The organism is Streptomyces sp. WMMB303 (assembly GCF_029351045.1).
Classification (GTDB): Bacteria; Actinomycetota; Actinomycetes; order Streptomycetales; family Streptomycetaceae; genus Streptomyces.
In genome coordinates, this window is sequence record NZ_JARKIN010000001.1 from 2044346 (window position 1) to 2159688 (window position 115343).

At 72.2% G+C, this 115343-nt stretch carries 91 protein-coding genes, 4 tRNA genes and 3 pseudogenes (2 of these 98 running past the window's edge); 34 read left to right on the forward strand and 64 right to left on the reverse strand.

Annotation, left to right across the window (positions count from 1 at the left end; genetic code table 11):
- The 3 genes from P2424_RS09335 to leuA form a co-directional block, all read right to left on the reverse strand.
- A protein-coding gene (locus tag P2424_RS09335) for a family 1 glycosylhydrolase (RefSeq protein ID WP_276475313.1) crosses the window boundary here: on the reverse strand, positions 1-1352 show its 5' portion. It extends 70 nt beyond the left edge of the window; 1352 of the gene's 1422 nt are visible here — the first part of the coding sequence; its start codon is at positions 1350-1352; the stop codon falls past the left edge of the window.
- 130 nt (positions 1353-1482) lie between these two features.
- Positions 1483-2148, reverse strand: a complete 666-nt coding sequence (locus P2424_RS09340) for a TerB family tellurite resistance protein (protein WP_276475314.1) — start codon at positions 2146-2148, stop codon at positions 1483-1485.
- A 165-nt stretch (positions 2149-2313) separates the two neighbouring features.
- Positions 2314-4107, reverse strand: a complete 1794-nt coding sequence (gene leuA / locus P2424_RS09345; RefSeq protein WP_276475315.1) for a 2-isopropylmalate synthase — start codon at positions 4105-4107, stop codon at positions 2314-2316.
- Positions 4108-4461: 354 nt separating this feature from the next.
- On the opposite strand from leuA, the gene P2424_RS09350 reads away from it, so the two are divergent.
- Both P2424_RS09350 and P2424_RS09355 read left to right on the forward strand, forming a co-directional pair.
- Positions 4462-5559, forward strand: a complete 1098-nt coding sequence (locus P2424_RS09350; RefSeq protein WP_276475316.1) for a M4 family metallopeptidase — start codon at positions 4462-4464, stop codon at positions 5557-5559.
- 86 nt (positions 5560-5645) lie between these two features.
- Positions 5646-5924, forward strand: a complete 279-nt coding sequence (locus P2424_RS09355) for a protealysin inhibitor emfourin (protein WP_276475317.1) — start codon at positions 5646-5648, stop codon at positions 5922-5924.
- A gap of 90 nt (positions 5925-6014) precedes the next feature.
- Here the strand turns inward: P2424_RS09355 and P2424_RS09360 are convergent, their stop codons facing one another.
- A complete protein-coding gene (locus P2424_RS09360; RefSeq protein WP_276475318.1) occupies positions 6015-6815 on the reverse strand; it encodes an HAD family acid phosphatase in 801 nt (266 codons plus the stop codon).
- 446 nt (positions 6816-7261) lie between these two features.
- Between P2424_RS09360 and P2424_RS09365 the strand changes: the two genes are divergently transcribed.
- Positions 7262-8338 carry a PfkB family carbohydrate kinase gene (locus P2424_RS09365; RefSeq protein ID WP_276478895.1) on the forward strand — a complete coding sequence of 359 codons (1077 nt, stop codon included), beginning with the start codon at positions 7262-7264 and terminating at the stop codon, positions 8336-8338.
- Between the two features lie 182 nt (positions 8339-8520).
- On the opposite strand, the gene P2424_RS09370 is transcribed toward P2424_RS09365, so the two are convergent.
- Genes P2424_RS09370 through P2424_RS09380 form a run of 3 tightly spaced genes read right to left on the reverse strand, consistent with a single transcriptional unit; the run spans position 8521 to position 10958 of the window.
- Positions 8521-9309: an ABC transporter permease gene (locus tag P2424_RS09370; protein ID WP_276475319.1), complete on the reverse strand. Its 789-nt coding sequence runs from the start codon at positions 9307-9309 to the stop codon at positions 8521-8523.
- Positions 9306-10271: an ATP-binding cassette domain-containing protein gene (locus tag P2424_RS09375; RefSeq protein ID WP_276475320.1), complete on the reverse strand. Its 966-nt coding sequence runs from the start codon at positions 10269-10271 to the stop codon at positions 9306-9308. Before P2424_RS09375 ends, P2424_RS09370 begins: the two co-directional genes overlap by 4 nt.
- A gap of 27 nt (positions 10272-10298) precedes the next feature.
- Positions 10299-10958, reverse strand: coding sequence for a DUF4097 family beta strand repeat-containing protein (locus P2424_RS09380; RefSeq protein ID WP_276475321.1), 660 nt, complete (start codon positions 10956-10958; stop codon positions 10299-10301).
- A gap of 223 nt (positions 10959-11181) precedes the next feature.
- Here P2424_RS09380 and P2424_RS09385 point away from each other — a divergent pair, with 223 nt between their 5' ends.
- From P2424_RS09385 to P2424_RS09410, 6 genes are all read left to right on the forward strand, one after another.
- The gene (locus P2424_RS09385; RefSeq protein WP_276475322.1) at positions 11182-11964 is read left to right on the forward strand and encodes a helix-turn-helix domain-containing protein; all 783 of its coding nucleotides are present in this window, start codon (positions 11182-11184) and stop codon (positions 11962-11964) included.
- A 212-nt stretch (positions 11965-12176) separates the two neighbouring features.
- On the forward strand, positions 12177-14339 hold the full coding sequence (locus tag P2424_RS09390) for a PhoH family protein (RefSeq protein WP_276475323.1): 2163 nt from the start codon (positions 12177-12179) through the stop codon (positions 14337-14339).
- Positions 14340-14351: 12 nt separating this feature from the next.
- Positions 14352-14852 (forward strand): rRNA maturation RNase YbeY, encoded by a 501-nt coding sequence (ybeY, locus tag P2424_RS09395; protein WP_019356128.1) that lies wholly within the window; start codon positions 14352-14354, stop codon positions 14850-14852.
- Positions 14849-16186: a hemolysin family protein gene (locus P2424_RS09400; protein WP_276475324.1), complete on the forward strand. Its 1338-nt coding sequence runs from the start codon at positions 14849-14851 to the stop codon at positions 16184-16186. Before ybeY ends, P2424_RS09400 begins: the two co-directional genes overlap by 4 nt.
- A gap of 38 nt (positions 16187-16224) precedes the next feature.
- The gene (locus P2424_RS09405) at positions 16225-16587 is read left to right on the forward strand and encodes an MmcQ/YjbR family DNA-binding protein (RefSeq protein WP_276475325.1); all 363 of its coding nucleotides are present in this window, start codon (positions 16225-16227) and stop codon (positions 16585-16587) included.
- A 105-nt stretch (positions 16588-16692) separates the two neighbouring features.
- The gene (locus tag P2424_RS09410; protein WP_276475326.1) at positions 16693-17508 is read left to right on the forward strand and encodes a hypothetical protein; all 816 of its coding nucleotides are present in this window, start codon (positions 16693-16695) and stop codon (positions 17506-17508) included.
- Between the two features lie 55 nt (positions 17509-17563).
- On the opposite strand, the gene P2424_RS09415 is transcribed toward P2424_RS09410, so the two are convergent.
- Positions 17564-19045, reverse strand: coding sequence for an MFS transporter (locus P2424_RS09415; protein WP_276475327.1), 1482 nt, complete (start codon positions 19043-19045; stop codon positions 17564-17566).
- 84 nt (positions 19046-19129) lie between these two features.
- Here P2424_RS09415 and P2424_RS09420 point away from each other — a divergent pair, with 84 nt between their 5' ends.
- The 3 genes from P2424_RS09420 to era all read left to right on the forward strand — a co-directional run bounded on the left by P2424_RS09420 (position 19130) and on the right by era (position 21473).
- Positions 19130-20011, forward strand: a complete 882-nt coding sequence (locus P2424_RS09420) for a helix-turn-helix transcriptional regulator (protein WP_276475328.1) — start codon at positions 19130-19132, stop codon at positions 20009-20011.
- Between the two features lie 31 nt (positions 20012-20042).
- Positions 20043-20414 (forward strand): cytidine deaminase, encoded by a 372-nt coding sequence (locus P2424_RS09425; protein ID WP_276475329.1) that lies wholly within the window; start codon positions 20043-20045, stop codon positions 20412-20414.
- Between the two features lie 87 nt (positions 20415-20501).
- Positions 20502-21473, forward strand: a complete 972-nt coding sequence (era, locus tag P2424_RS09430) for a GTPase Era (RefSeq protein WP_276475330.1) — start codon at positions 20502-20504, stop codon at positions 21471-21473.
- A 54-nt stretch (positions 21474-21527) separates the two neighbouring features.
- On the opposite strand, the gene P2424_RS09435 is transcribed toward era, so the two are convergent.
- From P2424_RS09435 to hrcA, 6 genes are all read right to left on the reverse strand, one after another.
- Positions 21528-22502, reverse strand: coding sequence for a ribonuclease Z (locus P2424_RS09435; protein WP_276475331.1), 975 nt, complete (start codon positions 22500-22502; stop codon positions 21528-21530).
- A 14-nt stretch (positions 22503-22516) separates the two neighbouring features.
- Positions 22517-22900: a histidine triad nucleotide-binding protein gene (locus P2424_RS09440; protein WP_276475332.1), complete on the reverse strand. Its 384-nt coding sequence runs from the start codon at positions 22898-22900 to the stop codon at positions 22517-22519.
- A 53-nt stretch (positions 22901-22953) separates the two neighbouring features.
- Positions 22954-23691: a 16S rRNA (uracil(1498)-N(3))-methyltransferase gene (locus P2424_RS09445; protein WP_276475333.1), complete on the reverse strand. Its 738-nt coding sequence runs from the start codon at positions 23689-23691 to the stop codon at positions 22954-22956.
- A complete protein-coding gene (locus P2424_RS09450) occupies positions 23688-24773 on the reverse strand; it encodes a nitronate monooxygenase (protein ID WP_276475334.1) in 1086 nt (361 codons plus the stop codon). Before P2424_RS09450 ends, P2424_RS09445 begins: the two co-directional genes overlap by 4 nt.
- Before the next feature lie 87 nt (positions 24774-24860).
- Positions 24861-25994 (reverse strand): molecular chaperone DnaJ, encoded by a 1134-nt coding sequence (gene dnaJ / locus P2424_RS09455; RefSeq protein WP_276475335.1) that lies wholly within the window; start codon positions 25992-25994, stop codon positions 24861-24863.
- Position 25995: 1 nt separating this feature from the next.
- Entirely contained in the window at positions 25996-27012 is a 1017-nt protein-coding gene (hrcA, locus tag P2424_RS09460; protein WP_026004907.1) for a heat-inducible transcriptional repressor HrcA, read from the reverse strand.
- A 269-nt stretch (positions 27013-27281) separates the two neighbouring features.
- Here hrcA and P2424_RS09465 point away from each other — a divergent pair, with 269 nt between their 5' ends.
- The 3 genes from P2424_RS09465 to hemW all read left to right on the forward strand — a co-directional run bounded on the left by P2424_RS09465 (position 27282) and on the right by hemW (position 30264).
- Positions 27282-28025 carry an MBL fold metallo-hydrolase gene (locus tag P2424_RS09465; RefSeq protein WP_276475336.1) on the forward strand — a complete coding sequence of 248 codons (744 nt, stop codon included), beginning with the start codon at positions 27282-27284 and terminating at the stop codon, positions 28023-28025.
- 41 nt (positions 28026-28066) lie between these two features.
- Positions 28067-28915 carry a DUF3097 domain-containing protein gene (locus tag P2424_RS09470; protein ID WP_276475337.1) on the forward strand — a complete coding sequence of 283 codons (849 nt, stop codon included), beginning with the start codon at positions 28067-28069 and terminating at the stop codon, positions 28913-28915.
- A gap of 101 nt (positions 28916-29016) precedes the next feature.
- Entirely contained in the window at positions 29017-30264 is a 1248-nt protein-coding gene (gene hemW, locus P2424_RS09475) for a radical SAM family heme chaperone HemW (protein ID WP_276475338.1), read from the forward strand.
- A gap of 40 nt (positions 30265-30304) precedes the next feature.
- Here the strand turns inward: hemW and P2424_RS09480 are convergent, their stop codons facing one another.
- The 3 genes from P2424_RS09480 to lepA all read right to left on the reverse strand — a co-directional run bounded on the left by P2424_RS09480 (position 30305) and on the right by lepA (position 36864).
- Positions 30305-32362 (reverse strand): SpoIIE family protein phosphatase, encoded by a 2058-nt coding sequence (locus P2424_RS09480; RefSeq protein ID WP_276475339.1) that lies wholly within the window; start codon positions 32360-32362, stop codon positions 30305-30307.
- Between the two features lie 473 nt (positions 32363-32835).
- Positions 32836-34728, reverse strand: coding sequence for an AMP-dependent synthetase/ligase (locus P2424_RS09485; RefSeq protein WP_276475340.1), 1893 nt, complete (start codon positions 34726-34728; stop codon positions 32836-32838).
- Between the two features lie 261 nt (positions 34729-34989).
- Positions 34990-36864, reverse strand: a complete 1875-nt coding sequence (lepA, locus tag P2424_RS09490; protein WP_276475341.1) for a translation elongation factor 4 — start codon at positions 36862-36864, stop codon at positions 34990-34992.
- 255 nt (positions 36865-37119) lie between these two features.
- Here lepA and rpsT point away from each other — a divergent pair, with 255 nt between their 5' ends.
- Complete coding sequence (gene rpsT, locus P2424_RS09495) at positions 37120-37386, forward strand: 30S ribosomal protein S20 (RefSeq protein WP_074998680.1); 267 nt, start codon at positions 37120-37122, stop codon at positions 37384-37386.
- 361 nt (positions 37387-37747) lie between these two features.
- Here rpsT and holA read toward each other — a convergent pair whose 3' ends face one another.
- Complete coding sequence (gene holA, locus P2424_RS09500; protein ID WP_346660125.1) at positions 37748-38749, reverse strand: DNA polymerase III subunit delta; 1002 nt, start codon at positions 38747-38749, stop codon at positions 37748-37750.
- Between the two features lie 194 nt (positions 38750-38943).
- On the opposite strand from holA, the gene P2424_RS09505 reads away from it, so the two are divergent.
- Positions 38944-39189 (forward strand): hypothetical protein, encoded by a 246-nt coding sequence (locus P2424_RS09505; protein ID WP_276478897.1) that lies wholly within the window; start codon positions 38944-38946, stop codon positions 39187-39189.
- Positions 39190-39292: 103 nt separating this feature from the next.
- Here P2424_RS09505 and P2424_RS09510 read toward each other — a convergent pair.
- From P2424_RS09510 to P2424_RS09535, 6 genes and pseudogenes are all read right to left on the reverse strand, one after another.
- Positions 39293-41884 (reverse strand): annotated as a pseudogene (locus P2424_RS09510) (ComEC/Rec2 family competence protein); the annotation flags it as partial.
- Between the two features lie 119 nt (positions 41885-42003).
- On the reverse strand, positions 42004-42825 hold the full coding sequence (locus P2424_RS09515) for a ComEA family DNA-binding protein (RefSeq protein WP_346660074.1): 822 nt from the start codon (positions 42823-42825) through the stop codon (positions 42004-42006).
- A 937-nt stretch (positions 42826-43762) separates the two neighbouring features.
- Complete coding sequence (locus tag P2424_RS09520; RefSeq protein ID WP_276475343.1) at positions 43763-44608, reverse strand: DegV family protein; 846 nt, start codon at positions 44606-44608, stop codon at positions 43763-43765.
- A gap of 35 nt (positions 44609-44643) precedes the next feature.
- Positions 44644-45486 (reverse strand): hypothetical protein, encoded by an 843-nt coding sequence (locus P2424_RS09525; protein WP_276475344.1) that lies wholly within the window; start codon positions 45484-45486, stop codon positions 44644-44646.
- Between the two features lie 168 nt (positions 45487-45654).
- Positions 45655-48528 carry a leucine--tRNA ligase gene (gene leuS / locus P2424_RS09530; protein WP_276475345.1) on the reverse strand — a complete coding sequence of 958 codons (2874 nt, stop codon included), beginning with the start codon at positions 48526-48528 and terminating at the stop codon, positions 45655-45657.
- A gap of 381 nt (positions 48529-48909) precedes the next feature.
- A tRNA-Ala gene (locus P2424_RS09535) sits at positions 48910-48982 on the reverse strand.
- Here P2424_RS09535 and P2424_RS09540 point away from each other — a divergent pair.
- On the forward strand, positions 48950-50632 hold the full coding sequence (locus P2424_RS09540) for a glycosyltransferase 87 family protein (protein WP_276475346.1): 1683 nt from the start codon (positions 48950-48952) through the stop codon (positions 50630-50632). The genes P2424_RS09535 and P2424_RS09540 overlap by 33 nt on opposite strands.
- Here the strand turns inward: P2424_RS09540 and P2424_RS09545 are convergent.
- Positions 50611-50844 (reverse strand): hypothetical protein, encoded by a 234-nt coding sequence (locus tag P2424_RS09545; protein ID WP_019358162.1) that lies wholly within the window; start codon positions 50842-50844, stop codon positions 50611-50613. The two genes, P2424_RS09540 and P2424_RS09545, sit on opposite strands and share 22 nt — an antisense overlap.
- 302 nt (positions 50845-51146) lie before the next feature.
- Entirely contained in the window at positions 51147-52811 is a 1665-nt protein-coding gene (locus P2424_RS09550) for an MFS transporter (protein WP_276475347.1), read from the reverse strand.
- 93 nt (positions 52812-52904) lie between these two features.
- Here P2424_RS09550 and P2424_RS09555 point away from each other — a divergent pair, with 93 nt between their 5' ends.
- The gene (locus tag P2424_RS09555; RefSeq protein ID WP_276475348.1) at positions 52905-53924 is read left to right on the forward strand and encodes a helix-turn-helix transcriptional regulator; all 1020 of its coding nucleotides are present in this window, start codon (positions 52905-52907) and stop codon (positions 53922-53924) included.
- A 91-nt stretch (positions 53925-54015) separates the two neighbouring features.
- Here the strand turns inward: P2424_RS09555 and P2424_RS09560 are convergent.
- The 6 genes from P2424_RS09560 to P2424_RS09585 form a co-directional block, all read right to left on the reverse strand.
- Positions 54016-54088: transfer RNA gene (locus P2424_RS09560), tRNA-Ala, on the reverse strand.
- 136 nt (positions 54089-54224) lie between these two features.
- Positions 54225-54860, reverse strand: coding sequence for a histidine phosphatase family protein (locus P2424_RS09565; protein WP_276475349.1), 636 nt, complete (start codon positions 54858-54860; stop codon positions 54225-54227).
- 14 nt (positions 54861-54874) lie between these two features.
- The gene (gene rsfS, locus P2424_RS09570) at positions 54875-55327 is read right to left on the reverse strand and encodes a ribosome silencing factor (RefSeq protein WP_276475350.1); all 453 of its coding nucleotides are present in this window, start codon (positions 55325-55327) and stop codon (positions 54875-54877) included.
- Between the two features lie 126 nt (positions 55328-55453).
- Positions 55454-57163 carry a LytR C-terminal domain-containing protein gene (locus P2424_RS09575; protein ID WP_276475351.1) on the reverse strand — a complete coding sequence of 570 codons (1710 nt, stop codon included), beginning with the start codon at positions 57161-57163 and terminating at the stop codon, positions 55454-55456.
- A complete protein-coding gene (gene nadD / locus P2424_RS09580) occupies positions 57160-57795 on the reverse strand; it encodes a nicotinate-nucleotide adenylyltransferase (protein ID WP_276475352.1) in 636 nt (211 codons plus the stop codon). The genes P2424_RS09575 and nadD overlap by 4 nt, the downstream gene beginning before the upstream one ends.
- 17 nt (positions 57796-57812) lie before the next feature.
- Entirely contained in the window at positions 57813-57983 is a 171-nt protein-coding gene (locus P2424_RS09585; RefSeq protein WP_175488449.1) for a hypothetical protein, read from the reverse strand.
- 298 nt (positions 57984-58281) lie between these two features.
- Between P2424_RS09585 and P2424_RS09590 the strand changes: the two genes are divergently transcribed.
- Positions 58282-59391 (forward strand): M48 family metallopeptidase, encoded by a 1110-nt coding sequence (locus P2424_RS09590; protein WP_276475353.1) that lies wholly within the window; start codon positions 58282-58284, stop codon positions 59389-59391.
- Here the strand turns inward: P2424_RS09590 and P2424_RS09595 are convergent.
- The 5 genes from P2424_RS09595 to proB all read right to left on the reverse strand — a co-directional run bounded on the left by P2424_RS09595 (position 59345) and on the right by proB (position 64544).
- Positions 59345-60487, reverse strand: coding sequence for a hypothetical protein (locus P2424_RS09595; protein ID WP_276475354.1), 1143 nt, complete (start codon positions 60485-60487; stop codon positions 59345-59347). The genes P2424_RS09590 and P2424_RS09595 overlap by 47 nt on opposite strands.
- Positions 60488-60655: 168 nt before the next feature.
- Complete coding sequence (locus tag P2424_RS09600; protein WP_276475355.1) at positions 60656-61327, reverse strand: hypothetical protein; 672 nt, start codon at positions 61325-61327, stop codon at positions 60656-60658.
- Between the two features lie 71 nt (positions 61328-61398).
- Entirely contained in the window at positions 61399-62679 is a 1281-nt protein-coding gene (locus P2424_RS09605; protein WP_276475356.1) for a glutamate-5-semialdehyde dehydrogenase, read from the reverse strand.
- Positions 62680-62766: 87 nt separating this feature from the next.
- Positions 62767-63156 (reverse strand): hypothetical protein, encoded by a 390-nt coding sequence (locus P2424_RS09610; RefSeq protein ID WP_276478898.1) that lies wholly within the window; start codon positions 63154-63156, stop codon positions 62767-62769.
- A 260-nt stretch (positions 63157-63416) separates the two neighbouring features.
- Positions 63417-64544, reverse strand: a complete 1128-nt coding sequence (gene proB, locus P2424_RS09615; protein ID WP_276478899.1) for a glutamate 5-kinase — start codon at positions 64542-64544, stop codon at positions 63417-63419.
- 433 nt (positions 64545-64977) lie between these two features.
- Here proB and P2424_RS09620 point away from each other — a divergent pair, with 433 nt between their 5' ends.
- Both P2424_RS09620 and P2424_RS09625 read left to right on the forward strand, forming a co-directional pair.
- Complete coding sequence (locus P2424_RS09620; protein ID WP_276475357.1) at positions 64978-67071, forward strand: hypothetical protein; 2094 nt, start codon at positions 64978-64980, stop codon at positions 67069-67071.
- 326 nt (positions 67072-67397) lie between these two features.
- A complete protein-coding gene (locus P2424_RS09625; protein ID WP_276475358.1) occupies positions 67398-68648 on the forward strand; it encodes a phospholipase D-like domain-containing protein in 1251 nt (416 codons plus the stop codon).
- Positions 68649-68732: 84 nt separating this feature from the next.
- On the opposite strand, the gene obgE is transcribed toward P2424_RS09625, so the two are convergent.
- The 5 genes from obgE to P2424_RS09650 form a co-directional block, all read right to left on the reverse strand.
- Positions 68733-70172: a GTPase ObgE gene (gene obgE, locus P2424_RS09630; RefSeq protein ID WP_276475359.1), complete on the reverse strand. Its 1440-nt coding sequence runs from the start codon at positions 70170-70172 to the stop codon at positions 68733-68735.
- Between the two features lie 221 nt (positions 70173-70393).
- Positions 70394-70651: a 50S ribosomal protein L27 gene (rpmA, locus tag P2424_RS09635; RefSeq protein ID WP_276475360.1), complete on the reverse strand. Its 258-nt coding sequence runs from the start codon at positions 70649-70651 to the stop codon at positions 70394-70396.
- Between the two features lie 13 nt (positions 70652-70664).
- A complete protein-coding gene (gene rplU / locus P2424_RS09640) occupies positions 70665-70988 on the reverse strand; it encodes a 50S ribosomal protein L21 (protein ID WP_019358143.1) in 324 nt (107 codons plus the stop codon).
- Between the two features lie 253 nt (positions 70989-71241).
- Positions 71242-75573 (reverse strand): Rne/Rng family ribonuclease, encoded by a 4332-nt coding sequence (locus P2424_RS09645; protein ID WP_276475361.1) that lies wholly within the window; start codon positions 75571-75573, stop codon positions 71242-71244.
- A 248-nt stretch (positions 75574-75821) separates the two neighbouring features.
- On the reverse strand, positions 75822-76619 hold the full coding sequence (locus P2424_RS09650; protein WP_276475362.1) for a TIGR03936 family radical SAM-associated protein: 798 nt from the start codon (positions 76617-76619) through the stop codon (positions 75822-75824).
- A 521-nt stretch (positions 76620-77140) separates the two neighbouring features.
- Between P2424_RS09650 and P2424_RS09655 the strand changes: the two genes are divergently transcribed.
- The gene (locus P2424_RS09655; RefSeq protein ID WP_276475363.1) at positions 77141-78715 is read left to right on the forward strand and encodes a recombinase family protein; all 1575 of its coding nucleotides are present in this window, start codon (positions 77141-77143) and stop codon (positions 78713-78715) included.
- Positions 78716-78762: 47 nt separating this feature from the next.
- Positions 78763-79035, forward strand: a pseudogene (locus P2424_RS09660) (transposase family protein); the annotation flags it as partial.
- Between the two features lie 178 nt (positions 79036-79213).
- On the opposite strand, the gene P2424_RS09665 reads toward P2424_RS09660, so the two are convergent.
- The 11 genes from P2424_RS09665 to P2424_RS09715 all read right to left on the reverse strand — a co-directional run bounded on the left by P2424_RS09665 (position 79214) and on the right by P2424_RS09715 (position 93560).
- Positions 79214-79375 carry a hypothetical protein gene (locus P2424_RS09665; RefSeq protein WP_276475364.1) on the reverse strand — a complete coding sequence of 54 codons (162 nt, stop codon included), beginning with the start codon at positions 79373-79375 and terminating at the stop codon, positions 79214-79216.
- Positions 79376-79398: 23 nt separating this feature from the next.
- Positions 79399-81330: a TIGR03960 family B12-binding radical SAM protein gene (locus P2424_RS09670; RefSeq protein WP_276475365.1), complete on the reverse strand. Its 1932-nt coding sequence runs from the start codon at positions 81328-81330 to the stop codon at positions 79399-79401.
- Between the two features lie 159 nt (positions 81331-81489).
- Entirely contained in the window at positions 81490-82689 is a 1200-nt protein-coding gene (rodA, locus tag P2424_RS09675; RefSeq protein ID WP_276475366.1) for a rod shape-determining protein RodA, read from the reverse strand.
- Entirely contained in the window at positions 82686-84995 is a 2310-nt protein-coding gene (gene mrdA, locus P2424_RS09680) for a penicillin-binding protein 2 (protein WP_276475367.1), read from the reverse strand. Before mrdA ends, rodA begins: the two co-directional genes overlap by 4 nt.
- A gap of 85 nt (positions 84996-85080) precedes the next feature.
- Entirely contained in the window at positions 85081-85815 is a 735-nt protein-coding gene (gene mreD / locus P2424_RS09685) for a rod shape-determining protein MreD (RefSeq protein WP_276478900.1), read from the reverse strand.
- A gap of 23 nt (positions 85816-85838) precedes the next feature.
- Positions 85839-86774 (reverse strand): rod shape-determining protein MreC, encoded by a 936-nt coding sequence (gene mreC / locus P2424_RS09690; RefSeq protein WP_276475368.1) that lies wholly within the window; start codon positions 86772-86774, stop codon positions 85839-85841.
- 127 nt (positions 86775-86901) lie between these two features.
- Positions 86902-87921 (reverse strand): rod shape-determining protein, encoded by a 1020-nt coding sequence (locus P2424_RS09695; protein WP_026004902.1) that lies wholly within the window; start codon positions 87919-87921, stop codon positions 86902-86904.
- 255 nt (positions 87922-88176) lie between these two features.
- On the reverse strand, positions 88177-88590 hold the full coding sequence (gene ndk, locus P2424_RS09700; RefSeq protein WP_276475369.1) for a nucleoside-diphosphate kinase: 414 nt from the start codon (positions 88588-88590) through the stop codon (positions 88177-88179).
- Positions 88591-88721: 131 nt separating this feature from the next.
- Positions 88722-89084, reverse strand: coding sequence for a DUF4233 domain-containing protein (locus P2424_RS09705; RefSeq protein WP_276475370.1), 363 nt, complete (start codon positions 89082-89084; stop codon positions 88722-88724).
- Positions 89085-90644, reverse strand: coding sequence for a folylpolyglutamate synthase/dihydrofolate synthase family protein (locus P2424_RS09710; RefSeq protein ID WP_276475371.1), 1560 nt, complete (start codon positions 90642-90644; stop codon positions 89085-89087).
- A 282-nt stretch (positions 90645-90926) separates the two neighbouring features.
- The gene (locus tag P2424_RS09715) at positions 90927-93560 is read right to left on the reverse strand and encodes a valine--tRNA ligase (RefSeq protein ID WP_276475372.1); all 2634 of its coding nucleotides are present in this window, start codon (positions 93558-93560) and stop codon (positions 90927-90929) included.
- Between the two features lie 132 nt (positions 93561-93692).
- Between P2424_RS09715 and P2424_RS09720 the strand changes: the two genes are divergently transcribed.
- The 3 genes from P2424_RS09720 to P2424_RS09730 all read left to right on the forward strand — a co-directional run bounded on the left by P2424_RS09720 (position 93693) and on the right by P2424_RS09730 (position 96657).
- On the forward strand, positions 93693-94754 hold the full coding sequence (locus P2424_RS09720; protein ID WP_276475373.1) for a hypothetical protein: 1062 nt from the start codon (positions 93693-93695) through the stop codon (positions 94752-94754).
- Positions 94755-94976: 222 nt separating this feature from the next.
- Complete coding sequence (locus P2424_RS09725) at positions 94977-95873, forward strand: hypothetical protein (protein WP_276475374.1); 897 nt, start codon at positions 94977-94979, stop codon at positions 95871-95873.
- Positions 95874-95880: 7 nt separating this feature from the next.
- Positions 95881-96657, forward strand: coding sequence for a hypothetical protein (locus P2424_RS09730; protein ID WP_276475375.1), 777 nt, complete (start codon positions 95881-95883; stop codon positions 96655-96657).
- Between the two features lie 159 nt (positions 96658-96816).
- Here the strand turns inward: P2424_RS09730 and clpX are convergent, their stop codons facing one another.
- The 5 genes from clpX to P2424_RS09755 all read right to left on the reverse strand — a co-directional run bounded on the left by clpX (position 96817) and on the right by P2424_RS09755 (position 101420).
- Entirely contained in the window at positions 96817-98100 is a 1284-nt protein-coding gene (clpX, locus tag P2424_RS09735) for an ATP-dependent Clp protease ATP-binding subunit ClpX (RefSeq protein ID WP_019358128.1), read from the reverse strand.
- A gap of 159 nt (positions 98101-98259) precedes the next feature.
- Complete coding sequence (locus tag P2424_RS09740; RefSeq protein WP_019358127.1) at positions 98260-98919, reverse strand: ATP-dependent Clp protease proteolytic subunit; 660 nt, start codon at positions 98917-98919, stop codon at positions 98260-98262.
- 70 nt (positions 98920-98989) lie between these two features.
- The gene (locus P2424_RS09745) at positions 98990-99595 is read right to left on the reverse strand and encodes an ATP-dependent Clp protease proteolytic subunit (RefSeq protein ID WP_019358126.1); all 606 of its coding nucleotides are present in this window, start codon (positions 99593-99595) and stop codon (positions 98990-98992) included.
- 248 nt (positions 99596-99843) lie between these two features.
- Complete coding sequence (gene tig / locus P2424_RS09750; protein WP_276475376.1) at positions 99844-101241, reverse strand: trigger factor; 1398 nt, start codon at positions 101239-101241, stop codon at positions 99844-99846.
- A gap of 102 nt (positions 101242-101343) precedes the next feature.
- Positions 101344-101420, reverse strand: a tRNA-Pro gene (locus tag P2424_RS09755).
- 70 nt (positions 101421-101490) lie between these two features.
- On the opposite strand from P2424_RS09755, the gene P2424_RS09760 reads away from it, so the two are divergent.
- Positions 101491-101561 (forward strand) — tRNA-Gly (locus tag P2424_RS09760).
- 303 nt (positions 101562-101864) lie between these two features.
- Here the strand turns inward: P2424_RS09760 and P2424_RS09765 are convergent.
- Complete coding sequence (locus P2424_RS09765; protein WP_075001348.1) at positions 101865-102059, reverse strand: hypothetical protein; 195 nt, start codon at positions 102057-102059, stop codon at positions 101865-101867.
- A 606-nt stretch (positions 102060-102665) separates the two neighbouring features.
- Here P2424_RS09765 and P2424_RS09770 point away from each other — a divergent pair.
- Positions 102666-103862, forward strand: coding sequence for an acyltransferase family protein (locus P2424_RS09770; protein WP_276475377.1), 1197 nt, complete (start codon positions 102666-102668; stop codon positions 103860-103862).
- A 157-nt stretch (positions 103863-104019) separates the two neighbouring features.
- On the opposite strand, the gene P2424_RS09775 is transcribed toward P2424_RS09770, so the two are convergent.
- Complete coding sequence (locus P2424_RS09775; RefSeq protein WP_276475378.1) at positions 104020-105180, reverse strand: PP2C family protein-serine/threonine phosphatase; 1161 nt, start codon at positions 105178-105180, stop codon at positions 104020-104022.
- 148 nt (positions 105181-105328) lie between these two features.
- On the opposite strand from P2424_RS09775, the pseudogene P2424_RS09780 reads away from it, so the two are divergent.
- Positions 105329-105909: pseudogene (locus P2424_RS09780) on the forward strand (GNAT family N-acetyltransferase).
- 4 nt (positions 105910-105913) lie between these two features.
- Here P2424_RS09780 and P2424_RS09785 read toward each other — a convergent pair.
- Together P2424_RS09785 and P2424_RS09790 are read right to left on the reverse strand one after the other, a co-directional pair.
- The gene (locus P2424_RS09785) at positions 105914-106747 is read right to left on the reverse strand and encodes a DNA-formamidopyrimidine glycosylase family protein (protein WP_276475379.1); all 834 of its coding nucleotides are present in this window, start codon (positions 106745-106747) and stop codon (positions 105914-105916) included.
- A 3-nt stretch (positions 106748-106750) separates the two neighbouring features.
- Positions 106751-107236 (reverse strand): ribose-5-phosphate isomerase, encoded by a 486-nt coding sequence (locus tag P2424_RS09790; protein ID WP_019358119.1) that lies wholly within the window; start codon positions 107234-107236, stop codon positions 106751-106753.
- Positions 107237-107496: 260 nt separating this feature from the next.
- On the opposite strand from P2424_RS09790, the gene P2424_RS09795 reads away from it, so the two are divergent.
- Positions 107497-109041, forward strand: a complete 1545-nt coding sequence (locus P2424_RS09795; RefSeq protein WP_276475380.1) for an amino acid permease — start codon at positions 107497-107499, stop codon at positions 109039-109041.
- A 124-nt stretch (positions 109042-109165) separates the two neighbouring features.
- Here P2424_RS09795 and P2424_RS09800 read toward each other — a convergent pair whose 3' ends face one another.
- The gene (locus P2424_RS09800; protein ID WP_276475381.1) at positions 109166-109771 is read right to left on the reverse strand and encodes a biotin transporter BioY; all 606 of its coding nucleotides are present in this window, start codon (positions 109769-109771) and stop codon (positions 109166-109168) included.
- A 328-nt stretch (positions 109772-110099) separates the two neighbouring features.
- Between P2424_RS09800 and P2424_RS09805 the strand changes: the two genes are divergently transcribed.
- The gene (locus P2424_RS09805) at positions 110100-111554 is read left to right on the forward strand and encodes an amino acid permease (protein WP_276475382.1); all 1455 of its coding nucleotides are present in this window, start codon (positions 110100-110102) and stop codon (positions 111552-111554) included.
- A 178-nt stretch (positions 111555-111732) separates the two neighbouring features.
- Positions 111733-112374, forward strand: coding sequence for a superoxide dismutase (locus P2424_RS09810; RefSeq protein WP_276478901.1), 642 nt, complete (start codon positions 111733-111735; stop codon positions 112372-112374).
- 222 nt (positions 112375-112596) lie between these two features.
- Here P2424_RS09810 and P2424_RS09815 read toward each other — a convergent pair whose 3' ends face one another.
- On the reverse strand, positions 112597-113226 hold the full coding sequence (locus P2424_RS09815; protein WP_276475383.1) for a disulfide bond formation protein DsbA: 630 nt from the start codon (positions 113224-113226) through the stop codon (positions 112597-112599).
- Between the two features lie 205 nt (positions 113227-113431).
- On the opposite strand from P2424_RS09815, the gene pepN reads away from it, so the two are divergent.
- Positions 113432-115343 carry the 5' portion of an aminopeptidase N gene (gene pepN / locus P2424_RS09820; RefSeq protein WP_276475384.1) on the forward strand. It continues 722 nt past the right edge of the window, so 1912 of the gene's 2634 nt are visible here — the first part of the coding sequence; its start codon is at positions 113432-113434; the stop codon falls past the right edge of the window.

The window sequence follows — 115343 nt, forward strand, 5'->3', positions numbered from 1 at the left end:
GAGTCCTTCGGGGTGCGCTCGCACGTCGGGTAGTCCACGTGGACCAGGCCGAAGCGCTGTGCACAGCCCTCGGCCCACTCGAAGTTGTCCAGCAGCGACCAGACGAAGTAGCCGCGCACGTCGAGGCCCTCGGTGATCCCCCGGTGCAGGGCGCGCAGATGGGCGTCGTGGAAGGCGATGCGGCGCGCGTCGCGGGTGCGGTCCGGGTAGGAGCAGCCGTTCTCGGTGACCAGGACCGGGGGCAGCCGGTCACCGTACCGGTCCCGGAGGATGTGCAGCGTCTCCGGCAGTCCCTCGGGGACGACCGCCCAGCCGAATCCGGTGCGCTCCCTCCCCGGCAGCTCGTGCAGGGTGAAGGGGAGTTCGGCGGGAATCCCGACGCCCGCGAACCCGCCGTCGGCGGGCCCGGCGTCCGCGGGCCCGGCGTCCGCGGCGGGCCGCGGCTCGGGGGCGCCGACCAGGGTGGGCTGGTAGTAGTTGACCCCGTACCGGTCGAGGGGTTCGCTGATGGCCTTCAGGTCCTCGTCGACCGGGCCCGGCAGCAGCGCGGCCAGCCCCTCGTCCGGATAGCGGCCCAGCAGCAGCGGATCGGCGAACAGCCGATTGGTCAGGGTGTCGTAGAGGTCCGCCGCTGCGGCGTCCGCCGCGCTGTCCGTCCGCGGCCGCACCGGGCCGTGCGAGTTGGCGATGCCGATGGAGCCCACGCCGCGCGCCCGCAGCGCCCGTACCGCGAGCCCGTGACCGAGCAGTTGATGGTGCGCGACCGGCAGCGCGTCGAACAGCAGCCGCTCGCCGGGCGCGTGTGCCCCGAGGCCGTGGCCCAGCAGCGTCAGTTCGGCGGGCTCGTTCAGGGTGATCCAGTGCGCGACACGGTCCCCGAGCCGGGCGGCGACCGTGTCGGCGTAGTCGGCGAACCGCTGCGCGGTGTCGCGCCGCAGCCAGCCGCCGCGCTCTTCCAGCGCGAGCGGGGTGTCCCAGTGGAAGAGCGTCGGTACGGGCCGGATGCCGGCCTCGCACAGGGCGTCGACGAGCCGGTCGTAGAAGTCGAGTCCGGGCCCGTTGACCGGCCCGGCGCCGGAGGGCAGGACGCGGGGCCAGGAGACGGAGAACCGGTAGGCGTCGACGCCGAGCTCGCGCAGCAGTGCCACGTCCTCGGGCCAGCGGTGGTAGTGGTCGGTGGTGACCGAGGCGTCGCTGCCGTCCTTGATCCGGCCCTGCTGCCGGACGAAGACGTCCCAGGCGGAGGGGCCGCGCCCGTCCTCGTCGAGCGCACCCTCGATCTGGAAGGCGGAGGTCGACACGCCCCACAGGAATCCGTCGGGGAAGACCGGCAGCGGCTGATGACTCGTCATCCCGGGAGCCCACCAAGCGGGCGCCCGACGCGTCAATACCCGTGCGCTGCACAGCCGTTGGCCGACGTGGCGCGGCGGCCCGACGGGCCGCCGGTGCCCGGGGCTCCGGCCCCGCGGCAGGTCCCGGGGGTCAGGAAGGGGTGCGGGCCTGGAGCAGCAGCCGGTCCACGTCGTCGGCACCGATCCGCAGCGCCCGCCCGACGGAGGCGAGCACCTCGCGCTCCGCCGAGCAGTACATGCCGTCGGCGAGCGCGATCCGCGCACCCTGGAGCAGCAGGGACTCGCGACCGGGCACGGCCAGATGCGGGGTGAGCGGCGCGAGCACGTCGTGCAGTTCGAGCTCCAGGGAGATGCTCCCGCCGCGTTGCCTGCTCTCCGCGGTGACGGCGGCGAGCAGCGCGGTCAGCTCCTCCTCGGCGCAGCCGGGGAAACCGGCGGCCCGCACGGTCTCCGCGGCCGTCTCGCGGGCGGCAGGCGCGTCCGCGCCGCCTGCGGCCAGCACGGCGAGCGCCACACTGTGCACGGCCTCGCGCAGCATGGCGGCGAGCCGCGCCGTGGTGGGCCGCTCGAGCGCTTCGGGGCCGAAGTGGCCCCGGCATGCGACGCATTCGACGACGGGCCCGGCCGCGCCGCGCGGGACCAGCGGAATGTTCAGAACGACGAATCTGCGTCGTCCGGTGCGCCTGCGGTAGCGGCGGTCTCCGCCGCAGCCGGGGCAGAAGAAGTCGCCGTCGTCGAGGGTGCGCCAGCTCGTGCGGACCCCTGCCAGGCGTACACGGAAGGGTCGTTGACGCATGGGCCTCGCACCTCCATCACGATTCGGCAACGTCGCCGGGTGACGTGATATTAACCACAGCCGGGGGGCCGGAGACACCCCCCGGAGGGATTTCGGTCCCTCCGGGTGTCAGGTCCTCCGGCTCGCGGCGGCTTCCGGGGCGGGGTACGGGTACCGGGCCGGGCGTCACCTGGCGGCGCGGTTCACCGCCGAGACGGCGGCCTTGATGGAGGCCCGCACGATGTTCGCGTCGATGCCCACACCCCACAGGACCTGCCCGCCGATGGCGCACTCGATGTAGGCGGCGGCCTGGGCGCCGACGCCCTCGCTCATGGTGTGCTCCACGTAGTCGAGCAGCCGCACGTCCACGTCGACGGCGTGCAGCGCGTCGAAGAAGGCCGCCAGGGGGCCGTTGCCGGTACCGCTCAGCGTCACCGGCGCACCGTCGACGACGGCCTCCACCGTGAGCGCGTCGGCGCCCTCGCTGGTGGTGGAGGTCTGCGCGCCGCGCAGCGCGATGCGGCCCCAGCTCTTCCCGGGGGTCGGCAGGTACTCGTCCTGGAAGACCTCCCAGATGGCGGCGGGGGTGACCTCGCCGCCGTCCGCGTCGGTCTTCTCCTGGATGATCCTGGAGAACTCCACCTGCATCCGGCGGGGCAGGTCCAGGCTGTGCTCGCCCTTGAGGACGTAGGCGATACCGCCCTTGCCGGACTGCGAGTTGACGCGGATGACGGCCTCGTAGGAGCGGCCCACGTCCTTGGGATCGATGGGCAGGTAGGGGACGGCCCACTCGACGTCCCCGACCGGCCGGCCGGCCTCGGCCGCCCGGGCCTCCATGGCGTCGAAGCCCTTCTTGATGGCGTCCTGGTGGGAGCCGGAGAAGGCGGTGTAGACCAGGTCGCCCACGTACGGGTGGCGCGGGTGGACCTCCATCTGGTTGCAGTACTCGTAGGTGCGCCGGATCTCGTCGATCTGCGAGAAGTCGATCATCGGGTCGACCCCCTGGCTGAACAGGTTCATCCCCAGGGTGACCAGGTCGACGTTCCCGGTCCGCTCGCCCTGCCCGAACAGGCAGCCCTCGACGCGGTCGGCGCCCGCCATCACGGCCAGCTCGGCGGCGGCCACGGCGGTGCCGCGGTCGTTGTGCGGGTGCACGGACAGACAGACGTGCTCGCGGCGGGAGAGGTGCCGTCCCATCCACTCGAAGCGGTCGGCGTGGGTGCTGGGGGTGGAGCGCTCGACGGTGGCGGGCAGGTTGAGGATGATCTCGCGGCCGTCCTCGGGCTGCCATACGTCCATGACGCTCTCGCAGACCTCCAGCGCGAAGTCCAGCTCGGTGTCGGTGAAGATCTCCGGGCTGTACTGGTAGCCGAAGACGGTGCGCTCGTCCAGCAGCTTCTCGGCGTACTCCACCACCAGCCGGGTGCCGTCCACGGCGATCTGCCTGACCTGGTCGCGGGTGCCGCGGAAGACGACCTCGCGGAAGACCGGGGCCGTCGCGTTGTACAGGTGCACCGTGGCGTGGTGGGCGCCCTTGAGGGATTCCACCGTCCGCTCGATCAGCTCTTCTCGGGCCTGGGTGAGGACGGAGATCGTCACGTCCTCGGGGATCGCGTCCTCCTCGATGATGGAGCGCACGAAGTCGAAGTCGGTCTGGCCCGAGGAGGGGAAGCCGACCTCGATCTCCTTGTAGCCCATCCGCACCAGCAGGTCGAACATCTCGCGCTTGCGGGCGGGGGACATCGGGTCGATCAGCGCCTGGTTGCCGTCCCGCAGGTCGGTCGAGAGCCAGCGGGGCGCCGCGGTGATCCGATTGCCGGGCCAGGTGCGATCGGGCAGGTCGACGGCTTCGTATTCGCCGTACCGGTGGAACGGCATCCCCGAGGGCCGCTGGCGCGTGGTGGCGGCGGTGAGCGGGGTGGCGCGGCCGACTGGGGCCTGCGTCGCGCGGGCGGACCGGTCCTGCTGCTGGGGTGTCATACGTACAGGCTCCTGTGAGGTGGCTGCTCGAAGACCGACGACAGCACTGAACTCCGCGGGGAGGGGGTCGGCCTTGCGGTGGCTACAGACCCTCGCCGCGGCAGCTAAGAAGAAGCAGCCCGAAACGCATGATGTCGGCAGCATAGCCGAGGACCGCACGGTATCCGTGGGGCGTTTCAGCATGCGGGATGCCGGGCGGCGGGTGCCGCCGGAACGCGGCCGCGGAGGCGCGGTTGGGAGCCGGGCGGCACACCGGGCGAATCCGGACGAAGCGGCGTCGCGTTCAACACCGTTTTGTGCGAATCATCGCCGCAACCGGTGACAGTTCGGTGACTCAGTGCCACATTGCTCTGTATGAACGCACCTCGCGCGCACTCATCGCAGACCCATCCCGTCTTCTGCACGATCGTGCCTCCGCACCTCCTCGACCAGGTGTCCAGGAGCAGCGACGATCTACTCTCCCGGCCCGCGCGGCGCACTCTGGAGCAGGACGCGACCCAGCGAACCCGACGCCAGATCACTACCGTCCGTCACGGCCTGCTCGCGGGGGCACCGGTCGCCCCGGACATCGACCCCGCAGAACGCACTCCGCAGCGCACCATCTCCGACGCGGACAACAAGGAGCGGCTCCCCGGCGAGGAGGTCCGCACCGAGGGCAGCGAGCCCGTGCGGGACGCCTCGGTCAACCGGGCCTACGCGGGTCTGGGTGCCACCTTCGAGCTCTATCTGAGCGTCTACGACCGCTACTCCATCGACGGCGCCGGGCTCCCCCTGGACGCGACGGTGCACTACGGCGAGGAGTACGCCAACGCCTTCTGGGACGGCGAGCAGATGGTCTTCGGCGACGGCGACGGCGAGATCTTCCGCGACTTCACCCTGCCGGTGGACGTCATCGGGCACGAACTGACCCACGGCGTGACGCAGTACAGCGCCAACCTGGAGTACTACGGCCAGTCCGGGGCGCTCAACGAGTCGGTCTCCGACGTCTTCGGCGCCCTGATCAAGCAGCACAGCCTGGGCCAGAGCGCGCAGGAGGCCGACTGGCTGATCGGCTCCGGGCTGTTCACCGACCGGGTGGAGGGCGCGGCCCTGCGCTCCATGAAAGCGCCCGGTACGGCCTACGACGACGACGTGCTCGGCAAGGACCCGCAGCCGGCCACGATGGAGGACTACGTCTCCACCGGCGCCGACAACGGCGGGGTGCACATCAACTCCGGCATCCCCAACCACGCCTTCTACCGGCTCGCCGTGGACCTGGGCGGCAACGCCTGGGAGCGCGCGGGCCAGATCTGGTACGACACCCTCACGGGAGGTTCGCTGCAACCGGACACGGACTTCGCCGCGTTCGCCGCGGCGACCACCGAGGCGGCCTCGGCCCGCTACGGCGACGGCAGCGACGAGCACGAGGCGGTGCGCAAGTGCTGGTCCGAGGTGGGTGTGACGCCGGAGTGACCGCGGCGGCAGCCGGCTGACACCATCCGCCCGAACCCGCCCGTCCGGCCCTTACCGTGCGGCCGCCGGGCGGGGAGGATGGAGCTATGCGTATCACTGTCATCCGCACAGGCGGCTTCGCCGGGCTCACCCGTCGGGCCACCGTCGAGACCGCCGACCGGCCCGACGCCGAGGAGCTCGCGCAGCTCGCCGACCAGGCGGTGCGCGAGGGCCTCAGCGAGGCGCCGACGGGCGTACCCGACGGGTTCCACTACGAGGTCGATGTGGCGACCGACCAGACGGCCGCCTCCGCTCACTTCGCCGACCCCAAGCTCACCGAGGCGCAGTCGGCACTGGTGAGAAAGGTGCTCAAGGAGGGTGCGTGAGCGGCCCGGTCACGCACGGGTCCGGCAGCCCCTGCCCGGGACCCGGCCCCGCGCGGGCGGGCCCCGTCGGGGCAGGTGGCACGGGTCCCGTCAGGGCAGGTAGTACATGGGGTTGGGCATCTTGACCGTGCGGCCGGAGTGTCCGCCCTTGAGATCGCTGTACTGGTCGCCGAAGTTGGCGAGGATGTCGTAGCCCTGCGCCTCGATGTGCTTGCGGGTGCCCGACTTGTACTCGATCGTCGTGCAGTCGCTGCCGCACTTGAGGTAGGGCGGCGGGTGCTCCTCGTCCTTGAGGAAGAAGTGCTCCTTGTCGACCGGGTTGCGGTAGCCGGCCTTCTTGAGGTTCCGGACGCTCCAGTCGCGCTGGTACTCCTTGCGCCCGGTCACCAGGAAGACGGTGATGCCCTTGCCGTGCGCCCAGTTGACGAGCTTGCGCATGCCGAAGACCGGGTCCATGTCGGTGGTCCGCAGATAGTCGTCCTGCGCCCGCGGCGTGTAGTGGTAGCCGATCCGCCGCTCGAAGTTGTAGGTGAGCAGGGTGGTGTCGTCCACGTCGACGACGAGGGCCGGCTTGTCGCCGGAGCCGTGCCGGGTTCCCTGGCCGTCGTACCGGCGCAGGTCCCGGGTCAGCTCCTTGCGGGCCTTCGCGGCGATGCGGCGGGTCTGCTTCGCGTAGTTGCTGTGGGGCGACGCGTAGTGCTCGCCGTCGGGGGTCTCGATGTCGCCGTAGTACGCCTCGATCTTCGTCTTCACCTGGTCGAGGTTGGGGATCTCCTTGTCGGTCCTGGGCACGGCGTGCTCGGCTGTGGCCTGGCCGACGCCGAAGAAGGCCGTGCCCGCGACAGCGGCGACGGCCACGAGCGGCAGAACGGAACGGAGAGGACGGGGCATTGCACGGCTCCTCGCGGCGAATTGGCAGGGGCATGAGAACTCGGGGAACGTAGCAGGGCGTCCGACACCGCATCTACGCGCGAAGATTCAATGCTTCGCAAAACCTGCCAGGCACCGGCGCGGAAGCTCCGCAGCGGACCGCTCCCGGTGAGAGGGCCGGTCCGGACCCGGAAGGCACTATGGTCGGGGGCGAACCGCACGGCCGGTCCGCCGTACCGGGCGTCCCCCCAGGCCGGGTCAGCGGCAGCAACACTCGACGGCGATCGACGGGGATCGACGGGGAAGGCACGGTGAGCACGGTGAGCACGCGCGGGAGCCCCGGGGCCGGTCGGCCCCTGCCCGGCCGGCCGGGACCCGGCCTCGTCCATCCGACCCGTCCGCACCCCTCGCACGGGCACCCCCGGCAGCAGCATCGCGCCGCCCTCTCCCGCCCGCTCTTCGACCCGCTGGCCGCCGTCCGCCCGTCCGACGCGCCGCGCTGGGACGTCTATCTGACCGGCACCGTCTTCCTGGACATCATCTTCACCGGGCTCGACTCCGCGCCGGTGCGCGGCACCGAGTCCTGGGCCCGCGGCATGGGCTCCTCGCCCGGCGGCATCGCCAACATGGCGACGGCGCTCGCCCGGCTGGGGCTGCGCACCTCGCTGGCCGCCGCGTTCGGCGACGACATGTACGGCGACTACTGCCGCGAGGAGCTGGAGGGGGGCGAGGGCATCGACCTGTCGCTGTCCCACACCGTCCCCGGCTGGCACTCCCCCGTCACCGTCTCGATGGCGTACGAGGGCGAGCGCACGATGATCTCGCACGGTCACGAGGCGCCGCCGAAGAACGCCGCGACCGCCTACGATCCGGACGCGCCCGAGTGCCCGCCCCCGGCCACGGCGTGCGTCTCCTCACTGGTGCCGGGCCGCCCCCAGGAGTGGGTCGGAACCGCCGCGCGGCGCGGCAGCCGGATCTTCGCCGACGTCGGCTGGGACGAGACCGGCCGCTGGGACCCGGCGGCGCTGGCCGAACTTCCCGACTGCGAGGCGTTCCTGCCCAACGCGGCCGAGGCGATGCGCTACACCCGTACCGAGACCCCGCAGGCCGCCGCGCACGCCCTGGCCGAGCATGTACCGGTGGCCGTGGTGACGATGGGAGCGGAAGGCGCCTATGCGGTGGACGCGCGCAGCGGGGAGACGGCCACCGTGCCGGCGATCACCGTGGAGGCGCTGGACACCACCGGCGCCGGGGACGTGTTCGTCGCCGGGTTCGTCACCGGCAGCCTCGCCGGATGGCCGCTGGCCGACCGGCTCGCCTTCGCCGGGCTGACCGCCGCGCTGTCCGTGCAGGAGTTCGGCGGCTCGCTGTCGGCACCCGGGTGGCCCGAGATCGCCGCCTGGTGGCGCCGGGTGGGCTGCCAGGAGGCCGACTGCGGCCACTACTCCTTCCTGGACCGCATCCTCACCGACTGCGCGGCCTCGGCGCCTCCCCGGCGCGCCGTCCCCACGCTCGGTTTCCGCCGCACCGGCGACGACGGCTGAGGCCGGCGGCGGCCCGGTGCGGACCGTACGGACCGTGCGATGGCGCGCGGCGGGAGCCCCCGCCCGCGGCGGAACGCCGACGGGGCGGCATCCGCGGCGTGTTGCCGGCGGGTGCCGCCCCGGGCGGGACGAGGTGCGGGAAGTCCGGGGCTTCCGGGAAGTGACCCGCGGGTGCACGCGGACTACTTCGGATCCCGCCGGAAGGCCGACGTCGACCAGCGGTAGCCGAGTGCACCGAGCACCAGACACCAGGCGAGGGCCAGCCACCCGTTGTGGCCGATCTCCGTGCCGAGCAGCAGCCCGCGCAGGGTCTCGATGGCCGGCGTGAAGGGCTGGTACTCGGCGATCGGCTGGAACCAGCCCGGCATCGAGTCGATCGGCGTGAAGGCGCTGGAGATGAGCGGCAGCAGGAACAGCGGCACCGCCATGTTGCTGGCGGCCTCGGCGTTCGGGCTGGCCGTCCCCATCCCGACCGCGATCCAGGTGACGGCCGCCGCGAACAGCGTCAGGAAGCCGAACGCGGCCAGCCACTCCAGGACGGTGGCATCCGTGGAGCGGAAGCCGATGGCCACGCCGACGGCACCGACCAGCACGACGCTGGCGATCGACTGGATCACGCTGCCGACGACGTGCCCGATGAGCATGGACCCGCGGTGGATGGCCATGGTGCGGAAGCGGGCGACGATGCCCTCGGACATGTCGGTGGCCACGGAGACCGCGGCGCCGACGACGGTGCTGCCGATGGTCATCAGCAGGATGCCCGGGAGAAGGTACGCGAGGTACGCGGAGCGGTCGGCGCCGCCGGCGATCCCCGCGCTCATCGCGTCTCCGAAGATGTAGACGAACAGGAGCAGCAGCATCACGGGAGTGAGCAGCAGGTTCAGCGTCAGCGACGGGTAGCGGCGCACGTGCAGCAGATTGCGGCGCAGCATCGTGGACGAGTCGCGTACGGCGAGGGTGAGTGCGCTCATCGCGTTGCCTCCTCGGGCTGGTGGTTCTGGGCGGGCACGGTGGTGGAGCCGGTCAGGGCGAAGAACACGTCGTCGAGGTCGGGGGTGTGCACGGTCAGTTCGTCGGCCTCGACACCGGCCGAGTCCAGCCAGTCGAGGAGGGAGCGCAGTTCGCGCTGGCTGCCGTCGCTGGGGATCTGCAGCGCGAGCGCCTCGTCGTCCCGGGCCGTCTCGCGCAGCGCGGCGGCCGCCGACCGGTAGGCCGCCGGGTCGGTGAAGCGGAGCCGGATGTGTCCGCCGGGGATGAGCCGCTTGAGCTCCTCGGCTCTCCCTTCGGCGGCGAGCGTGCCGTTGTCGAGCACCGCGATCCGGTCGGCGAGTTCGTCGGCCTCCTCCAGGTACTGGGTGGTGAGGAAGACCGTCACCCCGTCGGAGACGAGTTCGCGGATGATCTGCCACATGGTGTGGCGGCTGCGCGGGTCGAGGCCGGTGGTCGGCTCGTCGAGGAAGATGATCCGCGGGCCGCCCACCAGCGTCATGGCGATGTCCAGGCGGCGCTTCATACCGCCCGAGTAGCCGGCCGCGGGCTTCTTCGCGGCCTCCACCAGGTCGAACCGCTCCAGCAGCGCTGCGACGGTACGGCGCCCCTCGCGCTTGGGGAGCCGGTGCAGGTCCGCCATCAGGAGCATGTTCTCCTCGCCGGTGATCAACCCGTCGACCGCGGAGAACTGTCCGGTGACCCCGATCGCGGCCCGTACCGCCTGGGGGGCGGTGGCCAGGTCGTGGCCGCCGACGCGCAGGTCACCGGCGTCGGGGGAGACGAGGGTGGAGAGGATCTTGACGGCGGTGGTCTTGCCGGCGCCGTTCGGGCCGAGCAGGGAGAAGATCGTGCCGGTGGGCACCGACAGGTCGATGCCGTCGAGGACGACCTTGTCGCCGTAGGACTTGCGCAGCCCCTTCGCCGCGATGGCCAAGTCGGTCATGACAGGTGCTCCTTCGAAAAGCTGTGGTCAGAGGCTGCGGGCGGTGATGTCGCCCTGGGAGGTGGCCGCGTGGATGTCGAGTTCGGTGGTGCCGTCGTTCTTGAGGGAGTTGCTGACGCTGCCGAAGGAGGTGGCCTCCAGCGCGGCCGAGACGCCGGTGGCGGCGCCGACCGAGATGTCGCCCTGCTGGGTGCGGAGCACGACCTTGCCGCGCACCGCCTCGGCGATCCGGATGGCGCCTCTCGCGGTGCTGATCTCCGCGGGGCCGCCCAGCCGGCCGATCTCGACGTCGCCGTCGATCGCGGTGAGGCGGACCGCCGCCGCTTCGTCGATCTTGATCCGGCGGTACGCGCCGTCGAAGTCGATGTCGCCGAGCCGGCCGACGACCCGGAGCTCGGTGCTCGCCGCCTTCACCTCGACACGGGACCCGGCGGGCAGTTGGACGGTCACCTCGACGGACCCGGAGGGGCCGAGGTACTGCTTCTCCTGCGGGAGCCCGATCCGCAGGACGCCGTCGGCGTACTCGGTCGCGGCCCGCTCCGCGGCCTTCACATCGCGGCTCTTCGAAGCGTTCGAGGGGCGGATCTCGACCACGGTGTCGACGCGGTCGGCGGCGATGATCTGGATGCGTCCGGCGGGGACGTCCAGGACGGCGGCGATCGGGGCGGGGGTGGCGAAGGTCTGCATCGTGCTCTCCTTGCGGGTCGCTGTTTCGAACAATGGAAAAGCTACGTTGCGTTCACGGATCCCACAACGTTCTTTTCTTTCGAAAAAGATGAACGTGCAGCTCATAGCGGAGATATCGTTGCGTCGAGGCTGAAGAGTAATGCAACAAAGCTGAACGGGCGTTGCAATAGAATGAAGGTGAACGCTACCCTGGAGGCCGGACGACGACATGGAGGAGGCAGCGATGCCGGGAGGCAGGCTCACCCGCAAAGACCGCCAGCAGATCGCACAGGGGCTGGCCGACGGCCTCCCCTACGCCGAGATCGCCCGGCAGTTGGAGCGCCCGACCTCGACGATCACGCGGGAGGTACTGCGCAACGGCGGCCCCGCCGACTACCGCGCGGAGCCCGCGCACCGGGCCACCGAGCGCCGCGCCCAGCGGCGCTCGTCCGGCACCTCCCGACGGCCGGAGCCGGTCGCCCTGCCGCACGGACGCGACCCCGAGGCCCTGGCCGAGTACGAGGAGCAGTTCACCGACGTCCTCATGCAGTCGGGGCTGTCCAACCGGATGATGGCGCGGATCCTCGTCTGCCTCCTGACCGCCGACTCCGGCAGCATGACCGCGGCCGAGCTGGTCCAGCGCCTCCAGGTCAGCCCGGCCTCCGTCTCCAAGTCCGTCGCCTTCCTGGAGGGCCAGGCCCTCATCCGCAGAGAGCGCGAGGAGCGCCGCGAGCGCTACATCGTCGACGAGAGCCTCTGGTACCAGTCGATGGCCGCCAGCGTCCGGGCCCTGGACCAGCAGGTCGCGATCTCGCGGCAGGGCGTCGGCGTCCTGGGCGCCGGCACCCCGGCCGCCGTCCGCCTGGAGAACACCGCCCGCTTCCTCGACTTCGTCTCCGAGAGCCTCACCCGCGCCATGGAGCAGGCCCGCGACGTACTGCACACCGAAGCCCGGCCCGCCGAGTCCGCGTCGCACCCCGCTCCCGCGTCGGAGGGCGCCGCCGCACAGCCGGCGGACCGCGGCTAGGGTCGTGCGCCGAGGGCTGCCAGCTCCCCGGCACCCGGCCGGGATCACGGGCTCCGCGGACCCCCGGGAGGGCTCCGGCACCGCAGCGCACGGGGGACGCCCACACCCGCGCGCGGGAAAACCGGCCGCCTCCGCCCGCTGGGGCGTCGTACCCTGGAGCCGTAGTGGAAGCACGCCGCAGTGAGGGAGATGAGCAGGCCCAGAGGCCGCCCATGACGCAGACAACCCCATCCCAGGCCGGACCCGGGCAGGAGACCGCCCGCTTCACCGTGCCGCCCACGCACCCCATGGTGACCGTGCTGGGCTCAGGCGACTCCCTGCTGCGCGTGATCGAGAACGCGTTCCCCGGTACGGACATCCACGTCCGGGGCAACGAGATCAGCGCGACCGGCAACGCCGCGGAGGTCGCCCTGGTCCAGCGCCTTTTCGACGAGATGATGCAGGTGCTGCGCACCGGTCAGCCGATGACGGAGGACGCCGTGGAGCGCTCGATCTCCATGCTGCGCGCGCAGGAGAACGGCACGGGTGCCGTCGACGAGACGCCCGCCGAGGTGCTCACCCAGAACATCCTCTCCAACCGTGGCCGCACGATCCGTCCCAAGACGCTCAACCAGAAGCGCTACGTGGACGCGATCGACTCGCACACCGTCGTCTTCGGCATCGGCCCGGCCGGCACCGGCAAGACGTATCTGGCCATGGCCAAGGCGGTGCAGGCGCTCCAGGCCAAGCAGGTCACCCGGATCATCCTGACCCGGCCGGCGGTCGAGGCGGGCGAGCGGCTCGGCTTCCTGCCCGGCACGCTCTACGAGAAGATCGACCCGTATCTGCGGCCCCTCTACGACGCGCTGCACGACATGCTCGACCCCGACTCGATCCCCCGCCTGATGGCGGCCGGGACGATCGAGGTGGCGCCGCTGGCGTATATGCGGGGCCGTGCGATGCCAACGTTCACGCAGGTCATGACGCCGGTCGGCTGGCGTCCCATCGGTGACCTCACCGTCGGTGACCTGGTGATCGGTTCCAACGGCGAGCCGACACCCGTCCTCGGCGTCTACCCGCAGGGCGAGAAGGACATCTACCGCGTCACAGCCCAGGACGGCGCCTGGACTCTGGCCTGCGGCGAACACCTGTGGACGGTCCGGACCGCTTCGGACAAGCGCCGCAACAAGCCGTGGCGGGTCATGGAGACCCAGGAGATGATCGGCAACCTCCGGGCGGCGCACGCCCGCCGGTATGAGCTGCCGATGCTCACCGCACCGGTCTGTCACCCGGCGCGCGAGGTCCCGATGGACCCGTACGCGCTCGGGCTGCTGCTCGGAGACGGCTGTATCACGGGGAAGACAACCCCGTCGTTCGCAACCGCGGACCCGGAGCTCGTAACCGCCCTGGAGGACGCGCTGCCCGGCACCACCATGCGGCACAAGGGCGGCGTGGACTACGTACTCGACCGTGTGCGACGTCCGGGCGAGTCCGTGCGAACGGAGAATCCGGTCACCGGGGCGCTGCGAACGCTCGATCTGCTCGGCACACGCTCGCACACAAAACTCGTCCCGGACGCATACCTCTACAACTCGGCCGAGGTCCGGACCGCCCTCCTCCAGGGGCTCTTGGACGCAGACGGCGGACCCGTTACACAGGCGGACCGCACCTGCCGCATCCAATTCTCGACGACATCGGTTCTCCTGCGGGACGACGTGATCGCACTCGTCCAGTCGCTGGGCGGGACGGCCTACGCACGGCGACGGCCTGCTGCGGGACGCAACCGGAGCACCGCCCGGGCTGCCCACCGACACGACTCCCACGTCCTCGACATCCGTCTCCCCGAAGGCATCGAGCCCTTCCGCCTGGCCCGCAAGCGCGACACGTACCACGCCGCTGGAGGCGGCGGTCGCCCCATGCGGTTCGTCGACTCCATCGAACCCGCAGGCCGCGAGGAGTGCGTGTGCATCCAGGTGGCGGCCGAGGACTCGCTCTACGTCACTCAGGACTACCTGCTCACGCACAACACGCTGAACGACGCGTTCATCATTCTGGACGAGGCGCAGAACACCAACCCCGAGCAGATGAAGATGTTCCTCACCCGGCTCGGCTTCGACTCGAAGATCGTGATCACGGGTGACGTCACCCAGATCGACCTGCCCGGCGGGACGAAGAGCGGGCTGCGCCAGGTGCGGGACATCCTGCAGGGCGTCGAAGACGTCCACTTCTCGCAGCTGAACAGCACCGACGTGGTCCGGCACAAGCTGGTGGGCCGTATCGTCGACGCCTACGAGCGCTACGACGACGCCCGGCAGCAGGCCGGCCCGGCCCCGGCAGAGGGCGACACCACGGCCCCGCAGCCGAACGCGAACCGCGGCCAACGCAAGAGGAAGTAGCCGGCACCCACCATGTCGATCGACGTCAACAACGAGTCCGGCCGCCGGGTCGACGAAGAGGCGGTGCTCGACATCGCCCGCTACGCGCTGACCCGGATGCGCATCCATCCGCTCTCGGAACTGTCGGTGATCGCCGTCGACGCGGGCACCATCGAGCAGTTGCACCGGCAGTGGATGGACCTGCCCGGGCCCACGGACGTGATGTCCTTCCCGATGGACGAGCTGCGCCCGCCCGCCCGGGACGAGGAGGAGCCTCCGCAGGGGCTCCTCGGTGACATCGTGCTGTGCCCGGAGGTCGCCGAGAAGCAGGGCGCCGACGCGCCGACCCGGCACTCCATGGACGAGGAGCTGCAACTGCTCACCGTGCACGGGGTGCTGCACCTGCTGGGCTACGACCACGAGGAGCCCGGGGAGCGGGCCGAGATGTTCGGCCTGCAGTCGGCGATCGTCGACGGCTGGCGTGCCGAGCGCGGCCTGTCCGGGCCCTCGCCGGCCCCGACGACGACCTCGTGAGCACGCCCCTGGTCGCCGCCGCCGTCCTGCTGGTCGTCGTGGCATGGCTGGCGGCGTGCGCCGAGGCGGGACTGGCCCGTACCACCAGCTATCGGGCCGAGGAGGCGGTGCGCCAGGGCAGGCGCGGCGGCGCGAAGCTGGCCGCGGTGGCCGCCGACCCGACCCGCTACCTCAACCTGGCCCTGCTGCTGCGGGTGGCCTGCGAGGTGGCGGCCGGCGCCCTGGTGACCTACGCGTGCCTGCGGGCCGTCGAGGGGACCTGGCAGGCGCTGGCCGTCGCCATCGGGGTGATGGTCTTCGTCAGCTATGTCGCCATCGGTGTCTCGCCGCGCACCATCGGCCGCCAGCATCCGCTGAACACGGCGACCGCCGCGTCGTATGTGCTGCTCCCGCTGGCGCGCATCCTGGGCCCGGTACCGCAGTTGCTGATCCTGCTCGGCAACGCACTCACCCCGGGCAAGGGCTTCCGCAAGGGGCCGTTCGCCAGCGAGGCGGAGCTGCGCGCGATGGTGGACCTGGCCGAGCAGGAGTCGCTGATCGAGGACGAGGAGCGGAAGATGGTGCACTCCGTCTTCCAGCTCGGCGACCGGCTGGTGCGCGAGGTGATGGTGCCGCGCACCGACCTGATCACGATCGAACGGTTCAAGACCATCCGGCAGGCGCTCACCCTGGCGCTGCGGTCGGGCTTCTCGCGGATCCCGGTGGTCGGCGAGAGCGAGGACGACGTGGTGGGCGTCGTCTACCTCAAGGACCTGGCGCGGAAGGTGCACATCAGCCGGGACGCGGAGACCGAACTGGTCTCGACCGCGATGCGGCCCGCGACCTTCGTCCCCGACACCAAGAACGCGGGCGATCTGCTGCGGGAGATGCAGCAGGACCGGATCCACGTCTCCGTGGTGATCGACGAGTACGGCGGCACGGCCGGGATCGTCACCATCGAGGACATTTTGGAGGAGATCGTCGGGGAGATCGCCGACGAGTACGACCGCGAACTGCCGCCGGTCGAGGAGCTGGGCGAGGACCGCTACCGGGTCACCGCCCGCCTGGACATCGGCGACCTGGGAGAGCTGTACGGGCTGACGGGCCTGGACGACGAGGACGTGGAGACGGTGGGCGGGCTGCTGGCCAAGTCGCTGGGCCGGGTGCCGATCGCCGGTGCGGCCACCACGGTCGACGTCACCGAGGACCACTCCGACCCCACCCTGACGGGCCTGCGGCTGACGGCCGAGTCCCCGGCCGGACGCCGCAACAAGATCGTGACGGTCCTCGTCGAGCCGGTCCGCGAACCGGTGCGCACGGACGCCGAGGAGAGCAGCGCGCTCAGCGAGAGCTGACGGCCGGACCCGGGCGGCGCGCCCCCTACGCTGAAGGCATGACGCCGGACCAGCTCAGAGCCTGCTGCCTGGAGCAGAACGGGGCGTGGGAGGACCACCCCTTCCCCGCGAACCCGGGCCTGTCCACCTTCAAGGTCGGCGCGAAGATCTTCGCCTTCAGCGGGTTGGACGAGGAGCCGCTCCGGGTGAGTCTCAAGTGCGATCCGGAGATCGCGGTGCGGCTGCGCGCCTCCACTCCGGCGGTGCGCCCCGGCGTACACCTGAACAAACGGCACTGGAACACCGTCGAGCTGGACGGGAGCCTGTCGGACCGGACCGTGCGGGAGATGATCGAGGACTCCTACGACCTGGTGGTGGCCGGACTGCCGCGCTGGGAGCGGCTGCGACTGGGCCGGGACTGACACCTCCCGGACGGCCGCCGCGATCACCTGTTCGGCGGCCGTCGGATCGCGGCCGGGGGCCGGCGCTGGTGGGTTGGAGGGCAGACCGTCCCGAAAGGCGCTCCCATGCCCGCTGCACGCCGCTCTCGCCTCGCCGCCACCGCCGTCGCCGTCACCGTGCTGTCCCTGGCGGGGTGCGGCGGGGACGGCGGCGCGGAGTCCGCCGAGACCGTCTCGCCCTCGCCGCCGCCGTCGAAGTCCGGCGCCACCCCGACCGGTTCGCCCTCGGAGGTGGCCGGGCCGCTCAGCGCGGAGCAGGCCCGCGCCGCGCTGCTGGCCGAGGGCAGTCTGCCCGCCGGATGGCGGCACGCGGACCTGGCCGACGCCGCACCGGCGGGGGCCGCCCCCGAGGAACTGCGGACCGACGACCGCAACTGCCGGCGGCTGTTCGACGTGCTCCGCGGCGACGCGGAGCGGCACGAGGCGCGGACCGCCGCGTCCCGCGGCTACCGCGGGAGCGCGGACGGCCCGTATCTCTCCAGCGAGGTCGCCTCCTACGACGGCGAGGGCGGCGACGGCTCGAAGCGGGCGCTGAGCACCTTCCGGAGTGTGCGGGCGAGCTGCCGGACGTTCACCGCCGAGAACGAGGCGGTCACCGTCGACTTCACCGTCTCCCCGCTGAAGGCCGGGCCGGGCGGTGACAGCGCGTGCGCCCGGCTGCGCGGCACCGCCCGCGGCGGCCCGGCCGACGGGCAGCAGCTCACCCTCGACCTGGTGTTGTCGCGGGTGAAGCAGTCCACGACCGGGGTGGCCCTGCTCTCCGTCGGTGACGGCGACACCGGGCTCGCCCGCCGGGCGGCCCGGACGGCCACCGAGCGGCTGGAGGAGGTGACGGCCGGGCGCACGCCCAACCCGACCGTCCCGCCCGAGCAGGACGGCTGAACCAACCGGCTGACCGATCCGGATCGGCCCCGACCGGTCAGGCAGGTCAGGAAGGTCAGGCCGTCTCCCGTGGGACACGTGCGGCCCGTGTGCGGCCCAGCACGAGGGCCACCAGCGCTCCGACGGCCAGCAGAACGGCGGCGTCGGCGGCGAGGCCCAGCTTGATGCCGCCCAGCGCGGCCTCGGCAGCGGGCGTGCCCGCGTCCCGCAGTGCCGCGGCCCGGCCGACCGACAGGGCGCTCAGCAGCGGGATGCCGAGCGCCAGCCCGAGCTGCATGGCGCTGGTGACCAGGGAGGTGGCCCGGCCCTGGTCCGCGTCATCGAGGCCCGAGGTGGCGGTGACGCCGTAGGTGACGACGGCCACCAGATGCAGTCCGCTGGCCAGCGAGATGGCGAGCACCACCAGCCACAGTCCGCGCTCGGTGCCCAGGCCCAGCAGCGCGGCCGTCAGCACGCCTTGGCCGAGCAGCCCGAGCGCGAGGGTGCGCGGCGCGCCGAACCTGCGGGCCAGTCGGGGCGCGAGGGCGCCGCCGGCGACGGAGGCGAGGCCCTGCACTCCGAAGACGAGCCCGGAGACCAGCGGGGAGACGTCCAGCAACTCCTGCAGGTAGAGCGTCATCAGGAAGACCACGGCGGTCATCATCGAGACGGTGGCGAGCCCGGCGAGGTTGCCGAAGGCGACAGTGGGACGCCGCAGCAGCGACAGCGGCAGCAGCGGCTCGGCACTGCGTGCCTCCACCCGGACGAACGCCACGAGCAGCAGCAGTCCGGCGACGATCGCGCCCAGCACGTCCGGGCGGCCGAAGCCCTCCTCGGCGGCGGTGGACAGCCCGTAGACGACCCCGAACAGTCCACCGGTCACGGTCAGCGCGCCGGGCACGTCCAGCCGGGTCCGCGCGCCCCGGCTCTCGGTCAGCAGCCGGGGCGCCACCAGCAGCACCAGGAGTCCGCCGACACCGAGCAGGCCCATGGTGGAGCGCCAGCCGAGCGTGTCGGTCAGCACACCGCCGACGACCATGCCGACGGTGAAGCCCAGTGCCATCAGCGAGCCGTTGATGCTCAGCGCCTTGGTCCGCTCGGGCCCCTCGGCGAACGAAGTGGTGATCAGGGCCATCCCGGTGGGGACCAGCGCGGCGGCGCCGAGCCCCTGCAGCGCGCGGCCCGCCAGGAACAGCGGTGCGGTGGGCGCGAGGGCGGCCAGCACCGAGGCCCCGGTGAAGAGCGCCAGGCCGGTCAGGAAGGTGCGGCGGCGGCCGAGCTGGTCGCCCAGCCGCCCGAAGAGCAGCAGGAAGCTGCCGGTGGGCAGCGCGAAAGCGGTCACGGCCCACTGCAGTCCCGCCTCGCCCAGCCCCAGGTCGGGACCGAGGACGGGCAGGGCGACGTTCAGGACGGAGAAGTCGAGCGCGACGAGGAACTGCGAGGCGCACAGCACCACCAGCAGCAGGATCTCGCGCGGGGTGAAGCGGTGGGCGGCGGGAGGGGAGACCGGTACGGACGCGGGCGCGGCCGTCTCCGGTGCAGAAGCGGTCGTTGGCATGATCACAGCCTGCTGGCGCGGAACACGCCGTGGGGAGCTGCTGTTTATGGTGGTGCCCGCACCACCACTCAGGGAGGGGAACAGGTGGCCAGTGCCCGGGGGAGCCGGCCGGAGAGACTCCGGCGCGGCCAGGAGTTGCGCACGTTCCTGCGCTCGCGCAGGGCGCGGGTCTCGCCCGCCGAGTCGGGGCTGCCCGACGGCGGTGCCCGGCGCCGGACACCGGGGCTGCGCCGGGAGGAGGTCGCGGTGCTCGCCGGGGTGGGCGCCTCCTGGTACCAGTGGCTGGAGCAGGGCCGGGACATCACCGTCTCGCCGCAGGTCCTCGACGCGGTGGCGCGGGTGCTGCGGATGAGCCCCGCCGAGCGGCGGCACCTGTACGTACTGGCCGGACTCAACCCGCCGCTGCCCGAGTCGGAGTACGACCCCGACTACCTGTGCGCCGGGATGCAGCGGCTGATGGACAGCTGGATGCCCTACCCCGCGCACATCATGGACCCGTACTACAGCGCCGTCGGGCTCAACGCGTCGGCGCAACTGGTGATGGGCATGAACGCGCAGGAGAACTGCATCATCAACTTCTTCTGCGACGCGCGGTACCGGGCCCGCGCGGTCAGCTGGGAGCAGAACGCGCCGGGTGTGGTGGCCGAACTGCGCGCCTCCCTCGCCGAGTGGCCCGCGGACGAGGGTTTCCAGCTGCTGCTGGCGGACCTGCTGGCGGGCAGCGAGGAGTTCCGGGCGCTGTGGGAGCTGGGCGATGTGTGCCGCCCCGGCCAGCGGGTCAAGGAGCTGGACCATCCGGCCGTGGGCGCGCTGCACTTCGAGTCGACGACACTCCAGGTACCGGCCCGCCCCGATCTGCGGCTCATCCTGCACAACCCGATCCCGGGTACCGGCACGGCCGAGAAACTGCAGCGACTGGCCGAGCCGGAGGCCCGCCGCGCGGCCCTCCGGCAGGTCGCGGGCTGAGGCGGCCGCCGGGACGCCGCGGGCAGCGCATATGCTCGCCGTCATGAGCGACCAGAGCACCGCGGGGCCGACCCCGGAGGACCGCAAGATCGTCACCCTGGCGCGCAGCGCCCGCGCCCGCAACGCCGTCCCGGAGGGTGCCGCCGTCCGGGACGAGACGGGCCGCACCTACGTCGCCGGATCGGTGGCGCTGCCCTCGCTGCGGCTGTCGGCGCTGCGCACGGCCGTGGCCATGGCGGTGGCCTCGGGTGCCACGTCCCTGGAGGCCGCGGCCGTGGTCTCGGAGGCGGCGCAGGTCCCGGCCGAGGACCTGGCGACCGTGCGCGACCTGGGCGGGCCGGCCACCCCGGTGCTGCTCGCGGGCCCGGACGGCGAGGTGCACTCGACGGTACCGGCCGGCTGAGCCGCCGGACGGGCCCCTCTGCCGCCGGTCACCGGGGCGGGACCTCGGCGGCCGGGGCCACACCGTCCATCAGGGACAATGGTCGTCATGAACGCATCCTCCGCCACCACCGGCGACCCCGAAGGCCGCACCCAGGGCGAGGCGCCGCACCGCTCGGGATTCGCCTGCCTCGTCGGCCGCCCGAACGCGGGCAAGTCGACGCTGACCAACGCGCTGGTGGGCACGAAGGTCGCGATCACCTCCACCCGCCCGCAGACGACCCGGCACACGGTGCGCGGCATCGTGCACCGCCCGGAGGCGCAGCTCGTCCTGGTGGACACCCCCGGCCTGCACAAGCCCCGCACCCTGCTCGGCGAGCGCCTCAACGACGTGGTGCGCACCACGTGGGCGGAGGTCGACGTCATCGGCTTCTGCGTACCGGCCGACCAGAAGATCGGCCCCGGCGACCGTTTCATCGCGGGCGAGCTGGCGGAGCTGAAGAAGCGGACGCCGAAGGTCGCGGTGGTCACCAAGACCGACCTGGTCTCCCAGGAGGCACTCGCCCGGCAGCTGCTCGCTGTGGACCAGCTCGGGCGGGAGCTGGGCATCGAGTGGGCGGAGATCGTCCCGGTCTCCGGCACCGAGGGCTCCCAGGTGGACCTGCTGGCCGAGCTGCTGGTGCCGCTGCTGCCCGAAGGACCGCCGCTCTACCCGGACGGGGACCTGACGGACGAGCCGGAGCAGGTCATGGTCGCCGAGCTGATCCGTGAGGCGGCGCTGGAGGGGGTGCGGGACGAGCTGCCGCACTCGATCGCGGTGGTGGTCGAGGAGATGGTGCCCCGCGAGGACCGGCCCGCCGACCGGCCGCTGCTCGACGTCCACGCCAACATCTTCCTGGAGCGCCCCAGCCAGAAGGGCATCGTCATCGGCCCCAAGGGCAAGCGCCTCAAGGAGGTCGGCAGCACCTCGCGCCGGCACATCGAGGCCCTGTTGGGCACCCCCGTCTACCTCGATCTGCACGTCAAGGTCGCCAAGGACTGGCAGCGCGACCCCAAGCAGCTGCGCCGACTCGGCTTCTGACGCCGCGTCGGGCCTCGCTGCCGGTCCGGCCCGGGAACTCGTCGTCCGCGCACCTCAGCCGCGCGGGGGCACGGGCACACGCATCAGGTCACGCGCCGCGGTCAGTTCGCCCCGGAACCCGGCCGCGCGGGCCTCGGCCGCGAAGAGCGCGGTGTCCTGGTAGCGCTGCGAGAAGTGTGTGAGCACCAGGTGGCGTACGCCCGCCTCGGCCGCCACCCGGCCCGCCTGGAAGGCCGTCAGATGGCCTGAGACCTCGGCCAGTTCCGTCTCGGCCCGCAGGAAGGTCGACTCGATGACGAGCAGGTCGCAGCCCTCGGCCAGGTCCCGCACCCCGTCGCAGAGCCGGGTGTCCATGACGAAGGCGAACCGCTGCCCGCGGCGCGGCACGCTGACCTCCTCCAGCCGCACCCCCCGCAGCTCCCCCTCCCGCTGGAGGCGGCCGACGTCCGGGCCGCTGATGCCCCGCCCGGCCAGCCGCTCGGGCACCATCCGGCGCGTGTCGGGCTCCGTCAGCCGGTAGCCGTAGGTGTCGATGCGGTGCGAGAGCCTGCGCGCCTCCAGGGTGAAGGGCACCTCCCGCTGCCGGGCGCCGCTCTCTCCCGGGAACCGCTCCCGGCCCGCGGCCGTCAGGTGCTGCCCGGAAGCGGCCACCAGGACGCCGGGCTCCGCCACGGGTGCCTCCCGCAGCCGGAGCGTGTCGTGGAACGGGGTGGCGTGCCGCAGCCGCTCGAAGTACCGCTGCCCGCTCGCGGGATAGTGGGCCGTCACCTCGTGCGGCACCCCGTCGAGGCTCATGTGCTGGAGGACGCCGGGCAGGCCGAGGGTGTGGTCGCCGTGGAAGTGGGTCAGGCAGATCCGGGTCAGATCGTGCGCCGCGACGGTGGTGTGCAGCATCTGCCGCTGGGTGCCCTCACCCGGGTCGAACAGGATGCCCTCGCCGTCCCACAGCAGGACGTACCCGTTGTGGTTGCGCTGCCGGGTGGGAACCTGGCTGGCGGTGCCCAGGACGACCAGTTCGCGCGCCGACACCGTGCCTCAGCACCTCATCCGGGGGGCCATTCCAGACCGCGGCCGCCGAGCACGTGCGCGTGCGCGTGGAAGACGGTCTGACCGGCGCCGGACCCGGTGTTGAAGACCACCCGGTACCCGGTGCCGGGCCCGCCGTCCGGTACGGCGATCCGCTCCAGCGCCGCCACCTCCTCGGCCTCCCGCACCACGTCGGCGATCAGCTCCGGAGAGGCCGCCGCGAGGGACGCCGCGTCCGGGTAGTGCGCCTTCGGGATCACCAGCACATGGGTGGGCGCCTGGGGGTTGATGTCCCGGAAGGCGACGGTCGTGTCGGTCTCCCGCACCAGCGTCGCGGGCACCTCACCTGCGACGATCTTGCAGAACAGGCAGTCCTGCTGCGGTTCTCCGTTGGAAGCCATGCCGGGATGCTACCCGAGGGACGGCGCTGCCCCGGGTGCGTCCTGCCGGCCCCTCACCCCCACCGCCCGCACCGGGCGAGCAGCACCGCGGTGGCCGCCGTACCGGCCGTGGAGGTCCGCAGCACGCTCGGCCCGAGCCGCAGCGGCGCGGCCCCGGCCCGCGCGAAGACCTCCAGCTCCTCCGGCGCGACCCCACCCTCCGGGCCGACGACCAGCACGATCTCCCCCGCCTCCGGCAGGGCCGCCGAAGCCAGCGGCGTGCCGCCCTCCTCGTGCAGCACCGCGGCGAAGTCGGCGGCCTCCAGCAGCGCGGCGACCTCCCGGGTGGCGGCCAACCCGGCCACCTCGGGGAACCGCAGCCGCCGGGCCTGCTTGCCCGCCTCCCGCGCCGTGTTCCGCCACTTGGCGAGCGACTTGGCCGCCCGCTCCCCCTTCCACCGGGTGACCGCGCGGGACGCCGCCCACGGCACCACGGCGTCCACCCCCGTCTCCGTCATCGTCTCCACGGCCAGCTCCCCGCGGTCGCCCTTGGGCAGCGCCTGGACGACGGTGATCCGGGGACGGGGCGCGGGCTCGGTACGCACCTCGCGGACGGCGACCTCCAGCCGGTCCTTGCCCTCGGCCGCGGTCACGCTCCCGTACGCACCGGTGCCCGCGCCGTCCGTGAGGACGACCTCCTCGCCGGGCCGGAGCCGGCGGACCGCGACCGCGTGCCGCCCCTCCGGACCGTCCAGCACCACCGTGCCGGGCCGCAGCAGCCCGGCGTCGGCCAGGAACACCGGCGCGCTCACGATCCCGCCTCCCGCAGCTCGGCACGTGCCTCGTCGCACTCCGCCATCAGCACCTCCACGAGCTGCCCGGCGGGCAACTCCCGGGCCAGCCGGTGCCCCTGCCCCGCCCACAGCGCCATCGCCTGCGGATCGCCCGCCTTCGCCGCCGCCCGGCGCAGCCCGGCCGTCAGATAGTGCACCTGCGGATAGGCGGCCGGCGCGTACGGGCCGTGCTCGCGCACGAAGCGGTTGACCAGCCCCCGTGCCGGGCGCCCCGAGAAAGCCCGGGTCAGCTCGGTGCGGGTGAACAGCGGGTCGGTCAGCGCCCGCTTGTGCAGCGGGTGGGCGCCGGACTCCGCGGTGGCCAGGAACGCGGTGCCCAACTGGGCCGCGACGGCGCCCGCCGCGCGCACGGCGGCGATCTGCCGACCGCGCATCAGCCCGCCCGCGGCCACGAGAGGAAGCTGTATCGCTTCCCCGACCTGCGCGAGCAGGGACAGCAGCCCGACACCGGCGCTTCCCCGGCCGTCCTGCGGATCGTCCCGGTGCGTGCCCTGGTGGCCGCCCGCCTCGACGCCCTGCACGCACACGGCCTGCGCACCGGCCGCCTGCGCCACCCGCGCCTCGGCGACCGAGGTCACGGTGACGACGGTGCAGGTGCCCAGCGCCGCGAACCGCTCCAGCACCCGGCGGGCGGGGCAGCCGAAGTGGAAGGAGACGACCGGCACCGGATCGTCGTGCAGGACCGCGAGCTTCGCCTCGTAGGCGTCGTCCGTCTTGCCTTCCGGATCGCCCAGCTCCGTCTCGTACCAGGCGGCCTCACCGGCGAGCTGCTCGCGGTAGACCTCCACCGCGGCGGGGTCGGCGGTGCGGGGCTGCGGCATGAACAGGTTGACGCCGAACGGGCGCCCGGTGAGCTGCCGGAGCTGCCGGATCTCCTCGTACATCGCCTCCGGCGTCTTGTATCCGGCGGCCAGGAAGCCCAGTCCGCCGGCCTCGCACACCGCCGCCACCAGCTCGGGGCGGGAGACCCCACCCGCCATCGGCGCCTGGATGAGGGGGTGCGCAGTCAGCTCGGAGAGCGAAGGCGGCGAGGTGGACATGACCACATCCTGTCACGTCCCCTGTACGGCCCCGGCGCACCGCCCCCCGGCCCCGACCCGGGGGCCGGGGACCGCCGCCGGCCGCCCTCAGCGTCCGTTGAAGGCGTCCTTCAGGCGCGAGAACAGCCCCTGCTGCCCGGGCTGGAACTGGCCGGTGGGCCGCTCCTCGCCGCGGAGCTTGGCCAGCCGCCGCAGCAGCTCCTCCTCCTCCGCCTCCAGCTTGGTCGGAGTCGTCACCTCGACGTGCACGATGAGCTGGCCCCGGCCTCCGCCGCGCAGATGGGTGACGCCGCGTTCGTGCAGCGGGACCGACTGGCCGGACTGGGTACCGGGACGGATGTCGATCTCCTCCATGCCGTCCAGCGTCTCCAGCGGCACCTTCGTACCCAGCGCCGCCGCCGTCATCGGGATGGTGACGGTGCAGTGCAGGTCGTCGCCGCGACGCTGGAAGGTCGAGTGGGAGTTCTCGTGGATCTCCACGTACAGATCGCCGGCCGGGCCGCCGCCCGGTCCCACCTCACCCTCGCCCGAGAGCTGGATGCGGGTGCCGTTGTCGACACCGGCGGGGATCTTCACGGTGAGGCTGCGCCGCGAGCGCACCCGGCCGTCCCCGGCGCACTCCGGGCACGGAGTGGGCACCACGGTGCCGAAACCCTGGCACTGCGGGCACGGCCTGGACGTCATGACCTGGCCCAGGAAGGACCGGGTGACCTGGGAGACCTCGCCCCGGCCGCGGCACATGTCGCAGGTCTGCGCCGAGGTGCCGGGCGCGGCACCGTCGCCGCTGCAGGAGTTGCAGACGACAGCCGTGTCGACCTGGATCTCCTTGGTGGTGCCGAACGTCGCCTCTTCCAGGTCGATGTCCAGCCGGATCATGGCGTCCTGGCCCCGGCGGGTGCGCGAGCGCGGACCGCGCTGCGCCGCCGTGCCGAAGAAGGCGTCCATGATGTCGCTGAAGTTGCCGAAGCCCCCGCCGAAGCCGCCGGCGCCGCCGCCCGCGGCACCCGAGGCCGGGTCCCCGCCCAGGTCGTAGACCTGCTTCTTCTGCGGGTCCGAGAGCACCTCGTAGGCGGTGTTGATCTCCTTGAACCGCTCCTGGGTCTTCGGATCCGGGTTGACGTCCGGGTGCAGCTCGCGCGCGAGCCTGCGGAACGCCTTCTTGATCTCGTCCTGCGAGGCGTCACGCTGCACGCCGAGGACCGCGTAGTAGTCCGTCGCCACCTTATGACTCCGCCAGGATCTGTCCGACGTACCGTGCCACTGCGCGTACAGCTCCCATCGTTCCGGGGTAGTCCATGCGGGTCGGTCCGACCACGCCGAGTTTGGCGACTGCTTCGTCGCCCGAACCGTAACCGACCGAGACGACCGATGTGGAACTCAGCCCCTCGTGCTGGTTCTCATGCCCGATTCGTACGGTCATACCCGGATCCTTGGCTTCTCCGAGCAACTTCAGCAGCACGACCTGCTCCTCCAACGCCTCCAGAACGGGCCGGATGGTGAGCGGGAAGTCGTGCCCGAAGCGGGTGAGATTGGCGGTTCCGCCGATCATCAGCCGCTCCTCGGTCTCCTCGACCAGGGTCTCCAGCAGGGTGGCCAGCACGGTCTGGATCGTGCCCCTGTCGTCGGCGTCGAACGCCTCCGGGAGGTCCTGCACCAGGGAGGGGACCTCGGTGAACCGCTCACCGACCACCCGGCTGTTGAGCCGGGCTCGCAGGTCGGCCAGCACCGCCTCGCCGATCGGCGCCGGGCAGTCGATCAGCCGCTGCTCGACGCGGCCGGTATCGGTGATCAGCACCAGCATCAGCCGCGCGGGAGCCAGCCCGAGCAGTTCCACGTGCCGCACCGTCGAGCGGGTCAGCGACGGGTACTGCACCACGGCCACCTGCCGGGTGAGCTGCGCCAGCAGCCGCACCGTGCGGCCGACGACGTCGTCGAGGTCGACGGCGCCCTCCAGGAAGTTCTGGATCGCCCGGCGCTCGGGCGAGGAGAGCGGCTTGACCCCGGCGAGCTTGTCGACGAAGAGGCGGTACCCCTTGTCGGTGGGGATGCGGCCCGCGCTGGTGTGCGGCTGGGCGATGAACCCGTCGTCCTCCAGCGCCGCCATGTCGTTGCGGACCGTGGCCGGGGACACCTTGAGGTTGTGCCGCTCGGTGAGGGCCTTGGAGCCGACCGGCTCCTCCGTACCGACGTAGTCCTGGACGATGGCGCGGAGCACTTCAAGTCGTCGCTCGCTGAGCACGGCGCACACCTCCCGTCCGGCCGCTGGTCCGAGGTCCCGTTTCCGGCGGCTGCCCTCTGGCACTCGTCGTACCGGAGTGCCAAGCCCCTGGGCCAGTGTACGGCCGGTCACCACAGCCGGGGCAAGGGCCGCCCGCCCGCGGGCCCGACGGTACCCCGCCCACGCTCCCGGGCGCGGCTTCCGGACGCGGCTTCCGGACGCGGCTTCCGGACGCGGCTTCCGGAGCGGCCGGGAGCGCAGCGTACGGGCGCTGCGGTTAGCGTCGTCCCATGCAGCCGTTCGCAGAAGACGCCAGGCAGGACCCGTCGGCCGCCGACAGCCGCTGGGAGCGGATCGCCCCCGGGGTGCTGCGGCGCAGGCTGCCGCAGTGGGACGCGACGGTCGGCGCCGTCACCGGGGACAGCGGCGCGCTGCTCGTCGACACCGGGTCCAGCCTGCGGGAGGGCGCCGGAATCCGTGCGGACGTGGCCGCGCTGCTGGGGCGCCGGGTGACCCGGATCGTCCTCACCCACCCGCACTTCGACCACATCTTCGGCACCGCCGTCTTCTCCGGCGCCCAGGTGTACGCGGCCGTCGGCGTCCGCGAACTGCTGGCCCGCGGCACCGACGCACTGCGGGACGACGCCGTGGCGCACGGCCTGCTGGAGGACGAGGCGGGCGAGGCGGCCGACGTGCTGGTGCGCCCGCACCATCCGGTCAGCGGGCAACTCACCCTCGACCTGGGCGGACGCGAGGTCGTACTGGTGAACGTGGGTCCCGCGCACACCGAGCACGACCTGGCCGTTCTGGTGCCGGGCTCCCCCGACGTCGTCTTCTGCGGCGACCTGGTCGAGGAGTCCGGTGCACCGCAGGCCGGTGCGGACGCCCATCTCGCCCGCTGGCCGGCCGCGCTGGACCGGCTGCTGGCCCTCGGCGGCGAGGACGCGGTGTACGTGCCGGGGCACGGGGCGCTGGTCGACGCGGCGTTCGTGCGCACGCAGCGGGACGAGCTGGCGCGCCGCTCCGCGCCGTAGGGCGGGCGGCGGGCCGCGGGGCACGTAGCAGAATGAGCGGCATGCGCAGCCGTTACGACAACCCGGACCTGACCCCTCCGTGGAAGCGGCCCCGAGCCGTGCCGGAGGTGGCCGCCGAGCCGGACCTGGTGGTGGAGGAGGTCAGCACCGGGTTCTGCGGGGCTGTCGTGCGGTGCGAGAAGACCGCCGAGGGCCCGACCGTCACCCTCGAGGACCGCTTCGGCAAGCACCGGGTCTTCCCCATGGCGGCAGCGGCCTTCCTGCTGGAGGGGCGGACGGTGACGCTGGTGCGGCCCGCGCCCGGCGGCGGGCCCGGCGCGGGCGCCCCGGCCGGGCGGCAGCGGACGGCCTCCGGCTCGCTGGCCGTACCGGGCGCCCGGGCCCGGGTGGCACGCGCCGGCCGGATCTACGTCGAGGGGCGGCACGACGCCGAACTGGTCGAGAAGGTGTGGGGCGACGACCTGCGCATCGAGGGCGTGGTCGTGGAGTACCTGGAGGGCGTCGACGACCTGCCCGCCGTCGTGGAGGCGTTCTCGCCCGGCCCCGGAGCCCGCCTCGGCGTGCTGGTGGACCACTTGGTGCCCGGCTCGAAGGAGTCCGGGATCGCCGCGGAGGTCTGCGGGGACCACGTGCTGGTGGTGGGGCACCCGTACATCGACATCTGGGAGGCCGTGAAACCCGCGTCGGCGGGCATCCGGGCCTGGCCGCGCGTTCCGCACGGCCAGGACTGGAAGACCGGCGTCTGCCGCGCCCTCGGCTGGCCGGAGCACACCGGCGCCGCCTGGCAGCGGCTGCTGGGGCGGGTGCGCAGCTACCAGGACCTGGAGCCGGCGCTGCTGGGCCGCGTGGAGGAACTGATCGACTTCGTGACGGCCCCGGACGGCGCCTGACCGTCCCGGCGAGCCGCGCCGGGCACGGGCCCACGGGCGCGTGCTGCTCCCCCGGAACCGGCGGCTGCCGCGTCCGCGCGCGGACCGGGGACAATGGACGGATGCCCTCCGCACTGCCCGACGGCGAGCCCGTACCGTTCGACGGTTCGCTCCCCCCGCACGCACTGACCCGCGGCGCCGACAGCGCACGCCCGCTCGGTGTCTACCTCCACGTCCCGTACTGCGCCACCCGCTGCGGCTACTGCGACTTCAACACCTACACCGCGCCCGAGCTGCGCGGCGCCGACGGCGGGGTGGCCGCCTCGCAGGAGAACTACGCGCACAGCCTCACCGAGGAGATCCGGCTGGCCCGCCGGGCGCTGGGCGAGGATCCGCGCCGGGTCCAGACGGTGTTCGTCGGCGGCGGCACCCCCACCCTGCTGCCCGCCGCCGATCTGGGCCGCATGCTGGCGGCCGTCCGGGAGGAGTTCGGCCTGGCCGAGGACGCCGAGATCACCACCGAGGCGAACCCGGACTCGGTGGACCCCGGCTACCTGGCCGAACTGCGGGAGGCGGGGTTCAACCGGATCTCCTTCGGCATGCAGAGCGCACGCGAGCACGTGCTGCGGGTGCTGGAGCGCACCCACACTCCCGGGCGGCCGGAGGAGTGCGTCGCCGAGGCCCGCAAAGCGGGCTTCGCGCACGTGAACCTGGATCTGATCTACGGGACGCCGGGCGAGACGGACGAGGACTGGCGCGCCTCCCTGGACGCCGCGCTGGCCGCGGGCCCGGACCACATCTCGGCGTACGCGCTCATCGTGGAGGAGGGCACCCGGCTCGCCCGGCGTGTGCGGCGCGGCGAGGTGCCGATGACCGACGACGACGTGCACGCCGACCGCTATCTGATCGCCGAGGAACGGCTGACCGCCGCCGGCCTGGAGTGGTACGAGGTCTCCAACTGGGCGGTGGCGGGCGACCCGGCAGCCCGGTGCCGGCACAACGAGCTGTACTGGACGGGCGCCGACTGGTGGGGGGCCGGGCCGGGCGCCCACAGCCATGTCGGCGGGGTGCGCTGGTGGAACGTCAAGCACCCGGCCGGCTACGCGCGGGCGCTGGCCGAGGGCCGCTCACCCGGTGCGGGCCGGGAACTGCTGGAGGAGGAGGACCGGCGGGTCGAGCGGATCCTGCTGGAGCTGCGGCTCCGGCAGGGCTGTCCCCTCTCGCTGCTGGCCCCCGAGGGCGTCCGGGCGGCCGCCCAAGCCCGCGCCGACGGGCTGCTGGAACCGGGACCGTACGAAGCGGGCCGGGCCGTACTCACGCTGCGCGGCCGGCTGCTGGCCGACGCGGTCGTCCGGGACCTGGTGGACTGAGCCGGCCTCGCCAGGGCGCGGAGCACGCGGTGCCGGCCGGTCAGCCGGTGTGCGCGACGGCGGCGGCGCCGGTGGCCTCCGGCAGTCGCAGCACCAGCATCGCGAGGTCGTCGGCGGGCAGATCCGGCGCGAAGGCGTACACCGCGCGGCGCAGCCGCTCGGCCGTCCCGCCCGCGTCCAGCCCCGCGGAGTCGGCGAAGCACGCCGCCAGCCCGTCGCCGTCGTCGAACAGCCGACGGCCACAGCGCCGTTCGGTCACCCCGTCGGTGACACACAGCAGCGTGTCACCGGGGTGCAGCGTGAAGGACTGGCACTCGTAGCCGACCTGCTGGGCGACCCCGAGGAGTAACTGCGGCAGCGCGGCGGTCCGCACCTGCCCCGCGGCGTCCCGGACCAGCGGCAGCGGATGCCCGGCGCAGGTGAGCGTGCAGTCCACCAGGCCGTCGCGGAAGGCGAGTTCCCCGTAGACGACGGACAGGAACCGGGCCTGCTCACCGACCTCCCGGTTGAGCCGGTCCAGGGTCTCGGGTACGGAGTGGCCCTCGCGGGCCAGCAGCCGCAGCACCGGGCGGGCCAGTCCGGTGACCACGGCGGCTTCGGGGCCGTTGCCGCATACGTCACCGAGTGCGAACCGCCAGCGGCCGTCGGGCAACCGCAGCAGGTCGTAGAAGTCGCCGCCCGCCCAGGTGCCCTCACCGGCCGGTTCGTAGACCAGCGCGGTGTCCAGGCCGGGTACGTGCATCTCCTCGCTGGGCAGCAGCCCGCGCTGGAGGATCCGGCTGATGTTCTCCTGGAGCGCGTAGCGGCGGGCGGAGAGCACCGCGAGCGCCACCCGGCGGGCGAAGTCCTCCACCAGGCCCAGCACTTCGTCCGGTATCCGCAGCAGTCCGGCGCGTCCGATCACCAGCGTGCCGACCGGGCGGCCGCCGACGACCAGATCGCACTGGGCCGAGGCGCCGCTGCCGCCGCCCGCCGCGGCATCTTCCGGCCGGCGCCAAGGGGACGCCTGCCCCGGCAGCACCCGCCCGACGGGGGCCGGCGGTTCCTCGGCGAGCCGGGCCCGCAACTCCTCGATCCGGCCCTCCTGCGCGTGCCAGACCCGGGCCAGCCGGGGCAGCCGGGAGCGCTCGTCGTCCCGCAGCCACACAGCGCACCAGTCGGCGAAGCGGGGCACCATCAGCTGTCCGGCGAGCGAGGCGACCCTGTCCTCGTCGGTGTGCCCGGCCAGCAGGTCGGACGCCTCGGCGAGGAAGGAGAGCGCGCCGTTGCACATCCAGTCCCGGTGCGGGAGCCGGGGCGTCGGGCACCGGGCGGCGAGCGCGGCGCCGCCCGGCCCGTCCGGCGGGCCCCCGGGCGGCCACGGGTGCGGGCCCGGCGGGAGGCCCTCGCCGGGCGCCTCGTGCCGGGCACCGCCGGGAGCGGCGCCGGCGGCCGGGGTGTCACGCGGCACGGGCCCGCGCGGCCTCTCCCGTGCGGCGTCCGTCTCCCGTGCGGCCTCAGCGGCTGCTCGTATGAACGCGGCTGCCTCTGCGCCGACGTCCGCGTCCGCACCGACGTCCGCGTCTGCGTCTGCGTCTGCGTCTGCATCTGCATCTGCGTCTGCGTCTGCGTCTGCGTCTGCGCCCGGAGGGTGGACGGCCGCTGTACCGAGCTGGAACCACACCGACTTGCGGTCCCTGCGGTAGCTGATACCCCACTCCTTGGCGAGCGCACCGACCAGCCGCAGACCGTGCCCCTCCTCACCATGCGCGGCCACCCGACGGGCCGGGTGACGGTCGGCGACCTCCGTGTAGAGGACCCCCGCGGCGTAACGGCACTCCAGCGCGACCGATGTTCCCGCGTGCACCACCGCGTTGGTGACCAGTTCGCTCACCAGCAGTACCGCGTCGTCCGCGGGGGTGCCATGCACGCCCCACCGGCCCAGCGCCACCCGGGCGAAGCGGCGCGCAGCCCCCGCCGCGAGCGCGTTGCCCGGCAGTTCCGTCCGCACGGCATGCGGCATCCCGCCCCCGCCGCGCACCGCGCTCCCCGTGTCCGCCTCGGCGCCGTCCGCCCTCTCCACCGGCTGCGCCATCCGCACCTCGTACCCGCTGTTCATCGCACCCTCCCGGGCCTTCCCCGGGCACACATCCCCCGGCCGTTCCCTCACCGCTCGGCGCGGTAGAGCAAGGGTGACAGAAGGGGCCCGCTCATATGCGCCGAGTCACGGAAATGGTTGGCCGAAGACTGCCGCTCACGCCCGTGCCCGGTTGACATCGCCCGGCCGCCGGATACTCTGCTCTTTTCCTCGGAGCCGGAGGCCGTGCTCGGGGATGCTCCGGTGCCGCCGGTACGGGCGGACCGGGAGGCGATACCGGGCGCTACCGCGGCAGGAGTGCGCGCTGGTGCTGCTGGATACGGTGTTGCCCGGGATGACGGTGTTGCCCGGGATGGATGGTCTCGAGACAGCACAGCGCGAGGGTGATCCGCGCCGCGGAAACCGCCGGTCGCACCGCCTCCCGGACGACTGCGCCGGGCGGCTGTCGACGGTGGAACGCCACCCGGCGGGCCGCGAGTCCGCGGCCCGCGGGCTCAGCGTTCGCGAGCGCCCTCGTACATCTCCTCGATCAGCTCGCCGTACTCCCGCTCCACCACCGGGCGCTTCATCTTGAGGCTGGGCGTCAGCTCACCGTGCTCGATGTCCAGGTCGCGCGGCAGGACCCGGAACTTCTTGACCGTCTGCCAGCGCTGGAGCCCCGCGTTGAGCTGCTCGACATAGCCGTCCACCAGGGCGCGCACCTGCTCGGAGGCGACCACCTCGGCGTAGGGCTTGCCCCTGAGGTCGTCCCGGTCCGCCGCCCACGCCGTGATCGCCGGTTCGTCCAGTGAGATCAGGGCGGTGCAGTAGTTCCGGCCCGCGCCGTGCACCAGGATGTTGGAGACATACGGGCAGATCGCCTTGAACTGGCCCTCCACCTCGGCCGGCGCGATGTACTTGCCACCGGAGGTCTTGATCAGGTCCTTCTTGCGGTCGGTGATCCGCAGGTAGCCGTCGTCCGACAGCTCGCCGATGTCACCGGTGTGGAACCAGCCGTCCTCTTCCAGCACTTCGGCGGTCTTGTCCGCCAGCCCGTGGTACCCCTGCATGATGCCGGGGCCGCGCAGCAGGATCTCGCCGTCGTCCGCGATGCGCACCTCGGTGCCGGGCATCGGCTTGCCGACGGTGCCGGTGCGGAAGTTGTCGGTGCGGTTGCAGAAGCTGGCGGCGGACGACTCGGTGAGTCCGTAGCCCTCCAGGACCGGGATGCCGGCACCGGCGAAGAAGTAGCCCAGATCGGGTGCGAGCGCGGCCGAACCGGAGACGCAGCCGACCATCCGGCCGCCGAACGCGTCCCGCAGCTTGCTGTAGACGAGCCGGTCGGCCAGCGCGTGCTTGACCTTGAGCCCGGCCGGCGCGTCCGGCACCCCGGTGCGGCGCTGGTTGTCCTGCGTGGTCCGTGCGTACTCACGGGCCACCTCGGCCGCCCACTGGAAGATCCGGTACTTGGCAGCGCCGCCGGCCCGCGCCTTCTGCGCGACGCCGTTGTAGACCTTCTCGAAGATTCGCGGAACCGCGCACATCTTCGTCGGCTGGACGACCGGGAGATTGTCGATGATCTTGTCGACCCGGCCGTCCACCGCGATGACGTGCCCGGAGTCGATCTGCACGGAGATCAGCATCTTGCCGAAGACGTGCGCCAGCGGCAGCCACAGGTACTGCACGTCGTCACTGTTCAGCAGGCCCGTCTGCGGCACCGCGCGAGCCATGTACGACCAGGCGTCCTGTGCCAGCCGGACACCCTTCGGCTTTCCGGTCGTACCGGAGGTGTAGATGAGGGTGGCCAACTGGTCCGAGCGCAGCCCCTGCACCGTCTCGGTGATGGCGTCGGGATGCTTCTCCCGGTAGGCGGCGCCCCGCCGCTCCAGCTCGGCGAATCTCAGCGCCCAGTCACCCGCCGCGTCCTCGGCCCCGGGCTCCCCGTCGACGAGCACCACGTGCGCCAGGTTCGGCAGCTCGTCCCGGTGCGCGCGGACCTTGGCGAGCTGCTCGGCGTCCTCGGCGATCAGCACCTTGCTGTCGGAGTCGGCGAGGATGTACGCCGTCTCGGAGTCGTTGGTGCTGGGGTAGACGGTGGTGGTGGCGGCGCCCGCGCACAGAACGCCCAGATCGGAGAGGATCCACTCGATCCGGGTGCTGGAGGCGATGCCGACCCGTTCCTCGGGACCCACCCCCAGGTCCATGAGCCCCGCGGCGATGGAGAACACCCGCTCGGCCGCCTCGCGCCAGCTGTAGGAGCGCCACTCGTCCGGGCCCTCGCCCTCGCCCGCGGGCCGGATCACCGGATAGCGGTACGCCTCCGCGTCGGGTGTGGCCTCGACCCGCTCCAGGAAGAGCGTGGCCACGGAAGGCGGCCGGTTCTCGATCAGGGACTGTGTGTCGCTCACGACATCCTCCGGGACCCGCGTCCTGCTTCGTCGTCCTGTTTCTCGTCCTGCTGCGTGTCGGCTCGCGCTTATTGACTCACGAGTAACTACTGAGCAGTGATCAGAGTAAAGGCAGCAGCCCCCTTACGTAAGGGGTCTACCGCTACGTAAGGGGGCTGCTGCGGAGCGCACACGGACACCGGTGACAGAGCCGCCGGCCCGGACCGTCGACGGCGGGGAGGCGGCCGGGGCGCGGACCGGCCGCCCCCGCGGCGCACCGGGCTACTTCTTGGCCTTGGCCTTGGCGTCGCCGCCGGAGTCGTCGCTGGAGAGCGCCGCGATGAACGCCTCCTGCGGCACCTCCACCCGCCCGACGACCTTCATCCGCTTCTTGCCTTCCTTCTGCTTCTCCAGCAGCTTCCGCTTCCGCGAGATGTCGCCGCCGTAGCACTTGGCCAGGACGTCCTTGCGGATCGCGCGGATCGTCTCGCGAGCGATGATGCGGGCGCCGACAGCCGCCTGGATGGGTACCTCGAACTGCTGCCGCGGGATCAGCTCGCGCAGCTTGTTGGCCATCCGGGTGCCGTAGGAGTACGCCTTCTCCTTGTGCACGATCGCGGAGAACGCGTCCACCTTGTCGCCCTGGAGCAGGATGTCGACCTTGACCAGGTCGGCCGTCTGCTCGCCGGTCGGCTCGTAGTCCAGCGAGGCGTAGCCGCGGGTCTTGGACTTCAACGCGTCGAAGAAGTCGAAGACGATCTCCGCGAGCGGCAGCGTGTACCGCAGCTCCACCCGGTCCTCGGACAGATAGTCCATGCCCTGCAGGGAGCCGCGCCGCGACTGGCACAATTCCATGATCGCGCCGATGAACTCGCTGGGCGCGATGAGCGTCGCCCGCACCACCGGCTCGTGCACCGTGGCGGTCTTCCCGGTGGGGAACTCGCTGGGGTTGGTCACCACATGCTCGGTGCCGTCCTCCATCTCCACGCGGTAGATCACGTTGGGTGCCGTGGCGATCAGGTCGAGGCCGAACTCCCGCTCCAGCCGCTCCCGGATCACCTCCAGGTGCAGCAGTCCCAGGAAGCCCACCCGGAAGCCGAAGCCCAACGCCGCTGACGTCTCCGGCTCGTAGGTCAGCGCCGCGTCGTTGAGCAGCAGCTTGTCCAGGGCGTCGCGCAGCTCGGGGTAGTCGGAGCCGTCCAGCGGGTACAGCCCCGAGAACACCATCGGCTTGGGGTCCTTGTAGCCGGGAAGCGGCTCCTCGGCGCCCTTGGCCAGCAGCGTGACCGTGTCGCCCACCTTGGACTGGCGGACGTCCTTCACACCGGTGATCAGATAGCCCACCTCGCCCACGGCCAGTCCGTCGGCGGGCGTCATCTCCGGTGAGTTCGCACCGATCTCCAGCAGCTCGTGGGTGGCCCCGGTGGACATCATCCGGATCCGCTCGCGCCTGCCGAGCATCCCGTCGACGACCTTGATGTAGGTGACCACACCGCGGTACGCGTCGTAGACCGAGTCGAAGATCATCGCGCGAGCCGGCGCTTCCGCGTTCCCGGTCGGCGGGGTGACCTGGCGCACGACCTGGTCCAGCAGCTCCTCGACGCCCTCACCGGTCTTGGCCGAGACGCGCAGTACGTCACCCGGCTCGCAGCCGATGAGGTGCGCCAGCTCGGCGGCGAACTTCTCCGGCTGCGCCGCGGGCAGGTCGATCTTGTTCAGCACGGGGATGATCGTGAGGTCGTGCTCCATCGCCAGATAGAGGTTGGCGAGGGTCTGCGCCTCGATCCCCTGCGCGGCGTCCACGAGGAGAATGCACCCCTCGCAGGCCGCGAGCGAGCGGGAGACCTCGTAGGTGAAGTCCACGTGCCCGGGGGTGTCGATCATGTTCAGGACGTGCGGGGTGGCCGCGTCGTCCGTGGGGGCCCAGGGCATCCGCACGGCCTGGGACTTGATCGTGATGCCCCGCTCGCGCTCGATGTCCATACGGTCGAGGTACTGCGCACGCATCTGCCTCTTGTCCACGACGCCGGTGAGCTGGAGCATCCGGTCGGCAAGCGTGGACTTGCCGTGGTCGATGTGCGCGATGATGCAGAAGTTACGGATCAGCGCCGGGTCGGTACGGCTCGGCTCCGGCGCGTTCGTTGGGGTCGCGGGCACGCAGTGTCCTGTCGGTTCTGGCCTGTCGGTTTCGGGCTGTCGGTTCTTGCGGCGAGGTCTCGAACACCTTCGGCGGCCCGGTGCGGGCCCGTCGAGACGGGTGTGTCGCATCCCATGGTCCCATGCGCGCGGGGCACCGACCGGATTGGGAGGGGTGCTGCCCCGGCTGGTAGCCTGACCGACTGTGCCTTATGGCACTGAAGGGTGCCTGCTCGGCACCAGCGTTTGAAAACTCCGAACCGCAAAGGCTCATTCGTGGCGAACATCAAGTCCCAGATCAAGCGGATCAAGACCAACGAGAAGGCCCGGCAGCGCAACAAGGCCGTGAAGTCCGAGCTGAAGACCGCGATCCGTCGCACCCGCGAGGCCGTCTCCGCCGGTGACGCCGCCAAGGCGGCCGAGGCGCAGCAGGTCGCCGCCCGGAAGCTCGACAAGGCCGCCAGCAAGGGTGTCCTGCACAAGAACAACGCGGCCAACAAGAAGGCGGCGCTGGCCAAGCACGTGGCCACCCTCAAGGGCTGACCGCCCTCTCGGAGCACTCTGCAGCTCGTCGGTCTTCCTGACCACTCGGACTGACCACTCGAACTGATCGCTCGGACGACATGTGGCGGGCCCTCTCTCATCCGCCGTACGCCCGAGCAACCGCTTGAGACAGGGCGCCGCACGCGGCCTGCGTTCGCCACGCGGGTGCGGCGCACCGGACAGACAGCGAAGGCCCCGCCCCAGCCCCTCCCCAGGGCTCGGGCGGGGTCTTCGTCATGCCGTCGGCGCCGTCCTCCGGCGGTGGAGCGGCGCATACCGGAGGGACCGGCGGGCGGACCGGCCGGCCCACGAGGCCGGGGGCTGCGAACCGAAGCTCTCGGAACGGCGACGGCGGGTGCGGTCAGCGGGAGCGAGCAGCGCTCGCGATGGTGACGACGGCCTTCTCCAGCGCGTACTCCGGATCCATCCCGCCGCCTTTGACGGCCGCATCAGCGGCGGCGACGGCCCGCAGCGCGGCCGCCACCCCGTCCGGCGTCCAGCCGCGCGTCTGCTGACGCACCCGGTCGATCTTCCACGGGGGCATCCCCAGCTCTCGCGCGAGATCGCCCGGCCGCGCCCCCCGCGGGGCCCCGGCCAGCTTGCCGATGGCCCGCACCCCCTGCGCCAGCGCGCTGGTGATCAGCACCGGTGCCACCCCCGTGGAGACCGCCCAGCGCAACGTCTCCAGTGCCTCGGCGGCCTTACCCTCGACCGCCCGGTCGGCGACGGTGAAGCTGGACGCCTCGGCCCGGCCGGTGTAATAACGGCCCACCACGGCCTCGTCGACGGTGCCCTCGACATCGGCGGTCAGCTGCCGGCAGGCCGAGGCCAGCTCGCGCAGATCGCTGCCGATGGCGTCCACCAGCGCCTGGCACGCCTCGGACGTCGCCGACCGCCCCAGGGCCCGGAACTCGCCCCGGACGAACGCGAGCCGGTCCGCAGGCTTGGTCATCTTCGGGCACTCGACCTCGCGCGCACCCACCTTCCGCGCCGCGTCCAGCAGCCCCTTGCCCTTGGCACCCCCCGGGTGCACCAGCACCAGGGTGATCTCCTCCACCGGCGCCGTCAGATACGCCTTCACGTCCTTGACCGTCTCCGCCGCGAGATCCTGCGCAGCGCGCACCACGACGACCTTCCGCTCGGCGAAGAGCGAAGGACTGGTCAGCTCGGCCAGCGTGCCGGGCTGGAGTTCGCCGGGCGCCAGGTCCCGCACGTCCGTGTCGGCGTCCGCGGCGCGTGCGGCATCGATCACCGCCCGCACGGCACGCTCGATGAGCAGCTCTTCCTGCCCCACCGCCAGGGTCACGGGAGCGAGCGGATCGTCCGAGGTCTTCTTGCGCGTACCAGCCATCGCGAACAGCATCCCACGCCGCACCGACACGACGGGCCCCGAAGAGCCCCCGCCGGCCCACTCCCCCGACCCGGTGCGCACGCCTCCGGGACTCCGGCGGGCCGGGAACCGTCGGAGCGCGGAGGGGCGGCGGGGCCTGGCCCGCGGTCGGCTGCCGCCGGGCGGGGCCGGATACGGACCCGGGGCGCGGTTGAGAGAATGCCCCGGTGAACGACGTACGGCATGTGCTGGTGCTGCCCGACCGGGAGGCGGCCGAGGAGGTCGCCGCGACGCTGGAGGAGCGCCTCGGACTCGCCGAGGAGCCCGAACTCGTCCGTGACGCCCTCGCCGGAGAGGACGACGCCGAGGACGCCCAGTGGCTGGTGGTGCTCGAAGATCCGCCCGCCGCCTGCGACCCCGCCCTGCTGGAGGCGGTCGCCGCAGCGCACGAGGGCTGGTTGGAGCGCGACTGACCTGCCCGCCGGGGGCCGGGCCCGCAGCAGGCCCCGTGGGGGCATCGGCGGCGCCGGGAGTGCCGCGCCGGGTCACCACGGCGGGGGTGCCGTCCGGGCGCCGGGTCAGCGCCAGCGCCCCGTGCCGGTCCGTCCGCGCCACGAGAGCGCCCGCCGCGGCCAGCGCGTCCAGCGTCTCGGGCGCGGGGTGCCCGTACGGGTTCTCCCGGCCCGCCGAGACCAGCGCCACCCGGGGCCGGAGCCGCCGCAGCAGCGCAGGGGCCTGGAAGCGCGAACCGTGGTGCGCGACCTTCAGCACGTCCACCCGCGGCAGGTCGGGCCGGGCGGCCAGCAGCGCCTGCTGCGCCTCGGGTTCGAGGTCGCCGGGGAGGAAGAGGCGGAGGCCCGCGGTGCGGACGAGCAGGGTGACGCTGGCGTCGTTGGCTCCGTCGCCGTCGGATCCGCCCCCGCTTCCGGCAGCACGGTCCTCCGCGGGGCCCGGCGGGGGCCACAGCACCTCCCACCGCAGGTCTCCGGCACGCTGCCGCTCGCCCGCATGCGAGAGGTGTACCGGCACTCCCGCTGCGCGGGCCGTGCCTCTCACGAACGCCGCCTGGCCGGGCGGCTCCGCCAGCGCCGTCGTGCGGATCTCCCCGACGCTCCGCCCGCGCAGCACCCCGGGGAGCCCGGCCACATGGTCGGCGTGGAAGTGGGTCAGGACGACCAGCGGAACGCTGCGCACCCCGAGATCACGCAAGCACCGGTCGACAGCGTCGGGTTCGGGTCCCGCGTCCACCACGACCGCCCCACCCGCACCGCCCCGCTCCCCGTCCAGCGCGAGCACCAGCGCGTCCCCCTGCCCGACGTCGCAGGCCACCACTCGCCAGCCCGTCGGAGGCCACCCGGTGAACGGCCGCACCAGCGGAACCGGGCGCAGCACGGCCACCAGCACGCCCAGCGCGCAGGCGGCCCCCAGCCAGGGGCGGCACGCGGCGAACCCGCGCAGCACCGCCAGTGCCCCGGCCAGCAGGGCCGCCAGCCCCAGCGCGCCCGTCCAGCCGCCCGGCCAGCCGATCTCCGCGCCCGGCAGACCGGCGCCCGTGCGCGCGACACCGGCGACGGCCCGCACCGGCCATCCCGCCAGCCAGGCGAGCCCTTCCGCCGCGGGCATCGCCACCGGGGCCGCCGCGAGCGCGGCGAATCCCAGCACGGTGGCCGGTGCGACCGCGAACTCCGCCAGCAGGTTGCAGGGCACCGCGAGCAGGCTCACATGCGCCGCCAGCACCACCACCACGGGCGCACAGGCGGCCTGCGCCGCGGCAGCGGCCGCCAGTGCCTCCGCCGCCCGGCCGGGCCAGCCGCGCCGCCGCAGCGCTTCCGACCAGCGCGGTGCCACCGTCAGCAGGGACGCCGTGGCCAGCACGGAGAGCAGGAACCCGAAGTCGCGTGCCAGCCACGGGTCGTAGCACACCAGCAGCAGCACGGCCGCTGCCAGCGCGGGCAGCAGCGAGCGCCGCCGCCCGGTGCCGATGGCCCAGACCGTGATCAGCCCGCAGGCCGCCGCCCGCAGCACGCTCGGGTCCGGTCTGCACACCACGACGAAACCCAGCGTCAGCAGCGCGGCCGCCACGGCGGTGGCCCGCAGCGGAAGGCCGAGCCGGGGCGCGAGGCCCCGTCGCTCCGCCCGATGGGCGAGACCGGGCGGACCGATGAGAAGAGTCAGCATGATCGCGAGATTGCTTCCGCTCACCGCGAGCAGGTGCGTCATGTCGACCGCCCGGAAGGCGTCCGCCAGCTCCCGGTTCAGCCGGGAGGTGTCTCCGACCACCAGCCCGGGCAGCAGCCCCCGCGCGTCCGCTTCCAGCCCGTCGCTCGCCTCCCGGAGTCCGGCGCGCAGCTCGCCCGCTGCCCGTTGGACCGCGGTGGGCCCCGCCACGATCCGCGGCGGACCGGAGGGCACCCGCAGCACCGCCGCGATGTCCTGACCGCCCCGGCCGCCCGGCGCGGGGGGCATCAGATCGGCCTCGACTCGCAGCCGGGTGGAGGGGAGCAGCCGCAGCCACGCGCCGCGCGCCGCGCTGTCCGCGTCCCGGGCGCCTGCGGCCCCGGACCGCTTCCGGTCGGCCCGGCCGCCGGCCCGCTCGGGGCTGACCAGCAGCAGCACCGGCGTCCGCAGGCGGGTCCGGCTGCCGGACGCGCCCACCAGCGCGACCGCGTCGGCGCGGACCACCACTCTCCCGGCGAGCTGCCGCGCACCGAGCGTCCTGGGCCGCGTGGGGTGCGGGTCCTCGGTGACGGTGACTTCGACCGTCGCCCGCGCGTGGTCGGCGGCGAGCCCGGGTAAGGGGCCCCGGTGCAGATCGGCCGCGTGCAGAGCCGCCGTTCCGCCCGCCGCCGCGGCGCACAGCAGGGCCACGGCAGCGCTCACGGAAAGCGCCGGGCCCGCCGAATCCTTCCGTCCGGGGGAGTGTCCGGCAGCGTTCCGCGCCCTGCGCGGCCCGCACTCGCCGGAGCCGCGCGACCCGGTGCGCGACGGGGCCGCGGGGCCACGACGCCGGAGGGCTCCGGCCAGCAGGGCCAGCCCGGCGACAGCGCAGAGGACGACGCCGAGTACCGCCTGCCCGGCCGGGGCGCCCAGAGCCAGGGCAGCGGCCGCCCACGCCGCGCCGGCCGGCAGCACCAGTCGCAGGTCCGGGGGCTCCTCCCGGTCCCGCACCGGCCGACCGGCAGCCGGACGATCCGGCGCGGGTGCCTCGTCGGCGGCGCTGCGGGGTCCGGGCCGCGGGGCACCGGGTGGCGGACCGCCCGGGGATCCGGCGCGCGTACTGCGACGGCTCACGGCGTCACCTGCGGCTGGAGGTCCGCGAACCGCTTCTCCCCGATGCCGTTGACCTCCTTGAGCTGATCGACCGAGCGGAACCCGCCGTGCTGCGTGCGGTAGTCCACGATGTGCTGTGCCAGGACCGGCCCGACTCCCGGCAACGTCTCCAACTGCTCCCGGGTGGCCGAGTTGAGGCTGACCTTGCCGGCCGAGGGGCCGCCCGCGCTTCCGGCTCCCGGGGCACCGCCGCCCGGGACGGCGCCCCCGGCGGTCCGGGACCGGCCCGGCTCGCCCACGACGATCTGCTCACCGTCGACCAGCAGCCGGGCCTGGTTCAGACCCTCGGTCTCCGCCCCTTTGCGGAGCCCCCCGGCGGCTTCGATCGCGTCGGCCACGCGCGAGCCGGCGGGCAGTCGCTGCAGCCCGGGCTCGCGCACCTTCCCGGACACGTCGACCACCAGCCGCTGTCCGCTCGGGGCCGCACCGTCGGCGACCGGAGCCGTCGAGGACTCGGCGCTCTTCCCGGGATGTGCGGAGGCCCCACCGGGCGCGAACGGGCCGGACACGCCGGGAACGGGGACGCTCTGCGGCCGGCCTGTCCAGAAGTGGTGGACCGCGAAGCCGAGTCCGACGAGCAGCACCAGACAGAGCGCGACCAGCGTCTTGGGCTCCATACCGCAGCGCACCCGCAGCCAGACCGGCATCCGGTCGGCCAGCGCGAGACCCCAGCGTTCCCGCGCGGGCAGGGCCGCAGCGGGGTCCGGGACCGGGTCGGGAGGCGGGGCCGGGCCCGAGGACGTGACCGGGGCCGGGGGCGGGGCCGGCGGATCCGCCACCGGCAGGTCCCGCCGCTCGGTGCGGGGGTTGCCGCGGCGCCCGACGCGCTCGCCCGGTGCGGATCCGGGCTGCGGCGCCGGCGGACTCTGCGGACCGGCCGGGCCTCTCGGCGCTTCGCGTCGGTGCCTGCGCTCCTTGCTGCGCCGCACGGCCGACCGCGCAACTGCGACGGCCTCGACCCGCGGCATGAGGGTGATGTCCGGTTCGCGGCTGCGTGGCTTGCGCGTGGCCTCTTCGGTGATGCACGCGTCGCTCGTGGCCGGTTCGCTGGCGGGTCCGCGGCGGTCCGGGAGAGCGGCGCCGGGATGGTCGGCGGGGTGCCACCCGCTCGGCGGCCGGCCCCGGGGGTGGGGGCCGGGCGTGGAGCCGGTGGGAGGCTGCTCGGTCAGCAGCGCCCGGGCGCGGGCCGCCGCGCGGGGCCCGGTGGCCGGTGGGAGTACCCCGCGCCGCGGCAGCCGGTGCGTGCCCCGTCGAGTCGGGCGGGTGCCGGGAGCAGCCCTGGGTCCCCGGGGCGGTCGGCGCCGCGACGGGCGGCGCGGGCGACCGTCCGCGCCCCGGGGCTCGGCAGCGGCGCCCGCCGCGTACGGCTCCCGCGGCGCGTCCCGTCCACCGACCTGCTCCTCTTCTCCGGGTGGTCCGGCCTTGGGCCGCCCGTCGGGGGACGCGCCCTCCCGCTCCCCGCGGGGTCCGCCGTCGCCTCCACCGTCCGGGCGTTCACCGCCCCGCGCTGCGCGGCGGCTCCAGGCGCTTCCGCCCTCCCCCGGCGTTGCCCATGACGTCTCCCACGGCTCCTGCGGCCCCGCTCGACGGGTCCGGGTGGCGGCTGCTCCCGCTGCTCGTTCGCTCATGCCCACCGACGGTAGGGAGCCTCCGCAGCATCCGGTGATCTTGCTCGGTTCCGGTGGAGAACCCGCGAGTTGTGGATATCCCGCTCACTCACCTGAGGGAAAGCACGGCTCCCAGCAGCCCCGGACCCGTGTGGGCGCCGATGACCGCGCCGACCTCGCTCACATGCAGCTCACGCAGACCGGGCACCCGGGCCCGGAAGCGCTCGGCGAGCTGCTCGGCGCGCTCGGCGGCGGCGAGATGGTGCACGGCGATGTCCACCCGCGCGTCCCCGGCGCGCTCCACGACGATCTCCTCCAGCCGCGCGATGGCCTTGGAGGCGGTCCGCACCTTCTCCAGCATCCCGATCCGGCCGTCCGCGACCTCCAGCAGCGGCTTGACGGCGAGCGCGGAACCGAGCAGCGCCTGGGCCGCGCCGATCCGGCCGCCTCTGCGCAGGTAGTCCAGGGTGTCGACGTAGAAGACCGCCGAGATGCCCTCGGCACGCTTCTCGGCGGCTGCCACCGCCTCGTCCAGCGAGGCGCCGGCCTCGGCCGCCTCCGCTGCGGCCAGCGCGCAGAACCCCAGCGCCATGGCCACGACTCCGGTGTCGACCACCCGCACCGGAACCGGTGACTGCGCGGCGGCCAGCACCGCGGCGTCATGGGTTCCCGAGAACTCGGCGGACAGGTGCAGCGACACGATGCCCGCGGCGCCGGCCTCGGCGGCGGCCCGGTAGGTGCGGGCGAACATCTCGGGGCTGGGCCGCGAGGTGGTGACCGGGCGCCGCTCGCGCAGCGCGGTGGCCAGTGACCGCGCGGAGATCTCCGTCCCCTCCTCCAGGGCCCGGTCGCCGAGGACGACGGTCAGCGGCACGGCTTCGATCCCGTGCCTGCTCAGCGCCTCCGGCGGCAGGTAGGCGGTGGAATCCGTGACGATCGCGAGGGGGCCGTGCATGGAACGGAGGGTATCGGGCGGGCGAACGGAACGCCTCAGGAGGCGTTCCGCGGCCGCCGCTTCTCGAAGACTCCGGTCGTGTCCCTGCGGTCGGTCGGCCGGCCGACCGGGTCGGAGCCGGCCAGGTCCGTTCCGGTCAGGTCGGCGGCCGAGAGTCCGGATTCCTGCCCGGACGGTGCGAGTTCCGGCTGAGTCGGCCGCGCGGGCTTCTCCTGCTGCTCCTGATCGACCGAGTGGGCGTCCGGCGCGGACGGTTCGGCGCGGCGGCCGGCCACGGCCTCCCCGGCGGGGGCGCTGTCGGCAGCGGCGGCCTCGGGCGGGGGGCCGGCGGGGCCCGGCGTCCAGTGACGCAGCGCACCGGACTCGATGTCGATCCGGTCCCGCAGTGCGCCCAACCCCTCGGCGTCGAACCGGCGCGCCCGGTCCTGGGCGGCGAACCGCAGCGAGTCCGCGGACTCCTTGATGTGCCGCATGCGTTCACGCGCCTCCGGCAGCCGGGCGGCGATGCGGGAGTGGTCGGGCTCGCGCTCCATCAGCACGCGCAGTTCCCGGTCCAGGTGGCGCGCGTGCTCGTGCAGACTGTCGAGGAGTTGGACGGCTTCGCCGAGGCCCGGGTCCTGCTGCGCGTCGGCCTCCAGGGCCGCTCGCGTGCTGTCGATCGAGGAGCGCAACTCCAGGCGGATGCGGGCTGCTTGGCCGACCGGACCGGGCTGGGCCGAGCGGGCCTTGAGCAGGGTCTCCTCCGTCGTGCGCCGCACCTGCGCCCCGGTGCGCTCCACCCCGCGCTTGACGGCTCGTACGACACGCAGCGTGATGATCGTGCCGAAGATGAAAACGGCGAGCACGAACATCAGGCCGATGACGACTCCCACGTCCACAGGTCGCTCCTTAGTCGTCCGTCGCCCCTTCTCCGTTCAGCGTAAACGGGTGGGGGCGGATCCGGGTTCCGCGGAACCCGGATCCGCCCCCATGACGTCCCGTAGGGGTCGTGCATCCCCCGTGACCGGCCGCCGCGCCGAGAGCCGGGCGACCGGCCCGGTCGGCCGCTACGCCGGGACGATGTTGACCAGCTTGGGCGCCCGGACGATCACCTTGCGGACCTCGGCCCCGCCCAGCGCCTTCACGATCACCGGCTCGGCCAGCGCCAGTGCCTCCAGCTCGGACTCGGAGACGGACGGCGCCACCTCCAGCCGGGCCTTGACCTTGCCCTTGACCTGCACCACGCAGGTCACGGTCTCGTCCACCAGGTACGCCGGGTCGGGCACGGGGAAGCCCTCGTGGACGACGGACCCCTCGTGGCCCAGCCGACGCCACATCTCCTCGGCGATGTGCGGAGCCAGCGGGGCGACCAGCAGCACCATGGTCTCGGCGACGTCGCGCGGGACCTCGGGCAGCTTCGTGACGTGGTTGTTCAGCTCGGTGAGCTTGGCGATCGCGGTGTTGAACCGCAGTGCGGCCATGTCCTGGCCGATGCCGTCGATCGCCTTGTGCAGGGCCCGCAGGGTGGCCTCGTCCGGTGCGGAGTCGACCACGGTCGGCTCACCCGTCGTCTCGTCCACCGCGTTGCGCCACAGCCGCTGCAGCAGCCGGAACTGGCCGACGACCGCGCGGGTGTCCCAGGGCCGGGAGACGTCCAGCGGACCCATCGCCATCTCGTACAGCCGCAGGGTGTCGGCGCCGTACTCGCCGCAGATCTCGTCCGGGGTGACGGCGTTCTTCAGGGACTTGCCCATCTTGCCCAGCAGCCGGCTGACCTTCTCGCCCTGGTAGTAGTACGCGCCGTCGCGCTCCTCCACCTCCGCCGCGGGGACGGCGATGCCGCGCGCGTCCCGGTAGACGAACGCCTGGATCATGCCCTGGTTGTACAGCTTGTGGAACGGTTCGACGGAGGAGATGTGGCCCAGGTCGTGCAGCACCTTCGACCAGAAGCGGGCATAGAGCAGGTGCAGCACGGCGTGCTCGGCACCGCCCACATACAGGTCGACGCCGCCCTTGGGCTGTCCCTCCCGCGGGCCCATCCAGTAGTTCTCGATCTGCGGGTCGACCAGCTTCTCGTCGTTCCGCGGGTCCAGGTAGCGCAGTTCGTACCAGCAGGATCCGGCCCAGTTGGGCATGGTGTTGGTCTCCCGCCGGAAGCGGCGCGGCCCCTTGCCGTCACCCAGATCCAGGGTGACGTGGGTCCACTCCTCGTTCCGGGACAGCGGGGTCTCCGGGGAGGTGTCGGCGTCGTCCGGGTCGAAGGTGCGCGGGGAGTAGTCCTCGACCTCCGGCAGCTCCAGCGGCAGCATGGACTCGGGCAGCCCGTGGGCGATGCCGTCCTCGTCGTAGACGATCGGGAAGGGCTCGCCCCAGTAGCGCTGCCTGCTGAACAGCCAGTCGCGCAGCCGGTAGTTGACCGTGCCCTCGCCCAGACCGTGCTGCTCCAGCCACCGGCGCATCCGCTCCTTGGCCTCGCCCACGCCCAGCCCGTCCAGGCTGATGCCCTCGGCACGGGAGTTGACGAGCGCCGCCTCGTAGGAGCTGAACGCCTCCTGCCAGTCGGCCGGGTCCGTTCCGCGGCCGTCGGTGGGTTCGACGACGCAGCGCATCGGCAGCTCGAAGGCGCGGGCGAACTCGAAGTCGCGCTGGTCGTGGGCGGGGACGGCCATGATGGCGCCGGTGCCGTATCCCATCAGCACGTAGTCGGCGATGAAGACCGGGACGGGCTCCCGGGTGACCGGGTGGGCGGCGTAGGCGCCGGTGAAGACGCCGGTCTTGTCCTTGGCCTCCGCCTGGCGCTCGACGTCGGACTTGGCCTCCGCCTGCGCCCGGTAGGCGGCCACGGCCTCGGCAGGCGTCGTGTGTCCGCCCGTCCACGCCTGGTGGGTGCCCTCGGGCCAGGCCTCCGGGACGACCGTCCCGACCAGCGGGTGCTCGGGGGCCAGCACCAGGTAGGTGGCGCCGAACAGAGTGTCCTGGCGGGTGGTGAAGACGTCGACGGCCGCGCCCCCGAGGGGGAAGCCGATCCGGGCGCCCTCGCTGCGGCCGATCCAGTTGCGCTGCTGCAGCTTGATCGCCTCGGGCCAGTCCAGGTCCTCCAGGTCCTCCAGCAGGCGGTCGGCGTAGGCGGTGATCCGCATGTTCCACTGCCGCAGCTCGGCCTTGAAGACGGGGAAGTTGCCGCGCTCGGAGCGGCCGTCGGCGGTGACCTCCTCGTTGGCCAGCACGGTGCCCAGGCCGGGGCTCCAGTTGACGGGTGCGTCGGAGGCGTAGGCCAGCCGGTACTCCCCCAGCAGGTCGGCACGCTCCCGCTCGCCCAGCTCCTGCCAGGCGCCCCAGCCCTCGGGGGTCTCCCGGGTGCCGGAGGCGAACTGCTCGACCAGATCCTCGATGGGCCGGGCCGTGCGCGCCTCGGCGTCATACCAGGAGTTGAAGATCTGCAGGAAGATCCACTGGGTCCAGCGGTAGTACGAGGGATCGATCGTCGCGAACGACCTGCGCTTGTCGTGCCCCAGGCCCAGGCGGCGCAGCTGCGCCGTCATCTGGACGATGTTGGCCTCGGTCGAGGTGCGCGGATGGGTGCCCGTCTGGACGGCGTACTGCTCGGCGGGCAGTCCGAAGGCGTCGAAGCCCAGCGTGTGCAGCACATTGTGCCCGGTCATCCGCGCGTAGCGGGCATAGACATCCGTCGCGATGTAGCCGAGGGGGTGACCGACGTGCAGCCCCGCACCCGAGGGGTACGGGAACATGTCCATGATGAACTTTTTGGGCTTGGCGGCCTGCTCGGCGTCACCGCCCAGCGGGCCGTCGCCGGGGTTGGGCGCCTCGTAGGTGCCGTGCTTCTCCCAGAAATCCTGCCAGCGTGCCTCGATGTCGGCGGCCAGGGCCGCCGTGTAGCGATGGGGGGCCGCGCTCTCGGCGGCGGTGGTCGTCTCGCTCATCGTCCTCAAAGCTCCATCGGTCGTCTCTGCCCAGCGCTCCTGAAACGAAAAAACCCCTCGCACAGGAGGGGGAGCCGCGCCGATGCCGGTCCGCGGAAGGGGACCGGCGATGATTCAGCGCGGCTCGCTAAGCAGAAGGCGTACGGCACGCATAGCGCTCAGGGTACCGCACGCGGTGGGGCCCCGGCCGGAGACCGTCGGCGGCCGGCCGCGCGGAGCCCGGAGCGCCCGCCCCGGCCGGGGCGGGCGCAGTACCTGGAGGCGGGAGACCACACCGCCCGCGGGAGAGCGGGTGATGCGGAGGTGCACCGCACGCATCGCCATACGAAAAGGTGGGATGCGCCTACGGAAACCGCGGGCACATCCCACCTCTTGCTTCTGTGGAGCTAAGGAGAATCGAACTCCTGACCTCTTGCATGCCATGCAAGCGCTCTACCAACTGAGCTATAGCCCCAGATCCCTGGTCCGCCGGGGCTTCCCCTCGACGGCTTCGCCAGCTTACACGGGGTACACCGCCTTCTGCCAAATCGCTTCCCGCGACACCGGGCGGTGGGCGACTCCGCCATGCCGGGCCCCGGCCCCCGCGGTCGGTACTGTCGGCCCCGTGAGCATCTCGCGCCGGCCCGCCGGGAGCACAGCGCCACCGGCGCTCCGGGCCTGCCACGCTCTCAGGGACCGGCTGCTGCGGCGGCCGACGGCCCCGGCGCTCACGGTGTCGCTGCTCTCCTTCGCCGCCTTCTGGGCCGCCCAGCACGCCACGGACCCCTCGATGATCGATCTGATGGTCTACCGGGCCGAGGGCCGAGCCGTGCTCGACGGCCACGACCTGTACGCGATGCGCGCCACCTACGCGGACCTGCCCGCCACCTACCCGCCCTTCGCCGCGCTGCTGTTCCTCCCCCTGACCCTGCCGGAGGTGCCCGTCCTGCGTGCGGCGGCGACCGTCGCGAACCTCGGACTGCTGGTGGCCCTGGCCCACCTGTCGCTGCGCCTGCTGAACCGCCCGCTGCACGTCCCGCGCCCGGCGGCGGCCCTGGGCGTCGCCGCGGTCGCCGTGTGGTGCGAACCGGTGTGGACCACACTGCGCTACGGACAGATCAACCTGCTGGTCGCCACCCTGGTGCTGTGGGACCTCACCCGTCGCCCCGGGCAGCGCTGGGCGGGGGTGGGCATCGGCGTCGCGGCGGGCATCAAGCTCACACCCGCGCTGTTCGCCGTCTTCCTCGCTCTGCACGGGCTGGCTCTGCACGGACCGGCCCGGCGCCGACTGCGACCGTGCCATCCGGACCGCCGGGACGGGCAGGGAGGGCCGGGCCGCCGCGCCGGGCCGTGGAACCCGCGGCTGCGGCAGGCCGCCGTCGCGGCGGCGACCTTCCTGGGCACCGCACTGCTGCCCGCGCTGCTCCTCCCGCACGACTCGCTGCGCTTCTGGGGCGGAGCCGTTCTGCGATCCGACCGGGTGGGGCGTGCGGAACTCACGGACAACCAGTCGCTGAACGGGGTGGCAGCGCGGCTGCTGCACACCGGGGATCCGGGCGGACTGTGGCTGGGCCTGGCACTCCTCGCGGCCGCGCTCGGCCTGGGAGCGGCCGTGGCCGCGGCCCTCGCGAGGCGGTGCGGCCTGCCGCACGCCGCCGCCTGGTCCGCCGCGGCATGCGCCGTCACCATACTGCTGATCAGCCCGATCTCCTGGTCGCACCACTGGGTGTGGTGTCTACCGCTGACACTCCTGCTGGCCGTGGAGGCGCAGCGGCGCCGCAGTCTGCGCTGGGCGGCCGGAGCGCTGCCGGCGGCCCTGGTCTTCTGCTCCTACGTGCCGTGGTGGGTCCCCCGGGACCCGAACGCGCCGCGCCCTCCCGAACTCCGCCAGAACGGCGCCGAGATACTGCTGTCGGCCTGCTATCCGCTCGCGGGGGTGGTGTTCCTCGCCGTCACGGCCGCAGTGGCGCTGCGGACGCTGCGGGGGCCGGGGGCCCAAACTCCGGCCGGGCGGCGCGGCCGGGGCGGCCGGGACGAAAGGGAGGGCAGGGACAGGGACAGGGACAGGGACAGGGACAGCGGCATCGGCGCTGCGGCCGGAGCTCAGGCCGTAGCGAAGGAGTAGAAGCGCTTCAGTGTGCAGTGCGCCTCCAGCAGGCGGCCGTAGATCGGCTCGCCGTCCAACTCCCGGTACGTCTCGATCGGGTCGCCCTTTATGATCAGCGCCCGGGCGCAGTCCTCGCACCAGTACTGGTAGGCACTGTTGACCGGTTCCATGTCACGGACGATCGGGGTGCCGCTGCCGCACCAGTCGCACTTCCTGCTGTGGGCGCCCATCGCTCAGTCAGCTCCAGATGTGGCCGCATGCCGTGCACACGTAGGAAACTCCTCCGTTGTCGCCGAGCACTTGGGCGACGTTCGCCGAACCGCAGGCCGGACACTGCAGATTGCCCGGAACACCCGGCCGGTGCTCCGCGCGGGGCGGGGACCATGCGGGCAGGGGCCATGCGGGCGCGGGACCGGTGCCGTCCTCACCGAGGACCGTCGCCGACATCGCACTCGCCCCTCCCCTTCCCCCTGGGCTCCCCCTTCCAGCCGCCCTGATTCTGCCACGTTCCGGCGTGCGGGCTAAGGGCCGGTCAACCTTCCCCCGTCCCTCCTCCTACCCGGCGCAGCACTCCGCTCAACGCGCCCGCTCCCGCCGCGGCGAGCGACACGGCGGCCAGGGCCGCGCAGGTGAGCGTGAGCGCGTGCGCCGAGGCCCCGGGGGTGACCGGGGCGCTCTCGGCGTGCTCCAGGAAGACGGCGCCGAACAGTGCCACCCCGCTCAGCAGGCCGAGCTGCGCGGTGGTCACCAACAGTCCGCTGGCGTCGGCCGCTTCGCTCTGCCGCACCCGCGCCAGGGCGCCGGAGAGCACCGGGTTGTAGGCCAGGGACATCCCGATTCCGCTGGCGCTCAGGCAGACGTAGCGCCACGGGCCGCCGTCCCCGCCGCCCGACAGAAGCGCCCCGAGCCACCCGAACGAGACCGCGGCAGTCAGGAAGCCGGTGGCCGACAACCGGGGGTGCCACGACTGCGGCAGCCGTCGCCAGACCATCCCGACCAGCGCGAAGAGCCCGGCGGTCGGCACCATCGAGACCCCGGCGAGCAGCGCGCTCTCCCCCAGACCGGTCTGCAGATGCAGCATCACCACGAGGACGAAACCGGCGTTGACCGCCATCATGCAGAAGATGCGCACCACGGCCAGCGGCACACCGGGTGCCCGCAGCACCAGCGGGGAAACCAGCGGTCGCCCGCCGCGGCGGGAGAGCAGCAGTTCGTACCGTCCGAAGACCGGGACGAGCGCGGCGCACAGCGCCAGGGACACCCATCCCCACAGCGGCCAGCCCTGCTCCCGGCCGAGCACGACGGGGACGGTGAACAGCAGCAGCACCGCACCGAGCAGGACCAGCCCCGGCAGGTCCAGCGCCCGCCGCTCCTCGGTGCCGCCCCTGGTCTCGGTGCGTACCCGCAGCAGCCAGGGCGCCGCGACGAGCAGGGCGGCACCCACCGGGACGTTGATCAGGAAGACCGGGCGCCAGCCCCAGCCGAACAGGTCGGCACTGACCAGCACCCCGCCCAGCAACTGGCCCGCTGCGGCACCGACGCCGAGTACGGCGGCGTAGGCGCCCAGCGCACGGCTGCGGGCGGCTCCGGTGAAGGTCCGCTGGATCAGGCTGAGGACCTGCGGCAGCATCACGGCACCGCCCGTGCCCTGCACCAGCCGGAAGGCGATGAGCCAGCCGGTGCCGGTCGCCAGTCCGCAGGCGAGCGAGGCGCCGGTGAAGAGGGCGAGGCCGCACAGGAACATCCTGGCGTGGCCCAGCAGGGCGCCCAGCCGGGCTCCGGTGATCAGCAGCACCGCGTACGCGAGGGTGTAGCCGGCGATCACCAGTTGCAGTCCCGCGCCCGTGGCGTGCAGATCCGTGCGCAGGTCGGGGGCCGCGACGTTGACGATGAAGGTGTCCAGCAGGGCCATGAACTGGCCGCTGAGCACGATCGCCAGGAGCCAGCCGGGGCGCGGGCCGCGGCGGGCGGGACCGCTGCCCCAGGCCGAGGTGCTGTCGTGGACGGGGGCGCCGCCGGGAACGGGGCCGTTGTCGGTGGCGTGGTCTTTACTGAGGCCGCGGGCAACCGATTCCCCGCGCCGCGGTGCGGGTTCTGTCACCGGTGCGGGTTCTGTCGCCCGTGCGGGTTCCGCGGCCGGTGCGGAGGTCCGCGCGGTCGGCGCCGGGCCGGGCGAGGAGGACGAGGTGGATCTCATGCGGGAAGCCTGGCCGGACGGCCGCGGGGCTCACGAGAGCCCGCCGATGCTGGTACTGACAGCACCTGGCAGCCGGTGCGGGCTGCCGCGACGATGGGGGATGTGACAGTCATCGCCGAGAGACGAACGGAGCCGCGCGCGGCCGGCGGTGTCACCGGGCCGGCCCGCCCGGCCGCCCCGCGCCGCAGGTCCGAACTGGCCGCGTTCCTGCGCAGCCGCCGCGCCCGGGTCTCCCCCGCCGATGTCGGGATGCCCGCGGGACTGCGCCGCCGCACCCCCGGGCTGCGCCGCGAGGAGGTGGCCCAGCTCTCCGGGGTGGGTGTGACCTGGTACACGTGGCTGGAGCAGGGCCGTCCGATCAACGCCAGTGCGCAGGTCCTGGACGCGGTGGCCCGCACGCTGCGGCTCGACGAGGCCGAGCGCGACCATCTGTACCACTTGGCGGAGGTTCCGCGTCCGCCGGCTCCGGAGCGGCTCGCCGAAGCCGTCGACCCGGAGGTGCACCGCATCCTGGACGCGATGGACCCGATGCCCGCGGTGGTCTACAACGGCCGCTACGACGTGCTCGCCGCCAACGCCGGGTACCGGGCGCTGTTCCCGATGGTGGACCTGGTGGGGCAGCCCGAACGCAATGTGCTGTGGCAGCAGTTCGTGGCCATGCCGCCGTGCTGCTGCGCGCTGCTCGACCGCGAGGCGGAGCTGTCGCTGATGGTGGCGACGCTGCGCGGCAGCTACGGGCGGCACGTCGGCGAGGCCGCCTGGGAGGAGTTCCTGGCGCGGATGTGCGAGGCGAGCGCGGAGTTCTCGACGCTGTGGCGCAGCGGCGATGTGGCGCCGCCGGGGGCGCGGGTGAAGATGGTGCAGCACGCCTCGGTCGGCCGGCTGCGGCTCAGCTCGACCTCGCTCCAGATCAGCGGCGCGTCCGAGGCCCGGATCGTGGCCTATGTGCCGCACGACGACGAGTCGGAGCGGCTCCTCGGGCTGCTGCGGACGACGGACGATCCGATGATCGGCTGCCAGGAGCACGCCGAGCCGCTGTCCCGGGTCCGGGAGCGGATGCTGCGCACGGGCAGCAGCAGGTGCGACGACGCCGGGGGTGCGAAGGGGCGGTGATCCGGCGTCCGCCAGGGTCGCCCCCGGCGCGTGCACCGGGCCGCACGGCAGAGATCCCGCTCTCCGTGCCGGAGGGCGGGATCCTGGACTGTGGAGCTAAGGAGAATCGAACTCCTGACCTCTTGCATGCCATGCAAGCGCTCTACCAACTGAGCTATAGCCCCGGGCTCCGGCGCCGGAGCGCCGCGAACGATCTGAAGCTTAGCGGGTGGCCGGGCCGAATGAGAAATCCGGTGGCGCATCACCGCCCTCCGGGACCCCTGCCGGCCCTCGGCGGCCCCGGCGTCCCGCTCGGCGGCGTCAGTCGTCGTCGCCGAGCACCGGCTCGGGCAGGCTGCCCGCGTTGTGCTCCAGCAGCCGCCAGCCGCGCGGCGTCTCGCCCAGGACGGACCAACTGCAGTTGGACAGCCCGCCCAGCGACTCCCAGGTGTGCGGCGGCAGCCCGATGAGGCGGCCGATGGTGGTGCGGATGGTGCCGCCGTGGCTGACGACGACGAGCGTGCCGCTGTCCGGGAGCTTGTCGACTCCGCGCTCCACCACGGGTGCCGCCCGCTCGGCGACCTCGGTCTCCAGCTCGCCGCCGCCCCGGCGCACCGGCTCGCCCCGCTTCCAGGCGGCGTACTGCTCCGCGTAGCGGGCGACGATCTCCTCGTGCGTGAGCCCCTGCCACTCGCCCGCGTAGGTCTCGCGCAGGCCCTCGTCGTAGAGGACGCCGAGCCCGGTGAGCGCGGCCAGCTCCGCCGCGGTGGCCGTGGTGCGCTGCAGATCCGAGGAGAGGATGGCGTCCGGGCGCAGCGCTGCGAGCAGCCGTGCCGCCCGGCGGGCCTGGTCGAGTCCGGCGTCGGTGAGCGGGATGTCCGTCGTCCCCTGGAACCGGCGTTCGAGGTTCCAGGCCGTCTGGCCGTGCCGCCACAGGACGATCCTGCGGTCCCGCACCGCCCCCGTGCCGTTCAGCGCAGCTCTCCGTCCAGTTCGTCCGCGGACCCGGCACCGGCCCCCGTCGCCTCGGCGTGCTCGGCGCCCTTGCCGCGGGTCGCCACGGCGTCCTCGGGCAGCTCCAGCTCCGGGCAGTCCTTCCACAGCCGCTCCAGAGCGTAGAAGACCCGCTCCTCGCTGTGCTGGACATGGACGACGATGTCGACGTAGTCGAGGAGCACCCAGCGGCCGTCCCGCTCGCCCTCGCGGCGCGCGGGCTTGGCGCCCAGCTCCTTGTTCAGCCGCTCCTCGACCTCGTCGACGATGCCCTTGACCTGCCGGTCGTTGGGCGCCGAGGCGAGCAGGAAGGCGTCGGTGATGGCGAGCACGTCGCTGACGTCGTAGGCGACGATGTCGTGCGCGAGCTTGTCGGCCGCCGCCTGGGCGGCGGTGCTGATCAGCTCGAGGGAACGGTTCGTGGCGGTCACAGGTGAGGCTTTCGGGTCGGGAACATCTCGTGTTCCAGGGTCTCACGGCTGCGCGAGGGGATTTCGGCCCCGTCACGGAGGGCGGGGACGGCACGCGCGGCCGGCCCCGGCCCCGCGCGGCCGCCGTCACCCCTGGTAGTCGGCACCCAGCACCACCGTGACATCGGCGTTCGCCGCCCCCTCGGCCTTGCGCACCGCGCTCCCGGGCAGATCCAGCGTCTTGGCGATCCCCTCGGCCTCGGCCTTCCGCGCGGGCTCGGCGTAGGTCACCAGCGACGTGGCGCGGGTGGCGCCCGAACCGGCCTTGACCACGGTGTAGCCGCCGTTGACCAGCGCCGCGGAGGCCGTGCTGTCCAGACCGCGCCTGCCGCTGGCGTTCTTCAGGCTCACCCGGGGCACCGCGTCCGGATCGGAGTTCTTGACGCTGCCGCCGAGCACCTGCTTCACGATCCGGTCGCCGGCCTGTCTGCCGAGCGTCCCGTCGGCGCGCACGGGAAGCGTCCGGGTGCGGTAGTCGCCCTTCTTGGCGCGGTCGGCCAGTGCGGCCAGCGCGGAGCCGAGCTGGGACTCGGACAGCGAGGGGTCGGGAATCTGGCCGAGGGACTCGACGGTCTTGGTCGCCGCCGACGCGTCGCCGGAGATCTTCTTCAGCAGCGCCTGCATGACCTGCCCGAACCGGGCGAGCTGCGCGGTCTGGGGTTCACTCCGGGCGCGGTAGGTGGCGTAGGCGACCGCGGCACGGCCGTCCAGATCCTGGTCGCCGCCCTTCTCGACCTGCGGTTCCGCGCCCCGCTTCGCGCCGGGCACGGTGGTGTCGGCGTCCAGGGTGATACCGCCGACCAGCTCGACGAGGTTCTCCAGGAACGGGGTGTCCAGCCGCCAGGTGCCCTTGATGTCCGAGCCGAGCAGCGTGTTGAGCGCGTCGCGGGTGGGTCCGGCGCCGCGGTCCTGCACGGACTTGCCGAGGGTGGTCGTGCTGCCGTTCTCCGCGGAGACCGCGAGCGCGTTGGGCAGCAGCAGGGTGGAGCCCTCGCCCGCGCCCTCGTTGTCCACGAGCAGGGCCGTGGAACTGGCCCCGCCCTGCTCCCGCAGGTGCAGCACGATCACGTCCCGCTGTCCGCCCGCCGCGGCGCCGCCCTTGCCGCCGTCGTCGCCGGTGCCCGGCAGCAGGCCCGCGTACCAGGCCCAGCCCGTGCCGCCCACCAGCAGCAGCAGGGCGAGCACGACGACGAGTGCCACGCCCCGGTTCCGGCCCCGGCGCTTGGCCTCCTCGCGGCGTTCGGTGCGGCTCTCGGTGAACTTGAGCCAGTCGATGACGTCCTCGGAGTCGTCGCTGGTCTCCTCGACGAACGAGAACTGCTCGGTGCGGTACGCGTCCTCCCCGCCGGAAGCGGACGCGTCCCCATGGCCCGGGCCGTCGCCCCCGCCGTCCGGATACTGCTCCTGCTGCGGCCGGCCGCTCTGCGCGGGAACCCGGTCGTCCTGCTGGGGGTGCCCTCCGGTGTACGGCGCGGCCTGCCGGGGGTGCGCTTCCGGCTGCGTCGCGGCCTGCTGGGGGTAAGCGCCCGCGTACGGCGCGGCCTGCTGCGCGTAGGGAGCCCGGTGCTCGGGCTCCGGGTGGCCGCCCTGCTGCTGCGGATAGCCCGCGTAGGGGTCGTAGCCTGCCTGCTGCCCGGGAGCCTCGGCATAGGGGTCGTACGCCGGATACGGTTCCTGCCCCGCGTACGCCCCCTCGTGCGGCACTTCCTGCGGGCGGTAGACCGGCCTGCCGTACTCGTCGTAGCCGATGATCTCGGGCTGCCGACCGTAGGGGTCGTATCCGTAGCCGTCGCTCACGCTCGCGCGTCCCCCTCCGCGTCCCGCCGGTACAGCGCGCGCTTGTTGATGTACCGCACGACCCCGTCGGGGACCAGGTACCAGACCGGATCGCCGCGTTCCACCCGGGCGCGGCAGCCGGTGGACGAGATGGCCAGCGCGGGGACCTCCACCAGGGAGACACCGCCCTGCGGCAGCCCGGGGTCGGCCAGCGCGTGCCCCGGCCGGGTGACGCCGATGAAGTGCGCCAGCGAGAACAGCTCTTCGGTGTTGCGCCAGCTCAGAATCTGCGACAGCGCGTCCGCACCGGTGATGAAGAACAGATCGGTGTCCGGATTGGCGTCGGCGAGTTCGCGCAGCGTGTCGATCGTGTACGTCTTGCCGCCGCGGTCGATGTCGATCCTGCTCACCGAGAACTGCGGGTTCGACGCCGTGGCGATGACCGTCATCAGATAGCGGTCCTCGGCGGGCGACACCTGCTTGTGGCTCTTCTGCCACGGCTGCCCGGCGGGCACGAACACCACCTCGTCGAGGTGGAAGCGGGCCGCCACCTCGCTCGCGGCCACCAGGTGGCCGTGGTGGACGGGGTCGAAGGTCCCGCCCATCACACCGAGTCGCCGCTTACCGGTCCCGGGCACTATGTCCTCTCCCATGCGGGGCGACTCTACGCTCAGCGGTCCCGGTTGAAGCGAGTGGTGATCCACAGCAGCAGGATCAGCGCGAGAAGCGCTCCACCACCGGTCAGATAGGGGCTCAGGCTCTCGTGCTGACCGCCCTCGCCGTGCTCGCCCCCCGAGGCGAGGGACAGCAGGGCGTCGTGTGCGGTGCTGGACAGAGTCATCGTCGGCGGAACCTATCCCGTGAGGCGCGGACAGTTGGCGTGCGGTCGTCCCGCCACCGCACACCTGCGGGAGCGGAACTGCGCAGCCACATCGTAAGCGCGGACCCTCCGGGCGCTCACCCCGACTCATCCGGACGCAACGGGAAGGCCCCGCTCCGCGTCCCATCTTCCAGGGCCCCGGGTTCCGGACCGGGCCGGACCGGGCAGCCGGATCCGATGCGTGCAGGGCCCACGGGCCCAGCGGAATCCGGACGAGAGGCTCTAGTGTGGACAGCCCAGTCGACGAGGGGGAAACACCATGACAGACGGCACAGGCGGCACGGAGCGCCTGCCGGGCCGTGAGCGGCGGCGCTTCGAGGGGATCTCCTCGCGTGCGTACGAACACCCGACCGACCGCTCGGCGCTGGTCGCACTGCGCAAGCTGAGCGGCTTCGACACCGCGGTCAAGGCGCTGAGCGGCCTGCTTCCCGAGCGCAGCATGCGGCTGCTGTTCCTCTCCGACTCGGTGCGGGTCAGCGACCAGCAGTTCGCCCACCTCAACGCGATGCTGCGGGACGCCTGCTACATCCTGGATCTGGAGAAGATCCCGCCGATGTACGTGACCCAGGACCCGAAGCCCAACGCGATGTGCGTCGGCATGGACGAGCCGATCATCGTGCTCTCCACCGGGCTGGTCGAGCTCCTGGACGAGGAGGAGATGCGCGCCGTGATCGGCCACGAGGTCGGACACGCGCTCTCCGGCCACGCGGTCTACCGGACGATACTGCTGTTCCTGTCCAACCTCGCCTTCAAGGTGGCCTGGATCCCGCTGGGGAACGTCGCGGTCATGGCGCTGGTGACGGCGCTGCGCGAGTGGTTCCGCAAGTCCGAGCTGTCCGCCGACCGGGCCGGGCTGCTGGTGGGCCAGGACCTGCAGGCGTCGATGCGCGGCCTGATGAAGCTGGCCGGCGGCAACCACCTGCACGAGATGAACGTCGACGCGTTCCTGGCGCAGGCCGAGGAGTACGAGGCGGGCGGGGACCTGCGCGACTCCGTGCTGAAGATCATGAATGTGCTGCCCCGCTCGCACCCCTTCACCACGGTGCGGGCCGCCGAGTTGAAGAAGTGGGAGGCCAGCCGCGACTTCCAGCGGATCATGGACGGCCACTACCCGAAGCGCGCCGACGACCAGGACACCTCGGTGCGGGAGTCGTTCCGGGAGTCGGCGAACCACTACTCCGAGACGGTGCGCAACAGCAAGGACCCGCTGATGGGCTTCGTCCGCGACCTGGCGGGCGGCGTCGGCGACGTCGGCGGCCGGCTGCGCGACACCTTCACCGGCCGCGGCGGCTCCGAGGGCCAGGACGGCGGCAGCGGGCCGGCTAACGGCCCGGGCGGTAAGGACGATCCGGGCTCGGGCGAACGCTAGCCGCCATCAGCCCGCACACCGAGGCGGCGGACCGGCCCCGCGCGTACGGGTCGGTCCCCGCCTTGCCCGCGTCCTCGGCCCGCTCGCCCGCCAGCAGCGGCGCCAGCGCGTCGGAGGGGTCGTCTCCGCAGTTCATCGGCCCCGCCCGGACGGCGACCTGGCGCACCGTGACCTGATGCTCGCGCAGGTCCTGCCGCTCGAAGCGGAAGCGCACCTCCCGCCGTACGGAGAAGAGGGAGGCGTTCCGTGCGGGCTTCCCCGCCGACCCGCTGTCCGCGTTCTTCCCCCCGCCCTCGTCGGCGGGCCGCACCGCGTAGACGAAGACGTGGTCGGCGGTGACCTCCAGCCCGTCGCCGACCTCCTCGACGGAGAGGGTGCCGTCGACTCGCACCTTCGAGCTGGCCAGCGTCACCCTGCCGCGGTCGAGGCGCACCATCCAGGCCGTGGCGCTGCGCCGCCCGTCGTCCCGCGGGTGCTCCACGCTGCGGTCGAACTGGCGCTGCTGGCGGGGGTTGAGCAGCAGGCGCACCGGCCGCACCGCGCCGCCGGTGAGGACGTCCGGGTCGAGGGAGCTCTCCACGATGTAGTCCTTGGCGACGGTCAGCGCCGACAGCACCTGGCTCTCCGAGAAGTGGTCGCTGCTCCGAACGGGTGGCAGCGTCACTCCCTCGGCCCCGGTCGCGAACCGCGCTGCGGGGCTGTTCTCGAACAGGTCGTCGGGGGCGCCGCCCGGGACCCGGCCGGTGGGTGCCAGCGGCAGTACATCGCTGCGCAGGGGCTCGGCGCCGGTCCGGACCGAGGAGGGGTAGGGGTTCCGGATGCCCATGTAGATGGCGGTGCCGAAGGCCAGCACGATCAGCGCCACCAGGACCAGCCCCTGCCGGGAGAAGCCCAGACCGGTCCGGCTCCGGCGCTCGGCGTGCGAACGCGCACGGACCGCGGCATGCTCCTCGTCCTCCATGCGCTCCTGCGCGGAGAACTCCTGGAGCCGCGCAGCCTTGATGAACGACTCGTCGAACACCAGGGATCGGTACTCGTCGTCGCCGTCGGGACCGCCGTCGGGCGTCCCGTCAGGAGGATCCACTCGCCCGGCCATAGCACCAGGGTAGGACCGACCGCGCGGACGTGAACGGCGTGGCTCCGGCCAACTTGCGGGACCCCACGGGGTGTGCTCCGGAGGGTCGAAGGGGCCCCGCGGTCCCGGATCGGCCGGGTGGACCAGGGGCTTCGAACGGCCCTCGCGACGGCGGGCGGGGCCGCCCCGTCAGCTGCCGGGCGGCTGCACGGCGGGGACGGGGGAGTCCGCGCCCGGACCGTCCCGGTCCACGCCCGTGGTGGCGGGCGGTGGACTCGGATCCTGCCGCTGGTCGGAGGTGCCCCGGTAGACGGCGGAGAAGGCGAGCGCCACCATCCCGATGCCCATCACCACGGCGAGCACCCAGGCGACCGGCCGCTGCCAGTCGCGGTGGCCGCGGTAGGAGCGCGGACCCTGGTGCGGCACCGGGCGGCGGTGGGCCCGGTATCCGAAGTCGGAGCCGTGCTCGTGGCCCGGCTCCGGTTCCGGCGGGCAGCCCTCGGGGCGCTCGTACTCCACCCGGTACTCGGAGCGGTCGAAGCGGCCTTCGTCGTCGTCCGGATCGTCGTCGAATTCGCCGTCGAAGGGGTCGTCCGACTCGGCGAACTCCTCGTGCGGAAGCTCGCCCTCGCCGCGCGGACAACCGAAGCCCTCCTCGGCGGCCCGGAAGGGCTCACTCTCCGCACGCGACCGGTCGGAGGCGAGTATCCGTTCGGCCGCGCTGGGTTCGTGGACCTCAGCGGCGCGTACGAAGTCCTCGTCGAGCACCACGGAGGCGAACTCGTCGTCCGCTGCCCCGCGGTCGCGGTACTCGGGCTCCTCGCCGTCCGGGAACGGCCCGCCCCCCACGTCGTCCGGCACGTCTCCCAGCGTAGACCTATGCGGTCAATTTGGGCAGGGTCGCCGGGAACCGGGCGGAAATTCGGTGCCGTTCAGCCGCGGACGTGCCCGTCCCCGGTGACGACGTACTTGGTGGAGGTGAGCTCGGGCAGGCCCATGGGGCCCCGCGCGTGCAGTTTCTGGGTGGAGATCCCGATCTCGGCGCCGAAGCCGAACTGGGCCCCGTCGGTGAACCGGGTGGAGGCGTTCACCATCACGGCGGCGGAGTCCACCAGCGCGGTGAAGCGGCGGGCGGCCGCGGTGTCGGCCGTGACGATCGCCTCGGTGTGCCCGGAGGACCAGGCGCGGATGTGCTCGACAGCGGCGTCCAGGGAGGGCACAACGGCCGCCGCGATGTCGTAGGACAGGTACTCGCTCGCCCAGTCCTCGTCGGTCGCCGGCAGCACCGGCAGCGCGGCGGCGTCGGCCGCCGTCTGCCAGGCGGTGTCGCCGTGGACGGTGACACCCGCCTCGGCGAGCGCCCCGAGGGCGCGCGGCAGGAAGACGTCGGCGATCCCGGCGTGCACCAGGACGGTCTCGGCGGCGTTGCAGACGCTGGGGCGCTGGGCCTTGGAGTTGACGAGGATCGCGAGCGCGGTGTCGAGGTCGGCACGCTCGTCGACGTAGACATGGCAGTTGCCGGTGCCGGTCTCGATGACGGGCACGGTCGACTGCTCCACCACGGTCTTGATCAACGAGGCGCCGCCGCGCGGGATCAGCACGTCCACCAGGCCCCGGGCGCGCATCAGCTCGGTGACGCTCTCCCGGCTCTCGCCCGGCACCAACTGCACGACATCGGCGGGGAGTCCGGCCTCGGCCACCGCGTCCCGGGCGACCGCGACCAGCGCCGAGTTCGAGGCGTGCGCGGAGGAGGAGCCGCGCAGCAGCACGGCGTTGCCGGACTTGAGGCAGAGCGCCGCGGCGTCCACGGTCACGTTGGGGCGGGCCTCGTAGATGATCCCGACCACGCCCAGCGGTACCCGCACCTGGCGCAGCTCCAGCCCGTTGGGCAGCGTCGAGCCGCGCTGCACCTGACCGACCGGGTCGGGCAGCGCGACGACGTCGCGCACATCGGAGGCGATGGCCGCGATCCGCTCCGGGGTGAGCGTGAGCCGGTCGACGACGGACTCCGCCGTGCCCGCGGCCCGCGCCTTGGCGACGTCGTCGGCGTTGGCGGCCACGATCTCCGGGGTGCGGGCCGTGAGCGCGTCGGCGATCGCCAGCAGTGCGCGGTCACGGGTGGTACGGGGGGCCGGGGCGAGGTCGGCCGCCGCTGCCCGCGCACGGCGGGCCGCCTGGCGGACGGGGGTGTCCGGGGTCTCGGATGCGCTCATGGCGCGCATCGTAGCCGGGGCGGGCGCGGGGCGGCGCGGGTGTCTCGGCTACGGCCGTCGGCCCGGCGCAGCGGCCTCGTACCGGGGTCAGAACGGGTGCACGCCCACCGTGCCGACGGGCGGCGGGCCGCAGCCCTCGGCGACGCGCCGGCGGTAGGTCTCGCGCCCGATCACCTCGAGTCCCACGATCTCCCAGGGTGGCAGCCCGGCCGAGGACCGGTGCTCGCCCCACAGCCGCAGCGCCACGGCGGCGGCGTCGTGCAGGTCCTGGGCCTCCTCCCAGTAGCGGATCTCGGCGTGGTCGTCGGCGTAGCGGCTGGTGAGCAGGAACGGGTGGTCGTGCGCGAGCCGTTCCAGCGCGCGCCGTACGTCGCCCGGCGGCGCCTCGCGGCCCGCGACGTTGAGCGTGACGTGCCAGAGCCGGGAGCCGACTCGTTCCTCGGGCTGGGGGGAGGGCGCCGTTCCGACGCCGGCCAGTCGTCCCACCGGTGGCCTCCTGGAGTGGTGCTGGTGCTGCCCTGGGTGTCTTCCGTGCGTGCTGCTGGTCTCGTTCCGTACTGCGGGCGGTACGCTGCGTGCACGTGCGGGTGCACGTGCTGCTCACACCGCCCGAGTCAAAGTTGACCAGTCCGAGGGCGCGCGCGGGACCGTTTTGCGGAAGGTGTCCGTGGAAAGGCTGGACTTTTTCCCGGCCGCCCGAATGTGCCGGCCGAATCCGAGCCGGCGGACAGCCCCGGTCAGCCGCGCAGCAGCACGAGGTCGTCCCGGTGCACGACCTCCCGCTCATAGGCCGGCCCCAGCTCGCGGGCCAGCTCGTGGGTGGTGCGGCCCAGCAGCCGCGGCAGCTCCCTCGCGTCGAAGTTGACCAGCCCGCGCGCGACGGCCCGCCCCCGGCCGTCACGCAGCTCGACCGGATCGCCCGCCGAGAAGTCGCCCTCCACCCCGGCGATCCCCGCGGGCAGCAGCGAGCTGCGGCGGTCCACGACGGCCCGTACGGCGCCCTCGTCCAGGGTGAGCGCCCCGGTGGGCGTGGAGGCGTGCGCGAGCCACAGCAGCCGCCCGGCGGCGCGCCGCCCGGTCGGATGGAAGTAGGTGCCGGTCTCCCGCCCGGCCAGCGCGTCGGCGGCGTGCACGGCGGAGGTGAGGACCACGGGCACGCCGGCGCCCGCCGCGATGCCGGCCGCCTCCACCTTGGTGGCCATCCCGCCGGTGCCCACCCCCGCGCTGCCCGCGCTGCCGATGTCGATGCCCTCCAGATCGGCCGGACCGCGCACCTGTGCGACCCGGCGGGTGCCGGGGGTGGTGGGGTTGCCGTCGTAGAGGCCGTCCACGTCCGAGAGCAGCACCAGCAGGTCGGCGCGGACGAGATGGGCGACGAGCGCGGCGAGCCGGTCGTTGTCGCCGAAGCGGATCTCGTCCGTGGCCACGGTGTCGTTCTCGTTGACGATCGGGACGGCTCCCATGGCCAGGAGCTGGTCCAGGGTGCGGTAGGCGTTCCGGTAGTGGGCCCGGCGGCTGGTGTCGTCCGAGGTCAGCAGCACTTGGCCGACCCGGCGGCCGTAGCGCGCGAAGGACGCCGTGTAGCGGGCCACCAGCAGCCCCTGGCCGACGCTCGCCGCGGCCTGCTGCCGGGCCAGGTCCCGGGGGCGCTTGGCCAGCCCCAGCGGCGCCAGTCCGGCCGCGATGGCGCCGGAGGAGACCAGCACCGTCTCGCGCGGGGCCTGGCCGGTCTCGGCGTGCTGGGCGCCGGTGTGCTTGGCGAGCACGTCGACGAGGGCGTCCACCCGGTCGGCGTCCAGGCCGCCCGCCGCGGTGGTCAGCGAGGAGGAGCCGACCTTGACGACCACGCGGCGCGCCTCCCGCACAGCCGTGCGGGAGCCCTGCCCGCTCTCCGTGACGTGCCCGGTCGGCCCCGGGGACTCCGCCGTGCCCGGTGTGCTCTCGGCGGCGCCCGCCGCGTGCCCTGTTCCGCTGTCTCGTGCCACGCCCGTACGTACCCCTCGCGCCTGTGCCGCCGCGGCGGGACGCGCGGCTCCACCGGGCGACGGGTGCGCCCGGTGGAGCCGTGACCCGCCGTGCTCTCGTGTGGCAATCTACGTCAGCGCCGGTCCGGGCCGCTCATCCGTTTCACCGACGGACGCGTGAGGATGGTTACGTTTGACCAGGTAAGCGCCCATCCTGCGGCGTCGAAGATTGTCACTTGGCCCACGGGCGTCATACCGTCAGGGGTCGACCTCGGGCACCGCCACCGGCCGCCCCCTTCGCAGACCCTCTATCTCCATGCCAGGAGCCCAGCCCGTGCCCTCTGCCGGACTCTCCACACGACGCGCCGTGCAGCTCGCGGCCCTGCTCGCGCTCGCGGTGTTCTACACCGTGCAGCTCGCGGGAGCGCTGCTGCCGAACGTGCCCGTCTTCGTCACCGCCTCGCTGGCGGGACTCGCCCTCGACCTGTACCTGACGCACCGGCAGCCGGGGCTGCTGGCGCTGCTGGGGAAGGTCCGTTTCGACGTCACCACGCGGCAGCTCCTCCGCGACATGCTGGTGATCATCGGCCTGGTCCGGATCCCGGAGGTGCCGCCGGACATAGAGCGCCCGCTCACCCTGCTGCTGCTGGCCTCCTACGCCGCGCACTTCCTCTGCCAGGCGGTGGCCCAGCTCGTGCGCCGTACCCGCACCCTGCCGGTCGTCACGCGCAACATCGACACCTCGTCGCTCAACCTCACCCACGCACCGTCCCGGCTGCTGGCCCGCCAGCCCAGCCGCAGGCTGCTGCGCTTCTCCATCCCCGGCACCCTGGGCCTCATGCTCAGCGCGAGCCTGGCGGTGGAGGAGTGGGGGCTCGTCGGCGTGGGCTGCACCCTGCTGCTCTCCCTGGGCAGCGCCTTCTACCTGGCCACCTGGCTGCTGCCGAAGAAGCGCTCCAGGGGCGAGCAGGAGGTGATGGCCTGGCTGGACGCGTGGCTGGCACGGTACAAGCCGACCACGGGGATGTACTTCTCGGGCGGGACGACGTCGGCGTACCAGGCGAACATGTGGCTCTCCACGGTGGCGGAGCTGGAGGGACGGCCGCTGATCGTGCTGCGTGAGCGGTTCATGGTGCAGAAGATCGACGCCACCGACGTCCCGATCGTCTGCATCCCCAAGGTCTCCCATCTGATGCACCTGGAGCACTCCACGCTCAAGGTGCTGCTGCACCCGGCCAACTCCGGCAAGACCTCCCAGGTCCTGCGGATCCCCACCCTCAAGCACGCCTTCATCAACCACGGCGAGTCCGACAAGCTCTCCTCCTGCAACCCCTACGCCAAGGCATACGACCAGGTGTGGGTCGCCGGGGAAGCCGCCCGCGAGCGTTACCGGCTCGCCGAGGTCGGCGTGGACGACAGGGACGTGGTCGAGGTCGGCCGCCCCCAGCTCACCCCCATCCGGCACGCCGACGAGCGCGCCGCCGCCCCCGAGGACGGGTACACCACGGTGCTGTACGCACCCACCTGGGAGGGCTGGGACGGCAACCCGGGCAACACCTCGGTGCGGCTGGCCGGCGAGAACATCGTCCGGGCGCTGCTGGCCGACCCGAAGGTGCGGCTGCTGTACAAGCCGCACCCGATGACCGGGTCTGTCGACCCGCGGGCCGGCGCCGCCGACCAGCGCATCCGCGCCCTGATCACCCAGGCGAACGCGGCCCGCAACGGCCCGCGGCGCGGCGCGGAGGCCGCGGCCGAGCTGGAGCGGCGCACCGCGGAGCTGGACCGGCTCTCCACCACGGCCTTCCGCGCCAGCGCGGACGAGATGGAGCGGATGAAGATCCAGGGCACGCCCGAGGACGGCAACGCCGAGCGGGTACGCGCGGCGACCGAGGCGTGGGAGGGGGCCTACTGGGCGTCCTTCCCCGAGTGGGAGCACCAGATCATCGACGGCCCGCGGCCGGGGATCTTCACCTGCTTCAACCAGGCCGACCTGCTCGTCTCGGACGTCTCCTCGGTGGTCTCGGACTACCTCACCAGCGAGAAGCCGTACGCGGTCGCCAACACCAGCGGGATGACCGAGGAGGAGTTCCGGGGCGCCTTCCCGACCGTGCGGGCCGGCACGGTGCTCAGCCCCGACGCGCAGCAGCTCCCGGCACTGCTGGAGTCGGTGCGCGTTCCGGAGAAGGACACCATGGCGCGGGCCCGCCGGGAGCTGAAGACCCACCTGCTGGGCCCCTCGGACCCGCCCTCGCTGGTCCGCTTCAACGCCGCCGCGCTGGAGCTGGCGGCCGAGGCCGAGGCCCGCAACGTGCGCGTCGCGCGGCGCACAGCCGAGATCCCCGGGCAGCGCGAGCTCCAGGAGGCCGCCGAGGAGGCCGAGTTGGAGGCGCCGGGCACCGCGGACCCGGAGGACGCGGTCTCGACCTGACTCACCGGCCGCCGGTGGCGCGCCGAGCCGGCTCGCGGGGCTGACCCCCGCGTCCGGCAACCGGGCATCCGGCGATCGCCACTCCTACGGGTGGCGCAGGCACAGCACCCCGGCGCACAGGAGCGCGGAACGGTGTGGGGCCCCGAGAGGAGTTCACCTCTCGGGGCCCTTTCGTCTGTCGATACCCCTCTCATCACATCAGCACCAGAAGCTGGCTCAATGCCCTGAAAGCGGCGACCGCACGTCCCTACGCTCACTGGCGGCCCGGCCCGCACCCGCCCGCACCGTCCGCCGGGCCCCACACCACCGGCCAGGAGGGGACGTACGTGACACACCCGAGAACCGCCGCAGCACCACTCGCCCTGCTCCTGTGCGCGGGGCTGCACCTCGCCGCCCCCTCCCCCGCGGCGGCCGCCCCGCCGGACACCGGACCGGTCTTCAACCAGCCCGACGGAACGGCCGCCCAGCAGCGGGCCATCCGCAGCGACCTGCTGGCCCGGATCAAGGCCGCGGCCCCCCGCTCCACCATCAAGGTCGCCCTGTACCACTTCTGGGACGCCGAGGTGGCACGCGCGCTGGCCGCGGCCCACACCGCGGCCGGGCGGCGCGTGCGGGTCCGGGTGCTGCTGGACGCATCCAGCGTGAGCGCGATGCCCTCCAGCACCTCCTACGGCATCCTCCGCAAGGCGCTGGGCACCGACCGGTCGAAGCGGTCCTTCGTCGCGCTCTGCCCCGAGGGGAAGTCCTGCCTGGGCGAGCCCGGCGCGGGCCCGTCCATCGCGCACAACAAGTTCTGGCTCTTCTCGCACACCGGCGGCTTACGGAACGTCGTCGTACAGACCTCCTCGAACCTGTCCACCGGCAGCTACACCAAGTTCTGGAACGACGCGCTGGTGGTGTCCCAGGCCCGCCTCCACGCGGCCTACAGCCGGTACTTCGACAAGGCTGCGGCCGCCGACTGGCGCGGCTGGCACTACACCCGCACCGCTGCCGGCCCGTACACGGGCTACTTCTTCCCCCGGCCGAACGGCGGGGACACCGTGCACGCCCTCCTCGACAACGTCACCTGCCGCTGGAGCGACGCCCGCGGCAGCCATCGCACCAGCGTCCGACTGGCCATGTTCAAGCTCACCCGGCAGGGCGTCGCCGACAAGCTCGCCGAACTGCAACGGCAGGGCTGCGCCGTGGACATCGTCTACGCCGAGAGCGACAGCGAGGACAGCACCGGCTCCCCCGGCACCTGGGAGGCGCTGCACGCGGCCGGCGGTCCTGCCGTGCGCTGCCTGCACCACGACGACGACGGGGACCCCGCGACCTCGCGGGAGGTCGTCCACTCCAAGACCCTGCTGATCTCCGGCCGCTACGCGGGCACGACCGGCGCACTGGTGTGGACCGGCAGCCACAACTACTCGGGCCCGGCCCTCACCAAGAACGACGAGACACTGCTGAAGGTCGACGATCCCGCGGTGCACGACGCCTACCTGCGCAGGTTCCTGCGGCTGCGGGCCGCGGCCCGCCCCGGGCTCGCCGACGACACCCCACGCTGCAAGGGCGTGAGCCCGCAGCCGGAGGACTGACGGCGCCGCACGCGGGGGCGGGGAGCCCGGCGGGATGCCGACCGCCCCCGAGCCCTGAGGTGGCCCCCTGCCGCGGCCGAACCCTCACTCGAAGGGGTCGAAGTCCTCGTAGGCGCCCAGGGCTTCGTCCCGCTCCGCCTCCCGGTCCCGGCGGCGCTGCGCGGCCGGGCGGGGCGCGTCCATCCGCTGGTCCTCGCCCCGGCGGCCGAGCATCTCGGCACCGGTGACCATGGTGGGCTCCCAGTCGAAGACCACGGCGTTCTCCTCGTCCCCGATCGCGACACCGTCGCCCTCGCGGGCTCCCGCCTTCCACAGTTCGTCCTCGACGCCGAGACGGGCGAGCCGGTCGGCGAGGTAGCCGACCGCCTCGTCGTTGTTGAAGTCGGTCTGCCGCACCCAGCGTTCGGGCTTCTCACCGCGCACCCGGAAGAAGCCGTCCTCGATCCGGGTCACCGTGAAGCCCGCGTCGTCGACGGCCTTGGGCCGGATGACGACCCGGGTGGACTCCTGCACCGGACGTGCCGCACGCGCCTGGTCCACCAGACCGGCCAGCGCGTACGACAGCTCCTTGAGCCCCTGCCGCGAGACCGCGGAGACCTCCAGGACGGGGAAGCCGCGCTCCTCCAGGTCGGGCCGGATGATGTCGGCCAGGTCCTTGCCCTCGGGGATGTCGGTCTTGTTGAGGACGACGACCCGCGGCCGGTCCTCCAGACCGCCGTAGCGGGCCAGCTCCGCCTCGATCACGTCCAGGTCGGAGACGGGGTCGCGGTCGGTCTCCAGCGTGGCGCAGTCCAGCACATGGACCAGCACGGAGCAGCGCTCGACGTGCCGGAGGAACTCCAGGCCGAGGCCCTTGCCCTCGCTGGCGCCCGGGATCAGTCCCGGCACGTCCGCGATGGTGAAGACCGATCCCCCGGCGGTGACCACACCGAGGTTGGGCACCAGCGTCGTGAAGGGGTAGTCGGCGATCTTCGGCTTGGCCGCGGAGAGCACCGAGATCAACGAGGACTTGCCCGCGCTGGGATAGCCGACCAGCGCGACGTCCGCGACCGTCTTCAGCTCCAGGACGACGTCCCGGGTCTCGCCGGGCTCGCCCAGCAGCGCGAACCCGGGCGCCTTGCGCCGGGCGGAGGCCAGCGCCGCGTTCCCGAGTCCGCCGCGGCCCGCCCGGCCCGCGACGAAGGTGGTGCCGGCGCCGACCATGTCGGCCAGCACCTCGCCGTGCCGGTCGAGGACGACGGTCCCGTCCGGCACCGGAAGCACCAGGTCCTTGCCGTCCTGCCCCGAGCGGTGCCCACCCTCGCCCGGCCGGCCGTTGGTGGCCTTGCGGTGCGGACTGTGGTGGTAGTCCAGCAGCGTGGTCACATCCGGGTCGACGACGAACACCACGTCACCGCCGCGGCCGCCGTTGCCGCCGTCGGGGCCGCCCAGCGGCTTGAACTTCTCCCGGTGCACGGAGGCGCAGCCGTGCCCACCGCTGCCCGCGGCGACATGCAGCTCGACGCGGTCCACGAAGGTGGTCATAGGGGGTGCCTCCAAGGCGTGCTCTGGGGTGGTGATGCCGCGGCTCCGTACGAGCCCCGTCACGTGGAACGCTGTCCGCGTCCCACGCCGTCCCGGTCCGAGGGTCTTCCGCCGATGGTCCCGGTCCGAACGCGCCGAGGGCGGACCCGCTTCCCGTGCGCAGACCGCGCGCACGGGAGATGGAGTCCGCCCTCGGTGTGGAGAGTGTGCCGTCCGGCTGCTTACTGAGCGGCCGGGACGACGTTCACGACCTTGCGGCCGCGGTGGGTGCCGAACTGCACCGCGCCCGCGTCCAGCGCGAACAGGGTGTCGTCGCCGCCGCGGCCGACGCCCGTGCCCGGGTGGAAGTGGGTGCCGCGCTGGCGGACCAGGATCTCACCCGCGTTGACGACCTGACCGCCGAAGCGCTTCACGCCGAGGTACTGCGGGTTGGAGTCGCGACCGTTCCGGGTGGACGATGCGCCCTTCTTGTGTGCCATCTCTCCTCAGTCCTTACTTCTTGGCCGGGGCGGGGATGTCGGTGACCTTCAGCGCGGTGTGGAGCTGGCGGTGACCGATGCGCTTCTTGTACCCGGTCTTGTTCTTGTACTTCTGGATCCGGATCTTGTCGCCCTTGTGGTGGTCCACCACCTCGGCCTGGACCTTCACGCCCGCCAGGACCCAGGGGTCGCTGGTGACCGCGTCACCGTCGACGACGAGCAGGGTCGAGAGCTCGACGCTGTCGCCGACCTTGCTCTCGGAAATACGGTCAACCTCGATGACGTCGCCCACAGAGACCTTCTGCTGGCGCCCGCCGGTGCGCACGATCGCGTACACGCGGAACTCTCTCTCGCTCGTGTCGGAACTCCTGACGCCAGCCGCCCGCCCGCGCGAGGGCGCGGAACTGATCCGGAAGGATTGAGCGGCCTCTCCCGGGAACCGGAAGGAACCGGGAGGGATGTGCTCAGGAGCAGCGCATCCTGGTCAGGACACGCCGATGGTCAAGGGTACCCCATACGGACCTGGAGGTCCGACGGCCTCCCCGGCCGCACCGGGCGGGGAGGGCCGCACCCTCCCCGCCCGGTGCGGGTCACTCCTCGGAGGCGGAGGCGGAGACCGAGGCCCCGCCTTCCTGCTCGGCCGCGGCCGTCCTCCTGGTGGCCGTCTTCTTGGCGGTCTTCTTGGCGGTCTTCTTCGCCGCCGCCTTGCCGGCCGTCTTCTCCGCCGACTTGGCGGGCTTCTCGGCCGCCTTCTCCGCCTTGTCCGCCGCCTTGTCCGCCGTCTTGGCCGCCGTCTTCTTCGCGGCGGTCTTCTTGGCCGCCGCCTTCTTCGCCGGGGCCTTCTTGGCCGCCTTCTTCGCGGCGGTCTTCTTCGCCGGAGCAGCGGCCTCCTCCTCCGGGGCGGTGGCGGTCACCGTGCGGGTCACCCGACGCCGCGGGCGGAGCGGAGCCGCATCCGTGACGACCTCACCGGCCGCCGGTGAGGGCTCGGCGGGGGCGGCGGCCGGTGCGGCCGCCTCGTCCGCTGCGACGACCAGCACGGCGGCCGTGTCGTCACCCGTACGGGGCGCACCGGCGGGCGCGCTCACCTTGCGCGTCGCCCGGCGGCGGGGCCGTGCTGCGGGCTCCGGCGCCGCTTCCGCAGCGGTGGCCGCCGCCGCGGCGGGCTCGGCCGCGGGCTCCGCCGGGGCCGGCGCGGGCTCGGCCGCCGGTTCCGGAGCTGCGGGCTCGACCACCTCGGCGGCCTCGGCGGGCTCGCCGCCGGTGCGAGGCGCACCCGCGGGGGCGCTCGCCTTCCGGCTGCCGCGCCGCCGTGTACGGCCCCCGCGTGCCGAGGCCGCGGCGGCCTCCGCCTCGGCGGCGCTGCTGAAGAGCTCCTCGTCCGGCACGAACTCGACCGGTACCGGCGCGGTGACGTCGGCGGCCTCGGCCGCCGCCTCCGAGGGCTCCACCGCGGCGGCCGCCGGAGCGGTGGCCGGCGAGGGCTCGGGCTGCGCTTCCGCGGCCTGCCGGTCGCCGGTCTTCGACTCGGCCCTGCCCTCCGCCTTGGCCTCGCCCTTGCTGTCGCCCTTCTTGCCCTTCTTGCCCTTCTTGCCGCCGCCACCGGTGACCGCGGTCTGGTCCAGGTGCACGATGACGCCGCGCCCGTTGCAGTGCACGCACTGCTCGGAGAAGGACTCCAGCAGCCCCTGGCCCACCCGCTTACGGGTCATCTGCACCAGGCCCAACGAGGTGACCTCCGCCACCTGGTGCTTGGTGCGGTCCCGGCCCAGGCACTCCAGCAGGCGGCGCAGCACCAGATCGCGGTTGGACTCCAGGACCATGTCGATGAAGTCGATCACGATGATGCCGCCGAGGTCCCGCAGCCGCAGCTGGCGCACGATCTCCTCGGCCGCCTCCAGGTTGTTCCTGGTGACCGTCTCCTCCAGGTTTCCGCCCTGGCCGGTGAACTTCCCGGTGTTGACGTCGACGACGATCATCGCCTCGGTCCGGTCGATCACCAGCGAGCCGCCGCTGGGCAGCCACACCTTGCGGTCCAGCGCCTTGGCGAGCTGCTCGTCGATGCGGTACGTGGCGAAGACGTCCACATCCGAGGTCCACTTCTGCAGCCGGTCGCTCAGATCGGGGGCCACGTGGGAGACATAGCCGTGGATGGTCTCCCACGCCTCGGCGCCGCTGACGATGACCTTGGAGAAGTCCTCGTTGAAGATGTCGCGCACCACGCGGACGGTCATGTCCGGCTCGCCGTAGAGCAGCGTGGGCGCGTTGCCCTTCTGGGACTTCTTGCGGATCTCCTCCCACTGGGCCTGCAGGCGCTCGACGTCGCGGCGCAGTTCGTCCTCGCTGGCACCCTCGGCCGCCGTACGGACGATCACACCGGCGCCCTCGGGGACGACCCGCTTGAGGATCTGCTTGAGCCGCGAGCGCTCGGTGTCGGGGAGCTTGCGGCTGATACCCGTCATGGAGCCCTCGGGCACGTAGACGAGATAGCGGCCCGGCAGCGAGACCTGGCTGGTCAACCGGGCGCCCTTGTGGCCGATCGGGTCCTTGGTGACCTGCACCAGCACCGACTGGCCCGACTTGAGCGCGGTCTCGATCCGGCGCGGGCCGTTCGCCATGCCCAGCGCCTCGAAGTTGACCTCGCCCGCGTACAGCACGGCGTTGCGGCCCTTGCCGATGTCGACGAACGCGGCCTCCATCGACGGCAGCACGTTCTGCACCTTGCCGAGGTAGACGTTGCCGACGTACGAGGTCGACTGCTCCTTGTTGACGAAGTGCTCGACCAGCACGTCGTCCTCGAGAACGGCGATCTGGGTGCGCTCACCGCTCTGCCGGACGACCATCTCCCGCTTGACGGCCTCGCGGCGGGCCAGGAACTCCGCCTCGGTGATGATCGGCACCCGGCGGCGGCCCTGCTCACGGCCCTCGCGGCGGCGCTGCTTCTTGGCCTCCAGCCGGGTGGAGCCCTTGATGGCCTGCACCTCGTCGGTCGGCTCGTCCTTCTTCTTGCGCGGCTCGCGGACCTTGACGACGGTGCGCTCGGGGTCGTCCTGGGTGGCGGGTTCGTTCCCGGCGCCGTCCGCGTCCCCGGACCGGCGACGGCGCCGGCGCCGGCGCCGCGAGCTGCTGCTGGAGCCGCCCGAGGAGGCGGCCTCGCCCTCGTCGCCTTCGGCGCCCTCGGCGGCTTCCGCACCGGCCGGCTCGGCGGCCGCGGACTCCCCCGCGGCCCCGGAGCGGTCCTCCCGCTCCTCGCCCTCGGTACCCTCGGCCTGCTCCGCGCCCTCGCCCCGGCGCCGACGGCGACCGCCCCTGCGGCGGCGGCGCGCGGGACGCTCCTCGCCCCGGGCGCCCTCCTGCTCCTCCTCCTCGGCGCTCCCGGACTCCTCGGACTGCTGGTCGGCAGCCGCGCGGTCCTGCTCGTCCCGGGCCGCGGTCTGCTGCTCACCGGACTCCGCACGGCGGCGCCGGCGACGGGCGGGCTGCGTCTCCTCCCGGTCCGCGCTCTCGGCCTCCGGCTCCTCCTCCGACCGGGCCTCAGCACGGCGCTCCGCCTCGGCGGCCGCGGCGGCGGACTGCGGGGTCTGGAAGGCGGGCTCGGTGAAGACGGGGGGCTGGAACATCGCCATCGGCGGTGCGGCCCGCTTCCGGCGGCCCGCACGAGCCTCGGACTTCTCCGCGGTCTTCTCGGCGTCCTGGGTCTTCTCGGCGCCCTGGGACTTCTCGGAGGCCCGGGAGGCGGTGGGCTCCTCCTGCGGCGCCTCGGCGGCCTTGGCCGCCTTGCTCTTGCGGCTCGTCCTGGCGGGCTTGCCGCCCTCAGCCGACCGGTCGGCTCCGGCGCCGTCCGACTCGGCCGCCCCGGCGGCGCCCTGCTCCGCCTCGGCGGCGGGGGCGGAACCGGCCCGCGTCGCCCGGCGCCGCGTACGCCCGGCGGGCGCGGACTCGGCCGGGGTCTCGGCGGGGGTCTCGGCAACCGGCTCCGCGGTGGTCCCGCTCCGCGGCTCGGCCCCGGCCTCGGGGGCCGCGGCCTTGCGGGTGCTCGCGCGGCGGCGGCTGCGCGGCTTGGACTCGGGCGCTTCCGCCCCGGCCGCGCCGGAGTCGTCCGCTCCGGCGCTCCCTGCGGGCGCTGCCGGCTCCGCACTCCCGGCGCTCTCCGCGGACTCGGCCGCTGCCCTCGTCTCCCGGCTGCTCCGGCGGCGGGTGGCCGCGGGCTTCTCCTGCTCGGCCGCCTCGGCGCCCTCGGCCGTCCGGCGGCTGGTGGCCCGGCGGCGCGTGCGGGGCTTCGGCTCCTCGGCGTCAGCGGACCCCTCGGCCCCGGCGGCGGCCGCGGGGGGCTCGGATTCGGACCCGGCTGCCGTGGCGGGCGGACCGGCGGGCGCGGTGGCCTTGCGGGTGGCGCGGCGGCGGCCTGAGGCCTTCGGCGACTCGGTACCGACCTCGACAGTGCCGCCCGCGGTCTCCGGCGGCGCGGCGGGTGCGAGCTGCTCGGCGGCCTCCGGCTGTGCGGCGGGCTCGGCCGGGGCCGGTGCACCGGCGGGGGCGGTGGCCTTACGGGTGGCGCGGCGACGCGGCCGGGCGGCCGGGGCGTCGCCGGTGTCGTCCCGGGGTCCGGTGTTCTGCGAACCGTCGGCGGCGCTGTCCCGCACGGGCGACGGCTGGGCCCCGGCGTCGGCGGCGGGCGGGCCCGCGGGCCGGCTCGCGGCACGGCGGCGGCGCGGCGGCAGCGTGTCGCTAGGGGTGCTGAGGGCGCCACCGGCGGTCTCGGGTGCCCCGGCGGTTCCGCCGCCGACGGTGCTTTCGCGGTCGGCGACCGATCCGCCGGAGGGGCCGACGGCACCGGGCACGGTGGCTTCGGAGGCTTCCGCGGAGGCGGCGGCTCCGGCTGCGGGCGCCGCGGATTCGTTGGATTCAGTTGGTTCAAGCATGCGGGCGGTTCTCCCGTCACGCTCCCGGGCGCCGCGCTCGTGGGGTCCGGGGCGGCTCACCCTGGGGTGGGCCGCTCTCCGGGGGCGCGGGCGCCGCACGGGAGCTGTCGTGTCACTCGCCGGTTCCGGCCTTTGTCCGGCCCGGCTACGGCGAAAGTCTGCTGGTCTGTGCGTTCGCCTGCCGTACGGCTGCCCGGGTGGCTCCCTGGCGTGCCTCGATCGGCGGCGACGCGGCTTCGGCGGCTGCCCTACGCGGTGCCGCCCGGCACCGTCGCGGCGCTGGAAACCCCTGAGCCGATGGGCTCCGGAAGCGCGTCGCGGTCAGGTGCGAACGGGTCGGTCACCGAGCCGGTCTCCTCATCGAGCGGCCCCTGCGCCAGCCTGGTCACCGCTGCGGGGACCGGCGGCGCCAGGTCGGCCGTAGCGCGGAGACCGGACAGGACGTCGTCGGGTCGTACGGCAGGTGTCACGTGTCGTACTACCAGGCGCAGTATCGCACAGGCCCCCTCTCCCGGCCTATCGGTGCCGGTGGAGGTGTCAGCGCCGGCGGGCTGCGCGGTGGCGGTCAGCGAGCGTACGGCGGCCCGGGCGTCGAAGGAGCGGACGCCCTTCTTGGTCTGCCGCTGCACCTCGACGGTCTCCGCGGCCAGGAAGGCCGCCACCGCCTGCTGCGCCTGCGCCGGGGAGACACCGTCGAGCCGCATCTCCCACACGGAGGCCTGCAGCCGGTCGCTGAAGTCGGAGCCGTGCGCCTCGACCACGTCGACGAGGTCCAGACCGTCGGGCATGCACGCGTCGAGCTGGGCGCGCAGCTCCTCGGGGGCCCGAGGCCGGACGAGGCCGATCTCCAGGTACTCGGCCTCGCTGCCGGTGCCGGTGGGGGCGGCGTTCGCGTAGCTGACCTTGGGGTGCGGGGTGAAACCGGCGGAGTACGCCATGGGTACCTCGGCGCGACGCAGGGCCCGCTCGAAGGCGCGCTGGAAGTCGCGGTGGCTGGTGAACCGAAGGCGGCCCCGCTTCGTGTAGCGCAGGCGGAGGCGCTGCACGGCAGGTGCGGGCGGCGGGCCTTCGGGCTGTCGCTTGCCCAGTGGTTCTCTCCTCGGTGCCGGGCGTCGCGCGAGGCGCGGCCGCCCTCGTCTGACGGATGTGTCTGTGCGTCGGGTACGGAGGTGGAAGTCCGCACGCACCGCCGCGGTGGCGCCCCCGGACGGCGGGGTCACCGCCCGCGGCCACCGGGCGCGTCCGGCGGCCGGGCCCGGGGAGCTTCGCCCGGGCCGCCGCCCCGGAGGCCCGGGTCCGTGCGGATGATCCTGTTGCCCAGGGTACGCGGCGGCCCCGCCGCCACGGCCGCCGCTCCGTCGAACGGGGCCTCTCGGGCGGGTGCGGCGGGCGCGTGCCCGGTCCGGACGGCGGATGCACGGTCTCCGGCCCGCCCGGGGCGGACCGGAGTGCAGCCGGGCTACCGCACCACGGTCAGCGGCAGCAGCTTCTTGCCCTTCGGGCCGATCTGGATTTCCGTGTCCATCTGAGGACACAAAGACACGGACTCAAGGTATTGTCCGGCGACGTGAAGACGTACGACGTAGAGACCGAGTGGACCGCCTCAGACCTGACCCTGCTGGAGGAGCTGAAGAGGGCGGAGGCCCTGCTCCCCGAGGGCGCTCCCCGGGCCCTGCTCTCCATCCGCCTGTCTGTGCTGACGCACGACACTACGTCGCCAGTGAGACAGGAGCTCGATCTCCGCATGTTGGCGAGAGACAAGGGATACCGCGTCGTCGGTGTCGCTTCGGATCTCAACGTGTCGGCAACGAAGGTCCCGCCGTGGAAGCGGAAGTCTCTCGGCGCGTGGCTCAACAACCGAGTCCCCGAGTTCGACGCTCTCCTCTTCTGGAAGCTCGATCGCTTCATCCGGCGCATGACGGATCTCTCGACCATGATCGAGTGGTGCGAGCGGTACGGGAAGAACCTGCTCTCGAAGAACGACGCGATCGACCTCGGTACGCCTGCTGGCCGGATCATGGTCACGCTCATCGGTGGTATCGCTGAGATCGAGGCAGCGAACACGTCGACCCGCGTGACGTCACTGTGGGACTACACACGGACTCAGGACGCATGGCTTGTCGGTAAGCCTGCGTACGGCTACGTCACGACCAGGATCAACGGAAAGCCTGCCCTCGCCATCGAGCCCGACGCGCACAAGGCGCTGCACTGGGCTCGCCGCATGGCTCTGCGAGGAGTGTCCGCCCGTCGCATGGTTCTGTGCATCGTCCGCTCTGGACTCATGACCGCCGGGCTCACCCCGTCAACTCTGCTCCGTCGCCTTCGAAACCCGGCGCTCATGGGGTACCGGGTCGAAGAGAACAAGCAGGGCGGGAAGCGGCGGAGCAGGACCGTCCTCGGCAACGACGGCAAGCCGATACGGGTCGCTCCCCCGATCGTCACCGAGGAGGAGTTCGAGAGCCTTCAAGCGGCGCTCGACCGCCGAAGCAAGAATCAGCCTGCCCGGCAGGCAGGCGGAGCTACGCAGTTCCTTGGTGTGCTGATCTGCGTCGACTGCTCAACCAACATGACCGCGCAGAAGACGAGCCACAAGGGGCGGGACTACACCTACTTGCGGTGCGGCGAGTGCAGGAGCGGAGGGCTCGGCGCTCCGAACCCGCAGGGCGTGTACAACGTGCTGGTGAGCGATGTCCTCCGAGTCCTCGGGGACTTCCCCGTGCAGGTCCGTGAGTACGCGCGAGGAGCCGAAGCCCGCGCCGAGGTGAAGCGTCTCGAAGAGGCCATCGCCTACTACATGACCGAACTCGAACCGGGAGGCCGCTATACGAAGACGCAGTTCACGCGGGAGCAGGCGGAGAAGGCGCTCGACAAGCTCACGGACGAACTGAACGCCATCGACCCCGAGACCACACAGGACCGGTGGGCCCTCGTCCACAACGGGAAGACGTTCCGCGAAGTGTGGGAAGAGGGCGGCATGGAGGCCATGGCGGAGGACCTGCGCCGAGTCGGCATCACGTGCGAGGTGACCCGGACAAAGGTCAAGGGAGTGCGCGCTCCGTCCGTGCACCTGCGGTTGAAGATCCCTCGCGACGTACGCGAGCGTCTCGTCATCAAGAGCGACGACTTCGCCGCCAAGCTCTGACCGAGCCCCCCGCCTTGGCTCGCCTGCTGTGACGCGCAGAGCAGGCCGCCCTGGCCGAGGCTGGCGTGCAATGCTGGGCCGATAAGGGCTACCGGGACGCCGGTGGCACTATCCGGCTGCCCCACTGGGGCTGCTGGGAGACGCTCTCCGCAGGTCAGCAGGCTGTCAACCGCTCCCACGCGAAGATCCGCGCGCTCGTCGAGCAGGCCATGGCCACCCTCAAGACCTGGCGGCTCCTGGGCAAGCTGCGATGCTCCACCACCCGCATCACCAGCCTCGTCCAAGCGATCCTCACCCTGCACCTGATCAGCTCAAACTGAGGTTGGCAAACGCTCAGTGTCCCGATCGATGCTTCCGACCTGCGGGCAGCGGGCAGCGGGCAGCGGGGTCAAGATCTTCGGCTTTCCAGAACGGGAAAGCCGTTCATCTGTGCGGGAACCGCATCCCACCACCGAGCGAGAGGCGCCGGACTGTCACTGTCCGAACGCCTCTCATCGATCACACCCACTCGACCGAAGAGACGATGCTCTCGGCTCGCCGGGGAGCGGGCAGCGGCGTGCGCCGCACCTTACGGGGCGCCTGCTCGCGCCCCTTCGCGCCGAGCGAGCGAAGCATCTCGGCACGCTCCACCTCGGTCAGACCAGCGAGTGTCTCAGCCACCTGCCGGACCGTATCGCCGCTGGTCACGAAGACTTCTTGACCGTCAGCGGAAGCAGCTTCTTACCGCTGTCGCTCAGTTGTGGCCATGTATCGAATTGAGGACACACGCCGCAGTCGAAGCAGGGGTCCCAGCGGCAGTCCGGGACCTCGGTCTCGTCGAGGGCGTCCTGCCAGTCCTCCCAGAGCCAGTCCTTGTCCAGGCCGGAGTCGAGGTGGTCCCAGGGGAGCACCTCCTCGTAGGAGCGCTCGCGGGTGGTGTACCAGTCGACGTCGACGTCCGCGCCACGCAGTGCCTCGGCGGCCGACTCCATCCACAGGTCGTAGGAGAAGTACTCGCGCCAGCCGTCGAACCGGCCGCCGCGCTCGTAGACCTCGCGGATCACCGCACCGAGGCGGCGGTCGCCGCGGGAGAGCAGGCCCTCGACGATGCCCGGCTTGCCGTCGTGGTAGCGGAAGCCGATGGAGCGGCCGTACTTCTTGTCCCCGCGGATCGCGTCGCGCAGCTTGGCCAGCCGCGCGTCGGTCTCCTCCGGCGAGAGCTGCGGCGCCCACTGGAAGGGGGTGTGCGGCTTGGGGACGAAGCCGCCGATGGAGACGGTGCAGCGGATGTCGTTGGAGCCGGCGACCTCGCGGCCCTTGGCGATGACGCGGGTGGCCATGTCGGCGATCTGCAGGACGTCCTCGTCGGTCTCGGTGGGCAGTCCGCACATGAAGTAGAGCTTCACCTGGCGCCAGCCGTTGCCGTAGGCGGTGGCGACCGTGCGGATCAGATCCTCCTCGGAGACCATCTTGTTGATGACCTTGCGGATGCGCTCGCTGCCACCCTCGGGGGCGAAGGTGAGGCCGGAGCGGCGGCCGTTGCGGGTCAGCTCGTTGGCCAGGTCGATGTTGAAGGCGTCGACGCGGGTGGAGGGCAGGGACAGACCGACCTTGTCCTCCTCGTACCGGTCGGCGAGGCCCTTGGCGACGTCACCGATCTCGCTGTGGTCGGCCGAGGAGAGGGAGAGCAGTCCCACCTCCTCGAATCCGGTGTTCTTGAGGCCCTTGTCGACCATCTCGCCGATGCCGGTGATGGAGCGCTCCCGGACCGGCCGGGTGATCATGCCCGCCTGGCAGAAGCGGCAGCCGCGGGTGCAGCCGCGGAAGATCTCCACCGACATCCGCTCGTGGACGGTCTCCGCGAGCGGGACCAGCGGCTGCTTGGGGTAGGGCCACTCGTCCAGGTCCATCACGGTGTGCTTGCTCACCCGCCACGGGACGCCGGAGCGGTTCGGCACGACGCGGGAGATCCGGCCGTCGGCCAGGTACTCGACGTCGTAGAAGCGCGGCACGTACACCCCGCCGGTCTTCGCGAGCCGCAGCAGCAGCTCGTCCCGTCCGCCGGGGCGCCCCTCGGCCTTCCAGGCCCGGATGATCTCGGTGACCTCCAGCACGGCCTGCTCGCCGTCACCGATCACCGCGACGTCCAGGAAGTCGGCGACGGGCTCCGGGTTGAACGCGGCGTGGCCGCCCGCCATCACGATCGGGTGATCCTCGGTGCGGTCCCGGGCGTGGAGCGGGATGCCGGAGAGGTCGAGGGCGGTCAGCAGGTTGGTGTAGCCCAACTCGGTGGAGAAGGAGACGCCGAGCACGTCGAAGGCGCCGACCGGGCGGTGCGCGTCGACGGTGAACTGCGGGACGTCGTGCTCCCGCATCAGCTTCTCCAGGTCGGGCCAGACGCTGTAGGTGCGCTCGGCCAGCACACCCTCACGCTCGTTGAGCACCTCGTAGAGGATCATGACGCCCTGGTTGGGCAGACCCACCTCGTAGGCGTCCGGATACATCAGCGCCCAGCGGACGTCCGTCGCGTCCCAGTCCTTGACGGTGGAGTTCAGCTCGCCGCCCACGTACTGGATCGGCTTCTGGACGTGCGGGAGGAGGGCCTCTAGCTGGGGGAAGACCGACTCGACGGGCATCTGGGGCGCGCTTTCGTACGGAGGACAGGGCCAGTCGTCCAGAGTAACGGTTGGCTCGGCCCGCCCCGATGGCCGTGCGCCCGCACCGCTGTGCGCGGCCGCCGGGAGGGGCGGCGCACAGCGGCGCGGGCGGGGTTCCGGCGCGCGGCGGGACCGCGGCTACGCCGCTATCGGGCGCTGGGTTCGGATCGACTGGAGCAGTCCGACCGCGATCCAGACCGCGAACATGGAGGTGCCGCCGTAGGAGACGAAGGGCAGCGGCAGGCCGGCCACCGGCATGATGCCGAGCGTCATGCCGATGTTCTCGAACGCCTGGAAGGCGAACCAGGCGATCACGCCCGCGGCGACGATGGTGCTGTAGAGCTCGGTGGACTCCCGGGCGATCCGGCAGGCGCGCCAGATGAGCACGCCCAGCAGCACGAGGATCAGCCCGCCGCCCACGAAGCCCAGTTCCTCGCCCGCGACGGTGAAGACGAAGTCCGTCTGCTGCTCGGGGACGAACTGGCCGGTGGTCTGGGTGCCCTCGAAGAGGCCCTTGCCGGTGAGGCCGCCGGAGCCGATGGCGATGCGGGCCTGGTTGGTGTTGTAGCCCACGCCCGCCGGGTCGAGCGCCGGATTGGCGAACGCCGCGAACCGGTTGATCTGGTACTCGTCCAGCAGGCCGAGCGTCCACACCAGCACCGCTCCCCCGGCCCCGGCCAGGCACAGTCCGATGACCCAGCGGTTGGAGGCGCCGGAGGCGAGCAGGACCGCGAGCACGATGACGACGAGCACCATCACCGAGCCGAGGTCCGGCATGGCCAGGATGACCGCGATCGGCAGGGCCGCCATGCCGAGCGCGTGCAGCACGGTGCGGTGGTCGGGGTGGTCCTGGTCGCCCGCGTCGACCTTGGCGGCCAGCAGCATGGCCATTCCGAGGATCACCGTGATCTTGATGAACTCGGCGGGCTGGACGGTGAAGCCGCCGCCGAGGTTCAGCCAGGCGCGCGATCCGTTGATGGTGGCGCCGAGCGGGGTCAGGACGCAGAGCGCGAGCAGCACGGTGAGGCCGTAGAGCACGGGGACGGCGCTGCGGAGTCTGCGGTGGCCGAGCCAGACCGTGCCGGCCATCAGCGCGACGCCGATGCCCAGGCTGATGACGTGCCGGACCAGGAAGTACTGCGGGTCGCCCTGGTTGAGCTCGGTGCGGTTGCGGGTGGCGGAGTAGACCAGCAGCGAACCGATGATCGCGAGGGCGGCACCGGAGAACAGGATGATCCAGTCCATCCGCCATACGACGGAGTCCCGTGCGGTCAGCCGGTCCCAGGCGGAGCGGCGGCGCGGCCCGTAGCCGCCGAGTGCGAACGTCCGGCTGGTCATGGGCGGCCACCTCCGGCGGACTCGCGGGTGGCGCCGGCCTGCTGGGCGCCGTCCCGGCGGCGCTGCTGCTGCTCGCCCTCGTTGCGTGCGGCCTCGCCCTCGCGTCGGGTCTCGGGTGTCTCGCCCGGCGGTGCGGTGGAGGGGCCCTGGCCGGACGGCGAGGCGGAGGGGCTCTTCGACGGGTCGTCGGCGGGCCGCTTGTCGCGCTGGGCGACGATGGCGCCGTCCTTGTCGATCTTCGGCAGCTTGGTCTGCGGCTTGGGCAGCAGGGCCTTCTTCTTGTCGATGCCGCCGTCGGAGCCGACGCCGTACATGGCGTTGTAGATCTCGCGGACGGCGGGGCCGGAGGCGCCGGAGCCGGTGCCGCCCTGGGAGATGGTCATGACGACGGTGAAGTCGTCGGTGTAGGTGGCCAGCCAGGAGGTGGTCTGCTTGCCTGCGACCTCGGCGGTACCGGTCTTGGCCCGGATCTTGATCTTGTTCTGCGGCCAGCCGGCCTCGCCGAACCGCCAGGCCGCCGTGCCGTGGGTGGCGACGCCCTGCAGGCCCTTGTCGATCTTGCCGAGGGTCTTGTCGCTCACCGGCAGCTTGCCGTGCGCCTGCGGCTCGATCTTCTTGACGGACTTGCCGTCGGGGCTGACGACGGCTTTGCCGATGGTGGGGTCGTGCAGGGTGCCGCCGTTGCCGAGCGCCGCGTAGATCGTGGCCATCTGGATGGGGGTGACCAGGGTGTCGCCCTGGCCGATGGAGTAGTTGACGCTGTCACCGGCGCGCATCTTCATGCCGGAGACGCAGTTCTCCTTGGCGATCTTCTCGGCGTAGCTGGGGTCGTCGCCGGCGTTGTCGGCCTGCTTGCACCAGGCGTCCTTGTTGGCCTTCCAGTAGTCCTTCTTCCACTGTCGGTCCGGGACGCGGCCCTCGACCTCGTTGGGGATGTCGATGCCGGTCTTCTCGCCGAGGCCGAACTGGTGGGCGGTCTTGTAGAACCAGTCCTTCGCGCCCTTCTTGGGCAGGTTCCCGCCGTCCTTCTTCCACTCCTTGTAGGCGAGGCGGTAGAAGACGGTGTCGCAGGAGACCTCCAGGGCGCGTCCGAGGTTGATGCCGCCGAAGCTCTCCGATTCGTAGTTCTTGAAGACCTGGCCGCCCACCTCGAAGTCCGAGGAGCAGTTGTAGCGGCCGTCGAACGGGTAGCCGGCCTTGACGGCCGCGGAGGTGGAGATGACCTTGAAGATGGAGCCCGGCGCCGCCAGGCCCTGGATCGCGCGGTTGAGCAGCGGGTAGTTGGACTTCTTCCCGGTGAGCTTCGCGTACTCCTTGCCGGAGATCCCGCCGACCCAGGCGTTGGGGTCGTACTCGGGGTTGGAGGCCATGGAGACGACCCGCCCCGTCTTGTTCTCCATCACCACGACGGCACCCGCGTCGGCCTTGTAGTTGCGGCCGGTGTTCTCGTCGAACTTCTTGCGGGCGTCCTTCATCGCCTTGTCCAACTGCTTCTCGGCCACGGCCTGGAGCCGCGAGTCGATCGAGGTGATCAGGTTCGAGCCGGGGCGGGCCTTGTCCCGTTCGGCCTCGCCCATCACGCGTCCGAGGTTGTCCACCTCGTAGCGGGTGACGCCCGAGGAACCGCGCAGTTCGCTGTCGTAGGCCCGCTCCAGGCCGTTACGGCCGACCTCGTCGGAGGCCAGGAACGGCGAGTCGGTGTCCTTGGCCTCCTCGATCTCCTCGTCGGTGACCGGCGAGAGGTAGCCGAGCACCTGCGAGGTGTCGGCGCCGTGCGGGGCCGGGTAGCGGCGGACGGCCGCCGGCTCGGCGGTGATCCCGGGGAAGTCCTCGGAGCGCTCCCGGATCTGCAGAGCCTGCTTGGGCTCGGCGTCGTCGGTGACCGGGATCGGCTGGTAGGGGGAGCCGTTCCAGCACGGCTGCGGAGTCTCCGCGTTGCACAGCCGCACCTTCTCCTCGACCGTCTTGGGCGACATGCCCAGGACCTTGGCGAGCCGTTCCAGGACGGCCTTGCCGTCGTCGTCCTGCTTCATCAGCTCGGTGCGGGATGCCGAGACCACCAGGCGGGTCTCGTTGTCGGCGATCGGCACGCCCCGCGCGTCCAGGATCGAGCCGCGGGTGGCGGGTTCGACGACCTGCTGGACGTGGTTGCCCTTGGCCTCCTTCTGGTATTCGTCGCCGTTGCGGATCTGGAGATACCACAGCCGGCCGCCCAGCGTCAGCAGCAGCGACAGCACCAGGATCTGAATGGCGACCAGCCGGATGGTGACGCGGGAGGAGCGGCCGGTCTCGGGAATGTTGGTCACGGCGCGCAACGCCTCCTCGAAGGGCGGTGGTCGGGCCGGGGGGCGTGGCCGGCGGGCGGGGGGCGGAGAAGGGTACGGGTGCGCCTCACAGCCGCTTGACCCCCTTGATCTTCCCGGTCCTGCCGCGGCCACCGAGGTTCACGGCCTTGTTGCGCGAGGTCCGCTTGCCGGTCTTGAGCCCCTTGCCGCCCTTGCCGAAGACGCTGCCGCTGCCGCTCTTGCCGAACACGCCGCCGCCGAGCCGGGCGTCCAGGCTCCCGCCGGAGGTGAGCCAGCCGTAGGCGCGCATCCCGCCGTCCGCGCTGCCGCCGCCGGGTTCGGCCCCGACCGGGTCCTTCTCGCCGCGCCGCGCCAGGGACATGATCAGCGGGACCACGAACGGCGCCAGCAGCAGGTCGTAGAGGGTCGCGGTGAGCAGCATTCCGCCGAGCCCGTCGGGGCGGGCCACGGTGTCCCCCACCAGGGCGCCGACCCCGGCGTACAGCAGGGTGGAGCCGATGGCGGCGGAGGCGACGACGAGCATCGGCACGGTGGCCGAGCGGTGTTGTCCGCCCTCCGGCTTGGTCAGCCCGGCGGCGTAGCCGATCAGGCAGAGCACCAGCGCGTAGCGGCCCACGGCATGGTCGGCGGGTGGGGCGATGTCTGCCAGCAGCCCGGCGGCGAAGCCCACCAGGGCGCCGGCGGTGTGGCCGTAGACCAGTGCGAGGCCCAGGACGACGAGCAGCAGCAGATCGGGCACGGCGCCGGGAAGCTGGAGTCTGGCCAGCACGGTGACCTGCAGCATCAGGGCGACGACCACGAGAGCGGCCGAGAGCAGCATCCGGTTGAGGAGGTGCACGGGGATCAGCTCCTGGGCGAGGAGGTGGCGCCGGGCGTCTTGGTGACGGTCACCGTGGGGGCGGGCTTGGGCTTCGGGGGCTTCTTGGACTTGAGGACCTCGTTGCGCGGGTCCTTGCGCGGCGGCTTGACGACGATGCCGACCACGTCCAGTCGGGTGAAGCCCACGTAGGGCCGCACCTGTACCGTCCGGGTGAGGTCGCCCTGGTGCCGGTTGATCTTGGTGACCTCGCCGACCGGCACGCCGGGGACGAACGGCTTGTCGTCGCTGGAGCCGAAGGTGACCAGCCGGTCGCCCTTCTTCACCTTGGCCTTGCCGTTGAGGAGCTGGACGGAGAGTGCGTTGCCGCCGCGCCCGGTGGCGAAGCCCAGCTCGTTGCTCTTCTCCATCCGGGTGCCGACGGTGAAGTCGGGGTCGTTGGCCAGCAGCACGGTGGAGGTGGAGGGCCCGACCGTGGTCAGCCGGCCGACCAGTCCGTCGCCGTTCAGCACGGTCATGTCGCGGCGCAGCCCGTCCTCCCGGCCCGCGTCGATGGTGACGGTCCAGGAGAATCCCTGGGCCGCGCCGATCGCGACGACCTGGGCGCCCTTGACGCCGTAGCCGCCCGCCCCGGCGGTCTTGAGGAGCTTGTCCAGTTCCTTGGCCCGGGCCCGGTTGCGGTCGCTGGAGCCGAGCTTCTGCCGCAGCGCCGCGTTCTCCTGCTCCAGTCGGCTGAGTCTGTCGTGGCGGGCACCCGAGTCGCGGACGGCTGCGACAGCGTTGCCGACGGGGTCGACGGCCGAGGCCATACCGTTCTCTACCGGGCCAAGGACGGAGGCGGCGGACCGCCGCGCTCCGTCGAGCGGAGACTGCTCGCCCCCTCTGAGGTCCACCGTGATCAGTGCGAACGCGATGGCGATCAGCAGGACGAGCAGCAGCCGGCTTTCTCGTGTGTCCCTCACGTGCGGCGGCCGTGCCTTTCTGTGGGGCAGCCCCGCCTGGACGGGGTGCATGGCGGGGGCCGCCACTGCGTTCGAACGACCCGCCGCGTGAACGGTCAGTTGGTGCGCACCGGCGCGTGCCCGGGGCTCAGCGGCGCGGCTGCGCGTCGAGCACCTGCTGGAGCGCCTCGAACTCCTCGACGCACTTGCCGGAGCCGAGCGCGACCGAGTCCAGCGGGTCCTCGGCGATGTGGATCGGCATCCCCGTCTCCCGGCGGAGCCGCTCGTCCAGACCGCGCAGCAGCGCGCCGCCCCCGGTGAGCACGATGCCGCGGTCCATCACGTCGCCGGACAGCTCCGGCGGGCACTTGTCGAGGGTGGTCTTGACCGCGTCGACGATCGCGTTGACCGGCTCCTCGATGGCCCGGCGGACCTCGGCCGCGGAGATCACCACAGTCTTGGGGAGCCCGCTGACCAGGTCGCGGCCGCGGATCTCGGTGTGCTCGTCCTTGTCGAGGTCGTGCGCCGAGCCGATGGTGATCTTGATGCTCTCGGCGGTGCGTTCGCCGAGGAGGAGACTGTACTCCTTCTTGATGTGCTGGATGATCGCGTTGTCCAGCTCGTCACCCGCCACTCGGATGGACTGCGCGGTGACGATGCCGCCGAGCGAGATCACGGCGACCTCGGTGGTGCCGCCGCCGATGTCCACCACCATGTTGCCGGTCGCCTCGTGGACGGGCAGCCCGGAGCCGATCGCCGCGGCCATCGGCTCCTCGATGATGTGCACCTGGCGGGCACCCGCCTGGGTGGACGCCTCGATGACGGCGCGGCGCTCGACTCCGGTGATACCGGAGGGAACGCACACCACCACGCGGGGCCGGGCGAGATAGCGGCGCTTGTGGATCTTCAGAATGAAGTAGCGGAGCATCCGCTCGGTGATCTCGAAGTCGGCGATCACGCCGTCCTTCAGGGGCCTGACGGCCACGATGTTGCCAGGGGTGCGGCCGATCATCTTCTTCGCCTCGGCGCCGACCGCGAGGATTCCGCCGGTGTTGGTGTTGATCGCGACGACGGACGGCTCGTTGAGGACGATCCCGCGACCCCTGACGTACACCAGCGTGTTGGCGGTCCCGAGGTCGACAGCCATATCACGGCCGATGAACGACATATTGGTTCCCATGGATGCGTCTGGCCTTCCAAGTGGGGCGATGTGGTGTGCGGCTACGGAGGGATTAGTACCTCGCCGAGATGCTCGAAACGCGAGGCTTCCATCGTAGACGCGGTTGCTCGAACACGTGGAGACGGTTCCTCCGCCATTGTCGGCGGAAGTCCGAACGGCCACCGTAATGGTGACGTCGTGTCGGAGCCGAGCCCCGGTCCATTCCGCCTCAGGCGGTCGATTCGGCGGCGGGCGAGGCCCGGCTCAGGAGAATCGGGGGAAGAAGATCTTCATCTCCCGCGCGGCCGACTCCTCCGAGTCCGAGGCGTGGATCAGATTCTCCCGCACAATGGTGCCGAAATCTCCGCGCACGGACCCGGCGGGGGCCGCGATCGGGTCGGTCGGCCCGGCCAGCGCCCGCACTCCCTCGATCACCCGTTCGCCCTCGATGATCGCCACGACGGACGGGCCGGAGGCCATGAACTCCATCAGCGGCGGGTAGAAGGGGCGGCCCTCGTGCTCCGCGTAGTGCTGCTCCAGCGCGGCCCGCTCCAGCGTACGCAGCTCCAGCGCCGCGATCGTCCACCCCGCCTTGCGCTCGATACGGCCGATGATCTCGCCCACCAGACCGCGTGCGACGGCATCGGGCTTGAGGATGACGAGGGTGCGCTGGGTCATGCGTGCGGCTCCTTGGCTGCGGTCGTACGGTGAGCAGAGGCTACCTGCGGGCCGCGGCCGCTCCGACGCCGGGGAGCACTTTTCCGCCGCGCGGGGGGCACCCGCCGCCCGGCGGGTGCCCCCCCCGCGCCTCAGCCCGCGGGCTCGGCCCCGCCCTCCGGCGCGGCCTCGGCCGCGAAGCGTGCCTTCGCTTCGTCGACCTTCCGACCGAAGTGCACCGAAGCCCACCAGAGTCCGGCGAAACAGACCCCCAGGAAGAACATCGCGGGGACCACGAACCCGCCGGCCACCAGGGCGATCTGGAGCGCCCAGCCGAGGTGGACGCCACCCGGACGGGTGAGAACGCCGCACAGCAGCAGGCACAGCACCATGGCGATTCCGCTGACCGTCCAGACGGTGGCCGCCGAAAGGTCACTCGTCTGCATCGCGACCAATCCGGCGAAACCGATGACGAAGAACTCGCCGATCAGGGTGGACGCGCACAGCGTTCGCATCTAGCGCCCCCCGCCCAGCAGCAGCCGGGCCTCGCCGACCGTGATGACCGAGCCGGTGACCAGCACCCCGGCCCCGGCGTACTCACCCTCCTCCTCGGCGAGGGTGACCGCCTCCTCCAGCGCCGCGTCCAGCCGCGGCTCCACCTGGACCCGCTCGTCGCCGAAGACCTCCACCGCGAGCGCGGCGAGCGCGTCCACGTCCATCGAGCGGTGGCTTGAGTTCCGGGTGACGACGATCTCCGCGAAGATCGGCTCGAACGCCTCCAGCAGGCCGCGCACGTCCTTGTCCGCGCTGGGAGCCACGACGCCGACGAGCCGGCTGAAGTCGAACGCCTCGCTGACGGCCTCGGCCGTGGCGAGGGCCCCGCCCGGATTGTGCGCCGCGTCCAGCAGCACCGGAGGGCTGTTGCGCACCAGTTCCAGGCGGCCGGGCGAGGAGACCGCGGCGAACGCCTCGCGGACCACGTCGATGTCGAGGGTTCGGGCCTGCTGCTGGCCGATGCCGAAGAACGCCTCCACGGCGGCCAGCGCCACACACGCGTTGTGCGCCATGTGCGCGCCGTGCAGCGGGAGGAAGATGTCCGGGTACTCCCCGCCCAGGCCACGCAGTGTGAGCTGCTGGCCGCCGACGGCGAGCTGCCGGGAGACCACGCCGAACTCCATGCCCTCGCGGGCGACGGTCGCGTCCACCTCCACGGCCTTCTTCAGCACGACGGAGGCCGCCTCCACCGGCTGCTGGGCCAGCACCACGGTGGCGTCGGGCTTGACGATCCCGGACTTCTCCTGAGCTATCCGCTCGGGCGTGTCGCCGAGCCGGTCGGTGTGGTCGAGGGAGATGGGGGTGATGACGGCGACACCCGCGTCGATGACGTTGGTCGCGTCCCACCTGCCGCCCATCCCGACCTCGACGACGGCCACGTCCACCGGCGCGTCGGCGAACGCGGCGTAGGCCATCGCGGTGAGGACCTCGAAGAAGGAGAGCCGGTAGTCCTGCTGCGCGTCCACCATCTCGACGTACGGCTTGACGTCCTCGTACGTCTCGATGAAGCGTTCGGCCGAGAGCGGCGCGCCGTCGACGCTGATGCGCTCGGTGACCGACTGCACGTGCGGAGAGCTGTAGCGCCCCGTCCGCAGCTCGAAGGTGCCCAGCAGCGCCTCGATCATGCGCGCCGTGGTGGTCTTGCCGTTGGTTCCGGTGATGTGGATGGAGGGGTAGGAGCGCTGCGGCTCGCCCAGCACGTCGACCAGCGCGGCGATGCGCTGCACCGAGGGGTCCAGCTTGGTCTCGCCCCAGCGGGTGGCCAGCTCCTCCTCCACCGCCCGCAGGGCCCGGTCCACCTCGGGGTCCTCGGGCCGGGCGGGCACCGGCTCCGACTGCGGGGGACCGGCCTGGGCCCGCAGGGTGCGGCTGCCCGCCTCGATCACCGCCAGATCGGGGTCGCGGTCGGTCTCTTCCCCGACGATCTCCTCGAAGGAGGAGGGCCGCGGCTCGTGCGGCTCGGATTCGTGGGGCTCGGGTTCGTGCGGCCGGGGCTCGTCGGGCTGGGGCTCGTCGCTCACGCGACCAGTCTACGTAAGGGTCCGGCGACGGACGGGGGTGCGTTCGGACAGACCGGACGGCTGCCCCCACCCGGCGGCACGATGTGCCCTGCGGGCCTATCGTGCCGCTGCGCCCAAGCTCGACACCTGACCGAACCCCGCTCGCCCTCCGGCGGAACCGCCCGGCCGGACAGTGCGGGAACGGATGGGGCACGGCCGCACAGACGCACTGACCGGCGGTTCGGAACCGGCCTGGCCGGTTCCGAACCGCCGGTCACGCGGACGCGCCTGCCGTGCGGCCGGTCAGCCGAGCCGCTCCAGCTGCTGCCGCAGCCGGTCGATATCGGCCTCGGCGGCGGCCTTGCGGCCCCGGATCTTCTCCACCACCTGGTCCGGTGCCTTGGCCAGGAACGCCTCGTTGCCGAGTTTCGCTCCGGTCTGCGCCAGCTCCTTCTCGGCGGCCGCCAGGTCCTTGGCCAGCCGCTTGCGCTCGGCCGCCACGTCGATCGCGCCGGAGAGGTCGAGGCTGACCGTCGCACCCGCGACCGGCAGCGAGGCCGTGGCCTGGAACCCCTCCCCCGCGGGCTGGAGCCGCAGGAGTTGGCGGACGGCGTCCTCGTGGGCCACCAGCGGGGTGTTCTGCACCGCCAGTTCGGCGGGAACCTTCTGACCCGGCTGGAGGCCCTGGTCGGCACGGAAGCGGCGGACCTCGGTCACCGCCTGCTGGACGGTGGCGATCTCCCGCTCCGCCTCCGCGTCGCGGAACCCGGAATCCTGCGGCCAGGGTGCGACGACGACGGACTCGCCGCCCGTCAGCGTCGTCCACAGGGTCTCGGTGACGAACGGGACGACGGGGTGCAGCAGCCGCAGGGTCACGTCCAGGACCTCGCCCAGCACGCGGCGCGAGACCTCCGCGGGCCTGCCGCCCTTGGCGAAGGTGGTCTTGGACAGCTCGACGTACCAGTCGAAGACCTCGTCCCAGGCGAAGTGCCGCAGCGCGTCGGAGAGTTTGGCGAACTGGTAGTCGTCGTAATAGCCGTCGACCTCGGCCAGCACCTCGTTCAGCCGGGAGAGGATCCAGCGGTCGGTGGCCGCCAGCTCCTCGGTCGCGGGCAGCGGCCCCTCGACGGTGGCCCCGTTCATCAGCGCGAAGCGGGTGGCGTTCCAGATCTTGTTGGCGAAGTTGCGGGACGCCTTGACCCAGTCCTCGCCGATCGGCACATCCGTGCCCGGGTTGGCACCCGAGGCGAGGGTGAAGCGCAGCGCGTCGGACCCGTAGGCGTCCATCCAGTCCAGCGGGTCGACGACGTTGCCGAAGGACTTCGACATCTTCTTGCCGTGCTCGTCACGGACGAGGCCGGTCAGCGCGATGGTGTGGAAGGGCGGCTCCTCCATCACATACGTGCCGAACATCATCATCCGGGCGACCCAGAAGAAGATGATGTCGTAGCCGGTCACCAGGACGTCGGTGGCGTAGAACGTCTCCAGGTCGGGCGTCCGGTCCGGCCAGCCGAGCGTGGAGAACGGCCACAGCCCGGAGGAGAACCAGGTGTCCAGCACGTCCGGGTCCTGGTGCCAGCCCTCGCCGGCCGGCGGCTCCTCGTCCGGGCCGACGCAGACGACCTCGCCCTCGGGGCCGTACCAGACCGGGATGCGGTGCCCCCACCAGAGCTGGCGCGAAATCGTCCAGTCGTGCATGTTGTCGACCCAGTCGAAGTACCGGGAGGACATGTCGGCGGGGTGGATCTTCACCCGGCCGTCGCGGACGGCGTCGCCGGCGGCCTGTGCGAGCGGGGCGACCTTGACCCACCACTGCATGGACAGCCGCGGCTCGATCGTCGTCTTGCAGCGGGAGCAGTGCCCGACGCTGTGCACGTAGGGGCGCTTCTCCTCCAGCACCCGGCCCTGCTCGCGCAGCGCGGCAACGATCGCCGAGCGCGCCTCGAAGCGGTCCAGGCCCTGGAAGGGTCCGTGCGCGGTGATGACACCGCGCTCGTCCATCACCGTGAGCATCGGCAGGCCGTGCCGGCGGCCGATCTCGAAGTCGTTCGGGTCGTGCGCCGGCGTCACCTTGACCTGCCCGGTGCCGAACTCCGGGTCGACGTGGCTGTCGGCGACCACGGGGATGGCGCGATCGGTCAGCGGCAGCTTGATCTGCTTGCCGATCAGGTGCTGGTACCGCTCGTCGTCGGGGTGGACGGCGATCGCGGTGTCACCGAGCATCGTCTCGGCACGGGTGGTGGCCACGACGACGGACTCCTCGCCCTCGCCGTACTGGAGCTGGACCAGCTCCCCGTCGTCCTCCTGGTATTCCACCTCGATGTCGGAGATGGCCGTCAGGCAGCGCGGGCACCAGTTGATGATCCGCTCGGCGCGGTAGATCAGCCCGTCGTCATACATCTTCTTGAAGACGGTCTGGACGGCGCGGGAGAGGCCCTCGTCCATGGTGAAGCGCTCGCGGGACCAGTCGACGCCGTCGCCCAGGCGCCGCATCTGGCCGAGGATCCTGCCGCCGTACTCCTCCTTCCACCGCCACACGCGCTCGACGAACGCCTCCCGGCCGAGGTCCTGGCGGGACTTGCCCTCCTCGCCGAGCTGCTGCTCGACCTTGTTCTGGGTGGCGATTCCCGCGTGGTCCATACCGGGCAGCCACAGTGCCTCGTAGCCCTGCATCCGCTTGCGGCGGGTGAGCGCGTCCATGAGGGTGTGCTGGAAGGCGTGCCCGAGGTGCAGGGACCCGGTGACGTTCGGAGGCGGGATGACGATCGTGTACGGCGGCTTGCCGCTCTTGGTGTCGGCCTCGAAGTAGCCCCGCTCCACCCAGCGCTCGTACAGCTTCCCCTCTACCTCGGCCGGCGCGTACTGGGTCGGCAGATCTGCGGGGGCGGCGCTGTTCGGCCCGTCGGCTGCCGGGCTCTGCTGAGTGTTGTCGGTCACGACCGCCAGTGTACGGGCGCGGATGCCCCGCTCTCGAACCGGTTCGCGGACCGGTGACGCATGCGCCGGCGGCATCCGTCACTATGTGCGGAGCGCATTCGACCACTTGTCCACGGAGGGGAAGCGCCGCTCATGAGCAACCAGCAACCCGGCCCCTACGGCCAACAGCCAGGGCAGCCCGGTCCGTACGGCCAGCAGCCGGGTCCGTACGGGCAGCCGCCGCAGCAGGGCGGTCCCAACCCGTACGGCGGCGCCCCCGGGCAGCCCGGCTACGGCTACCCGCAGCAGCCGCCGCCACAGCAGCCTCCCGGCCCGCCGCCACAGGGATACGGCTTCCCGCAGCAGCAGGGCGCGCCGGGCCAGGGCGACCCCTATGGCCAGCAGGGCCCCTACGGCGGGCCCGACCCCTACGGTCAGCAGGGCCCCTACGGCCGGCCCGGGCCGCCGATGCCGCCACAGGGCGGTGGCGGCAAGGGCAAGACGATCGGCATCGTGGTCGGCGCGCTGGTGCTCGTGGCGGCCGTCATAGGCGGCGTCGTCCTGTTCACCGGCACGGACGACGAGGGCGACAAGGGCGGCGGCAAGGGCGGCGGCGCGGTGGCCGACGACGGCAAGAGGTACAAGCTCATCACGCCGGCGAAGGTGGCCGGCGAATTCGACAAGAAGCCCGGCTCGGAGAACAGCTCCTCGGGCGGGTTCAGCGACTCCGACAAGGACAAGTTCGAGCAGTTCGGCGTCAAGGACCCCAAGAACGTCTCCGCCAGCTATGAGAGCGGCTCCGGCATCAACGCGAAGAAGCTCAGCTTCGGCGGTGTCTACGGCACGATCGAGAACCCGGAGGCCGTCGTCGACGCGGCGCTGCTGATGGTCGCCAAGGAGGCCAAGGAGGACCCCGGCACCAGCGGCGGCGGCAAGGCCGAACTGGACGGCGAGCCGCAGGAGGTCCACCCCAGCGGTCTGGGTGACGACGCGGTGATGAAGTGCCAGAAGGTGAAGTACAGCGCAGCGCCCGGCAGCTCCTCGGGGGTCGACAGCTTCACCATGCCGTTCTGCATGTGGGGCGACCACAGCACCATCGGCTTCGTGGTGACCGCCTCGGCGGCCGACGCACTGAGCGGAAAGGGCACCTCGGTCACCGAGGCAGGTGAGACCACCGCCAAGGTCCGCGAGGACGTCCGCGTGCCGCTCACCTAGCACCCCGCATCTCGGCGGAGAGCGAGCTGCGGCGCCCGGGGGTTCCCGGGCGCCGCAGCTTTGCACGGGGCTTTCCCTGGCATAACCGGATGATTCGCCGGTGGTTCTTCACGATTGCGTCCCCGGGCGGCCCCGATTCGGCGCCCGGTGCGGCGCTCTCGTCGTGCATCCGACAAGATGTCGTAGCGCGTTCAAGCACATCCACGGAGGGGAAGCGCCGCCATGAGCCAGAACCAGCCGGGTCCCTACGGGCAGGGACCCTACGGACAGCAGCCGCAGCAGCCGCAGCAGCCCGGTTACGGGTACCCGCAGCAGCCGCAGCAGCCGCAGCCCGGCTACGGCTACCCCCAGCAGGGCCAGCCCCAGCAGCAGCCCGGCTACGGCTATCCGCAGCAGGGCCAGCCGCAGGGCGCTCCGTACGGGCAGCCGGGCCAGCCGCTGGGCGGCGCCCCCTACGGTCAGCCCGGCCAGCCGGGGATGCCCGGCCAGCCGCACCCGGGCATGCCGATGCCGCCGCAGGGCGGTGGGGGCAAGGGCAAGACCATCGGCATCGTGGTCGGTGCCCTGGTCGTCGTGGGCGCCCTCATCGGCGGCCTGTTCCTGTTCGGGGTGATCGGAGGCGGCGACTACAAGCTGGACGCCCCGCAGTCCATAGGCGAGTACCAGCGCAAGGGCGAGCCCGACACCGGCAAGGGCGGCCAGGTCAAGGTCGGCACCAGCGGGGACAAGAAGCAGGACATCCCCGGCATGGACCCCGAGGGCCACATCAGCGCGCAGTACACCGCCGGTGAGAAGAGGCTGAACTTCAGCGGCGCCTACGGCACCCTGGACGACCCCGAGAAGGGTGTGGACTGGCTGCTGGGCCAGCTCGAGAAGACCACCGGCGGTTCGGCGAAGGCCGCGGGCGAGCCCAAGAAGGTGAGCCCCTCCGGGTTCGACGGCGACCTGATGAAGTGCCAGGAGTACAAGGTCATCAGCACCAGCATGACCGTGTGCTCCTGGGCGGACGACAGCACCATCGCCATCGTGACCGCCACCAACGGCAGCGGCCCCGCCTCCGCCGACGAGACCGCCGAACTGACCGCGAAGGTCTACGACGCGGCCCGGGTCGAGAAGTGAGCCGAGCATGAGCGGACCGCCTCCGGCCCCTTACGGGCCAGGTGGATACGGGCAGCAGCCCCCGGGTCCCGGCGCCGGTCCCCACGGACCGCCGCCGGGGCCCGGTTTCGGCGCTCCCGGTCCGTACGGCGTCTGGCCGCCGCCTCCCCCGCCGCGCCGCCGCGGCCTGGGCGGCGGCGGCATCACGGCCATCGTGCTGGGCAGCCTGGCCGCGGTCGGGGTCCTGCTCTTCTCCCTCGTCTCGCTTCTCCGTGCCGTGCAGCCGCACGGCACGGAGAAGATCGCCTTTCCCGCCACGCTGGAGAGCGGCCGATACCACCGCGTGGTCGGCGACGCCCGGGTGGAGGCCCAGGAGCGCACGCTGCAGGGCGAGTTGCCCGACGACGGCACCGCCAAGGTGGCCACCTACACCGCCGGCGCTTCGGACCGGCCGACCGGCAGTGGGCTGGCCATCGCCGGGGCGTACGGCGACATCGACATTTCCTCGTCCCGGATGCGCGAGGACATGCTGGACGGTATGCGGGAGAGCCAGGCCGGCGTGGTGATCGGAGAGCGCCGCGAGTTCGCGCCGGGCGCGGGCGACGTGGAGGTCTCCTGCCAGCTCACCCGGATCAGCCAGAACGGTGTCTCCCTGTACGCGCCCGCCTGTGCCTGGGCGGACTCCTCGACGGCCGCCACGGTGCTGGACCTCGACATCGCCCACACGAGCCCGGCCAGCGTGGACCTGGCCGAGTTCGCGCGGGTCACGGTACGCATCAAGGACCAGGTGACCGTGGCGAAGTAACCGTGCGGCCGGTCGGGGTGCCGACCGGCCGCAACCGGCAGTCCCCCTACGAAGGCCCGCCCCGGGATCGGGGCGGGCCTTCGTGACGGTACGGAGAGGGAACCGGCTGCCGGTGCCGGGCCTCGGGGCCGGGCACCGGACCGCCGGACTCCGTTGCGGTCAGGCGCTCTTCTCGTGGCGCTGCTGGTCTCCGTTGCCGCGGGCGCGCGGCACCAGGGTCGGGTTCACGTTGGAGTGCACGACCTCCTCGGTGATCACGACGCGCTCGACGTCCTTGCGCGAGGGCACCTCGTACATCACCGACTGGAGGACCTCCTCCATGATGGCGCGCAGCCCGCGGGCCCCAGTGCCGCGCAGGATGGCCTGGTCGGCGATGGCCTCCAGGGCCGGACGGTCGAAGTCCAGCTCGACACCGTCGAGTTCGAACAGCCGCTGATACTGCTTGACGAGCGCGTTCCTGGGCTCCATGAGGATCTGCAGCAGGGCCTCGCGGTCGAGGTTGTGCACGGAGGTGATGACCGGCAGCCGGCCGATGAACTCCGGGATCATCCCGAACTTCACCAGATCCTCCGGCATGACCTCCTCGAACTGGTTGGTCGCCTCGATCTCCCGCTTGGAGCGGATGTCGGCACCGAAACCGATGCCCTTGGCGCCCGCCCGGGACTCGATGATCTTCTCCAGACCGGCGAAGGCGCCGCCCACGATGAACAGCACGTTCGTCGTGTCGATCTGGATGAACTCCTGGTGCGGGTGCTTGCGGCCGCCCTGCGGCGGCACCGAGGCCGTCGTGCCCTCCAGGATCTTCAACAGCGCCTGCTGCACGCCCTCACCCGAGACGTCCCGGGTGATCGAGGGGTTCTCGCTCTTGCGGGCCACCTTGTCGATCTCGTCGATGTAGATGATCCCCGTCTCGGCCTTCTTGACGTCGTAGTCGGCCGCCTGAATGAGCTTCAGCAGGATGTTCTCGACGTCCTCGCCGACGTAGCCCGCCTCCGTGAGTGCCGTGGCGTCGGCGATCGCGAACGGGACGTTCAGCATCCGCGCGAGGGTCTGGGCCAGCAGCGTCTTGCCGGAGCCGGTGGGGCCCAGCAGCAGGATGTTGGACTTCGACAGCTCGATGCCGTCGTCCCTGCCCTGGCCGTTCTCACCCGCCTGCACCCGCTTGTAGTGGTTGTAGACGGCCACCGAGAGCGCCTTCTTCGCGGCCTCCTGGCCGACGACGTAGCCCTCCAGGAACTCGTAGATCTCCCGGGGCTTGGGCAGCTCGTCCCACCGGACTTCGGAGGACTCGGCGAGTTCCTCCTCAATGATCTCGTTGCAGAGATCGATGCACTCGTCGCAGATGTACACACCTGGACCCGCGATGAGCTTCTTCACCTGCTTCTGGCTCTTGCCGCAGAACGAGCACTTGAGCAGATCGCCGCCATCACCGATGCGTGCCACGAGGAGCTTCCCCTTCGCCTGGGATCCGTCAGGGATACGGACCGAGGTACGTGCTCTTCGACGGTACCTTGCCGGACCGCCGGAATGGGCCCCCCTTGGAGCGACCGGACCGACACATCCGGCGTCGCTCCAAGGGGGCAGGGTCGTGCGCGCGGCCCCTCAGACCCCCACCGAGGTCTTCCGGGTGGAGACGATCTGGTCGATCAGGCCGTACTCCAGGCACTCCTCGGCGGTGAGGATCTTGTCGCGCTCGATGTCCTGGGAGATGATCTCGCGCTCCTTGGTGGAGTGCTTGGTCAGCATGTCCTCCAGCTGCTCGCGCATCCGCTGGATCTCGTTGGCCGCGATCTCCAGGTCCGAGACCTGACCGCGGCCCGTCTCGCTGTAGGGCTGGTGGATCAGGATACGGGCGTTGGGCAGCGCCATCCGCTTGCCGGGGGTGCCGGCGGCCAGCAGCACGGCGGCCGCGGAGGCTGCCTGCCCCATGCAGACCGTCTGGATGTCCGGCTTGACGAACTGCATCGTGTCGTAGATGGCGGTCAGCGCGGTGAAGGAACCGCCCGGCGAGTTGATGTAGACCGAGATGTCGCGGTCGGGGTCCATCGACTCCAGGCACAGGAGCTGCGCCATGACGTCGTTGGCCGAGGCGTCGTCGATCTGCACACCGAGGAAGATCACGCGCTCTTCGAAGAGCTTCGCGTACGGGTCGTACTCCCGCACGCCCTGCGAGGTGCGCTCCACGAAGCGCGGCACGACGTAGCGGGACTCGGGCGCGATGCCGGTGAACTCGGCCCGGGCGTCCGTGGGAAATGAGGTCATCGGGAGGTTCTCCTGGAGATGAACTGGTGGCTGCGGGAGGAGCGGGTGCCCTGCGGCGCTGTGGCGGGGCTCACGCGCCCGTGCCGCCACCGCCGGGAAGCTGCGCGGCACTGCCGTACACCTCGTCGATGAGGCCGTACTCGCGCGCCTCCTCGGCGGTGAACCAGCGGTCGCGGTCCGCGTCGCGGGTCCACTGCTCGACGGTCTGACCGCTGTGCGCGGCCGACAGCTCGGCCAGCCGCTTCTTGGTACGCAGCAGCTGCTCGGCGTGGATCTTGATGTCGGTGGCCGAGCCCGCCAGGCCCGCGGACGGCTGGTGGATGAGGATGTCGGCGTTGGGCAGCGCGAAACGCTTGCCGGGGGTGCCCGCGGTCAGCAGGAACTGTCCCATGGAGGCGGCCAGGCCCATGGCGATGGTGACGACATCGTTCTTGATGTACTGCATGGTGTCGTAGATCGCCATGCCCGCCTGGACCGAACCACCCGGGCTGTTGATGTACAGGAAGATGTCCTTGTCCGGGTCGGCGGCAAGGAGCAGAAGCTGGGCGGTGATCTTGTTGGCGATATCGTCGTCCACCGGCTGGCCGAGGAAAATGATGCGCTCGTCGAGCAGCCGGTTGTAGACCTGATCGCCGAGGCCACCACCGAAGTTGGGCTCGCCGGCGGCGGAAGGCATCGGAAGCGTCACGTGTCCACCTGCTCGTGTCCGGACGGCCACGCGGAGCTGGCCGCCACTGGGGTCTTCGTCTACTGGGGACCCTAACGCGCCGGTCGTCGGCCGCCATCCCGGGCCGAGCGCATTTCGCTGTGAGCGCAGGTACCCCCGGGCGATCGCGTCCGCCGTGGCCGACAGCCGAACGGGGGGCGCCCGGGCGTGCACTCGCGCGCCCCGGCGCCCCCCGTTCGCGGGTCAGGCGAGCCGGATCAGCTCTCGGCCTTGCCGGCCTCGTCCGCCGCCTCGGCGGCCGGGGCCTGCTCGGCCTCGGCGCCCTCGGCGGCCTCCTCGGCGTCCTCGTCACTCAGGTCGACGACCTCGCCGGCGGTGTCCTTGACCGTCACGGCCTCCACCACGGTGGCCAGTGCCTTGCCGCGGGCGACCTCACCGACGAGGACCGGCACCTGGCCGCCCTCGACGACGGCCTGCGCGAACTGGTCGGGGCTCATACCGGAGGACTGGGCGCGGCGCATCAGGTGCTCGGTCAGCTCTTCCTGGCTGACGTTGAGCTTCTCCTTGCTGACCAGCTCATCGAGCACGAACTGGGTCCGGATGCCCTTCTCCGCCTGCTCCTTGAGCTCGGCGTCGAACTCTTCCTCGCTCTTTTCCTGCATCTTCAGGTAGGACTCGAGGTCCAGGCCGAGCTGACCGAGCTGGTGGTTGACCAGGTTGTGCTTGCGGCTCTCGATCTCGTCCGCCAGCAGCTTCTCCGGAACCGGGACCTCGATGAGCTCCAGAAGGGCATCGAGCACCTTCTCCTGGGCCTGGGTCGCCTGCTCCTGCTTCTTCTGGTCGGCCAGCCGCTTGCGGCTGTCCTCGCGCAGCTCCTCCAGCGTGTCGAACTCGCTGGCGAGCTGGGCGAACTCGTCGTCCAGCTCGGGCAGTTCCCGCGCGGAGACGGTCTGGACGGTGACGGCGACCTCGGCCTCGCGGCCCGCGCCGGAGCCGCCCTTCAGCTCGGAGGTGAAGGTGGCGGTGCCGCCCGCCTCCAGACCGGTGACGGCCTCGTCGATCCCGTCGAGCAGCTCACCGGAGCCGATGGTGTAGTCGACGCCCTGGGCGACGCCGTCCTCCAGCACCTCGCCGTCGATCCGGGCCTCGAGGTCGACCTTGACGACGTCGCCCTCGGCGGCGGCCCGCTCGACCGCGGTGGTCGAGGCGAAGCGCTCGCGGAGCTGCTCGACGGCCTCGTCGACGTCCGCGTCGGAGACCTCGGCCGCGTCGACCTCGACCTCGAGGCCGGAGTAGTCCGGGATCTCGATCTCGGGACGGACGTCCACCTCGGCGGTGAAGGCCAGCAGTTCGTTGTCCTTCAGCTCGGTGATGTCGACCTCGGGCTGGCCGAGCACGTTGAGCTCGCCCTCCTCGACGGCGGACTGGTAGAGCTTCGGAAGCGCGTCGTTGACGGCCTCCTCGAGGACGGCACCACGGCCGAAACGCTGGTCGATCAGGCGCGCAGGGATCTTGCCCTTACGGAACCCGGGCACGGTGACCTGCTGGTTGATCTTGCTGTACGCCGCGTCGAGGCTGTCCTTGAGCTCCTCGAAGGGCACCTCGACAGTGAGCCGAACCCGGGTCGGGTTCAAGGTCTCCACGGCGCTCTTCACGGTCGGTCTCCTTGGGGCTGGCATTGGGGGTTCTGCTGACTTCTTGGCTGCGCCCCGTATGCATGCAGACACGACACAGGCACGCGCGTCTTTCATAGTACGTGGTCGGGGTGGCCGGATTCGAACCGACGACCTTCCGCTCCCAAAGCGGACGCGCTACCAAGCTGCGCCACACCCCGTCGGTGCGACACGTAGAGTACATGTCGTAGGATGCGGTGCGTGCCGATCCGGTCCGCCGATCCGGCTCACGCGGGCGTAGCTCAATGGTAGAGCCCTGGTCTTCCAAACCAGCTACGCGGGTTCGATTCCCGTCGCCCGCTCAGGAGTGCGAAAGGCCCGGCCCCCGAGGGGCCGGGCCTTTCGCCGTCTCGTCGGCCTCGTCGTCGCGTCGCCTCGGCTCCTCGCCCTCCGCGGCGCCGTCCGGGCGGGGCGGACGGACGCGACCGCGGGACCGGGCGCACGGTGTCGCGGGCGCGGTCGCGCAATGTCACGGTGGGACTGCGGTGCGAGCACCCCCGCGGCGCCCGGGGGCGCCGCCCGCCCCCTGAGGGGAGGGCCTCCCGGCAGGGGACGCCGGGGCGCGCCCCGGGAAGCCGATCCGGTCGGCCGCGCCGGCAGCCGGCCTAGAAGCTGATCTGGTTGATCGTGTCGGCGACCGAGTTCAGGAACCGGTTGATGGACGGCGCCATGCCGCTGGAGGCGAGGAAGAAGCCGAAGAGCACGGCGACGATGGCAGGTCCCGGCTTGATGGACTTGCTCCGGATCATCACGACGAGGATGACCGCCAACAGCACGACAACGGACAGCGAGATGGCCACAACTGCTCACACCCTCATGGTCGGAACGCCTCACCCGGCCTCGGGGGCCGCCACTGTGGCCGTACCCCCACGCACACAGCGCGCACCCATCGTGCCACCAACTCCCTTGCACGAGGAGCCGACCGGGGCGCCACCGGGCCCATCATCGGGTAAATACCGATCATCGACCAGGGGGACAGCACAGGACACTTGGGGCGTAGGTGACGCAGTCGGCGGGCCGCCGGGCGCTCGGAATTCCCGCCATCAATTCGACGTGATCACCGCACGACGGCTTGACGAATGCCGGAAATGCGTCGCGCGGCACATCACACAGCAGGTGCACTTCGTGCAGAAAGACCGGCACGCGGTGCCGTGGCCTCCGGCGGCCGGAATTCTCCGGTTGGATCTGCGAATTGTGTCCTCGCTCACAACGCGCACCGACGGCACCGCCCCCCTTGTCTCCAGCACCACAGGGACCTCATACGCCCCGTTTAGATGGGACATCGTCCGGCAGATCGAACATGCACGTCACGCCCCGTCAGCTCTGTTCCGGAAACCGAGGAATAGCGCGCCGTGCGGCGGGAAGGCGGCGCGGGCGAGAATTTACGGCTCACACGGTGACCCGCTATGGTGCGGCAGATGTTGCACGCTGGTTATGAGCGGGCGCCGCTCCCCCCCGTCCGCCAGGAGTCCCCCTCCGAGACGCCACCCGCGTCCGCGGAGCAGGCTGCGAAGTCGCAGCCCGCGCAGGCGCAGAAGAAGCCAGCAGCCAAGCAGCGGGACCCGTTCTTCGACAACGCGAAGTACCTGACGATCGTCCTCGTGGGGATCGGGCACGCCTGGGACCCGCTGCGCAGCGACAGCCGGACTGCCGAGGCGCTCTACTTCGTCCTCTACACGTTCCACATGCCGGCGTTCATCATCATCTCGGGCTACCTCTCCAGGAGCTTCGAGGGCAAGCCGAAGCAGGTCCAGCGGCTGGTCACCGGGGTGGTCGTGCCCTACCTGGCGATCCAGTTCGGCTACACGTTCTTCATGCGCTGGGCCAACGACGACCCGGACCGTGAGTTCCACTTCCAGGAGCCGGGGTTCGCGCTGTGGTTCCTGTGCGCGCTGTTCCTCTGGCGGCTGACCACGCCGCTGTGGAAGAGCCTGCGCTGGCCGATGCCGGTGGCGCTGGCCATCGGAGCGGCGGCCAGCGTGACCCCGAGCATCGGCGGGGATCTGAACCTGATGCGGGTGGCGCAGTTCCTGCCGTTCTTCGTCCTCGGCCTCCAGCTGCGTCCCGAGCACTTCAAGCTGGTCAAGCGCAAGCAGGCGCGCTACCTCGCGGTGCCGGTGACGCTGTGCGCGATGGTCTTCGCCTACTGGGCGGTGCCCCGGATGTCCAAGGCGTGGTTCCTGCACGACAAGGCGGCGGCGGACATGGGCGTCCCCTCCTGGGCCGGTGCGGTGATGTACCTCGCGCTGTTCGGCTGCGGCCTGGTGATGACGGCCTGCTTCCTCTCCTGGGTGCCGCGGCGGCTGATGTGGTTCACCGCGCTGGGCGCCGGCACGCTGTACGCCTACCTGCTGCACATCTTCTTCATCCAGAGCTCGCGCCAGTTCGACTGGTACGAGATGGCCTGGGTCGACCACCCGCTCAGCCGGGTCGTCATCACCCTGCTGGCCGCGGTGATGATGACGGTGCTGTGCACTCCGTGGGTGACCCGGCTGTTCAAATTCGTGATCGAGCCGAAGATGGACTGGTTCTTCAAGCGCGACCCCGGGGCCATGGCCCGCAAGCGCGAGTCGGGCACGCCCGCCTCGCACCGGAAGAAGTAGCCCCCGCCCGGACCCGTTCCCCGGCCCCCTCCCGCAGCGGCGCGAGGGGGCCCGCTGCTGGGCGAGGAGTCCGCCAGGGGGTCGAACATCCGGACAGCGGGTGAGCGGGCGCCGTGCCGGTTGACCGCGTCGGCCGCGGCGGCGCGCCATGGAGCCGTCAGTCGCGGCAGATCAGCAGCAGCGCCCGGTCGTCGTTGACGTCGCGCGCCACCGACTCGATCAGGTGCCAGGCCGCGCCGTGGAAGCTCGTGGCGACGTAGCGGTCGGCCTCCCCGGTGAGCCGGTCCATGCCCTCGGTCAGATCCCGTTCCGCGGTCTCCACCAGCCCGTCGGTGAAGAGCATCAGCACGTCCCCGCGCCGCAGGGTCCCCTTGACCGGGTCGAACTCGGCACCGTCGTAGACGCCCAGCAGCGGCCCCTCGGCGGCCTTCTCCTCCCATTTGCCGGAACCGGCGTTGAGCTGCATCGCCGGTACGTGCCCGGCGGAGAGCAACTCGTAGTCGCCGCTGTCCAGATCCAGGACGAGGTGGACGGAGGTGGCGAAGCCCTCCTCCCACGACTGGCGGAGCAGATAGCCGTTGGCCGCGGGCAGGAAGGCGTGCGGCGGAAGGGAGCCCAGCAGACCGCCGAAGGCGCCGGAGAGCAGCAGGGCGCGGGAGGCGGCGTCCATGCCCTTGCCGGAGACATCGGTGAGGACCAGTTCCAGGGTCCGGCGCCCCGGGCCGGTGCGCGCGGCGACGACGAAGTCCCCGGAGAAGGACTGCCCGCCCGCCGGGCGCAGGGCCATCTCGTGGTGCCAGCCGGCCGGCAGCTTGGGCAACTTGCTCTGCACCCGGATGCGTTCGCGCAGATCGAAGAGCATGGTGCCGCCGCGCCGCCAGGGCACGCCCACCCGGCTGCGGAACTGCGCGATGAGCAGCCCGGAGAGCCCGGCCGCCGCCACCACCAGGATGGTGCCCGGCGTCACGCGCCCGCCGTCCGCGGACTCCCAGGGCGGCAACAGCAGCGACTCGACCATGAGGGCGACCGCGGCGGCGGCGTACAGCGCCAGCAGGCTGGCGGGCCGCAGCAGCAGGCCGCCCGCGATGAGCGGAAGCACCAGCGCCTCGGGGGCGCACCACAGGGGGGTCAGTACGGTGGCGCAGGCCAGGGCCGGGACGGTGAGCAGCAGGCCGACCAGCGCGACCCAGTCGGAGGCACCGCCGCGGAAGTAGTCGACAGCGGACCTGCGCAGGGTGGTGCGGGCCCGGTGCCAGGTCTTCTGCGCCTGGTGCAACCGGGCCGTGGCTGCTGAGAGTCCCACGCGGCGGTCCGCCATGCTCCCGGAGCCTAGCCACCCCGTCGGCGAGCCGTCGATTCCCGGCAGCTGCCGGGAGGTGTGCGGGGGGTCCGCGCGCTCAGGGGGCGGCGCGCCAGCGGACGAATACGTTCACCCACGTTCGAACTGCCCTGCTAGTGATGGCAGTATGACAACTGAGCCGCAGGTTCTCCAGCCATCCGAGTGGGACGCCTGGTACGCGTCCCTGCTGAGTGCCTTCACCGCGGACGAGACGTCCGAGGAGCGGGAACTGAACCATTCGCTGACCGAGTCGGAGCGCTCGATCGGGTGTGCGACGAGGGGCGCCCGGTGGCCACGGCGGGGCTGCTGTCGTTCCGGATGGCGGTGCCCGGTGGCGCCGTCGTCCCGGCGGCCGGGGTGACGATGGTGAGTGTGGCGCCCACCCACCGCCGGCGGGGGTTGCTGCGCTCGATGATGCGGCGGCAGCCCGACGTCGTACGGGAGGCCGGCGAGTGCTGCCCGTGGAACACGGGCCGCTGGCGGCTGTCGGGCGACGATAAGGGGGCCGTGTGCGAGCCGACCGGGGACGCGGCCGATCTGTCGTTGTCCGTGCGAGAGCCGGGCCGCGCCTGTCTGGGCGGGACCTCACCGGCCGCGCCGGCCGCGGCCGGACTGGTACGCGAGCAGCGGCCGGGCCCGGGCGCGCTCGCGGCAGCCTCCGCGGCCTTCGGGAGCGAGGTCCAGCCGTGGCTGCCGCACGGGTTCTGACCGGTCACCGGCGCTGGCAGGAGGGGCACCAGAACAGGTTGCGGGCCGCGAGTTCCGCGGTGGCGACCGGGCCGCCGCACACCAGGCAGGGGAGCCCGGCCCGGCGGTAGACGTAGACCTCGCCGCCGTGGTCGTCCACGCGCGGCGGGCGTCCCATGGCCTCGGGGGTGTGCTCGCCGCGCACGGTGTCGATGCGGTTCTTGCGGACGCCGTCGGTCATCAGCGCGACGAGGTCGTCCCACAGCGCTTCCCACTCGGTGCGGGTGAGGTCCCGACCGGCGCGGTAGGGGTCGATGCCGTGCCGGAAGAGCACCTCGGCGCGGTAGACGTTGCCGACCCCGGCGACGATCTTCTGGTCCATCAGCAGCGCGGCGACGGTGGTGCGGCTGCGGGAGATCCTCGCCCAGGCGGCTGCCGGGTCGGAGGCGGGGCGCAGCGGATCGGGGCCGAGCCGGTCGCCGACCGCCTGCTTCTCCGGTTCGGTCAGCAGTTCGCAGCGGGTGGGCCCGCGCAGGTCGGCGTAGTGCGGCGGGGCCGCCGGGTGCTCGCCTGGGCGGGTGGCCAGCCGCAGCCTGACCTGCCCGACGGGTGCCGGGGGCGGACCCTCGTCGAACCGGAAGGTGCCGTAGAGGCCCAGGTGGATGTGGACCCAGCCGATCGGGCCGAAGCCCAGGAACAGGTGCTTGCCGTGCGCCTCGGTGCCGGTCGGCGCCGCGCCGTCCAGCAGCGCGGCGCCGTCGGCGAACTTGCCCTGCGGGCTGGAGACGTCCAGCGGGTGTCCGGCGAACCGGTCCGCGATCTCGCGGGCGAGCCGGTGGATGGTGTGGCCCTCGGGCACGGCTCAGGGCTGGGGGTGGTGCGCGGGCACGGGCGGCAGTTCGCCGCTGCGCTCGAAGTCGGCGAGCATCGCGATGCGGCGCCGGTGCCGCTCGCCCTCGGAGAAGGGGGTGTTCAGGAAGGTCTCCACAAAGGAGACGGCCTCTTCGGTGGTGTGCATCCGGGCGCCCACGCTGACCAGGTTGGCGTCGTTGTGCTCGCGGGCCAGGGCGGCCGTCTCGGTGCTCCAGGCCAGGGCGCAGCGGGCGCCGGGCACCTTGTTGGCGGCCATCTGCTCGCCGTTGCCGGAGCCGCCGATGACGATGCCGAGCGCGTCGCCGTCCGCGGCGGTGCGCTGTGCGGCGCGCAGGCAGAAGGGCGGGTAGTCGTCCTCGGCGTCGTAGATGTGGGGGCCGCAGTCGACGGGCTCGTGGCCGGCGGTGCGGAGCCACTCGACGAGGTGGTTCTTGAGTTCGAAGCCGGCGTGATCGGAGCCGAGGTAGACGCGCATGACGGAGAGTGTGCCATCTCCGCGGGGCGACCGGCCGCCCAGGGCGCGGGCAGGCGGCGCCGTCGGGCGGCACGGGCCGGGCAGGGCGGCGCGGGGCACGGTTCGGACGGCGGAGCAGGACGTGTTTCTCAGCCGTACGGGAGGTTTTCCCGATGTTCCGTAGGCAACAATCGTGATTCACCTCTTCCATAGGGGGCAGGAAGGGCCGTTACATGTGAGCGCTCGTTTGCACACCACCCTCATTAGGAGCCGGCTGCCCCATGAGTTCCCAGCACACCCCGCGTACGTCGGGGGAGCCGCCACAGAGTCCGCCCGCACCCGGTCCCGGGGACGGTGACGGCCTCCAGGCGGGCCTCAAGAACCGCCATCTGTCCATGATCGCCATCGGCGGCGTCATCGGCGCCGGGCTCTTCATCGGCTCCAAGGCCGGTATCGCGGACGCCGGTCCCGGCATCCTGCTGTCCTACGCACTCGCCGGGCTGCTCGTCGTCCTGGTGATGCGGATGCTGGGCGAGATGGCCGCCGCCCAGCCGACCTCCGGGTCCTTCTCCACCTACGCCGACCGTGCGCTGGGCCGCTGGGCCGGGTTCACCATCGGCTGGCTGTACTGGTTCTTCTGGTCCGTGGTGCTCGCCGTGGAGGCGACCGCGGCCGCCGAGATCCTGGAAGGCTGGGCGCCCGCGGTACCCCAGTGGGGCTGGGCCCTGCTGGTGATGCTGGTACTGACCGGCACCAACCTGATCTCCGTCGGCTCCTACGGCGAGTTCGAGTTCTGGTTCGCGGGGATCAAGGTCGTCGCGATCATCGCGTTCATCGTCATCGGTGTGATCGCCTTCGCGGGTCTGCCGCCCGCCGACCACTTCGCGGGAGCGGAGAACCTGACCGGGCACGGCGGATTCCTGCCCAACGGTCCCGGAGCGATCCTCTCCGGCATGCTGCTGGTGGTCTTCTCGTTCATGGGCAGCGAGATCGTGACCCTGGCCGCCGCCGAGTCGCCGAACCCGGTCGACGCCGTACGCAAGGCCGTCAACAGCGTGATCTGGCGGATCGGGCTGTTCTACATCGGCTCGATCTTCGTGATCGTCTCGCTGCTGCCCTGGGACTCGAAGGCGATCGCCTCCGAAGGCCCGTACGTGGCCGTACTGAACTCGCTGGACATCCCGTACGCGGGCACCGTGATGGACATCGTGGTGCTCACCGCCGTGCTCTCCTGCCTGAACTCGGGCCTGTACACCGCGTCGCGGATGGCCTTCTCGCTGGGTGAGCGCAAGGACGCGCCGGCCTCCTTCGGCCGCACCAACGGCCGCGGTGTGCCCACCACCGCGATCCTGGCCTCGGTGGCGTTCGGGTTCATCGCCGTCTTCTTCAATTACATCGCCAAGGACACGGTCTTCGAGTTCCTGCTCAACTCCTCCGGCGCCGTCGCTCTGTTCGTCTGGCTGGTCATCTGCGCCTCGCAGCTGCGGATGCGGCGCCGGATCGAGCGGGAGACCCCGGAGAAGCTGACCGTGCGGATGTGGCTGTACCCGTATCTGACCTGGGCGACCATCGGTCTGATCGTCTTCGTGATCGGCTACATGTTCACCGACGAGGACGGCCGGGTCCAGATGGTCCTGTCGCTGGCAGTCGCCGCCGTGGTGCTGGTGGCCTCGCTGGTCAAGGACCGGATCGTCGGCCGGCGGGGCGAGCCGCTCCCCGGCGTCCCCGCCCCCTCCGGGGAGGACGGCACCGGGCCGGACGCCACCGCGGCCGGCCGGGTGCCGAAGCCCGCCGGGGAGGCCGACCCGCAGGCGACCCGCCGCTGACGGCACCCGGAAGGCGGCCCGCCGCGGGCAGGCCGCAGCAGAACCGAGGGGCCCGGCGCCGCGACGGCGCCGGGCCCCTCGGGCACAGCGGATGCGTGGCCCGCTTACGGGCCGGGCGCGGGTGTCAGTCCTGGCGGCCCGCCAGCTTCCAGGCCGCGGGCAGCGCGCCCATCGCCAGCGCGGCCTTGACGGCGTCCCCGACCAGGAACGGCACCAGCCCGGCGGCGAGCGCCGCACCGGCCGACATACCGGTGGACAGGGCCAGGTACGGGACCCCGAACGCGTAGATGATCGCCGTGCCCACCGCCATGGTCCCGGCCGTGCGCAGCACACCGCGGTCACCGCCCCGGCGGGCGAGGGCGCCCACGGCGAGCGAGGCCAGCACCATGCCGAACACATAGCCGAGCGAGGGCATCCCGACTCCCGAGGACGCCTGCGCGAACCACGGCACCCCGGCCATGCCCGCCACCGCGTACAGCGCCAGGGCCAGGAAGCCGCGCCCGGCACCCAGTCCGACGCCGATCAGCAGCGCGGCGAAGGTCTGGCCGGTGACCGGCACGGGCGAGCCCGGGATCGGCACCGCGAGCTGGGCGGCGGCGCCGGTCAGCGCGGCGCCGCCGAGGACGAGCGCGACGTCCCGGACCCGGGCGCGCGCTGAGCTGGAGGCGGGCAGCAGATCCGCGAGCACGGCTCCCGGACGCGGTGTGGCTGCGGAAGTGAGGGCACTCATCTGGCATCTCCGTCTGGTGCGAGCTGGTAGAAGCAGGCACGGGCGCGCAGAGCGTCGGCCTCGTGCGCGTCGACGCTAGCCGAATCCGCTCGTGCGCCGAGCGTGAGCGGGGCGTGAGCTTGCTGACAGTGCGGGGCACGGAAGGGCCGGTTCGCCCCGGTTCACCGCCGAAGGGGGCTGTCCGCATTGCGGAAAGCACTGCACGATTATTGCCGTGCCGGGGCAGGCTCCCGAACACTGTGGAAACGCCAGTCTCCCCGATGGCTGCGGGACCACGCGCAGCGCCCCGTCCCCCGCTCACCCTCACACACTCCAGGAACGGCCACTGATGACGCGCACCGAGACCTCCGACGCGCCACACCCGCCCGGCGGACCCGCCACGCCGTCCGGCCCCCCGGAGGGCACCGGCCCCTCCGGCGGCACCCTCGCGCACGGCCTCAAGCAGCGCCACCTCTCGATGATCGCCCTGGGCGGGGTGATCGGCGCGGGGCTCTTCGTCGGCTCCGGCGCCGGCATCGCCGCCGCGGGCCCGGCGATCGTCCTCGCGTACGCCGCCTCCGGCGCGCTGGTGATGCTCGTCATGCGGATGCTGGGCGAGATGTCGGCGGCCCGCCCGGCCTCCGGCTCCTTCTCCGTCCACGCGGAGCGGGCCCTGGGACCTTGGGCGGGTTTCACCGCGGGCTGGATCTACTGGACGCTGCTGTGCGTGGCCATCGCCACCGAGGCGACCGCGGCGGCGAAGATCACGACCGGCTGGCTGCCCGGGACCGAGCAGTGGATGTGGGTCGCGCTGTTCATGCTCGTCTTCTGCGCCACCAATCTGGCCCAGGTGCGGAACTTCGGCGAGTACGAGTTCTGGTTCGCCGCGGTGAAGGTGCTGGCCATCAGCGCCTTCCTGGTGCTGGGCGGGCTCGCGATAGCCGGCCTGCTGCCGGGCACCGACTCGCCGGGCGCCGGCAATCTGACCGGGGACGGGGGCTTCTTCCCGACCGGCACCGAGGGACTGATCGTGGGGCTGCTCGCCTCGGTGTTCGCGTTCGGCGGTCTGGAGACGGTGACGATCGCGGCCGCCGAGTCGGAGAAGCCGGTCTCGGGCGTCGCCAAGGCGGTCCGCACCGCGGTGTGGCGGATCGCGCTGTTCTACGTCGGCTCGATGCTGGTGATCGTCACCCTGATCCCGTGGCAGGACGAGTCGGTGCTCTCCGGTCCGTACGCCGCGGTGCTGGACCACCTCGGGATCCCGGCCGCCGCGCAGATCATGAACGTGGTGGTGCTCATCGCGCTGCTGTCGGCGATGAACGCCAACATCTACGGCGCCTCGCGGATGTCGTTCTCGCTGGTGGAGCGGGGCGAGGGCCCGGCGTTCCTGAACCGGGTGAGCGCCCAGGGGGTGCCGCGCTACGCGGTGGTCGCCTCGTCCCTTTTCGGCTTCGTGGCGGTGCTGCTGAACTTCTTCTGGGAGAAGACGGTCTTCCAGTGGCTGCTGAACATGGTCGGCGCGGCGACGCTGGTGGTCTGGGGCTTCATCGCCGTCTCGCAGTTCCGCACCCGGCGCCGGCTGGAGCGTGAGGCGCCCGAGAAGCTGGTGGTGCGGATGTGGTTGTTCCCGGGGCTGACCATCGTGGCGCTCGCCGGGATCGCCGCGGTGCTGCTGCTGATGCTCCGCGAGGGCGACACCCGCACCCAGCTGGCGTTCACCGCGGGTCTGACGGTGGTGCTGGCCGTGGTCGGGTACCTCCGGCAGCGCCGGCGTCCGCAGGCCCCGGCGCCCGCGGACGGCTGACCCGCCCGCAGGTCCTGACAGCCCCTCAGTGCGCGGCCGGACCTACGACTTCCGGCCGATCCCGAAAGAGCGGAGCGCCCCCCCGTGCGCGGGGGCGCTCCGCTCTTTCGGTACCCATTGCTGCTAGCTTCTTTTTGCAAGTAATATGCAATAGCGAGTGAGGGGCGAGAGCATGTCGATCACGACCTACACCTTGCCGGAGCTGCCGTACGACTACTCCGCGCTGGAGCCGGTCATCAGCGGCGAGATCATCGAGCTGCACCACGACAAGCACCACGCCGGGTATGTGAAGGGGGCCAACGACACCCTGGAGCAGCTCGCGGAGGCCCGGGACAAGGACCAGTGGGGCTCCGTCAACGGGCTGGAGAAGAACCTCGCCTTCCACCTTTCCGGGCACATCCTGCACAGCATCTACTGGCAGAACATGACCGGCGACGGAGGCGGCGAGCCGCTGGAGAAGGACGGCACCGGCGAACTGGCCGACGCCATCGCCGAGTCGTTCGGCGGCTTCGCCAAGTTCAAGGCCCACCTCTCCAAGGCGGCGGCCACCACCCAGGGCTCGGGCTGGGGCGTGCTGGCCTACGAGCCGGTCACCGGACGGCTCATCGTCGAACAGGTCTACGACCACCAGGGCAACGTCGGGCAGGGCTCGGTGCCGCTGCTCGTCTTCGACGCCTGGGAGCACGCCTTCTACCTGCAGTACCGCAACCAGAAGGTGGATTTCGTCGAGGCCATGTGGCGCGTCGTCAACTGGCAGGACGTCGCCGCCCGGTACACCGCGGCGAAGGAGCGCGCCAACAGCCTGCTGCTCGCCCCGTAGCCCAGGAGCACACCCCTCGGCTGCGATGAGCCTTCCACCCTCGTGATCGTCTTCTCACCTTTCCCGGGGGCGGAGGATGGCGGGGCCCCTGCGTGGACGTGACACGCAGGGGCCCCGCGCACTGCGCGCCCGCACCCGCACGTCGGGCGGGCCCCGGCCGCCGCGCCGCGCGGGACCCGCACCCCCGGACGGAGCGGCGGCCCGGCCACCGGCGGAGGCCCGTCAGTCGAAGAGCGGGCCCACGTCGCGCGTGCGCTTGATCTCGAAGAAGCCGGGGGTCGAGGCCACCATCAAGGTGCCGTCCCACAGCCGGGCCGCGGCCTCGCCCTTGGGCGCCGGGGTGACCACCGGGCCGAAGAAGGCGATCCGCTCGCCGTCCGCACCCGGCACGGCGATGACCGGGGTGCCGACCTCCTGGCCCACCAGCCCGATGCCCTCCTCGTGCGAGGCGCGCAGAGCCGCGTCGTAGGCGTCCGAGTCGGCGGCGTCGGCCAGCGAGGCCGGCAGCCCGGCCTCGGCGAGCGCCTCCAGGATCACCTCCCGGTCCAGCTCCCGCCCGCCCGGATGGGCGCGGTTGCCCAACGCGGTGTACAGCGGGCCCAGCACCGCGGAGCCGTGCTCCTGCTCGGCGGCCACGCACACCCGTACCGGGCCCCAGCCGCGGGCCATCAGCTCCCGGTAGCTCTCCGGCAGTTCATCCAGCCGCTTCTCGTTGAGCAACGCCAGGCTCATCACGTGCCAGCGGACCTCGATCGGCCGCAGCTTCTCGACCTCCAGCATCCACCGGGAGGTCATCCACGCCCAGGGGCACAGCGGGTCGAACCAGAAATCGGCGGGCGTCTTCTCGGGCATGAGCCTCTCCTCAGGGACGACGGTCTACTGCACCGCGGCCGCTGCCGCGGTGTGACGATGATCTCGAACGCCGACAACGCACCGGCCCGGCGACAGCATTCCCGGGTGTGCCCGCTCGGCGCCGCATGCGATCCTGAACAGGCTGTCGACCCTGCGGTCCGCGCCACGCGGCGGGGACCGCGACCGATCGGAGAGGAAGCGCGGCGTGCCCGGAGAGAACCTGACCCGCACGGAGGCCCGGGAGCGCGCGGCGCTGCTGACCGTGAGCGGGTACGACGTGGCGCTGGACCTGCGCTCCGCCATCGAGCCGCCGCCCGCCACCGGACCCCGCACCTTCCGCTCGACCACCACCATCCGGTTCGCCTCCGCCGAGGAGGACGCCACCACCTTCGTGGACCTGGTGGCCCCGCACGTCCACTCGGTCACCCTGAACGGCGAGACGCTCCGGGTCGAGGAGGTCTTCGACGGCGCCCGCGTGACGCTGTCCGGGCTGCGGGCCGCGAACGAGGTGACGATCGACGCGCAGTGCGCCTACAGCCGCACCGGCGAGGGCCTGCACCACTTCCTCGACCCCGAGGACGGGCAGGTCTACCTCTACACCCAGTACGAGCCGGCCGACGCGCGCCGCGTCTTCGCCACCTTCGAGCAGCCCGACCTCAAGGCGCCCTTCGACTTCACCGTCACCGCCCCCGCAGGCTGGACGGTGCTCAGCAACGGAGCCCAGGAGGGCGAGCCGCGCCCGGTGGACGACGGAGCCGCGGCCCTGTGGCGGTTCGCCCGCACCGCGTCCATCTCGACGTACATCACCGCCGTCGTCGCGGGCCCGTACCACTACGTCGCCGACACCTACCGGCGCACCCTCGAGGACGGCAGCGAGCTGGAGATCCCGCTGGGCGCCCTGTGCCGCAAGGGCCTGGCACGCTACTTCGACCCGCAGGACATCTTCACCGTCACCAAGCAGGGCCTGGACTTCTTCCACGACCACTTCGACTACCCGTACCCGTTCGGCAAGTACGACCAGGCGTTCGTGCCGGAGTACAACATCGGCGCCATGGAGAACCCGGGCTGCGTGACCTTCCGCGAGGAGTTCGTCTTCCGCGGCAGGGTCACCGAGGCCTCCTACGAGAGCCGCGCCAACGTCATCCTGCACGAGATGGCGCACATGTGGTTCGGCGACCTGGTCACCATGGAGTGGTGGGACGACCTGTGGCTCAAGGAGTCCTTCGCGGACTTCATGGGCGCCTTCGCGCTGGTGGAGTCCACCCGCTTCCGGGACGGCTGGATCACCTTCGCCAACCGCCGCAAGTCCTGGGCCTACCGCGCCGACCAGCTCCCCTCCACCCACCCGGTCACCGCCGACATCCGGGACCTGGAGGACGCCAAGCTCAACTTCGACGGCATCACCTACGCCAAGGGCGCCTCCGTCCTCAAACAGCTCGTGGCCTACGTCGGCAAGGACGCCTTCCTGGAGGGCGCCCGGCGCTACTTCAAGCGGCACCAGTGGGGCAACACCCGGCTGGAGGACCTGCTGTCCGTACTGGAGGAGACCTCCGGCCGGGACATGGCCGAGTGGTCCAAGGCGTGGCTGCAGACCGCCGGGGTCAACACCCTCACGCCGCAGCTCACCTACGACGCGGCCGACCGGGTCACCGAGCTCGCCGTGCTGCAGGAAGCCGCCTCCGCCGAGCACCCCGTGCTGCGCCCGCACCGCGTCGCGGTGGGCCTCTACCGGCGCGACCCGGCGCGGGGTGTCCTGGAGCGCTACGCCCGAGCCGAGGTCGACGTCGCGGGCCCGCGCACCCCGGTCGCCGAACTGGCCGGTGCCCGGCGGCCGGACCTGGTGCTGGTCAACGACGACGACCTGACCTACTGCAAGGTCCGGTTCGACGAGGCGTCCCTGGCGACCCTGCGCGAGCACCTCGGCGAACTCACCGACCCCGACCCCGGCCCCTCCGGCGCCGGGCACTCGCTGGCCCGCGCGCTGTGCTGGTCCGCCGTGTGGAATCTGACCCGGGACGGGCTGATGCCGGCCCGGGACTTCATCGACCTGGTGCTGCGGTTCGCCGGGCAGGAGACCGAGATCGGCGTGCTGCAGATGCTGCACGGCCAGGCGAAGC

Bases quoted from the DNA above. Each gene is read 5' to 3' on its own strand.
- P2424_RS09350 (WP_276475316.1), top strand. From the start codon at position 4,462: ATGAACGCACCTCGCGCGCACTCATCGCAGACCCATCCCGTCTTCTGC.
- leuA (WP_276475315.1), bottom strand. From the start codon at position 4,107: ATGACACCCCAGCAGCAGGACCGGTCCGCCCGCGCGACGCAGGCCCCA.
- obgE (WP_276475359.1), bottom strand. From the start codon at position 70,172: ATGACCACCTTCGTGGACCGCGTCGAGCTGCATGTCGCCGCGGGCAGC.
- P2424_RS09585 (WP_175488449.1), bottom strand. From the start codon at position 57,983: ATGACTCTGTCCAGCACCGCACACGACGCCCTGCTGTCCCTCGCCTCG.
- P2424_RS09670 (WP_276475365.1), bottom strand. From the start codon at position 81,330: ATGCCCGTCGAGTCGGTCTTCCCCCAGCTAGAGGCCCTCCTCCCGCAC.
- nadD (WP_276475352.1), bottom strand. From the start codon at position 57,795: ATGGGAGAGGACATAGTGCCCGGGACCGGTAAGCGGCGACTCGGTGTG.
- P2424_RS09520 (WP_276475343.1), bottom strand. From the start codon at position 44,608: ATGCACGGCCCCCTCGCGATCGTCACGGATTCCACCGCCTACCTGCCG.
- P2424_RS09745 (WP_019358126.1), bottom strand. From the start codon at position 99,595: ATGCCTTCCGCCGCCGGCGAGCCCAACTTCGGTGGTGGCCTCGGCGAT.
- rpmA (WP_276475360.1), bottom strand. From the start codon at position 70,651: ATGGCACACAAGAAGGGCGCATCGTCCACCCGGAACGGTCGCGACTCC.
- P2424_RS09695 (WP_026004902.1), bottom strand. From the start codon at position 87,921: ATGTCGTTCATCGGCCGTGATATGGCTGTCGACCTCGGGACCGCCAAC.
- P2424_RS09450 (WP_276475334.1), bottom strand. From the start codon at position 24,773: ATGTCCACCTCGCCGCCTTCGCTCTCCGAGCTGACTGCGCACCCCCTC.
- leuS (WP_276475345.1), bottom strand. From the start codon at position 48,528: ATGAGCGAGACGACCACCGCCGCCGAGAGCGCGGCCCCCCATCGCTAC.
- P2424_RS09595 (WP_276475354.1), bottom strand. From the start codon at position 60,487: ATGGCCGGGCGAGTGGATCCTCCTGACGGGACGCCCGACGGCGGTCCC.
- P2424_RS09375 (WP_276475320.1), bottom strand. From the start codon at position 10,271: ATGACCGACTTGGCCATCGCGGCGAAGGGGCTGCGCAAGTCCTACGGC.
- P2424_RS09415 (WP_276475327.1), bottom strand. From the start codon at position 19,045: ATGCCAACGACCGCTTCTGCACCGGAGACGGCCGCGCCCGCGTCCGTA.
- P2424_RS09550 (WP_276475347.1), bottom strand. From the start codon at position 52,811: ATGAGATCCACCTCGTCCTCCTCGCCCGGCCCGGCGCCGACCGCGCGG.
- P2424_RS09465 (WP_276475336.1), top strand. From the start codon at position 27,282: ATGCAGCCGTTCGCAGAAGACGCCAGGCAGGACCCGTCGGCCGCCGAC.
- P2424_RS09805 (WP_276475382.1), top strand. From the start codon at position 110,100: ATGACGCGCACCGAGACCTCCGACGCGCCACACCCGCCCGGCGGACCC.
- P2424_RS09410 (WP_276475326.1), top strand. From the start codon at position 16,693: ATGCCCGCTGCACGCCGCTCTCGCCTCGCCGCCACCGCCGTCGCCGTC.
- P2424_RS09730 (WP_276475375.1), top strand. From the start codon at position 95,881: ATGAGCGGACCGCCTCCGGCCCCTTACGGGCCAGGTGGATACGGGCAG.
- mreD (WP_276478900.1), bottom strand. From the start codon at position 85,815: ATGCTGCTCTCGGCCGCTCTCGTGGTCGTCGCCCTGATGCTGCAGGTC.
- P2424_RS09480 (WP_276475339.1), bottom strand. From the start codon at position 32,362: ATGAACAGCGGGTACGAGGTGCGGATGGCGCAGCCGGTGGAGAGGGCG.
- ybeY (WP_019356128.1), top strand. From the start codon at position 14,352: ATGTCGATCGACGTCAACAACGAGTCCGGCCGCCGGGTCGACGAAGAG.
- P2424_RS09370 (WP_276475319.1), bottom strand. From the start codon at position 9,309: ATGAGCGCACTCACCCTCGCCGTACGCGACTCGTCCACGATGCTGCGC.
- P2424_RS09380 (WP_276475321.1), bottom strand. From the start codon at position 10,958: ATGCAGACCTTCGCCACCCCCGCCCCGATCGCCGCCGTCCTGGACGTC.
- holA (WP_346660125.1), bottom strand. From the start codon at position 38,749: ATGCTGTTCGCGATGGCTGGTACGCGCAAGAAGACCTCGGACGATCCG.
- P2424_RS09720 (WP_276475373.1), top strand. From the start codon at position 93,693: ATGAGCAACCAGCAACCCGGCCCCTACGGCCAACAGCCAGGGCAGCCC.
- P2424_RS09725 (WP_276475374.1), top strand. From the start codon at position 94,977: ATGAGCCAGAACCAGCCGGGTCCCTACGGGCAGGGACCCTACGGACAG.
- P2424_RS09740 (WP_019358127.1), bottom strand. From the start codon at position 98,919: ATGACCTCATTTCCCACGGACGCCCGGGCCGAGTTCACCGGCATCGCG.
- P2424_RS09555 (WP_276475348.1), top strand. From the start codon at position 52,905: ATGGGGGATGTGACAGTCATCGCCGAGAGACGAACGGAGCCGCGCGCG.
- P2424_RS09605 (WP_276475356.1), bottom strand. From the start codon at position 62,679: ATGAGCGCATCCGAGACCCCGGACACCCCCGTCCGCCAGGCGGCCCGC.
- P2424_RS09360 (WP_276475318.1), bottom strand. From the start codon at position 6,815: ATGCCCCGTCCTCTCCGTTCCGTTCTGCCGCTCGTGGCCGTCGCCGCT.
- ndk (WP_276475369.1), bottom strand. From the start codon at position 88,590: ATGACCCAGCGCACCCTCGTCATCCTCAAGCCCGATGCCGTCGCACGC.
- P2424_RS09440 (WP_276475332.1), bottom strand. From the start codon at position 22,900: ATGGCTTCCAACGGAGAACCGCAGCAGGACTGCCTGTTCTGCAAGATC.
- rodA (WP_276475366.1), bottom strand. From the start codon at position 82,689: ATGACCAGCCGGACGTTCGCACTCGGCGGCTACGGGCCGCGCCGCCGC.
- P2424_RS09790 (WP_019358119.1), bottom strand. From the start codon at position 107,236: ATGCGCGTCTACCTCGGCTCCGATCACGCCGGCTTCGAACTCAAGAAC.
- P2424_RS09590 (WP_276475353.1), top strand. From the start codon at position 58,282: ATGACAGACGGCACAGGCGGCACGGAGCGCCTGCCGGGCCGTGAGCGG.
- P2424_RS09795 (WP_276475380.1), top strand. From the start codon at position 107,497: ATGAGTTCCCAGCACACCCCGCGTACGTCGGGGGAGCCGCCACAGAGT.
- P2424_RS09340 (WP_276475314.1), bottom strand. From the start codon at position 2,148: ATGCGTCAACGACCCTTCCGTGTACGCCTGGCAGGGGTCCGCACGAGC.
- era (WP_276475330.1), top strand. From the start codon at position 20,502: ATGAACGCATCCTCCGCCACCACCGGCGACCCCGAAGGCCGCACCCAG.
- P2424_RS09425 (WP_276475329.1), top strand. From the start codon at position 20,043: ATGCTCGCCGTCATGAGCGACCAGAGCACCGCGGGGCCGACCCCGGAG.
- P2424_RS09800 (WP_276475381.1), bottom strand. From the start codon at position 109,771: ATGAGTGCCCTCACTTCCGCAGCCACACCGCGTCCGGGAGCCGTGCTC.
- P2424_RS09390 (WP_276475323.1), top strand. From the start codon at position 12,177: ATGACGCAGACAACCCCATCCCAGGCCGGACCCGGGCAGGAGACCGCC.
- hemW (WP_276475338.1), top strand. From the start codon at position 29,017: ATGCCCTCCGCACTGCCCGACGGCGAGCCCGTACCGTTCGACGGTTCG.
- P2424_RS09405 (WP_276475325.1), top strand. From the start codon at position 16,225: ATGACGCCGGACCAGCTCAGAGCCTGCTGCCTGGAGCAGAACGGGGCG.
- P2424_RS09470 (WP_276475337.1), top strand. From the start codon at position 28,067: ATGCGCAGCCGTTACGACAACCCGGACCTGACCCCTCCGTGGAAGCGG.
- P2424_RS09775 (WP_276475378.1), bottom strand. From the start codon at position 105,180: ATGGCGGACCGCCGCGTGGGACTCTCAGCAGCCACGGCCCGGTTGCAC.
- P2424_RS09545 (WP_019358162.1), bottom strand. From the start codon at position 50,844: ATGGGCGCCCACAGCAGGAAGTGCGACTGGTGCGGCAGCGGCACCCCG.
- P2424_RS09385 (WP_276475322.1), top strand. From the start codon at position 11,182: ATGCCGGGAGGCAGGCTCACCCGCAAAGACCGCCAGCAGATCGCACAG.
- P2424_RS09355 (WP_276475317.1), top strand. From the start codon at position 5,646: ATGCGTATCACTGTCATCCGCACAGGCGGCTTCGCCGGGCTCACCCGT.
- P2424_RS09645 (WP_276475361.1), bottom strand. From the start codon at position 75,573: ATGCTTGAACCAACTGAATCCAACGAATCCGCGGCGCCCGCAGCCGGA.
- P2424_RS09815 (WP_276475383.1), bottom strand. From the start codon at position 113,226: ATGCCCGAGAAGACGCCCGCCGATTTCTGGTTCGACCCGCTGTGCCCC.
- P2424_RS09540 (WP_276475346.1), top strand. From the start codon at position 48,950: ATGCAAGCGCTCTACCAACTGAGCTATAGCCCCAGATCCCTGGTCCGC.
- P2424_RS09705 (WP_276475370.1), bottom strand. From the start codon at position 89,084: ATGCGAACGCTGTGCGCGTCCACCCTGATCGGCGAGTTCTTCGTCATC.
- P2424_RS09770 (WP_276475377.1), top strand. From the start codon at position 102,666: ATGGTGCGGCAGATGTTGCACGCTGGTTATGAGCGGGCGCCGCTCCCC.